Below are 113,532 nucleotides of genomic sequence, written 5' to 3'. Positions count from 1 at the left end.
CTCTGACCGACGTGGAAATCGAGGCCGTCTCGGCCAAGATCGTCGCCGAGGTTTCCAAGAAGACCGGCGCGGTGCTGCGCTCATAAGAACTCGTCATCCCGGATCGCGGCTTTGCCGCGATCCGGGATCGTCTTCAGAATAAGACGCGACAACTCCTCCGTCATGGCCGGGCTTGACCCGGCCATCCACGTCTTAAGAACCGTCGCGTTTCGAAGGCGTGGATACCCGGCACGAGGCCGGGCATGACGAGGCGGGTCTCTCATCTAGTCCGTGCTTCGGATTGATTCATGCCATCCGGGACGCCGCTTGTTCAGACCCATTTAGCGGGTTGTTCTCATCCCACCGGTAACGGACCGTATCGAAGCGCATTGAGCGTGCATCGACCATCAGGAGCCGGCCCACGAGGCTCTCTCCGAAACCCACGATCTCCCGGATCACCTCCATCGCCATTAGGCTGCCCATGACGCCTGCCAGCGCCCCGAGCACGCCTGCTTCCGCGCAGGTGGGAATGGCGCCCGGCGGAGGCGGGGATGGGAACAGGCACCGATAGGTGGGATTGGGTTTGCCATCCGGGCCGTTTTCGTGCGCCCTGATCGTCGTCAGAGAGCCATCGAACTGACCAAGCGCCGCCGTGACCAGCGGCTTTTTCTCGAAGAAACAGGCATCCGACACCGCATAGCGGGTTTCGAAATTGTCCGATCCGTCCGCGACGATGTCATAGCGGCGGATCAGGTCGCGGGCGTTCTCAGGGGTGATCCGCAGGTCATGAGGCTCTGCCGTAACGTGAGGATTGAGGTGCAGGATGGCCCTGGCTGCGCTCTCCACTTTGAGAGTCCCGATATCGGGCGTTCCGTGGATCACCTGCCGCTGCAGATTGGAGAGGGACACGGTGTCGTTGTCCACAACGCCGATGGTGCCGACCCCGGCGGCTGCCAGATACTGGATCAGAGGCGCTCCAAGGCCTCCAGCTCCGATCACGAGCACGCGCGCATCCTTGAGCTTCAACTGTCCGGGGCCTCCCAGGTCCCGAAGGACCAAGTGGCGGGCGTAGCGGTCGATTTCGTCGGGTGTCAGGGGCATGAAAGGACCATAACGTCAGGTCTGAAGCTATCAACCATTCCTGAAGGAAAATAACATCTCGGCTTGACAGAGACCTTGGCGTTGTGACCCTTCCCATGCCATCGTCACGGGGCAACCGGACACTCAATCCGGCGTCAAACAGGGAACAATGCCGATGACAGTCACCAAGTTCGGCCTCGCACTCGCGGGCCTCGCCTTCTCTGCCACGGCTGCCTTTGCGCAGCAGGCGGCCTTCAAGCCAGCCGTCGTCTACGATCTGGGCGGCAAGTTCGACAAATCCTTCAACGAAGGCGTTCACACGGGTGCCGAGAAGTTCAAGAAGGACACGGGCACCGATTACCGCGATTTCGAGCCGCAGAACGACGCCCAGCGCGAGCAGGCCCTGCGCCGCTTCGCCCGTGACGGCTTCTCGCCGATCGTGGCCGTCGGCTTCAGCCAGGAATCCGCTCTGAAGAAAGTCGCTGAGGAGTTTCCGAACACCAAGTTCGCCATCATCGATGCCGTCGTCGAGAAGCCGAACGTGCAGTCCATCGTGTTCAAGGAGCATGAGGGCTCGTTCCTCGTGGGCCTCCTGGCCGCCAAGGCTTCGAAATCCGGCAAGGTCGGTTTCGTGGGTGGCATGGACATCCCGCTCATCCGCAAGTTCGCCTGCGGCTACGTCCAGGGCGTCAAGTACGCCAACAAGGACGCCGAAGTGTTCCAGAACATGACCGGCACCACCGGCGCTGCCTGGAACGATCCGGTGAAGGGCGGCGAACTCGCCAAGGGCCAGATCTCCCGCGGCGCGGACGTGATCTATCATGCGGCTGGCGGCACCGGCGTGGGCGTGCTGCGCGCTGCGGCTGACGCCGGCAAGCTCGGCATTGGCGTCGACTCCAACCAGAACGCCCTGCATCCGGGCAAGGTGCTGACCTCCATGGTCAAGCGCGTGGATGTCGCCACCTACAACGCCTTCGATCAGGCCAAGAAGGGCACCTTCAAGGCTGGCCTCTCGGTTCTCGGCCTTGCTGAGGACGGCGTGGCTTGGGCGCTCGACGACCACAACAAGTCGCTTGTGACCGCCGACATGAAGGCCGCCGCGGACAAGGCCGCAGCCGACATCAAGTCCGGTACCATCAAGGTCCACGACTACATGTCGGACTCCAAGTGCCCGATGTAAGATAACGCATCCATCCGGCCGCAGGCTTTCGTGAAGAGGGCCTGCGGCCGTTTCCGTTTTTAGGTTTGTGCTTTTTCCGATAAGATCCGCGCGCTTTTCCCTTGCTGGATAACCCCTAGAGGCCGATGTCTCCCGCCATTGAACTCATCGCCATCAATAAGAGCTTCGGCGCCGTTCATGCCAATAAGGACGTGAACCTGTCCGTCGAGCGCGGCACGATCCATGGCATCGTCGGCGAGAATGGTGCGGGCAAGTCGACCCTCATGTCGATCCTCTACGGCTTCTACGAGGCCGATTCAGGCGATATCCGCGTCAATGGAGCGCCCACCCGGATCCGCTCCTCCAACGATGCTATCGCAGCCGGTATCGGCATGGTTCACCAGCACTTCATGCTGGTCGAGCCGTTGACCGTGGTCGAGAACGTGATGCTCGGCGCTGAAGGCGGCGCCATGCTGCGCGCGGGCGAGGCCAAGGTGCGCAAGGAACTTGCGCGTCTCGCAACCGATTACGGCCTGGAAATCGACGTGGACGCCACCGTTGGCGAGTTGTCCGTTGGCCTCCAGCAACGCGTGGAAATTCTCAAAGCCCTCTATCGCGGCGCGAACATTCTCATTCTCGACGAGCCCACCGCCGTGCTCACTCCCGCTGAAGCGGATGCGTTGTTCGAACTGCTCCGCTCGCTGAAGCAACAGGGCAAGACCGTTGTTCTCATCACGCATAAGCTGCGCGAGATCATGGCGATCACGGATCGCGTCTCGGTCATGCGCCGTGGCGAGATGGTGGCTACCGTCGAGACGGCGAACACGTCGCCACCGGAGCTTGCCGAGCTGATGGTAGGACGTCGTGTTCTGCTTCGGGTCGAAAAAACCGAGAAGGCGCCTGGCGCTCCTGTGCTCGAAGTCGACGATCTCTCCGTTGTCGATGCACGGGGCGTGCTGCGTGTCGCCAATGCGTCCTTCACCGTTCATGCGGGCGAGATCGTCGGCATCGCGGGCGTTGCGGGTAACGGCCAGAGCGAGCTTCTGGAAGCGATCGCCGGCATGCGTCAGCCTGTGCTCGGGTCCATCCGGCTCAAAGGGCAGGATATTCACTTCTCGGAGCACAATCCGCATCGCATGCGCGGGCTTGGCCTGCTGCACGTCCCGGAAGATCGTCTGCGCATGGGCCTCGTGCCCGCTTTTCCTGCTTTCGAGAGCGCCATTCTCGGCTTCTCGGACGAGCCGCAGCTTGGGCGGGGGCCGCTTCTTGATCATGACCGCCTCATCGCGGATCTCGCGAAGAAGATGGAGCAGTACGATGTCCGCCCGCCCGCGCCACGACTGAAGACATCGAACTTCTCCGGCGGCAATCAGCAGAAGATCGTGCTGGCGCGCGAGATCGAGCGCAACCCGAAGGTCCTCCTCGTCGGCCAGCCGACGCGTGGCGTCGATATCGGTGCCATCGAGTTCATCCACCGTCGTCTCATCGCACTGCGCGATGTCGGAGTGGGCATTCTGCTCGTGTCGGTGGAACTCGATGAGATCATGCATCTGTCCGATCGCATCCTCACCATGTGCGGCGGCAGGATCACCGGCGAGCGCAAGCCTGACCAGACGAACGAGCAGGATTTGGGCTTGCTCATGGCCGGCGTTACCGATGAGGCCGCCTGATGCAGCCGCGATTGACGCTCGTTACGCTCGGCGTTGCGGATCTCACAAAATCCCGCGCCTTCTATGAAGCATGGGGCTGGAAGGCATCTTCTGCCAGTCAGCCGAGCGTCGCTTTCTTTCAGGCGAACGGCCTTGCGCTGGCACTCTTCGGACGGGCTGACCTCGCCAAGGATGCAGGCGTCGAGGACAAGCCCACCGGCTTCGCCGCCTTTTCGCTCGCCTATAATGCCCGTTCCAAGCAGGAGGCCGATGAGGTCTATGCCCGCGCCATCGCTGCTGGCGCTCACGCCGTGAAGCCGCTGCAGGACGTGTTCTGGGGCGGCTATTCAGGCTACTTCGCCGATCCTGACGGGCACCTCTGGGAGGTGGCCTGGAATCCCTTCTTTCCTCTCGACGAACAGGGCCACCTGTTCCTGCCGGATCATCAAACGTGAGTGCTCCTATCGACATGCCCAAATGGGCCGACACGTTTCTCGTGCCCGCCATCTCTGTCGCGGCCGCATTCCTGATCGCGGGCCTCGTGGTGCTCAGCATCGGCGAGAATCCGCTGACGGCAACGCGCTATCTGCTGCAGGGAAGTCTCGGCACTGGCGAAGGCTTGGGCTTCACCTTGTTCTATGCCACCGACTTCATCTTCGTGGGACTGGCGGTCGCCGTTGCCTATCATGCTGGCCTGTTCAACATCGGCGGCGAGGGTCAGGCGACGCTGGCGGGCTTGGGCATTGCGCTTGCGCTCAACAATCTCACCTTCCTGCCTGGCTTCCTTCTTATTCCCATCGGTATCATCGCGGCTGCCGCCTTTGGCGCAGCCTGGGCTGCTGTGCCCGGCTATCTGCAGGCGAAGCGCGGAAGCCACATCGTGATCACCACGATCATGTTCAATTGGCTCGCGAGTGTCCTGATCGTGTATCTCCTCGTGAATGTGCTGCGCGAGCCGCAATCGATGAACCCGGAAACGCGGGCCTTCCCGGAAGGCTCCTACATTCCCTTCATGCACGAGATGTTCGCCGCATTCGGAATCGATATCCCGTCGTCGCAACTTAATCTCACCTTCGTGCTGGCGCTGATCTCGGCCTATCTTATCTGGCTCCTCATCTACCGCTCTCGTCTCGGCTATGCGATCCGTGTGGTGGGCTCCAATCCCATGGCCGCGATCTATGCCGGGATCTCTCCTGCGCGCATCACGATCATTGCCATGGTGCTGTCCGGCGCACTCGCAGGCGGTCTCGCGGTGAATGAGCTGATGGGTTATCAGCATCGGCTCCTGCTGGAGTTCACTTCTGGCTACGGCTTCGTCGGCATTGCAGTCGCGCTCATGGGGCGTGCGCATCCAGTCGGCATCATCCTCGCCTCGCTCCTGTTCGGCATTCTCTACCAGGGTGGCGCGGAGCTGGCCTTCGAGCAGCCCAACATCACCCGCGACATGGTCGTGGTGATTGGCGGAATCATCATTCTGTTTGCCGGCGCGCTGGATGGTCTCTTCCGACGTCTCGTGGCGCAGCTGCTGTCACGTCCTAAACTGGCGGGAGCATGAGTATGGATTTCGGTATCATCGTAACGATTTTCGACTCGGCGCTGCGCCTATCCATTCCGCTCCTCGCCGCGTGCTTGGCCGGTCTCTGGTCCGAGCGCTCCGGCGTTGTCGATATCGGTCTTGAGGGAAAGATGCTTGTGGCTGCCTTTGCTGCTGCAGCCGCCGCCTATGTTTTCGGCTCGGCGTGGATCGGCCTCGTCTTCGGCATCTTCGCATCGGTGGCCTTCGGCCTCATTCACGGCTTTGCCTCCATCAGCCAGCGCGGTAACCAGATTGTGTCTGGCGTTGCCATCAACATGCTGGCTGCCGGCCTCACCGCCATCGTCGGCAATGCCTGGTACGGACAGGGCGGACGCACGCCGCCGCTGGAAGGGGATCAGCGTTTCGACGGACTCTTCTTGGGACATTCGGCCCTCGTCTATGTGGTTCTGCTCGCCGTGCCGCTCACGTGGTTCATCATGGGCCGCACACGTTTCGGACTTCGCCTGCGGGCTGTTGGTGAGAATCCGGCTGCGGTCGATACGGCAGGTATCTCCGTGACAGGCCTGCGCTACTCGGCCGTCGTCATCGGCGGAATCTTCTGCGGCATCGGCGGCACTTATCTCTCTGTCGGACAGGCGGCAGGCTTCCTGCCCAACATGACCGCAGGCCGCGGCTTCATTGCGCTTGCCGCCCTCATCTTCGCCAAGTGGCGCGCATGGCCTGCATTGGGAGCCTGCTTCCTCTTCGGCCTTCTCGATGCCGTCGCCAACCAGCTTCAGGGACTTTTCATTCCCGGCATCGGCGAGGTGCCGGTACAGGCCATTCAGGCGCTGCCTTATCTGATGACGGTGATCCTGCTCGCCGGTGTTATCGGCAGGGCTATTCCACCGCGTGCGGCGGGCGTGCCCTATCTGAAGGAGCGTTGATCATGACTTCTCTCGACACGCTTTTCGAAGCGGCCAAGGCGATCCAGGCGAAGGCCTATACGCCTTACTCCCGATTCAAGGTGGGTGCTGCAATTGCCACGCCTGAAGGACAGATCTTCACCGGCTGCAACGTGGAAAATGCAGCTTATCCCGTTGGCTCCTGCGCGGAGGCCGGCGCCATCTCCGCGATGATTGCGGGCGGTGGACGTCGCATCGGTGAAATCGTGGTGATGGGCGAGGGCAAGCATCTCGTCACGCCCTGCGGCGGTTGCCGCCAGCGCATTCGCGAATTCGCGGCGCCCGATACGAAGATTCATATTGCGGGCCCTGAAGGCATCCGCAAGCGTTTCACCCTGGATGAGCTGTTGCCCTTCTCGTTCGGGCCCGACAACCTGACGGACAGATAAGAGACGATCATGCAGCAGAACGCTCAAGAGGCCGCCGAATTCGTGCGCGCCCGCGGCTTCGATGGCCACTTCGACGCCGCCTTCGTGCTCGGTACCGGTCTCGGCACCCTGGTTGAGGAGGTGAATGACGCGGTGAGCCTCGCTTATGCCGACATTCCGCACTTTCCGAGGAGCGGCGTGTCGGGCCACGCAGGCAAGCTCGTCGCAGGTCAACTCGAAGGCAAGCGCGTTCTCCTGTTCCAGGGCCGCGCGCATTATTACGAGACGGGCGATGCGGGTGCGATGCGCCTGCCTGTGGCCTTCATGAAGGAGCTCGGCATTCCGGTTCTGGTAGCGACCAATGCCGCAGGTTCCGTGCGCGCCTCCATCCGCCCCGGCAGCCTCGTTGCGATCTATGATCATCTCAATCTCTCCGGCGCGAATCCCCTTCTGCGCGACCACACGGAAGGCCGTTTCGTCTCGTTGACGGACGCTTACGATCCTGCGCTGCGCAAGATTCTGCAGCGCGCCGCGAAGAAGACCGGGATCGATCTGCCGGAGGGCGTTTATGCATGGCTTTCCGGCCCGAGCTTCGAGACGCCTGCCGAGATCAAGATGGTGCAGGTCCTCGGTGGCGATCTCGTCGGCATGTCCACAGTGCCGGAAGTGATCCTCGCGCGTTATTACGGCTTGAGGGTTGCAGCGATCTCCGTTGTCACCAACCTCGCAGCCGGAATCGAAGGCGCTTCGCCCTCGCATCAGGAAACCAAGGATATGGCGGCGGAAGCTTCTGAGAAGTTCAAGCGTCTCATCCGTTCCTTCGTCGCGGAGCTTTAAGAAATGTCTGATGCGCAAATTGCCCAGCGTGCCCTGCGCTGCCTTGACCTTACCGATCTGACGGACACCTGCACCGATCAGGCCGTCGATGCGCTCTGCAAGAAAGCGCTCGATCCTCGCGGTCCTGTCGCCGCAGTCTGCGTGTGGCCCCAGTTCGTGAAGCGCGCGCAGGAGAACCTCAAAGGTTCACCTGTCCGCATCGCAACGGTGGTGAACTTCCCCGCCGGCGGTGAGGAAGTGGACCGAGTCACGGATGATGTGCAGGAGGCTCTCTCCGATGGCGCGAACGAGATCGATCTCGTCGTGCCTTATCAGGCTGTTCGTCGTGGTGATCTGACGATTGCGGCGGAGATGGTGGAAGCCGTGCGCGATCTGGTCGATCAGGGGCGGCTTCTCAAGGTCATTCTTGAAACCGGTGAACTGAAGGATGCGCAGCTGATCGAGACGGCAAGCCGTCTCTCTATCGGAGCCGGGGCCGATTTCATCAAGACCTCGACGGGCAAGACACCTGTTTCCGCGACTCCGGAAGCGGCGGAGATCATGCTCAACGCGATCAAAGCATCCGGGCGCAATGTGGGTCTCAAACCCTCGGGCGGAATTCGGACTATTGCCGATGCGAAGATCTATCTCGATCTCGCCGATCGCATCATGGGTCCGGGCTGGGCGACGCCGCAGACCTTCCGCATTGGCGCAAGCAGTGTCTACGACACTCTGATTGCCGCCATCGAAGGGCGTGCAGGCGAAGCCGCCAGCGGAGCTTACTGACATGAGCCATCTTCCGCAGGAAATCATCCGTCGCAAGCGCAATGGCGACACGCTGGATGCCGCCGAGATCGAGAGCTTCATCCAGGGTCTCACCTCGGGCCATGTCTCCGAAGGTCAGGCCGCCTCCTTCGCCATGGCGATCTTCTTCCGTGGCCTCTCCGTGGCGGAGCGCGTGGCACTCACGCGGGCCATGGTGAATTCGGGCGAGGTGCTGAAATGGGATCTGCCGGGTCCTGTGCTCGACAAGCACTCCACCGGCGGTGTGGGCGACACGGTGAGCCTGGCGCTCGGTCCGGCTGTTGCGGCCTGCGGCGGCTATGTGCCGATGATTTCCGGTCGCGGTCTCGGCCACACGGGCGGTACGCTCGACAAGTTCGATTCCATTCCGGGCTACGTCACGCAACCTGACATCGACACCTTCCGTCGTGTCACGCGTGAGGTCGGCTGCGCCATCATCGGCCAGACCTCCGACCTCGCACCGGCGGACAAGCGCCTCTATGCCATCCGCGACGTGACGGCGACGGTGGAATCCATCGATCTCATCACCGCATCCATTCTCTCAAAGAAACTGTCCGCTGGCCTTCAGGGCCTCGTGATGGATGTGAAGTTCGGCTCCGGCGCGTTCATGGATAATGCGAAGGATGCACGTGCGCTCGCCGAGAGCCTCGTGCTGGTTGCCAATGGCGCAGGTCTGCCGACAAGCGCTCTGCTCACCGACATGAATCAGCCTCTCGCTCCAGCCGCCGGCAATGCGGTGGAGATGGCGTATGCGGTCGATTACCTCACAGGTCGTCGTCGCGAGAAGCGGTTCCACGAGGTGACGGTGGAGCTTTCCGCCGAGATGCTGGTGCTCGGGAAGATCGCCGCTGATATCGATGAGGCGCGGGCGAAGATAGAGAACGCGATTTCCTCCGGCAAGGCGGCTGAGGTGTTCCAGCGCATGGTGACGGCGCTCGGCGGTCCTGCCGATTTCCTGGAGAACCACGGGGGGCATCTCCGAGCAGCACCCGTGATCCACCCCATCTATGCGGAGCGTTCCGGCATCGTGCAGAGCATCGCCACGCGCGATGTGGGCGTTGCAGTTGTTGCGCTCGGCGGCGGGCGCAGGCGTCCGCAGGATCCGATCGACCACGCGGTCGGCCTCACCCAGCTTGCCGAGATCGGTGAGACGGTCGATGCCAATCGCCCGCTCGCCGTCGTGCATGCGCGCAGCGAAGAAGCCGCCAAGGCCGCAGAACGCATGGTGCGCGCAGCCTATACCCTGGGCGATGCGAAGGCTGCACCTGAAACGCTGATCCTCGAACGCATTGGAGCGAAATCGTGAGCCTGCTCGTCGCCGTCACGTGGGAAACGCAGCCCTGGATCGAACGCTTCACGCGCCACTTGCCAGGCCGCGAGATCGTGGTGCTGGGCGAGGATTTCGACAGAAGCAAGATCCGCTATGTAGCCACCTGGGGACCGAAGCCGGGAAGTCTGGACGACCTGCCGAATCTCGAGGCTATCTTTTCACTTGGTGCCGGCGTCGATCACCTGATGGGCTATCCCGATCTTCCGGACGCGCCGATCGTGCGTGTGGCGCAGGACGATCTCACCCATCGCATGAGCGAATACGTGGTGATGCACTGCCTCATGTATCTGCGCGATCATGCTCGCTTTGCTGCGGCTCAACGCGCCAGACGCTGGGAGCAGGATCGCTCGCCGCCGATTGCGGCGGATGTGCGCGTCGGTATCATGGGCTTTGGCGTGCTCGGGCAGGATGCTGCGTTGAAGCTCAAGATGATGGGCTTCGACGTGGCTGGCTGGAGCCGCACGCCGAAGAATGTGGAGGGCTTCAAGGTTTATTCGGGTGAGAGCGGGCTCGACGAATTTCTTGCATGCACGGATATTCTGGTGAGCCTCATCCCGCTTACGCCCGACACGCGCGGTATTCTCAACCGCAGCCTGTTTCAGAAGCTCGCGCAGGATGGCAGGCTTGGCGGTCCTGTCCTGATCAATGCGGGCCGTGGCGGCTTGCAGGTAGAAGCCGACATTCTCGCGTGCCTCGATGACGGAACGCTGAAAGCAGCAACCCTCGATGTGTTCGAGAAGGAGCCGCTGCCGGAGGATTCCGCACTCTGGACGAATCCGCGTGTCACGATCACGCCGCACAACGCTGCTGCGAGCGAGCCCGAGGCGACGGTGCGTTACATCGCGAACCAGATCCGGCGCCACGAGGCAGGAGAGCCGTTCGAGAACCTGGTGGATCGGGTGCGGGGCTATTGAGGGTGTGGAGTGTTAGAACACCCCATAGCCACGCATGCCATCCCACAGCAGCTTGAATGCTGTCACGGTGAGAAGGGCGTAGCAGAGGCGGTAGAGCTGCTTATGGTCCAGGCGCTCATGCAAGGCGTATCCGGCCCATACACCCAGTGGGATGATTGGCAGGCACAATCCCATCAGTGTCCAAAGCTCGGTGCTTGGTTTTGCAAGCGCCAGCCACGGCAGAGCTTTCATCAGATTGCCTGCTGCAAAGAAACTGCTGCTCGTTCCGGCATAGACAGCTTTGGGGAGCCCGAGCGGCAGAAGATACATCGCGAGGGGCGGGCCGCCGGAATGCGCCATCATGGATGAAACGCCCGATGCCGTTCCTGCGATCACGGCTTTGATCTTGGAGCGCGGCCGCTGCACGATCCTGCCGCCACCACGAAACCACAATGCCGTGAAAGCCAGGGTGATGGTGGCTATGAGGATGGCAACCATGCTTCTGTCGATTACCTTCAACAGCAGGAAGCCAATGGCCGTGCCACAGGCAAGACCGGGGAGGAGCAGCGCTAAGTCGATCTTCGACCATGTGCTCGGCCGCCAATAATAGAGCGCTGCCACATCCATCAGCACGAAGAGCGGCGCGAGCACTGCTCCGGCGCTGATAGGGTCCATCACCAGCGACAGAACGGGGATGCCGACAATGGCGAGCCCGCCGCCGAAGGCGCCCTTCATGAAGGCGATGAGAAAGACCCCAAAACCTGCCACGAGCAGAACGGACAGATCGGGCAGATAGCTCATCGGAGACTACAGGCGCTTGATCGAGCTGATCGGGCCGTAGCTCGTCCGGCGGATGCGCTCCTCCGCGACAGACAGCGGTTCGATCATCACGGTCATGCTGTGGCCGGTGGCGTGAATGAAGTTCGTGTCATCGACCATCAGGCCTACATGGCCTTTCCAGAATACCAAGTCGCCTCGGCGCAATCCGCCGAGGTCGGGCTTCACGTCGATGGCAGTGCCGAGCTCTCTCTCCTGCATGTCGGTGTCACGCGGCGCCTTGATGCCCGCTGCGGTCAAACCGGTCTGCGCGAGACCGGAGCAGTCGATCCCGAGGCTTGTCTTTCCACCCCAGAGATAAGGCGTGTGCAGGAAGCGCACGGCCACGCTCACATAATCAGCCTCACGCGCATCGACAGCGGCGAGGTGGGCAGCATAGACCCAACCGCCATCGGCAAGCTGTGCGTAATCGCCCTGCGTGCCCACGACGGAAACCTTCGAGTTCATGGTCAGAAGGTCCGTGTGGGGCAGCTTCAGGTTGGGGCCCGGATAGATGAAAGTGCGAATGGCCGCGACCCTGTGCGTCGCCTGCAGTCCAGACTCGCCAAGCACGACACTCGGCAGATAACCCACATAGCCGTCGTCGTGCAACTGCACCCAGGCCCAGCCCTCATGCTCGTCGTAAACGGTGACAGACTCTCCGAAGATCGCCTGCGTGTCGACGGGCGCTTCCCGCGAGGGATGGCGATGGAGGGGGGCGAAGGAGGCGGTAACGCGCTTTACTGTTCCGCTCGTGAAGCGCTCGGCCTCGACCTGACCGCGCAGTCTTTCATCGGCCAAATCGGCGCGGAAGGGGGTAATGCGGCGGTCGAAACTCATCGAGGCAACTCCTTGGCACGGGCAGTGATGGTGTCTCCTAGCCGTTCCACAGCCAAAGCGCCAGCGACCGTGCGCTGGATGATCACGTTGCGCCGATCCGCCTCATCCCGGCGACGGCAGACAAGGTCGAGCTTGCCTAAGCTATCGAGCGCGCGTGATGACGGGCTTCGTCACATTGAGTTTCTTGGCGAGACCGCGCCCCGTATGTGGGGGGCGTCGAGATAGATCGTCGGCAGCATGGCGATCTGGCCGGAGGAGAGGTCGCCGCCTTGGTGCATGAGGTCAAGGTGCACATCGTGCCAGAGTTTTAAGGGTTGAAGAGCACGCAACTCGACAGACATGGCCGCACCGTTTGTTACGGACCCGTATTATTCGGCTTCGTACCGAACGATGCAACCTGTCTCTGCCTCTATCCTTTAAGAAGCGTAGCGCTTTTTCAGGAGGGCATACATCAGGCGCGCGGCTTGGACCTCGCCACCTTCAGGGCGGGCAGGGCGAGTGGAATTGTTCCAGGCGAAGATGTCGAAATGCACATGCGCCTTGGCCTCGGACACGAAGCGGTGCAGGAAGAGGGCTGCCGTGATGGAGCCAGCCATGGGACCGCCCGTGTTGTTCATGTCGGCGTATTTCGAATCGAGCTGGCTCATGTAGGGAGACCACAGCGGCATGCGCCACACGGGATCGTTCACTTCCATGCCGGTGCGGGTGATCTCGGCGGCGATATCCTCGTCATCCGTGTAGAAAGGCGGAAGCTCGGGGCCGAGCGCCACGCGGGCCGCGCCCGTGAGTGTCGCGAAATCGACGATGAGATCCGGCCTCTCCTCATCCGCCAGCGCCAGCGCATCGGCCAGAATGAGACGGCCTTCTGCGTCCGTATTGCCGATCTCGACCGTGATGCCTTTTCGGCTGTTGAGAATGTCGCCAGGGCGGAAGGCATTGCTCGAGATCGAGTTCTCGACGGCGGGAATGAGCACGCGCAGGCGCACAGGAAGCTTCGCGCCCATGATCATGTCTGCGAGCGCGAGCGTTGCCGCAGCACCACCCATGTCCTTGCGCATCAGCAGCATGGAGGAGGACGGCTTGATGTCGAGGCCGCCGGTGTCAAAGGCTACGCCTTTGCCGACAAGCGTAATGCGCGGCGCATTCGCATTGCCCCAGGTGAAGTCGATTAGGCGCGGCGGCGTCGCGGAGGCGCGGCCAACCGCATGGATCATCGGAAAATTCTGCTTCAGCAGATCATCTCCGACAATGCTGGCGAAGGTTGCGCCATGGGTCTCTGCAATCTGGCGTGCGGCAGCCTCGATGCCGTCCGGTCCGAGATCGCTTGTCGGGGTGTTGACGAGATCGCGGCTGCGGAAGACTGCATTGGCGATGCGCGTCACCTCTTCCGCATCGATGCCCTTCGGCACGACGAGGCGAACGGATTTGTCGTTGCGCTTGCGATACCGGGTGAAGCTGTAGGAGCCCAAGATCCATGCAAGCGCGGCAAGCGTCGCATCCGGTGCGTCGGTTTCGAAACGATAGATGCCGTCCGGCAGAATCGTCGGCAGCTTACCGACGGCGAAAAGATCGCGTCGCTTGGCGTCGTCATTAGCAAGGCCGAAGGCCACGCCGAACAGGTTGCCGTCCATGTCTGGCAGTAAGCAATGGCTTCCAGTCTTTCCTTCGAACCCCTGAGCCTTCGCAAAGCCTTGCGCCACCTTCGGCAGTTGCGCGGAAACGGTGTTCCACGTGCTCTCTGTCACGAGCCAGATCGGAAGCGAGTTCTCAGTAGACGTGGCAAGGAGAGGATGAGGCATGAGCTTTGACCTGAGTGGGAGTTGAGCGCTTAGCTCTGAGAATGCTGGCGCACGATCCGCGCTAGGCCGGCAAGCAGCGCCTGCTTAGGGTTCTTGAGTTCCGTCTTGATGCCGTGGCGCGCGAGCGCGTGCGCATAAAGATCCGCGCGGGCTTGATCAGCGAGAATGGTGACGGAGGCAGGACGTCCGAATTGCGCAAGAGCGCCGTTGATCTCATCGCCTGTGAGGAGGCCGGAGAGATAAGGCGTCAGCAGATTGCTCGCCATGCGCCCTGAAACCACGGCGGCTCGCGCACCGAAGAGCAGATGGAGCAGGCCCACGCGCGCTGTGCCGTCAGCGCCGCCATTGCGCTCTGCCGCATCGAGGCCCATGTCAAAGCCCTTTTGATCAGAAGGCTCCGTGGCGGCGCGTCCGACCATGGAGTGCTCGCGCAGCAGCGCATACATCTCGCCTGTCAGGTAGGTGGCGAAGCGTTCGATGCGCCCGTCGCGCATCAGGATCCATTTGGGATGCGTGCCAGCCGAGCAGACGAGGCCATTCTCGACCCCAGCGCCCAGCGCCAGTGTTTCCTCGCCACGCATCACGTCGGCTGCGCCGGGAGCAGGCTCGCAAAAAAGGCCGGGAATGATGTGGGCCTTGCGGCCATCGGCGAGATCGACCGGTATCAACGCTTGCGCGATCTCAGCCGGGCCTGCAGGGCAGGAGGCATAGGGTGCTTCCACCCAGCCTTCGCGGCTGCCGACCATGCCGACGAGCAGCACCGGGGCATTCGGCTCGACATCGAGCCAGTGCCCGCAATGCTTCAAGAAAACGTCGCGGTGTTGGCCCTTTTGCAGGGCGGAAACGCCCTCATCCGACGAGACCTGATCGAGAATGGTTTCGTCCTCGATCAGATAGCCACGAAAGCGGGTCGTTCCCCAGTCGGCAACAATGAAGCGCAAGGCCCTAATCCATGTTTCGCAGAGTCACAGCGCTAACAGCGTTAGCTTTTAGCGCGTTCCATACATACGGTCGCCGGCGTCACCCAGACCCGGCACGATATAGCCGTGGTCGTTGAGCTTCTCATCAACGGCCGCTGTCCAGATATGCACGTCCGGATGAGCGCTGCGCAGGCGTTCGATGCCCTCAGGCGCCGCGAGCAGGCAGACGAAGCGAAGGTCCTTCGCGCCACGCTCCTTCAGGCGCTCGATGGCGGCCACGGCCGAGTTGGCGGTGGCAAGCATCGGATCGAGCACCAGCACCATGCGGTCAGCGAGGTCGGACGGAGCCTTGAAATAGTATTCCACCGCCTGGAGCGATTCCGGATCACGATAGAGGCCGATATGGGCCACGCGAGCGGCGGGAACGAGGGTGAGCATGCCGTCAAGGAAGCCGACGCCAGCGCGCAGAATGGGGGCGAAGACCAGCTTCTTGCCGGCGATCTGAACGCCTTCCATCGTGGTCAGCGGCGTCTCGATCTCGATCCGCTCCATGGGCAGGTTGCGGGTGACCTCATAGCAGAGGAGCATGCCAATTTCGTTGAGGAGCTGACGGAAGCCTTTCGTCGAACGCTGCTTGTCCCGCATCAGGGTCAGCTTGTGCTGAACCAGCGGATGATCGACCACCGTCACGCCTTCCATGCTCTTTCCTCTCTTGGTCGTCGTATGCTGATTCATCAAAACACCGTTCCGTCACTGATAATGCTGAGAGGCGGCGAGCCGTCGCCACGCTTCTCCTTGGCCAATCTGCGCCCTGTCGCCCAGGTTCCTCCTTCGAGCACCTTCGCGAGGGGAAAGTCCTCGGCGGTCAATTTAAGCCGGGCACGGATCGGATCGGCAATGCGGTCCAAAAGGGCAACCGTCAAGGCCCGCCACTCTACGACGAGAGGGGAATCCACCGCGTGTGATTGTTTGGCCTCATCCGGGTTCTTGAGGCCGATGACCCCCATATCGAGGAAAAGCCCTCCGTTGCGGTATTCCGGCAGGCCTGTGAGCCCGTTGATATCGGTGACAGTGTAGCCGGCCCATTCCAGGGGCTCGATGAGCGAATAAGAGAGCCATTGAGACAGCTTATGGAAGGGGATGAGCCCTTTCGTGACATCGGAGGTCGCCACCAGCGGGTGGCGCCAGGTATCGCCGAGATCGATGCCGCCCATGGTGATCCGGCCGGGCCAGATGGGCCCGAGATGGCTAAGCAGTGCCTCCAGGATCGAGGTGGCCTTGATGGCATCGTCTTCGGCCGTGGCCGCAAGCACGTCGACGAGGCCGCCGGGGCGGGGATCGTCTACCTGTCCGAAGATATCCGGGTTCGTGGCCACAACACGACCCAGGCGGTTGAGAAGGGCGGCTCGGCCTTCAAGACCAACGAGCGGGTTGTCGGCCGAAACCTGGAAGCCCTCGGCCAGATCCTCCGCTGTCAGCCCCATCAGCACATCCGCATCGACGCGGAAGGGGTCCTCGGGCCTGCTGGAGAAGGCGCCGCTCACGAACATGTCGAAGCTCGCGACGGCCAAGCCTTCTGAGCGAGCATAAGTTTCGCCCGTGCGGCCTTCCTGATAGCGCCATTGCGGACCCGCTCCCGCATCGAGCAGCACGGAGACGATTGCCAAGTCGAAAGCCGAGCGCGCCATCTCGCCGGCATTTGTCCAGGGCGCCCCATGCATCACCGCATCCCAGCGGCCATGCCCTCCTGCCGAGAAATGACGCCAGCGGGCGTGGAAGGGGATCTCGAGAGAAGGGTAGGCCTCGTGGATCGTGGCCACCACCTCCTCGGCGCAGGCTTCCAGGCGGCCGAGATCGACCGTGAAATGCTGCAAGCGGCCTTCGAGACCTGCTTCCAGCAGTTGATGCGACCGCTCGCGCACCGCCGCAGCGGTCAGGAGCTTGCGGGCGGCTTCGGTCTCGGGAGAAGAATTGGGCTGGTCCGTCACGCAGGGCTCCAGGGCTCTTGAGATAAGAGCGATAGCATAGTCTCGTTCTGGCCAGCACTCTCGAGCCCAGCCGGTTGTGGAGAAGGTTAAAAGCGCTCGAGATCCCGGCCCTTCACCTTGTCCAGCTCCGCCGCATCGGGCGCGCCATCCGGCGTGTAGTAGCCGGCGGCCTTCTTGGCTTCGATCTCCACCTGAGCATCCGGCGGCACCAACTCTGCCGGGATGGGCACCCGTTCCACCACCTCGATGCTGGAGCCGGTGATGGCTTCGTATTTCATGTTCGACATGGACATGAGCCGATCGATGCGGCGAATGCCGAGCCAGTGCAGCACATCGGGCATGAGCTGCTGGAAGCGCGCATCCTGCACGCCCGCGACGCATTCGGTGCGCTCGAAGTAGGTGGCAGCGGAGTCGCCACCCTCCTGCCGCTTGCGTGCATTGTAGACGAGGAATTTGGTGACCTCGCCGAGCGCGCGGCCTTCCTTGCGGTTATAGGCGATCACGCCGACGCCTCCTGCCTGCGCCTCCTTCACGCATTCCTCAATGCCGTGCACGAGGTAAGGACGACATGTGCAGATGTCGGAGCCGAACACGTCCGAGCCATTGCACTCGTCGTGCACGCGGCAGGCGATGCGTGTCCTCGGATCGCTCAAACGCGCCACGTCTCCAATCACATAAACGGTCGTGTTGCCGATGGGTGGCAGAAACACGCTCATGTCGGGGCGCGTCACGAGTTCCGGGAACATACCGCCGGTTTGCTCGAACAACGTGCGGCGCAACTGTCCTTCCGTGCAGCCGAAACGTTCTGCGATGCCGGGCAGATACCACACGGGATCGACGGCGATCTTCGTCACCGAGATATCGCCGGATTCGTGCAGGAACCCGCCATCGGCCTTCAGCCGTTTCCCGCTCATGGCAGCGAGAATTTCGGGCATGTTGAGGCGCGCCTTCGTGACCGCGATGCTCGGGCGAATATCGAGACCGCCTGCGATCTCATCCGCATAGACCTGTCCGACCAGGTGGCCCCAGGGGTCGAGCGACACGATCTTGCCCGGCTCGAACCATTGCGGATGCGGGCCGATATCGGCGGTGGGATGTGTGTTGTGGAGGTCTGGACGCGTGAGTGGATTGAGTGCGCGAGCCGAGATCGCCAGAGCCCGGTAGAGCGAATAGGAGCCGCCATGCGCGCCGATGACGTTGCGGTCGCCCGGGTTCGTAACGGTACCGATGATAGGCCCGCGCTCCCTTGGGTCTTTCGCGCCCCATTTGATCGGATGCTTGATGGTGCCGGCGTTCGGCTCGGGATGCGAGGTGAGCCGGATATGGGTCGAGCGGTTGGGCGTGCTCATGAATGATCTTCCACGCGAGAACGGGAAGACTCCCCCAACGATCGTCAGGAAAGTCTCCTTACGATCCATGGAAGACTGGGCCAAAGTTGCGCTGACGTCAACGCCTTAAGGTTGTCGCGCCGTCGCGCTTAGATCCAGGATGAGCCCTTGCCCGCAGGCTTCAGGCCCAGATGGGCCAGGACGCTCGCACCAATATCGGCAAAGCTCTCCCGTCGCCCCACACTGCCAAGCTTCACAGCAGGTCCGAAGCAGAGGATCGGCACATGTTCACGGGTGTGGTCTGTGCCATGCCAGGAGGGATCGTTGCCATGGTCGGCCGTGATGATGACGAGATCGCCCTGGCTTAGCACAGCCTCGATTTCCGGCACGCGCCTGTCGAAGGCTTCGAGAGCTGCAGCGTAGCCCGGGATGTCCCGCCGATGGCCGAATTCGCTGTCGAAATCGACGAGATTCGCAAAGACGAAGCCGCCCTCGGGCAGCGTCTTCATCGCGTCGATCGCGGCGGAGAGGCACGCATCGTTACCGTTCGGCTTCACCTCTTTGCCGGTGCTGCGATGAGCGAAGATGTCGCCGATCTTGCCGACGGTCACAACAGCGTGACCCGCTTTCGTCAGCGTGTCGAGAATGGTATCCGACGGTGGCGGCGTTGCGAAATCCTTGCGGTTTCCCGTGCGCTTGAAGCCTGTCTCCGGGGAGCCGGCGAAGGGGCGTGCGATCACGCGACCGATCTTGTATTCGTCGCAGAGCTCACGCCCGATGCGGCACAGCTCATAGAGCTTTTCCAGGCCAAAGGTTTCCTCATGCGCGGCGATCTGCAGCACGCTGTCGACAGAGGTGTAGCAGATCGGCTTCCCCGTCCGCATATGCTCCGCGCCGAACTCGTCGATGATGGCGGTGCCGGACGCGTGCTTGTCGCCGAGAATGCCGGGAAGGCCTGCGCGCTCGATCAGCGCAGCGGTGAGCTTATCCGGGAAAGTCGGCTCCCTGTTGGGGAAATAGCCCCAGTCGAAGGTCACCGGAACGCCGGCGATCTCCCAATGGCCGGATGGCGTATCTTTGCCCTTCGACGTCTCGACCCCGTATCCCCAGGCCCCCTTCAGCGCGCCCTGAGGGGCAAGGTTCGGCGGCAGGCGGCCCGTGGAGGCTTCGCAGGCAAGTCCTAAGCCCAAAGCCGACAGATGGGGCAGGTGGAGCGGCCCCTGTCGCAGCCTCGCCCGGTCGCCGCGACCTTCAGCGCAAGCCTCGGCAATGTGGCCGACAGTGTCGGTGCCGACATCGCCGTAAGCATCTGCATCTTCGGCCCCGCCGATGCCGACGGAATCGAGAACGATGAGGAGAGCGCGAGCCATGTGTCCCAAGTCCTTCAAGCCATTCGAATCATGCCTGATACGGCATCACGGCGAAAGATGCGATCCTTGAGTTCCATGGGAGTGCCCCCCATGAGTGTGACCCTCGTGATGATGGTCGTGATCGTGATCACGGTGATCAAGATGGCATTCCCGCCCGTGATCGGGGGCACCCGGCGCATGGATCTCGATCTGCAGCGTCGCATGATTGATGCCGAAATGCTCCTTCAGCTCATGCTGGGTCTCGGCCAGGAAGTGGTCTCCAGGGTGCCCGCCGGGCATGACCAGATGGGCTGTGAGCGCTGTCTGCGTGGTGCTGATGGCCCAGACATGCACATGGTGAACACGGGCGACGCCGGGGCGCTTGGCCAGTGCTTCTCTCACCTCCGCTACCGCAATTCCCTGAGGCACGCCATGAAGGGACAACCTGAGCGATTGCTTAAGCAAACCCCAGGTGCCCCAGATGATGACGGCGGCGATGATCAGGCTCAGCACCGGGTCAATCCAGTTGGCGTCGGTCCAGAGAATGGCCAGGCCGCCGAGCACGACACCGAGGGAAACGGCGGCATCCGCCACCATGTGCAGAAATGCGCCGCGGATGTTGAGGTCGTGATGGCCGCTCATGAAGAGAAAAGCGGTAAAGCCGTTCACGACGATGCCGATGCCAGCCACGATCATCATCGTGCCGGCAGCCACCGGCGCAGGCTCGATCAAGCGCTGCACCGATTCCCATATGATGCCGCCGATCGCCACCATCAGCAGCAGAGCATTCAACAACGCTGCTAGAATGGAACTGGAACGCAGGCCATAGGTGAAGCGTTCCGACGCGCCGCGCTTTGCGAGGATCGCAGCACCCCAGGCGATGGTCAGCCCCAGCACATCGCTGAGGTTATGACCGGCATCCGACAGAAGCGCCATGGAATCCGCAATGAAGCCGTATCCTGCTTCAATGACGACGAAGGTGAGATTCAGCGCAATGCCGATGGCGAAAGCGCGGCCGTGGCCAACCTCACGAGAATGCCCATGGTGATGGCCGTGAGGAGCGTGGCCCGCTGGATGATGATGGTGAGCGTGCATGATCTTGATATTGAGCGTCACTGCCTGACCGCGTTGGCCCCAACCGTCTCCAGGTTGAAGGCGGCCGCGAAGAGAGCCCGCGTATAATCCGTCTGAGGTGCAGCGAAAATATTCTCTGCAGGCCCTTCCTCAACGACCTTGCCGTTCTGCATCACCACCACATGATTGGCGAGCGCGCGAACCACCTTCAGGTCGTGGCTGATGAACATATAGGCGAGATCCCGCCGCTTCTGAAGATCACGCAGCAGTTCGACAATCTGCGCCTGCACCGACATGTCCAGGGCGGAGGTCGGCTCGTCCAGCATGATGAATTGCGGTTCCAGCGCCATGGCGCGGGCAATCGCGATGCGCTGACGCTGGCCGCCGGAGAATTCATGGGGGTAGCGGTCCATGGTGGCAGGGTCGAGGCCCACATCGTGCAGGGCCCGCGCCACCACATCACGACGCTGGGAGTAGGAGAGGTCTTTGTCCTGGACGAGCAGGCCTTCTTCCACGATCTCGGCAACGGACATGCGCGGTGAGAGAGAGCCGTAAGGGTCCTGGAAGACCACTTGAAGATCCTTGCGCATCGGGCGGATTTCCCGCGCGCGCAGGCCGTCGATCCGGTTGCCGAGAAACACGATGGGGCCTTCGGACTGAACGAGGCGCAAGATAGCGAGGCCCAGCGTCGTTTTGCCGGATCCCGACTCGCCGACGACGCCCACCGTCTCGCCCTTTCGAACGCGAACGGAAACGCTGTCCACGGCCTTCACGTGGCCGACGGTTTTCTGGAGGAAACCACGTTTGATCGGAAACCAGACCTTGATCGGCCCTGCCTCGACGATGGTCGGAGCATTCGCAGGCACGGGGTTGGCGCGGCCTTTCGGCTCGGCCGCCAGAAGCCTCTGCGTATAAGGATGCTGCGGATGGCCGAAGACCTCAGAGACCGTGCCTTGTTCAACGATCTTGCCGTCGAGCATGACGCAGACGCGGTCGGCGATCTTTCGCACGATGCCGAGATCGTGCGTGATGAAGAGCATGGACATGCCGAGTCGTGCCTTCAGCTCCGCGAGAAGCTTCAGGATCTGGGCCTGCACCGTCACGTCGAGGGCAGTGGTCGGCTCGTCGGCGATGAAGAGGTCAGGCTCGTTGGCGAGTGCCATGGCAATCATGACACGCTGGCGCTGACCGCCCGAGAGCTGGTGCGGATAGGCATTCAGACGACTCTCCGCATCGCGGATGCCGACGAGCTGCAACAGCTCCAGTGTGCGTGCTCGCGTCTCTTTGTCCGAGAGGCCACGATGGAGTTTGAGGATCTCGCCGATCTGGCGGTCAATGGTGTGGAGCGGATTGAGCGAGGTCATCGGCTCCTGGAACACCATGGTGATGTCGTCGCCGCGCACCCGACGCATCTCGTCCTCGCTTCGCCCGATCAGGTCCTTGCCCTTGAAGAGAATGCGCCCGGAGGGGTGATGCGCGGACGGGTAGGGCAGGAGTTTCAGGATCGAGAGAGCCGAGACCGACTTGCCGGAGCCGGACTCGCCCACCAGCGCCACCGTCTCGCCCGGCTTGATATCGAACGACACGCGATCCACCGCCAGCATGTCGCGCTCGCCCTGGCGGAACGCGACCGAGAGATCTTGGACGGAAAGCAGAGGCTCTGTCATCGGAAGGTCTTTCTCGGATCGAAGGCGTCACGCACCGCCTCGCCGACGAAGATGAGAAGGCTGAGCATGAGGGCGATCACGAAGAATCCGGCAAGACCGAGCCACGGCGCCTGAAGATTCGCCTTGCCTTGCGCCAGCAGCTCGCCGAGCGAGGGCGAACCCGGCGGCAGGCCAAACCCGAGGAAATCGAGGGAGGTCAGCGTCGTGATCGAGCCGTTGATGATGAAGGGCATGAAGGTGAGCGTCGCCACCATCGCATTCGGCAGGAGATGCTTGAACATGATGGTGGTATTCGACAGGCCCAGAGCCCGCGCGGCGCGCACATATTCGAAGTTTCTCGCGCGCAGGAATTCGGCGCGTACGACGCCCACCAGCGAGACCCACGAGAAGAGCAGAAGAATGCCGAGCAGCACGAAGAAACTCGGTGTGATGATCGCCGAGATGATGATGAGGAGATAAAGCGAGGGAATGGCGGTCCAGATCTCGATGAAGCGTTGCGCGATGAGATCGATCCAGCCCCCATAATAACCCTGCACCGCACCCGCGAGGATGCCGATGAGGGAGGATATGCCGGCCAGAATCAGGCCGAACAGGACGGAGATGCGAAAGCCGTAGATGAGGCGGGCCACGACGTCGCGGCCCTGGTCGTCGGTGCCGAGCCAGTTCCACTCGATGTCCTTGCAGCCCGTGCCGCCGTTGCGTTCCGCGATGGGGCGGCATTGCTCGTCGCTAAGCACCCACGTTGGCGGAGCAGGGGCAGGGACAGGAAGGTCGAGATTATGCGTGCTGTAGGAGAAGCGGATCGGCGCCCAGAGCAGCCACCCGTTATCTTGAATCTCCTTCGCAATCACGGGATCGCGGTAGTCGGTCTGTGCCAGGAAGCCGCCGAATTTTTCTTCCGGGTAGTCGACGAAGGCAGGATAGAGAAGCTCGCCCTTGTAGGAGGCGAGGATCGGCTTGTCGTTCGCGATGAACTCCGCGAACAGGCTCAACACGAACAGGACCATGAAGATCCAGAGCGACCAATAGCCGCGGCGGTTCGCCCTGAAGTTCTGCAGCCGCCGCCGGTTGAGCGGCGAGAGCTTAATGAAGCCTTGGCGCGGTAGGGCCGGCGCGACGGGTGCGGCGGCTGGAGAGGCAACGGGAACGTTCTCGTTCATCTCACGCCTCCCTCGCCATCGTCATGGCCGGGCCTGACCCGGCCATCCACGCCTTGGAAACGTGGAGCCCCAAGACGTGGAAACCCGGCACAAGGCCGGGCATGACGGAAGCGCGATTGCACTGGGGAGGAACGACAAAAGAGCATGACGACATCATCTCACGCCTCCCGCGTCTCGAAATCGATCCGCGGATCGATCCAGGTATAGGTGAGATCGGAGATCAGGTTCACCAGCAGGCCCAGCAGCGAGAAAATGTAGAGATTGGCGAAGACCACCGGATAGTCGCGGTTCACGATGGACTCGAAGGAGAGAAGGCCAAGCCCATCGAGGGAGAAGATCGTCTCGATCAGCAGCGAGCCTGCAAAGAACGCGCCGATGAAGGCTCCCGGAAAGCCTGCGATCACGATCAGCATCGCGTTGCGGAAGACGTGGCCATAGAGCACCTGTCGCTCCGACAGACCCTTCATGCGTGCGGTGAGCACGTATTGCTTGCGGATTTCATCGAGAAACGAGTTCTTGGTCAGCAGCGTCGAGGTGGCGAATGCGCCGAGCGCCATGGCGGTGATGGGCAGCACCAGATGCCAGAAGTAATCAGCAATCTGCATGTACCACGGCATGAGGGCCCAGCCCTCGGAGGTGAGCCCGCGCAGTGGAAAGATCTGCCAGAAGGAGCCGCCCGCAAGAAGAACGATCAGCAGGATCGCGAAAAGGAACCCCGGAATCGCATAGCCGATGATGACAATGGCCGAGGTCCAGATATCGAAAGCGGAGCCATCGTTGACCGCTTTCTTGATGCCAAGCGGTATCGAGATGGCATAGGACAGAAGCGTCATCCAGAGGCCCAGGCTGATGGAGACTGGCAGTTTCTCCTTGATGAGTTCCAGCACCGAGATATCGCGGAAATAGCTCTTGCCGAAATCGAAGCGCGCATAATCCCACAGCATCTTGAAGAAGCGCTCATGGGCCGGCTTGTCGAAGCCGAACTGCGCTTCCAGCTGCTTGATGAATTGCGGGTCGAGACCCTGCGCGCCACGATAGCGTGAGGACGAGGCATCTGCCGTGCCCCCGCCTTGAGCTTGGCTTGCGCCGCCGACATCGCCGCCACCACCGGAGATACGCGATGTGGCGCTCGAATCCTGCCCCTGAAGCTGCGCGATGATGCGCTCCACAGGGCCGCCGGGAGCGAATTGGATGATGACGAAGGAGATGAGCATGATCCCGAGGATCGTCGGAATCATGAGGAGGAGACGACGCGCGATATATGCCAGCATCAAGCGCCTGCAGGATTGCGGCCGATGCGGCCGAGATGGGTGTCGCTGAAGCCGGTGGCGTATTTCAGGCCATAGCCCAGAGCGCGGTCGAAGCCGACATGCGCGGCCCAAATGGCGGCGACGCCGAGGAGCAGGAGCGAGCCGAACGCAAGCCCGGCTAGTCCCAGGATGGCAGGGCCAATCGTGGAGTGAAGGGCACTGTAGGCCATGGAGCCGGGCTTGGAGCCTGTCGCATAGGCGGCAAAGCTCACGTCAGGCACGAAGAAGAGAGCGGCATAGAGCCACCAGGACTGGCTGGTCTGAGAAAAAGCCCATGTGGCTGCCGCCAGGAGCACCAGGCCCTCGAGGCGCAGTAGCAGGCGGGGCGTGCCCGCAGCGGCTCTTGTCGTCAAAGCTGTATTCAAACCTTATCCTCGTCCGATCCGCTTGGCCTTCTCGGCATCATACCACCAGGTTCCGGGCGCGCCCGAACTGAAGCGCGGCTTCGTCTCGGGGCGGGAGAACTGGTCCCAATAGGCAATCCAGTCGCTGGCCTTGAACCACATGGGCACCCAATAATGGCCTGCCCGAAGCACCCGGTCCAGGGCCCGGCATGCGATGTTCAACTCCTGCCGGGTTGCCGCATTGCCGATCTTCTCGATCAGAGCATCGACGGCAGGGTGGTCGATGCCGGCGATGTTCTGCCCGCCCGGAGTCTTGGCCGCCTGGGAGCCGTACACCACGCGCAGATCGTCGCCCGGCGTCGTGACTCCGACGAGAGCACGGCTTGCCATGCCGAAGTCGTACTCGTTCATGCGCTGCTGGTACTGTGCCGCATCTACGATGCGAGAGCGAGCATCGATGCCCAAACGTTTCAGATTGGACTGGAAGGGCTGCGTGTGCGGCTGAAGGGAGTTCTGGAAGTCGAGGAATTCAATGGTCAAGGGTTGGCCATTGGGCAGCTTGAGAACGCCGCCCTCACGTTTGCAGCCGGCCTGACGCAGAAGTTCGTCAGCCCGGCGCAGCAATTGCCGATCCTGCCCCGAGCCGTCCGAGACGGGCGGAACATAGGGCTCTCCGAATACGGCAGGCGGCAATTTCTCGCGGAAGGGCTCCAACAGCATGAGTTCCTCAGGTGAGGGCAGGCCGGTTGCCTTCATGTCGGAGTTTTCGAAAAAGGACGTGGTCCGGCGATAGGCGCCGAACATGATGTTGGCGTTCGTCCATTCGAAATCGAAGGCAAGGCCGATGGCCTGGCGAATGCGAGGATCCTTGAAGGTTTCGAGCCTTGTATTGAAATACCAGCCCTGGATCGCCGCAGGAGAATTGCTGGGCAACTCCTCGCGCTTCACGCGCCCTTCGCGCACAGCCGGGAAATCATAGCCTGTCGACCATGTGCGTGAGGTTGCTTCCTCATGGTAGTTCAACGTGCCGTTCTTGAAGGCTTCAAAGGCCACAGTGCGGTCGCGGAAATATTCATAGCGCACACGGTCGAAATTGTTCTGCCCCACATTCACGGGCAGGTCCCTCGCCCAGTAGTCGGGTACGCGCTCGAATTCGATGAAGCGCCCCTGCTCGAAGCGGCTTACCTTGTAGGAGCCTGAGCCTAGCGGAGCTTCGAGCGTTGCGGCCTCGAAGTCCTTGCCCTGCCAATAGTGCTCCGAAAAGATCGGCATGCTCGCAACGACGAGATGGAGATCTCGGCTGCGCTGAGGCGAAAACTGAACGCGCAGCACATCCTCCGCCTCTGCTTCCGCCGAGACCATTTGCGTGAGGATCGCGCGATAAACCGGGTGTCCCTTTTCCTTCAGGATCATCAGCGAGAAGGCCGCATCGCGTGCCGTCAGCTTCGATCCGTCATGAAAGCGGGCCTCCGGGCGTAAGGCGAACCGATAGGTGAGTTTGTCGCCTGAGACGCGCACGTTCCTGGCAGCAAGGCCATACATCGTGTTCGGCTCATCCCCGGAACCTGCCATCAGCGTGTCGAAGGTGCTGCCCATGCCTGCTGCGCCATCACCGCGCAGCACATAGATGTTGAGCGTGTTGAACGTATCGAAATTCTGGTTGCCGCCAGTCTGCTTGATCTGCAGCACAAGCGCGCCGCCTTTCGGAGCAGCGGGATTGACGTAATCGAAGTGCTTGAAGTCGGGTCCGTACTTTAGATCGCCGAAACTGGACAGGCCGTGGGTCTCCGTTTCACCCTCTTGCGCAAAGCCACCGAGTGGGATGAGGGATAGCGCGGTTGCCGCAGCACTGCCCTTAAGAATTGTTCTGCGGCTGATATCCTTCATCGCGGTGCTCCGGTTTTTGCGGCTTTGGCCTCGTCATACCACCAGACGGTAGGAAAGGCGGAGCCTGCGTAACGCGGCATCACATCCGGATGGCTGTAGCGGTCCCACCGAGCAGTGCGCTGCTTCAGAGACGTCCATTGCGGCACGACGTAATTGTGCGCCAGCAGAACACGGTCGAGGGCCTTTGTGGCTGCAACCAGCTCTTCACGATCCTTGGCGAAGATGATCCTGTCGATCAAAGCATCGACCGCAGGATCGGCAATGCCAGCGAGATTACGCGAGCCCTCGCGCTGCGCCGCTTGGGAGCCCCAGAACTCGCGCTGCTCATTGCCGGGTGACAGGGATTGTCCCCACAGGCCAGTGGTGATGTCGAAATCAAAAGAACGGGTCCGGTTTGTGTATTGCACATCGTCGACGCTCCGGACCGTCACCCCAATGCCGAGGCGTTCAAGAACAGCCTTGTAAGGCAGGAAGACACGCTCCTCATTGGGGCTACTGCTCAGAAGCTCAACACTCAAGGGCTCGCCCTTCGCGTTGACGCGACGGCCGTTCTTGACTTCCCAGCCGGCCTCGCGCAGGAGACGGTCCGCTTCGCGCAAGTTGTTGCGGACCGCTTCGTTCGTGTCGTTGACGGGGTTCTTGTACGGCGTCGTGAAGACCGATGGCGGAACCTTGTCTCGGAGGGCCTCCAGAATCTCCAGCTCCGTGCCTTCCGGAAGTCCTGATGAGGCAAGTTCAAGCCCGTGGAAGTAGCTTCCGACCCGCTCGTAGAGGCCGTAGAAGACGGTCTTGTTGAGCTCTTCGAACGGGAAGGCGAGATTGAAAGCGCGGCGCACGCGCTCGTCCTTGAACTTGTCGCGCCTCAGGTTGAGCACGAAAGCCTGCATGACACCGGATGCGCGGAGCGGGAATTCCTCAAGAACGACGCGACCTTCATGGCGAGCCGGGAAGTCATACCCCGTCGCCCAGTTGCGAGCGCTGTTCTCGGAGCGAAAATCGATGCGATCCGCCTTGAAGGCTTCCAGCAGCACAGTCGCATCGCGGTAATATTCGTATCGGATCTCTTCGAAATTGTTTTGTCCGACATTCACGTTGAGGTCGGAGCCCCAATAATCCTTCACGCGTTCGTAGGTCGCGTTGCGACCAGTATCGAAGTTTTTGAGGCGATAGGGGCCTGAGCCAAGCGGTGGCTCGAGGGTTGTCTGCGTGATATCGCGCTTGCGTCCATCCGGGGTCGTGCCTTCCCACCAGTGCTTCGGCAACACGGTGAGCTGCCCCATGATCTGCGGCAGCTCGCGATTGCCCTTCTCGTTGAAGGTGAACTTGACCTCGCGCTCGCCCAGCTTCTCTGCCTTGGTGACGTTGGCGTAGTAGAAGGCATAAGTCGGACTGTTGGCCTTCAAAGCCTCGAACGAAAAGATGACATCATCCGCCGTCACCGGCTTTCCATCGTGCCACTTGGCCTCCGGGCGCAGACGGAAGCTGACGGAGGAAAAATCCTCCGGATACGAAAAAGCCTCCGCCAGCAGGCCATAAGCCGCACTTGGTTCGTCAAACGATGGGGTGGTCAAGGTTTCGTAGACGAGGCTCAATCCCTGTTCGGGAGAGCCCTTCACGCCCGCGACCACGATGTTGAAGCTGTCAAAGGTGCCTTGCGCTCCGAGTCGAACCAGGCCCCCCTTGGGAGCGCTCGGGTTCACATAGTCGAACTGCTTGAAGCCGGCAGGATATTTCGGCTCCCCGAGGAGGGCCGCACCGTGCCGCCATTGGGCTTCCTGGGCTGCGAGGGGGGTGAAGGCAAGGCAGGCGGCCAGGAAGCTTGGCAGAAGGGTACGGATCACAAGGCGTCTCCTGAAGGACGAGGCGTCTGTCGTCAGGTTACATTTTTGTGCGCTTGAGAGCGAACGCAAGGGAGAGTGGGCAAAACAAAAGCCGGGCACAAGGCCCGGCTTTGCTGAAACTCTGTGTCTCTGCTCGGCCTTACGGGGCCGGGAGCGGGGCCGGGTTGTCGGACAGGGTCCGCAGGTAAGCCAGCAGATCGGCACGCTCCTTGTCCTGGGCGATGCCGGCAAAGGCCATGATCGTGCCAGGAACGGTCTGCTTCGGATTGTGGATGAAGGCGAAGAGTGTGTCATAGGTCCACTCGCCGCCCTTGCCCTTCAGGGCTGCCGAATAGTTGAAGCCTTCGTGCGAGGCGACCGGACGACCGACGACACCATAGAGATTCGGGCCGACCTTGTTCGCGCCGCCCTTCTCGAACGTATGGCAGGAGGCGCATTTCTTGGCCGAGGCCTGGCCCTTCGCCGGATCGGCGCTGGCCAGGAGAACGGGGAGGGGCTGGGCCGGAGCCGCCGGAGCACCGCCTGCGCCACCGGCAGCAGCCTCTTCGGCTCCCGGGAGGTCATAGCCCGGAACGGCAGGCTTGTGAGGCGAGAACAGGCCGCCGGCGATGACATTGACGCCGACCACGAAGAGAAGCGTACCGAAGACGGCGCCCGCGATCTTATTGGTCTCGATATTCATAGGTTAGGCTCTCCTCGCCTTGGCACGGCGAAACCCAGCGCAAACAGAACGGCTCCGCGGGCGGATGCCCGGGATACGCGGCGTTGCTTAGCCGTAGTGAAGGGGTTTTGACAATGGGGTTCTTTCAGGTTTTGCCGTTCCATTAGTCGCAGTTTCGATCCCAAACGCCGGAGGAAGGGAGGAGGTCCCTGAATCCATTGCCGCAGAGCGCATGACAAACAGGACCTGCCTTGCTAAGGACGCGCAGCTTTTCCTCAAAGACTGCGCCATGTCCGATCCCCTCGTCCTCATCCCCGCCCGCCTTGCCGCCACCCGCCTGCCGAACAAGCCCCTTGTCGATATCGCGGGCGAGCCCATGATCGTGCATGTCTGGCGCCGGGCCATGGAGGCCGGGATCGGGCCTGTGGTTGTCGCCACCGACTCGCCTGAAATCGCCGAGGTTGTGGCCCGCGCTCACGGCAAGGCCGTCCTGACCCGGGCAGACCACGCCTCCGGCTCCGACCGGATCTTCGAGGCTGTGGAAAAGATCGATCCGGAGGGACGGCACGATGTCATCGTGAACGTCCAGGGGGACCTTCCGACTATCGATCCGCGCATCATCGCCGCCTCGATCGCCCCTCTTGCCGATCCGGATGTCGATCTCGCGACCCTCGTGGCCGTGATCGAGCGCGAGGAGGAGAAGACCAATCCCAACGTGGTGAAGATGGTCGGCGCTCAAGTGTCGTCTGGCCGTTTCCGCGCTCTCTACTTTACCAGGGCTACGGCCCCTTATGGCGACGGCCCGCTCTATCATCACATCGGCCTCTATGCGTATCGCCGTAAGGCCCTGCAGCGCTTCGTCGGCCTGCGGCCTTCACCGCTGGAGCTTCGCGAGAAGCTGGAGCAGCTGCGGGCGCTAGAGGCCGGGATGCGGATCGATGCCATCGTCGTCGACGATGTGCCGCTCGGCGTCGATACCCCCCACGATCTGGACAGAGCCCGCGGGATCATCGCGGCCCGGAGGACAGCATGAAGAAGGTCATTTCATTCCAGGGTGAGCCGGGGGCCAATTCCCACATCGCCTGCTCGGAGATGTATCCTGATTGGGAGGTGCTGCCCTGCGCCACCTTCGAGGATGCCTTCGCCGCCGTGACCGAGGGGCAGGCGGGTCTCGCCATGATCCCGATCGAGAACTCGATTGCGGGCCGGGTGGCGGATATCCACCACCTTCTGCCAACGTCCGGTCTTCACATCATCGGTGAGCACTTCCTGCCTATTCACTTCCAGCTCATGGCGCTGCCGGAGGCCGATCTCGGCACGATCAAGAGCGTCTACAGCCACGTCCACGCGCTAGGCCAGTGTCGTAAGATCATCCGCAAGCTCGGGTTGAAGGCAAACGTAGCAGGCGACACCGCAGGCTCCGCGCGTCAGGTCGCCGAGTGGAAGGACCCGACCCGCGCGTCGCTTGCTCCTCGCATGGCTGCCGGCATCTATGGCCTGAAGATCCTGGCCGAGGACGTGGAGGACGAGGCCCACAACACTACCCGTTTCGTCATCCTCTCGAAGACGCCGCAATGGGCGCCGACCGGCAACGGCCCAGCTGTCACTTCTTTCGTCTTCCGCGTGCGCAACCTGCCCGCAGCGCTCTACAAGGCGCTCGGCGGCTTCGCCACGAACGGCATCAACATGACGAAGCTTGAGAGCTACATGCTCGAAGGCGAGTTCCTGGCGACCCAATTCTACGCCGAGGTCGATGGACATCCGGAGGATGCAAATCTGAAGCGCGCCCTGGAGGAACTCGACTTCTTCTCCCGGGAATTCCGCATCCTCGGCGTGTATCCGGCAGCACCGTTCCGCGAGAAGATTAAAGAGGCAGCTGAGTAGCCCCTGCGTCATCCCGGACGGAGCGCATCGAAGATCCGGGCTCGGTTGCAGAATCTGGCACTGTCATCCCGGCGAAAGCCAGGATCCGTAAGCGCGGCAATACTCTACCGTCATCCCCGGACTTGTTCTGGATCCACGTCTTTGAGGCGTTGCGGTGTTTCCACGACGTGGATGGCCGGGAAGATCCTCGGATCAATTCCGAGGCCGGCCATGACGTGGAGGGAATTCATCAAGTCCGGATCGGCTGATGCCGTCCGGGATGACCCCAAAATCAGTTTCAACCCTTCACCCACTCCCGGATGAGGTGATTGGCGATGGCGATGGGTGAGGGCGCTGCGAAATGCTCGTGCGCGCCCTCCAGCATCTGCTTCACCTCATCTTTAGTAAACCAGCGGGCGTCCTCCAGCTCCTCGCGGTCGAAGTTGATCTCCTCGCTGATCGCCTCGGCATGGCAGCCGATCATGATGTTCGAGGGGAAGGGCCAGGGCTGCGAGGCCATGTAGCGAACGCCGCTCACCCGGACGCCTGCCTCCTCGAAGGTCTCGCGCCGCACCGCATCCTCGATCGTCTCGCCCGGCTCCAGGAAGCCTGCGAGGCAGGAATACATCTTCTCGGCAAAACGCGGCTGGCGGCCCAGGAGGCATTTGTCTTCGCGGGTGACCAGCATGATCACCACCGGATCGGTGCGGGGGAAATGCTGCGCGCTGCAGGCCGCGCAATCGCGGCGGAAGCCTGCCTGGGCGGCTGCCGTCGGCGCTCCGCAATTGGCGCAGAAACGATGGCGATTGTGCCAGTCGAGCAGGGACTTCGCCATGGCGAGGATGCCGAGTTCCTCCGCCGGCACGAGGCCGCGAACGGCGATCGATCTCAGATCCGTGACGGTATAGGTCGGATCGTCCTGGAACAGCTCCGCCGCCTCAGGTGCGGCCAAGGTCGCGATGACGGGACGGTCCTGAAGGGTCCCGAGGAAGACCTGCTCCTTACGAGACGGCAAACGGCTCAAGGCAGAGATGGGAAGAAGGCCTGTTCCGGGGTCTCCCGCCTGGAGGATCGGCTGGTCCCCGGCCAAGAGCACCAGAGCGCTCGTCGGATCTTTCGCGGCGTTGGCGAGAGCCTCCGGGTCCCGCTCTGCGCTGTGGCGGACGAGAGGATTCGTGATGTAGCCGATGGGGCGCGTCATGGAATCAGACTTCCGCAAAGAGGGTCGCGGCGCGCTCGATGAGGGCCGTTGCCGCGTGATCTGGATAGGGCTTGCGAGTGCCATGGCCCCAGACCGGTCCGGGCCAGGCCGGATCGGAACGGAAGCGTCCGATGACATGCACATGAAGCTGCGTCACGATATTGCCGAGCGCGCCCACATTCACCTTGTCGGGCTTGGACAGCTCCAGCATCACCCGGGTTGCGATGCGGATCTCCTGGGCCAGCTGGGCGTAGTGCCCCTCCGACAGATCCGTGATCTCGCTGACATCCGGGATACGGGGCACCAGCACGAACCAGGGAAAGCGGGCGTCGTCGAGGAGCAGGACCGAAGAGACGGGCAAGTCGCCGATCGGGATCGTATCGGCTTCAAGTCGGGAATCGAGCTGGAATGTCATGGAGCCTATCTAGCCGAGGTTGCGGCATGATGCCTATCCCCAGGTTGTGATCTTCTGAGGCCGGGTCGGGCGCTTTCACTTGCGTTCCTGGCCCGAAACGCCCATATAGCCATTGGGAGGTTGGCGAGGGACGTCTCACTCGCCAACCGGGTCAGGTCCGGAAGGAAGCAGCCCTAACGAGACCGAACGGGTCTTCGTCCAGCCTCCCACCTTCGAGTTTCCCAAAGCCTTGCAGCCGATGGACGACACCACAGCCGGCACGCCCCTGAACGACGAGCCGGCCTTGCCGGGTTTCCCGGCCGCGCCCGCACCCGAGGCGCAGTCTTCACCGTATCGCGTTCTTGCCCGCAAATACCGCCCTCGCACCTTCGATGACTTGATCGGTCAGGAGGCGATGGTGCGTACCCTTTCGAATGCCTTCGAGACCGGACGCATTCCCCAGGCCTGGATGCTCACCGGCGTCCGCGGCGTCGGCAAGACCACCACGGCCCGCATTCTCGCCCGCGGCCTCAACTATCAGAAAGCCGACGGCACCGGCGCACCCACCATCCACCTGCCGGAACTCGGCGTGCACTGCCAAGCGATCATGGAATCGCGGCACGTGGACGTGCTGGAGATGGACGCCGCCTCCCATACGGGTATCGACGATGTGCGTCAGATCATCGACGGCATCCGTTATTCTCCGGTCTCGGCTCGCTACAAGGTCTACATCATCGACGAGGTCCACATGCTCTCGGAGAAGGCGTTCAACGCCTTCCTGAAGACGCTCGAGGAGCCGCCGCCCCACGCGAAGTTCATCTTCGCCACCACAGAAATCCGCAAAGTCCCCGTCACGATCCTGTCGCGCTGCCAGCGCTTCGACCTGCGCCGCATCGAGGCGGACAAACTCGTGGCGCATCTCGCCCGCATCTGCGCGGCCGAAGGCGTACAGGCGGAGCAGGAGGCGCTCGCCGCCATCGCCCGCGCAGCGGAAGGCTCCGCGCGCGACTCGCTTTCGCTGCTTGACCAAGCGATTGCTCATGGCGCGGGCGTGGTGACGCCCGACACCATACGCGACATGCTGGGGTTGGCCGATCGCACGCAGGTGATCGATCTCTTCGAGGCCGTGATGCGCGGCGATGTGCCGGCCGCTTTCGCAGGCCTTCGCTCGCAATACGATGCTGGCGCCGATCCGGCGGTGATCCTCTCCGATCTCGCCGCTTTCTCGCATGTGGTCACGCGCCTGAAGCTGATCCCCGAAGCGGCGAAAGATTCGGCGCTCTCGGAAATCGAGCGCACGCGCGGTCTCGATTATGCGCAGAAGCTCTCGGTCCGCACGCTCTCGCGCGCTTGGCAGATGCTCTTGAAGGGTATTCCCGAAGTGCAATCCTCCAACCGCCCGATCTCTGCCGCGGAGATGGTGCTGGTGCGCTTGGCTTATGCGGCCGATCTGCCGACACCGGATGAAGCTTTGCGAGCGCTGAAGGACGGGGCGCTGCTGCCGTCCGGCGGCCCAGCGCCTGCAACATCGCGACCTTCAGGTGGTCCGTCCACTTCCGGCAGCATGGCACTTGCGACTTCGCAGCCGCAGCCTCAGCCTCGTCCTCAACCAGCACCTGCTGAACCGACGATGCGGTTGCGCCGCTTCGAGGACGTTGTGGCGCTCGCGGGTGAGAAGCGCGAGATCGTGCTGAAGGCCGCATTGGAGCGCGATGTGCGCCTCGTACGTTTCGAGGAAGGTCACATCGAGCTCAGCCTTGCTGAATCCGGCAATCGTACCATCGCGAACGATCTGGCGCGTGCGCTTCAGCAATGGACCGGTCAGCGCTGGATGGTCTCCCTGTCTTCCGAAGATGGTGCGCCCACGTTGCGCGATCAGGCGATTGCCGCCGAGCGCGAGCGCAAGGAAGGGGCGGCCAGTCATCCGCTCGTGCAGGCGGTTTTGTCCAAGTTTCCCGGCGCGCAGATCGTCAACGTGATCGAGCGCGCGGAGAAGGCGGGCGAGGATACCGAGGCTGAGATGAGCGAAGCCGATGTGCTGGCGGCGCATGAGGCAGATGCCGAAGACGAAATGTTTTAACCGAGGAGCGCGGTCATGAAGGACATCATGGGACTGATGAAGCAGGCTCAGGCGATGCAGCAGAAGCTGCAGGATGCCCAGGCCGAGCTGGACAATCTCGAAGTCGAGGGCAGCGCCGGTGGCGGTGTCGTCACTGTGAAGATCTCGGGTAAGGGTAACCTTAAGGCGATCAGCATCGATCCGTCGCTCATGATCCCGGACGAGAAGGAGATCCTGGAGGATCTCATCGTCGCCGCGATGAACGACGCTCGGGCTAAGGCCGATCGCGCCGCGCAGGAGCGCATGGAGAGCCTGACCAAGGGCCTGCCCCTGCCGCCCGGCCTGAAGCTGTTCTGAGGCATCAATGGCCCAGCACGTTGCCGGTCCTGAGATCGAGCGTCTGATCCAGCTGCTCGCGCGCCTGCCGGGCCTAGGGCCCCGTTCGGCGCGTCGTGCCGCGCTTCATCTCATCAAGAAGCGGGATACGCTGCTCAATCCCTTGAGCGACGCCATGCGCATCGCCAACGAGCGGATCGTGGTGTGCTCGTCCTGCGGCAATGTGGATACCTCCGACCCCTGCACCATCTGCCGCGATCTCAAGCGCGATCCGTCGATCCTTGTCGTGGTGGAAGACGTGTCCGATCTCTGGGCGCTCGAGCGCTCCGGTGCGATCAATGCGAAATATCATGTGCTCGGCGGCGTTCTCTCGCCGCTCGACGGCGTGCGTCCTGAGCATCTGAATTTGGACCGTCTTGTCGCCCGTGCCTCCGAGTCCGGCGTGACGGAGGTGATCCTCGCGCTCAACGCCACGGTTGATGGACAGACCACCGCGCATTACATCACCGAGCTTCTCGGTCATTTATCCGTGAAGGTGACGAAGCTCGCCCATGGCGTGCCGGTCGGCGGCGAGTTGGATTACCTCGATGAAGGAACGCTCTCCGCCGCCATTCGACAGCGCACGTCGTTCTGAATTGTATCGATGATCTCAGGCCGGGATCACGAGCCTGAAAATCGTTCCTCTTTCGCTTTCAAGTGTGAATCGGCCGCCCAGCTGGGAGGCGAAGGCGCGGATCAGCTTCATGCCGAGTGAAGAATCGTTTTCTGTTACGCCCGATACGCCCTTTCCGTTATCGCGCACCACGATCTCGACTTTATTGTCATAGCGCTGGGCGCCGACCTGTATCCGTCCGCCCTGGCCTGGCTCGAAAGCATGCTTGAAGGCGTTTGTAATGGCCTCGGTGACGGCAAGGGCCAGAGGTACCGCGCGTTCGAGATCGATGGCGATCGGCTCGGCATCGAGATCGACCGTGATGCCGCGTGCCTGGGCACCATAGGTGGCCGAGATCTCGTCAATGAGGCGGTTCAAATAATCCCGCAGGTTGATCGTTCCGCCTGTTTCCTTGCGATAGAGAAGATCATGGATCAGTCCGATCGATCGCAGACGATCCTGCGTTTCCTGAAACGCGGCCTTCACGTTTTCGTCGGGAAAGCGACGCGCCTGCATCTGCAGGAGGCTCGATGTGACCTGCAGGTTGTTCTTCACCCGGTGATGAATTTCCTGAAGCAGGGTCACCTTGTCGGACAGTGCCTCAGCGAGCTCCTCGTTCACGCTCTGGAGGAGCCGTTGGGCTCGCTCTGTCTCTTTGCTGAGGCGGACACCAAACCAAGTCAGCCAGCCGAAAGCTGCCAGGATGATGGTCGCAATCACGGCGCTCCAGTAAAGCCCTTTTGTCCAGGCCGAGAGCGCCGTTGCGACAGGAATGCTGGCCGTGACGGTGACGGGCCAGCGGTCCAACCGCCGGAACGAGATGATCCGTTCGATTCCATCAATGGGATCATTTTCGCGATAGGTGCCTGTGCGCTGTGCTTCCTTCTCGGTGAACAGAACAGTACGACCGACGCCGGAATCGAGCTGTTCCTGCGTCAGGCCCGTGCGGGCGATGACGCGACCATCCCGCCCCCAGATTCCGAGAGTGACGTTCTCCGTGTCGGCATCCGCGCGCGAAAGATTCTGCAGAAAATTCGGTCTCAGCCCCACCTGGGCCACTCCATCGAACTCTCCGTTTAGATCCGAGATGCGCCGCGAGTAGGTATAGAGAAGCTCGTTGCTGATGCGTCCGAAAATCGCGCCCCCGACGAAACTCTCAGCTCCTGCGCGGTGCGCCTTGAACCATGTCCTGTCCGCGAATGACACCGGCATGCTGGCTTGCTGGATTGAAGTGGCAACAAGGTGACCGTCCCTATCGACAATGAGAAAGAGATCACTCGCGGGCGATCGGCGCATCAGGCCGGAGAGGAACTCCTTGGTTTCCTCCGTCTCGCTCAGTGTGCCAATGCCGCCCTTTGAACGTGCATAGGCGATGATATCGCCCAGGAGAAGATCGCTCGTCTCCAGGGTGCGCTTGGCATATTCTTCCATGAGGAGCGTGAGATCCTGCGTTGCTGCCTCCGCCCGGGTCAGCGCAGCCCGGTACTCGATCCACAGAAACGCGCCACGCAGCACCAGCACCGCAACGGCGAACAGAAATGCCGTGGCGTACAGAACGCTGCGGATGTCACGCACTGGTACCATGACAGGAGATGGCCCGGTTCCGTTATCGCGGTCGGATGTAGGGCAGTGAAAACGCTCTGCTAGGCTGTTGCTCTCCTGTGCAGGTGACAGGGCCCAATCTCGTTGCTAAGCAAGGCTCCGATAACCCTTTTGCTTCGAGTGAACCCATGTCCATGACCGACCTCGCCCGTACCATCGATGCCGCCTGGGACGACCGGGCCAATATCAGCCCCTCCACCACGGGCGCCGCGCGCGATGCCGTGGAGCAGGCCATGGAACTTCTCGATTCCGGCAAGGCCCGCGTGGCGGAAAAGGCCGAGGGCGACGAATGGCAGGTGCATCAGTGGCTGAAGAAGGCCGTGCTCCTCTCCTTCCGCTTCAACGACATGACGGTCATCAAGGGGGGGCCGGGCGAGGCCACCTGGTGGGACAAGGTTCCCTCCAAGTTCGATGGCTGGGCGGAGCCTGAGTTCAAGGCGGCGGGCTTCCGCGCCGTTCCGAACTGCACCGTGCGGCGCGGCGCCTATATCGCGCCCGGCGTGGTGCTGATGCCCTCCTTCGTCAATCTCGGCGCTTATGTGGACGAGGGCACCATGGTGGATACCTGGGCCACCGTCGGCTCCTGCGCGCAGATCGGCAGGAACGTGCATCTTTCCGGCGGTGTCGGCATCGGCGGCGTGCTGGAGCCGCTCCAGGCCAATCCCACCATCATCGAGGACAATTGCTTCATCGGCGCCCGCTCCGAGGTGGTGGAAGGCGTCATCGTGGGCGAGGGCTCGGTGCTCTCCATGGGCGTGTTCATCTCCGCCTCCACCAAGATCATCGACCGCAGCACGGGCGAGGTCTTCGTGGGCCGTGTGCCGTCTTATTCCGTGGTCGTTCCTGGTTCTCTTCCTGGCAAGCCTCTGCCGGATGGCACTCCCGGCCCGTCGCTCTACTGCGCCGTCATCGTCAAGCGTGTGGATGCGCAGACCCGCGCCAAGACGGGTATCAACGAGTTGTTGAGGGATTGATGAATGGACACCTCACCTCTCTCCCTCGCTCGATCGCTTCTTCGCTGCCCGTCGGTGACGCCGGAGGAGGGCGGTGCGCTCTCGTTTATCGAGAGCGTGCTGAAGGCAGCGGGGTTCGAGGTGCATCGCCCGGTCTTCTCCGAGCCCGGTACGCCGGACGTGGAGAACCTCTACGCCCGTTACGGCACGGGCAAGCCTTACTTGCTCTTCGCAGGCCACACAGACGTGGTGCCGCCGGGCGAGGTCAGCCGCTGGCGGCATGATCCGTTCAGCGCCGAGATCGAGGACGGCGAGCTTTACGGGCGCGGCGCGGTCGACATGAAAGGCGGCATCGCGTGCATGATGGCGGCGGCGCTCGGCTTCATCCGCGACAATCCGGATTTCAGCGGCTCTATCGGCTTCCTTATCACGGGCGACGAAGAGGGGCCCGCCATCAACGGCACGGTCAAGCTCCTCAAATGGGCGAAGGGACGAGGCGAGCGCTTCGATCATTGCATCCTCGGCGAGCCGACCAATCCCAACCAGCTCGGCGACATGATCAAGATCGGGCGGCGCGGTTCGCTCACCGGCAAGATCGTGGTGGAGGGCAAGCAGGGGCACGTCGCCTATCCTCACCTCACGGACAATCCGATCCCCGGCATGCTGCGCCTGCTGGAGGGGCTCCTGCGCGAGCCGCTCGATCATGGCACGGATCATTTCGATGCTTCGAACCTTGAGGTGACGACGGTGGATGTGGGCAATCCCGCCTCCAACGTGATCCCTGCCGAGGCGAGAGCCACCTTCAACATTCGCTTCAATGACCTCTGGACGCCCGAGAGCCTGGAGGCGGAAATCTCCAGCCGCCTGAGCGAAGCAGCCGGTAACAGCGTTCGCTACACGCTGCGCATGGAGCCGACGAACGCCATTGCTTTCCTCACGCCGCCGAACGAGTTTGTGGGCTTCATCGCCGATGCAATCGAAGCAGAGACGGGGTTCCGCCCAAAACTCTCCACCACGGGCGGGACATCGGATGCGCGTTTCATCGTGAAGGACTGCCCGGTGGTCGAGTTCGGCCTCGTCGGACAGACAATGCATCAGGTCGACGAGCGCGTAGCGGTGGAGGATCTCAACCGACTCGCTGCAATCTATCGCAAAGTGTTGAACGCCTATTTCGCGCCCAACCCCTAGGGATAAGCGCGGCTTTATTGAACTAAAGTCGGAGTTCTGCCGGAACGTTTTGCGACTCCAGCCGGTTTCCCGTGAGCATCCCAATCCATGTGAGGCTGCTCATGATCGTTACGGCAGATGAGGTCAACCGCTCGTTCAGGGGAACGCTCGACCTGCTCCACAGCAGGGCCGAGGGACTGAAATCCTTCGACATGAGCGAGCGAGGATTCTGGCGCTCGTTTACCGCGATCTGGCTGACGCTCCCCGCCTACATCGTCTCATTGGCATTTGAGCGCCTGCGCCTCGGCCTCATGCAGCCAGACCGCTCCCTGCTCGACAATGTCTGGATCGATCTCGTGGTGGCGCTCGGCCATGTGGCGAGCTTCATCACGCTGCCTCTCGCCATGATCTGGATCGCTCGCCGCTTCAGCCTGACGAAGGCCTATGTGCCTTTCGTCATCGTGACGAACTGGATCACGGCCATGGGCCTGCTCGTGCTGTCCGTGCCCGCCATGCTCCTCCTGCTCGGATGGGCCACGCCGTCGCTCGCCAGCGTCTTCAGCCTCGCCTTCGCCGTGATCATCGTGCGGATGCAATGGTTCGCCACCAAGGCGACACTGGGGCTGTCGAGCCTTCCGGCGATCGGCATCGTGCTGATCGGGATCGTGCTTAATTCCTGCGTGGGGAGCATCACCCGCGGCCTGCTCGGTTAATCGGGATAATCGACGCCGATCAGGTAGAGCCCTGTCGGCGGTGCCATGGGGCCGCAGCGGGTGCGGTCTCGCGCCTCGAGTGCCGCGCGCACATCGGCCACCGACCAGCGTCCGGCTCCGGCACGCTCCAGCGTTCCGGTCATCGAGCGCACCTGATGGTGCAGGAATGAGCGGGCGGAAGCGTAAATTCGAATCTCGTCGCCGATGCGCTCCACATCCAGCCGGTCGAGAGTGCGGATCGGGCTGTTCGCCTGGCACTCTGCCGCGCGGAAGGTGGTGAAGTCGTGCCGCCCGATGAGCAATTGCGCCGCTTCGTGCATCACGGCCGCATCGAGATGCCAGGCCACATGCCAGACGCGGGAGGCGTCGAGAGTCGGCGGAGCACGGCGGTTGAGAATGCGGTAGACGTAATGCCGCTTGATCGCCGAGAGGCGTGCATTGAAGGTCTCAGGAACTATCTGCGCCGAGACGATCGCGACGGGCGCAGGCCTCAGGTGAGCGTTGGTGGCGTCCCTCACCGTATCGGGCCGCCATTCCCTCGTTAGATCCACATGCACGACCTGATGGGTCGCATGGACGCCGGAATCCGTGCGCCCGGCGCAATGGATGCGAACCGTCTCGCCGGCAAAGCGCGCGATGGCATCCTCCACCGCCTGCTGGACCGAGAGTCCATTCGTCTGATGCTGCCAACCTGTGAATGGCGTGCCGTCGTATTCCACGACGAGCTTGTAGCGGGGCATGTCACTTCAATTCTGCAAAGGCCCTGGCGTAGGACACCGGGCCATGGGCCTCTTTTCCCTTCTCGGAAAGAGCAAGGGCCTGGAGATAAGGCCCGTCATAAGGGGTTTTCAACGACCTTGCCAGTTGGGGTGTGAACCCGAAGCGGCCGTAATAATTCGGATCGCCGAGAACGACGACCAAGTCGTATCCGTCGGCCGTGAGCCTCTCAAGGCCTTGCCGGACGAGGGTCGAACCGACGCCCTGTTTCTGAAACTCGGGCGCAACCGCCAGCGGTGCCAGCACGGAGCCTTTGACAGAAGGCGTTTCGTGAAGAGCCAGATGCGAAAAGGCGATGTGCCCTGCGGGCTTATCCGCATACGCCGTAAGGGAGAGGATCAGATCTCCATCATGGTGCATGTGGCGCACGAGGTCGGCTTCGATCAGCTGTCCAAAGGCAGCCTCGTAGATGGCATTAACCGCGGGCCAATCGGCGGCTTCCTCTACGCGGATAACCATGGACGAACCTCATAAGAAGCGGGCGCCCGGACCGATCCTTACGCCACGAAGGAATTCATCGAAAGCAATGGGGCCCTTGCCGGCGCGCTGAACCTGAATCAGGCGAACGGCCCCATCGCTACAAGATACCGTACCATCACTGTCGAGAAGTGTCCCTACGTCACCTGAACCTTTCCCCAACGTAGCTCTCAGAACCTTCACCCGCTCCTTACCCTTACCGAAATCGGCAGTGAAGAAGGCGCCAGGGAAAGGGGACAGGCCGCGGATACGGTCGTGCACTGCATGTGCAGGCTTGGACCAGTCGATCCTGGCTTCCTCGTTCTTGATCTTGTGAGCGTACGTGACGCCCTCTTCCGGCTGGGGCGTGAAGCCCAAGCCGCCCCGCGAGAGGGCCGCGAGTGCGCGGACCATCAGGTCAGCACCCAACATCATCAGCTTGTCATGGAGTTCGCCTGCTGACATGTCGGGGGTGATCGCCACCTTCTCGACCATGGCGACAGGGCCGGTATCGAGCCCTTCCTCCATCTTCATCACGGCAACCCCCGTTTCCTTATCGCCCGCCATAATGGCGCGCTGGATCGGCGCTGCGCCGCGCCAGCGGGGAAGGAGGGAGGCGTGAAGATTGAGGCAGCCGAGTTCCGGTGCCTCCAGAACGGCCATCGGCAGGATCATGCCATAGGCCACTACCACCGCCACATCGGCATTGAGGCTACGGAAGGCTTCCGCTGCTTCTTCCGTGCGCAGGGTCTTGGGCGTGAAGACGGGAAGTCCGAACCGCTCCGCCATCTTATGGACGGGGGAGGGCTTCAGCTCCATGCCACGCCCGGCAGCCGCCGGCTCGCGGGTATAGACGGCGGCGACCTCGTGACCTTGGCCGACGATCTCCGCCAGGGTGGGCACGGCGAAGTCGGGCGTGCCCATGAAGACGACGCGCAGACTCATGCTCCGGCCTCGCGCCTAGCGGCCTTCTTGAACTTGGTCATGACCCGATCCCGCTTGAGCTTGGACAGATAGTCGATGAACAGAACGCCGTTGAGGTGGTCGATCTCATGCTGCACGCAAGTGGCCAGGAGACCGTCCGCCTCCTGCTCGATCACTTCGCCTTGAAGGTTCATGTAGCGGAAACGCACCCGATCTGGTCGCTCGACCTCCTCGTAATATTCGGGGATCGACAGGCAACCTTCCTCGTAAACCCGCTTCTCTTCCGAAGCCCAGGTAATCTCCGGGTTGATGAGCACCATCGGCTGACGCTCGTCCTCGGATTTCGACACGTCCATGGTCACCATACGCAGGGGCACGCCGATCTGGATGGCAGCCAAGCCGACGCCGGGCGCGTCGTACATGGTTTCCAGCATGTCGTCGGCCAATTGGCGGATCTCTTGCGTGATTTCCTTAACGGGCTCGGAAACCAGGCGGAGCTTGGGGTCAGGGATGATAACGAGGGGTCTGATGGTCATGATCGCGGGAGATAAGGGCTTATAGAAGGATGGTCAAATCGTTCGTGATATGTTCGGATGTCGCCGTCAACCGGAAGCGTGGCCATGAACGATATTGTCCTGATCCTCGGCAATCATGCCCTGACCTGGGGGCACATCGTCATCGGCATGGCGGCTTTGAGCCTGCTGCTCCTCACACTTGTGACCGTGCTGCTCCTGAAGACGCGCCGGGAGAAGGCTCTGGAAGCAGCGGTTGCGGAGGAGCGCACTCGTGAGATGGACGACAAGGTGGCCGAGCTCACGCGCATCCAGGCGGAGATGACGGGGCGCATGCAGACTATGGCCGAAGTTTTCGGCTCCCGCCAGAGCGACTTCATACGCATGGTTTCGGAGAGGATTGATGGGCTCCAACATCGGGTGGGGCAGGGGCTTGAAGCCTCGACGCGCCATCAGAGCGAGAACCTCTCGAGGCTCAACGAGCGCCTTGCCGTGATCGATGCGGCTCAGCAGAACCTCAGCAACCTCACAGGCGAGCTCGTCGGGCTGAGGGACATCCTCGCCAACAAGCAAAGTCGAGGCGCTTATGGCCAAGGGCGCATGGAGGCAATCATTCGCGATGGGCTGCCCCCGAATGCTTTCGAATTCCAGGCAACACTCTCCAATCGCACGCGGCCCGATTGCCTCGTGCGTCTGCCAGGCGACGCGCGCGGTCTCGTCATTGATGCGAAATTTCCACTGGAAGGCTTCACCTCCTTCCGTGAAGCAAGAGGGGAAGAGACGCGTGCCCGTGCCGCCGCGAAGGTGCGTAGCGACATGCTCGTGCACGTGAAGGACATCGCGGAAAAGTATCTCATTCCCGGCGAGACGCAGGATATCGCAATGCTCTTCGTGCCGGCGGAGTCGATTTATGCGGATTTGGCTGAGCATTTCGATGATGTGGTGCAGAAGGCCCATCGCTCCCGTATCGTGATCGTTTCGCCGTCTCTTCTCACGCTCGCTATTCAGGTGATGCAAGCGCTCGTGCGCGACGCGCGCATCCGCGAGGAAGCGCGTGTGATCCAGATCGAGGTGCAGAAACTTCTCGAAGATGTGAGCCGCCTCGACAGCCGCGTAGCTAAGCTCGATGCTCACTTCCGTCAGGCGCAGGACGATGTGGCGCAAATCCGCGTCTCGACGGAAAAGATCGTCAAGCGTGGCGAGAGGATCGAGACGCTCGAATTCGAAGATAGCGATGCTCAAGCTCGCGCCGAGATGCTGAGGCTTCAAGGACGCGACCTGCGCATCGTCGAATAGCTCCGGAACCGCCTTTCCATCGCGACGTTCTCCCAACTCTAACCGGCGCGCCACGCGAATGCGGGTGCTTGCAAGTTGGATGACGTCACACATCGGGAAGGATTAAGCGCTATGGGTCTCTTGTCGAAGGACATCAAGTCGCTGGACGATCTCTTCGTTCACACCCTGCAGGACATCTACTACGCCGAACAGCAGATCACGAAGGCGCTGCCGCAGATGATCGAGCAGGCTTCCGATCCTCAACTGAAACAGGCATTCCAGACGCATCTGGGTGAAACCCAGCAGCAGATTCAGATGGTCGAGCAGGTCTTCCGCATGCACGGCCATGATCCGAAGGGCGTGACCTGCCCGGCCATCGACGGCATCATCGACGAGGCGCAGGAGATCGCCGGGGATATCGACGATCCGCAGGTTCTCGATGCCGCTCTGCTCGCCGCCGCTCAGGCCGTGGAGCACTACGAGATCACGCGCTACGGCACGCTCGCTGCCTGGGCCAAGCAGCTTGGCCGTCAGGACTGCGCAGGCGTCCTGCACCAGATCCTGGATCAGGAAAAGGCGACGGATCAGAAGCTCAATCGCATTGCCGAGAGCAAGATCAATACGCAGGCTGCGTAAGATCATACGATAAGAAGTGGCCTCCCTCGGGAGGCCATTTTCATTTGGAGGGAACGTTACTTCGCCGGTAGTGCGTATTGAAGCAGGAAATCCGCGAGGTCGTTCGTGATGTAGTCGATGTCTGGCGTCTTCACCGCTTCCTGCTCGAAGCTCTCTCGGAAGGGATCCGCCGTCTTCGGTACGATCAGTGTCGTCGTCATGCCGAGTTCATGCGGCACGGTGAGGTTCTTGGCGATGTCCTCGAACATGGCCGAGCGCGTAGGTTCGACACCGTGCTTGTCGAGGAAATGCTCATAGGCACGCCGCTCGGGCTTGGGGACGAAGTTCGATGCGGCGATGTCGAACACATCCTCGAAATGATCGAGGATGCCTATCTTCTTCGCCACATTCTCCGCGTGCTTGCGGGAGCCGTTGGTGAGAATGAGCTTGCGGCCCGGCAATCTCTCAATGGCTTGCCCAAGGCCGGCATTCAGCTCGATATCCGTGTGGTCGATATCGTGCGCGAAATCGAGAAAGTCATGCGGATCGATATCGTATTCGTCGATCAGTGCCCGCAGGGTCGTGCCGTACTTGTGATAGAAATATTTCTGCAGTGCCCGGGACGACATGCCGTCCAGACCGAAGAGTTCCGCGATGTAGAGGGTGATGCGCTCGTCGATCTGCGGCCAGACCCGCGAGGTATGCGGGTAGAGCGTATTGTCGAGGTCGAAAACCCAGGTGTCCACGTGCGAGAAGGCGCGGGAATCAGGAGACGACAGGTGGTTTTCGACGGGTGGTTTGGCGTTCATGGATCACTAGAGACGGCAATGGGGCCGTGCGGCCCCACTGACTCGAATATAGGGATGGTGAGTGGCTCCGAAAAGGGGGCCGCTCAGCCGCGCCGGATCAGCGTGCCCGCGCCGTGATCGGTGAAGAGCTCCAGCAGCACCGCGTGCGGCACCTTGCCGTCGAGAATGACCACGGCCTCCACGCCCCGCTCCAGGGCATAGATGCAGGTCTCGATCTTCGGAATCATGCCGTCGGTGATGGTGCCGTCGGCGATGAGGCGGCGGCAATCCTCGATGGTCATTTCGGGGATCAGGTTCTTGTTCTTGTCCAGAACACCCGGAACATCCGTGAGGAGGAGAAGGCGCTTGGCCGTCATGGCACCGGCGATGGCGCCCGCAAACGTATCCGCGTTGACGTTATAGGTCTGGCCGTCCTGGCCGATGGCGACGGGGGCGAGAACCGGAATCAGCTCTGCGCTGAGCACCTGGTCCAGAACCTCGCGGTTCACCTTCTCCGGTTCTCCGACGAAGCCGAGATCCACCACCTTCTCGATGTTGGAATCCGGGTCCACGGCAGTGCGGGTCGCCTTGCGGGCGACCACCATGTTGCCGTCCTTGCCCGAGAGGCCCACCGCCTTGCCTCCTTCGGTGCCGATCCAGCCCACGATCTGCTTGTTGATGGAGCCCGCGAGCACCATCTCCACGACCTCGACCGTCGCTTGGTCGGTCACCCGCAGGCCGCCCTTGAACTCGGACTTGATGCCAAGCTTTTCCAACATCTTGCCGATCTGGGGCCCGCCGCCATGGACGACGATGGGCTTGATGCCGGACTGTTCGAGGAGCACCACGTCCTCGGCAAAATCCTCGGCCGCCGCACGGTCCCCCATGGCATGGCCGCCGTACTTGATCACCACGACCTGTTGGTCATAGCGCTGCATGTGCGGCAGGGCCTGAACAAGCACCTCGGCCTGCACATGAACGTCGGGGAGCTGTTTGGAATCGGGCATAGGCGGCTCCAGCGGGTGGAAGGATGACGAAACGGCCTGCGTTCTAGAGCATCGGACCCAAAAGTGGAATGCACTTTTGGGATTGCTCCGATGCTCATTTCTTGGAGTGGCGCATCGTGCAAGGGCTCATGCAGGCAAGGACTTCAGCCTCGCACGCGAAGAAGAGCCGATACGGCCACCAGAACCCAGCCGAGCATCAACAGGACGCCCCCGGTGGGGGCGGCCCTGGGGAAGAGGGCGATCCCGGCGAAAGCGCGACGGGAGAGATCGCCGCAGAACAGAACAAGGCCCAAAACGAGAAGATAGCCCGCAACCTGAGCGATGATCGGATGGACTGCTCCCACCGCGATCAGGGCCGCCAGGGCGAGGAGGCCCGGAGCATGGAACAGGAGAAACTGCGCCGCCGTGGTCAGATTGCCGCCGGTGATATGGGCCGCTGCTGCGGAGAGACCGACGCCCAGGGCACCGGAGAGGCCGGCCAGAGCGATGAGGAGGCGGGTCGCCAGGTTCACAGCGCGCCTCTTTCGCCGAGCAGCCGGGCGATTCCGGCGCGCAGCTCGGGAATGCCCAAGCCCGTGCGGCTGGAAGTCGGGAGAACCTCCGGATAGGCGGCGGCGCGCTTGGAGATCTTCTCGGCCGTGTCGGCGATCCGCTTCTCCAGTTCGCCCTTTTTCAGTTCGTCCGCCTTGGTCAGCACGATCTGGTAGGAGACGGCAGCGGTGCCGAGCGTTTCCAGAACCCCTTCATCGACCGGCTTGATGCCGTGGCGAGCGTCGATCAGCACATAAACCCGGGCGAGGCTCGCGCGGCCACGCAGGTAGTCGTGGATCAGCTGCGTCCAGGCATGGACCTTCTCCTTGTCCACGGCCGCATAACCGTAGCCGGGCATGTCCACGAGGTGGAGGCGGTCATTGATGTTGAAGAAATTAAGCTGCTGCGTGCGCCCCGGCGTGTGCGAGGTGCGCGCGAGCGTATTGCGCCCGGTGAGCGCATTCACGAGGCTCGACTTGCCCACGTTCGAGCGTCCCGCGAAGGCGATCTCAACCTTGCTCTGGGGCGGCAGGTTCTTCAGGGAATTCGCAGCCCAAATGAAATCCGCCTCGCCCGCAAAGAGCTTGCGGCCGATCTCGCGGAAGGGGTCGGTGTCAGGTGCCGTATCGGTCATGAGATCCTTATCGCCGCTCCGTGCGGGCTGTTCAAGGTCGCGGGCGGCACAACGGTGAAATGATGGGGGCCGTGGGTGGGTCCGGGAAAACGGCAAGCGCCTGTGTCCTCGGGGCGTGAGAGCCTTCCGAGGATGAGGGATCGAGGGGGCGCGAGGAGCGGTCCGGCTCGATGTCTGAAGTGTGTGAAGAGCCAAGCGGCTCCTCGCGCACGGCTTCTTTAGGCGGTCCATCCCACCTGAGGTGGCGACTGGCCTCCTGCCCGGCGGCTGGCGTTCAGCCATCCGGCAGGACCGCTCCCAGCTCCACAACCTGCGACGCCTCGCGAGCGCGCCCCTCGGTGAGCCGGGACAAACCCAATATGGCCCAGATTAGGACAATTGTCAAGAACAAATGGAGAACATTTTCCTGCTGCCGCCTCCATGGCCCCGCGTCATGCTCGCGCTTGGCGCGGGCATCCACGTCTTCAAACCGCTGTGGCTCCCAAGACGTGGATCCCCGGCACAAGGCCGGGGATGACGAGGAAGGGTTCATCGACGATGCGCACAAACGTGGATGGCTGGAACTGATCTCGGATCAAGTCGGGGGACGGCCATGCCGAGAGAGGGATCCCGGTTACGCCATCTGGACCGACGGTGGAGGATGCGGCTTGTACGCGGCAAGTGCATTGACCCTTCACCGCTGTCACGTGTTATCTTGTCACCGGAGCCGGGCGTACCCGGTTCTGGGGCGTGAGAACCTCTCCAACAGCGGCCGGTATCGGCCGTCAACGATGCCTTCCCAGCTATGGCCGGGGAGGCGATGGCGCATGTCCAGGGCGAAAGCCTAAAGGTCATCGCGGCCGTCTTGCGGCGGTCTTACTACTCCCCGACCACCAGCGGTGCTGGTGGTCGCTTCGCTTCACAAGGGGAGTGTCACCATGGTCTTCCGCCGCAAACCCAAACCGCCGCTCACGGAAGCGGCCAGGCTTGTGCAACAGGCCGTCGCCCTCATCCACGGCTACTGGCGTGATACGTCTTACCGACCGAGCACGGCCGATCTGACGATGTTCCGCCAGCTCGAGGAGATGCTCTTCCGCAGCCACGGCACCGTGCGCCGCATCGCCATTCGCATGGAGCGACGCTTTCACGACGAGCCGGAAATCAACGAGCAAAAGTGGTCGCGCTGATCTCCCGTCAGGAGGTCCCGGACTTGCTCCGGGGATTGGGCCGGGGATCCATGTCTTGAAAACACCGCTGCAACAAGACGTGGATGGCCGCAACGAGTGCGGCCATGACGAGAATAGAGACGGCACAGAGCAAAAAGACGTGGAATTGCCCCAGCCAATTCCATTCATGACGGGCCAGTGCGTGAACGGCCTCTCCGTTCCGAAGCCGAAGCCTCACATCCAGAACGGCTTTGCTTCGTCGAGCTTGGCGGCGGCCGCTTCGGCCTTGTCGAGGAGCTTGTTTCGCCGCCGGTCGATGCTTTCCGGTGAAAGCGTCGACAGGGACGGAACCAGGGAGCCGTGGACGGCAAGATCGTTCAGTTCTCCCAGCAGCTCCTGCAGGTCCTCCAGGGGTTCCAAAAGCTTCTTGCGACGCTTCTGTGCCTTGTCGGAAGCAAAGAGCGAGCCGAAGAACTCGGCTCCATAGCGAAGCTTCTTGATACGGATCCGCAATTCGTGGCGCTCCGCGTCATCGACGTCGCGCATGTGCCTGGCGAGCTTGCGGATGCGCCGCCATCGCCGCGACAGCTCGGTGCCGGCGAAGTCCCTGGCGGGGCGCTTCAGGGCCTTCTTCTGTCCGCCCTCATGCCCGATGCTCCAGGCTCCTGCCTCGATCCAGGCCGCAGTTCGCAGGACCACGTCCATGAAGCGCGGCGATTCCAGGGTGTCGAGCAGGTTGCGATAGGCCTGGCTGCGCCGCTGCTCGATCTCCTCCAGGTCGGACGAAACATGCGGGTCGGACGAAACATGCCGGTCGGACGAATCATGCAGGTCGGACGAATCATGCCCGGCCTCGTCCGCGGCGCGCAGCCGCTCGAGAAGTACGTCGAGGTCGCGGGCTTCCCCCAAGGGTTGGCCTGCGCAGCGGAGAGCGTCCCTGATCTCGGCGCTTTCCCCATCGGCCAGCAACTGGCTCTTGAACAGGGAGATCGCCGCTCTCAGCCGTCTCAGGCCCACCCGCATCTGGTGCAGGGCTGCGGGATTCTGCGTTTGCCGAACGAGGGCTTCGTTCAGCATCATCTGGGACAAGCAGTTCCGCCCGATGATCCGGAAGGCCGCGGCGCAGGATGCGTCCTGCGGCAGCGTGATCTTCTCTGCTTTGAAGGAGCAGATGGAGCCGTCCTCCAGGAGGCGGTAGCCCCGCTCGGATTTCGCAACGAGGGCGAGGCGCAGTGAAGCGGTCTCGCTCAGAGCGCGAGCGAGCGCGAAGAGAGCCGAAGCCTCCCCCTGTTTCAACTCGAGCTCGACTTCCGAGAAGGGGAGAGAGCGTCCGGCTGCCGAAGCCTCCGCCTGGTCCAGGGCCATCTCGATGACGGCCCCATCGTGCTCGATCTCGAATGCCTTGCGTTCCGTCTCGACGGTGAAAAGAGGCTTGATTGCTTTCCGGGCCGCTTCGTCCGGCAGCAGGGAGCCGAGCGGCGTTTCAGCAATCGCCGCGAAGTCGAGCGCATCGTCGACAGGAGTCTCCCATTCGCCGCGATCCATGGTGAGGCCGCGCTCTCCGGACTCGGCCTTGACGGTCTGAATGGCGCGCCCGTTCTTGCTGCGGATGCGCAAGCTGACGCCGGCACGTCGTAAGGCCCGGTCGTCCGTGTCGTAATAGACGGCGTGCAGATGGCCGCTCTGATCGGGCAGGGGATGGGCATGGGCGAGAGCAGGATGTTCGAGCAGCACATCGCTCCCCCCGGAGGCGAGCTCCAGCTTGAGCTCGATCTCACGCGGCTGCTGATTCGAAGCCGATGTCCCGCTCGACCGTTTCTTGGGGGCTTTCATGCCGGAAACACTGCGTTGTCGCCACGCCCTCATCATATAGGCGCTGGAACGCCGGCGGAAACAGCATTCCCGTGAGCGCTGCCCTCAGGCGGCAGCCCTCAAGACGGCCATGTCCGCGCCTCGAACGGCATCGAGATTGCGGGTCGCCGACCTCGATGTCGGGCTGGTTCACCAGGGCTTTGAGAAAGCCGACGCGGGGGTGCGCGGGAATCGGGTGAGGAATGTTGGGATTCGGCCCGGTTGTCGTCATGCCGTGAGCATGCCCAAAAGAAAATCCCCGGGACAAGCCCGGGGATGATCATTTCACAAGTGGCGCCGCATTCTAGCCCTGTGCGGGGCTGCTTCTGCGGTTGAAAGTCTTGCGCAGGTTTTCCCACAGCTCGATCTTCACGCCGTTGCGCTTCATGATGAAGGCCTGCTGGGTGACCGAGAGCAGGTTGTTCCAGGCCCAGTAGATCACGAGACCGGCTGGGAACGAGCCGAGCATGAAAGTGAAGATCACCGGCATCCAGGCGAAGACCTGCTTCTGCACCGGGTCCGGCGGCTCCGGGTTCATCTTCATCTGCAGCCACATGGTGATGCCCATCAGGATCGGCCACACGCCGAGCATGAGGAACGGCCCCAGCACCGGCACCGCGCCCGGGTTGTAGGGGATGAGACCGAACAGGTTGAAGATGGAGGTCGGGTCGGGTGCCGCGAGGTCACGGATCCAGCCGAAGAACGGCGCGTGGCGCATTTCGATGGTGACGAAGAGCACCTTGTAGAGCGCGAAGAACACCGGGATCTGGATCAGCACCGGCCAGCAGCCCGCGACCGGATTGATCTTCTCCTTGCGGTAAAGCTCCATCAGCGCCTGCTGCTGCTTCATCTTGTCGTCGGCATAGCGCTCGCGGATCGAGACCATCTCCGGCTGCACCGCCTTCATCTTCGCCATGGAGGCGTAGGACTTGTTGGCGAGCGGGAAGAACAGGATCTTCAGGATCACGGTCACGAGCAGGATCGCGATGCCGAAATTGCCGAACAGCTTGTAGAAGAAGTCCAGCACCTTAAAGAGCGGCTTGGTGATGAAGTAGAACCAGCCCCAGTCGATCATGAGGTCGAAGTTCTTGATGCCGAGCGAGCTCTGATAGGCATCGACGGTCGCCACTTCCTTCGCGCCGGCGAAGAAGCGCTGCGTGGACTCGACCGTGCTGCCCGGCTGGATGGTCTGCGCTGCGCCCTGCATGATCGCATGATAGGTGCGGCCCGCCTGGCTCTGCTGGGAGGTGAAGGCGCCCTGATAGGTCATCGCCTGATCCGGGATGACGGTGGCGGCCCAATACTTGTCGGTGATGCCGAGGAAGCCGCCCTGCACGCCGTCCCATGTCTTCTGGGACACGTTGGAGCCTGCAACAGGCGTCTCCTTGTCGAGAGCGTCGTATTTGATCTCCTGGAGACCGCTGTCGCCCAGAACGCCGATCAGGCCCTCGTGCAGCACGTAATAGCCCAGCGTCGTCGGCTTGCCGTGACGGGACACGAGGCCGTAGGGCTGCAAAGCCGCGGCCGTGGAGCCACGGTTCTCGACCGTGCTCTTGATCGTGAACATGAACTTGTCGTCCACCGAGATCGTGCGGCGGAAGACGAGGCCCTGGCCGTTGTCCCAGGTGAGGGTCACCGGTGTGGAAGGGGTGAGGCGGTCGCGGTCGGCAGTCCACTCGGTGCCGGCGTTGGGCAGGCTGCCTGCCTGGCCGCCGAGCCAGCCGAATTCCGCATAATAGGGGTTCTGCGTGCCTTCCGGAGACAGGAGCACGATATTGGCGCTCTTGGGATCGACGGTTTCGCGATAGTTCTTCAGCGCCACGTCGTCGATGCGGCCGCCGCGCAGGTTGATCGAGCCCGCGATGGCGGGCGTGTCGATGGCGACGCGCTTCGAATTGGCAAGAGCAGCCTCACGGGACACGATCGTGGGGGCTGCCGGCGTGCTCGGCACCGTTCCGGGCACCGTCGGCGAGGCGCCGCCGGCCTGGCTCGGGCTCGGAGGCGGGTTCGGTGCGGCGGGGTTCACCTGCGTGGATTGCTGCTGCTGCGCAGCCTGGCGCTGCCTTTCAGCCTCGGGAGCTGCAAAGAAATATTGCCAGCCCAGCAGAACCGCCAGCGAGAGGGCGATGGCGAGGATCAGGTTTTTGTTATCTTCACGCATGGGAATGTCCGCGACGCTCGCCTTTAAGGGGAGGTGAGGAGGGGAGAGGGCGATCAGAGAGGTGGGCGCTTTTCGGCTTGGTTACAACCCGTAGCGCACGCCGGAGATCGTCGATGAGCACGTCGTAATCCGCGGTCAGAATATCGCGCCGGCCGATGATGACGACGTCCGCATTGATGGTTGCGAAGTCCTGTGCTGCCACGGGAACGGCAGCACGGAGCCGACGCTTGATCCGGTTGCGCTCGGTGGCGTGGCCAACCCGTTTCGTGACGGTCAGACCGACCCGAAGGCCGGTTCCCGAGGTGTCGGGATCCGAAGGCTCGCGCAGGCGGGCCTGCACCGTCATCCGCTCCGTATGAAAGCGGCGGCCGGAGGCCGCCGCGACGAAGTCAGGTCTTTTCGTCAGACGCCCGATGGTCACATGTGCGCGAGGCTCGCGCATCGGGGGTCCTTAAGGCTGCTTACGCCGACAGGCGCTTGCGGCCATGGGCGCGGCGAGCAGCAATGACCTTACGGCCGCCCTTGGTCGCCATGCGCGCACGGAAGCCGTGGCGGCGCTTGCGAACCAGCTTGCTCGGTTGATACGTCCTCTTCACGGCACATCTCCGGTCGAAAGGGGCAGCGGTGCTCGAAGGCTCGCGCCCGTCTGGTTAGATAAGGGGTTGCCCCCGAAACTGTCTCGAAAAAACGATCAGCGCCCCAAGAAGAGCGCTGTCAGCTTGCGGGCTTATGACGGAACGGAGGGGCAAAGTCAACGCTGCTCTGGCCTTCATGCGGCAATCAGGCTGCTCGGCCCCTCACATTGTCCCGGGCGGGAGCCTGTAGGCGCGAGAATGGGAGGCGCTATATAGAGGCTCTTGGCCGGGAGGAAGCGTGGCAGACAAGAATGATACACCTGAAGGGGAGGCAACGAGCCTTGAACTTTGGAGATATCTGCCCCTTGCGATCCTCCTGATCGCGATCGGGGCGGTCTTCGCCACGGGCCTCCACCGGTCGCTGAGCTTCGAAACCTTCGTCCATTACCAGGTTCAGCTCCGGCAGATGGTGGCGGAGCATCGCCTGTCGATGCTGGGGCTTTATGTGCTCGTCTATGTGTCCGCCGTGACCCTGTCCCTGCCGGCCTCCGCCTTTCTGACGACCATCGGTGGCTATCTCTTCGGCTGGCTCCTGGGCGGCACGGTTGCTTCCATGGCGGCGACCCTGGGAGCGACGAGCATCTTTTTGATCGCCCGTACCTCCCTCGGGCGGCCTCTCCTGGAGCGGGCGGGCTCCCGGATCCAGAGTCTGGCGGAAGGCTTCCAGAGGCGGGCCTTCTCCTATCTCCTTTTCTTGAGACTGATGCCCGTCATGCCCTTCTGGCTGACCAATCTGGCAGCCGCTTTCTTCGGCATGCGGCTGAAATACTATGTGCTTGCAACCTATATCGGGATGCTCCCGGTCTCGTTCGCCTTTGCCTTTGCCGGGTCCGGGCTCGATGAAGTCATTGCCAAGCATGAAAGGGTCCGCCAGCAATGCCTTGCGGCCGGTGGGGCAGATTGCGCTGTCGACTTCGATGCCAAGAGCCTGCTGACGCCCGAGCTGATGGGGGCCCTGGCGGTCCTAGGAACTTTGGCATTGGCTCCCATTGTGGTCAGATATCGGCGAACAGGGGGCAGCCATGAAGACAAAGAAAGAAAAGCCTGATGAGCCGTTGAAGCCCGACTCTGCGTGATCGGGGCCGGATCCGCCGGCCTGTCGGTGGCGGCCATGGCCGCGGCCTTCGGGGTCTCCGTCGTGCTGATCGAGAAGGGCAAGATGGGAGGGGATCGCCCTGCGCGCCGGCCGGGCCGTCGAGAGGGTCGAGCCGAGGGAGGGCGGGCGTGTGGCCGTCTTCCTTCAAGGCGAGCCCGAGCCCATCGAAGGCAGCCATCTGCTGATTGCGGCTGGCCGACAGGCCGTGGTCGAGGGCCTTGGCCTGGAGGGGCCAGCATCGAGATCGATGCATCCGGCATCGTGGCCGACCGGCGGCTGCAAACGACCAACAGGAGGGTCTATGCCATCGGCGATTGCGCCGGTGGAGCAGGGGCGGGAGCGCGCTTCACCCAGGTGGAATCATCATGCCGGGCTCGTGATCCGCAATGCGCTGTTCCGCTTGCCGGCCAGGGTCGGGCAGGCACCGATCCCCCGTGTGCTCTACACCGATCCGGAACTGGCCGCCGTGGGGCTCACCGAGGCCGAGGCCCGAGAGAGGCATGGAGCCATCCAGATCCTGCGCTGCAGCTTTTCGGAGAACGACAGGGCCTGGGCCGAGGGGACAACCGAGGGTCATGTGAAGGCCGTTGTGACGCCGCGCGGGAGAATCCTGGGATGCACGATCGCCGGGGCTCATGCCGACGAGCTGATCATGCCGTGGGTCCTCGCCTTGACGAAAGGATTGACGGTTTCCGATCTTGCCGGCTTGGTCTATCCGTACCCCACCTTCTCCGAGGTGACAAAGAGCACGGCGGTGGAGTTTCTGAAGCCTTCGGCTCAGAATCCTTGGTTGCGGCGAGCGATCGGATTGCTTCGCCGCTTGGGATAGGCGGGCATGGACGTCGAGCGGCCGCAATCATTGGCATGGCGAATCCTGAGCCAGTTCGGGCTTTCCGCGCGCCTGCTGCTGTTGACCATCCTTTTCGTGATGATCGCGGAGGTGCTGATCTATGTGCCTTCGATCGCCAATTTTCGCCAGACCTGGCTGAACGACCGCATCGCCGCGGCGCAGATCGCGGCCATGGTGCTCGATGCCGCGCCCGAAGAGAGTTTGCCAGAAGACCTCGAACTGCGCCTCCTCCAAGGCGTCGGGGCTCAGGCCATCGCGCTGCGCGGCGGAGGGCGCAGGAGCCTCCTGGCCATCAGCGATGTTCCGCCCGAGGTGAGCAAGAGCATCGATTTGCGGGATGCGAAATGGATCGATCTCGTGAGCGATGCTTTCGATGCCCTGTTCTATCCGGCCGACAAGCCGATTCGGGTGATCGGCCACGGCATGGGGGTCGATTTCGTCGAGATCATTCTCGATCAGCGCCCCTTGCGGGCCGCCATGCTCGATTTCTCCCGCAACATCCTGCTTCTGTCGCTCTTCATTTCCCTCATCACGGCGAGTCTGGTCTATCTCACCCTGCAATGGGTCATCGTTCGGCCCGTGCGGAGATTGACCGGCAACATCGCGGAATTTTCCGGCAATCCGGAGGACGCCTCTCGCGTCATCCAGCCGACGGACCGGGCGGATGAGATCGGCCTTGCCGAGCAGGCCCTGGCGCGCATGGAAACGACCTTGGCCGACGAGCTTCGCCAGAAGCGGCGCCTCGCGCAGCTCGGCCTTGCGGTCAGTAAGATCAATCACGAATTGCGCAACATGCTGACCACGGCCCAGCTTCTGACGGATCGTCTCGAGCGGGTGAACGACGAGACCGCGCAGCGGGTCGCGCCCCGGCTCGTGGCCACCCTCGACCGCGCCATCGCCTTCTGCGAAACGACGCTCGCCTATGGCCGCGCCACCGAGCCACTGCCGCAGCGCCGGCTGATTCCCCTTGCGCCGCTGGTCGAGGACCTGTCGAATCTGACGGATCTCGCGCCGGAAGTCGGCATCGCCTTCAAGGCCCATGTGCCGGAGGGCTTGATGGTCGACGCGGACAAGGACCAGCTCTCACGGGTGCTCGTCAATCTCGTGCGCAACGCCGTGCAGGCCTTGAGCCAGACCGGACCCAGCCAGGGCCAGCCCTGCATCGACATCAAGGCCAGCCGAGAAGGGAATACAGTTACCATTCTCGTTGAGGACAACGGCCCTGGAATCCCGGAGCGGGTGAAGGCCGATCTCTTCACACCCTTCCAGAGCTCCGCCCACAAGGGCGGCACGGGCTTAGGGCTCACGATTGCGGCGGAGCTGATCCAGCTTCATGGCGGCACGATCAGTCTCGATGAGGGCGAGGGCCACACCTGTTTCCGGATCACGATCCCGGATCGTGCCTCCGTTCAGGAGACATAATGAGCTTTGTGCAAAATCTCTTCAAAGGAGGCTTGCCAAGCGCGTCAGAACCCTTTAAGTCACCCGCCTCGGCTGATGTTGCTTCTCGCAACGACCTGCCGACCAAGCGCCCGTAGCTCAGCTGGATAGAGCACCAGACTACGAATCTGGGGGTCAGAGGTTCGAATCCTTTCGGGCGCGCCATTCTTCTCCTTGAAAATACAAAATCTCACGAAGCCAACCTGCTTGTGACGCGCGTGTCACGACGAGATCTTCCACGTCTCATCATCGGCGGGAGTTTTCTGCGCGTCTTGGCATTGATCGGCCTTTCACAACGCACGTATCCTCACGTCCGATCACAGGCACCACCCTTACCGACTGCTCTCGTTTGAGTGGCTCATGGTCCAGGTAGCATCAGCGGCTCACGAAACATAGCGATCTGCTGTCTGCCGTCGCCGTCGATCACCCGTACGCTGATGATGCCGTTGCTTCCCTCTTCGACAGAGATCTCTCGGGGGTGGCGGATCATGTGATCGAGTCCTTCCATGGCAATTTCGATCATGTCGTCCTTTGCATCATAAACCATCCCGAGCAGAGGCAACCATTCAGCTTCGACCTGATCGCCCAAAGTCAGGGACTGGACACGGATCTCTGTGCGAGCCCCGGTCAAAATTCTCGAGAGATGGTCACAAAATCCCTGCCATTCACTCTTCTCAAGTTTTCGAACATTCATGGATGCCTCCGCGCTCAAGCAGGACCTGAGATGAACGTCTATTGGTCCTCCCGGGGATTCCCATCGGTGGAACCGACGCTGATCTCTCCATTGTCTGATACAGGGTACGAGAGGCGCGATGATGGCCGGCACAACCGGTGAAGCACAGGAAGGATCAGACGGAGCAGAGCCCATCGGGCTTCACCGCAAAATCCCGCAAGTCGATAGGAAAAATGATGACAGCAACCGCATTGCCCTGATCACCCAAGGGTGTGGCCTTCGGCAGGGTCAATGCTTCCAGTTGCTCTGCTTCTCCATCTTATGGCCCGGCCCCGTGTTCCGGCTGCCGATTCCACCTGTTGTCTGGTTGCCTGTGCCGCCACCCAGACTCGGATTGCCGACATCGGGAGCGTTCTGCTGGCCTGATGGGCCTTTCTTGGGTTCCCTCGCCATAGCGTAGCTTCTTCTTGCAATTCAGCGTTTAGACCCTGATCTATCAGTCGCGCCTGGTAGACTCAGCGTTGTCTGTCTGGCGCTCCGCCGTCCGTGCGGGTTCCGGGATCGAGAGGGTTTGCCTCGGTGCGGCCTGCGCCTGAGGTGTTCTCACCCCGGCGCTTTTTATCCGCGCTCTTGTCGCGGGTCTTGTTGACACCGCCCTGGTTGTGACCTGCATTCTGTGGCATTTCGCGTCTCCTATGAACCTGCCGTGAGAGGCATTGACGTAGGTGCGGCCTCTGTGCGTGCACGCGAAGCCGCGTGAAGCCTTAAGCGAGATCAGTGTCTGCTGCCGCTCTGAACGTCTTGCCGATGAGCGCCGAATCCGGCACCGTGCAGGCTCTCGAGAGAGTTCTCACAACGGCTGATGTGGCTCGCGGCCCGCTGCCGGACTTCCTGAGTGTTGTGACAAGGATCGTCCACGTCCTGATGGCAGAATTGGCGGATCATGAGCGTGGCCTTAATTCCTGCGTGCTGGTGTAGCCAACGTGATGGTGGAAGCGGGGTTCCTCGTGCCTAGCTTCATACTGGCTGTCTGAGTGGTCGCGAGGATGAGTTGATGCACGCAAACTCAGCAAGACGACAGCGCGGATGATCACGCCGGAGACAGATCACCTCCGGCTCGAATGGAAGGGTAATCAGCTCGTTGTCACGTTCCCCCAGATGAGCGCTCCTATGGACGAATGAGCGTCGTCCTGCTCCATTCACGTGGCCGGATATGGAGCAACGTCATCCTCTTGGACCGCTCATGCGGATATCCGTCATGGGAGACGGCGTCGCTGACACGAAGAATGCGCAGTCCTTCCGGATCGAACAGTCACAGCGGAGCCGGATTGCTCTCGACCGCCACTATGCTGCTGGTACTCGGGACAGAAAATCAGTGATCTCGTTGCTCAGCTTGTGGGAGAGTTCTGCAAGATGAGCGAAACCTCTAGAACATTTTCTGCCGTGGCTCCGCTCGACGTCGCTGCAGTTTGCACCGACACGATCCCGCTTGCCATGTCCCGAGTAATGGCGGCCGCACCTGCAATGCTTTCAGCGATCCGCCGCGTGGCTTCCTGTTGCTCGCCCGCTGCCGTTGCAACGACGTTGCCAATGGAGTTGATCTCCCGGATGGTATCACCGGCCTTCGTAATTGCCATGACCGTTACATCGGCTGCGCCCTGGATGGCGCGGATCTGCTCAGAGATCCGGTCCGTCGCCCGACTTGTCCGGCCTGCCAACTCTTTGACTTCATGAGCCACGACGGCAAATCGCCTTGATCATCACCTCGCGGCCCTTGATCGTCGCTTCATCCGTCGCCTGAATCAGCGCGACTTTTGGCGGGACATTCATGCCAAGCTGGGCGGTGTCCTTCTGATATGCGATGAACTCCTGCAGACGGTGGGCCATTAGCGAGCGACCGAAATTCCTGCTTTGCGTCCTCTTTATCCTCAGTCGTATAGATGGCGTGAGACGCCACGACGGCATGCTCGATTGCGCGACCGAGAGTTTGGGCCTGCAACGCGCCACTCCACGCAGCTTCTACAGCCACGGCCGTCGCGTGGTCTTGATCATTTGTACGGAAGTAAACCCAGCAAGGCCGAGCGCTGCAAGGCCCACCAGGCCGACGACCGCAGCCAACTTGCTACGCAAGCTGAACAGCATGAGTTTTGCTCCAAGCAGTGATTGCTCTGGAGCTTGAGGCGTGCAACTTCCTGCCTGGAAGTTAAACCTGGCCGTCTAGAAAGTTATTTCTGTCAACTTGCCTACGACATGCCGTGTGATCGGAACGTTCTGGCCCGTCCTTCTTGATTGCTTTTGCTCGTCCAGGCTTCTGTGCGATCGAGAATTTTCAAAAAACTTCGGAGGAATGGTGCGGTTGTCATATGGATGCCAGATGACTTTCCTAAACAGCCAGCATGCAGCACTACTACTTCGATCTCTCCGATGGACGCCGGCTGTATCCCGATCCTACGGGCCTCATGTTGGACAATCTTGCCGCCGTCCGACAGCATGCGATCGCGCCTTGGCTCCATAGCCACGGATACTGCTGCCGGATGAGCCGCTGTCCGCGCTTGATGCGAAAATCCGCATCTCGCTGCGGGATGAGATTCGTGCGGTGCAGCGCGAACTGGGCATCACGACGATCTATGCCACTCACGACCAGGAAGAGGCCGTTTCGATGTCCGATCGCCTCGTCGTGATGCACGATGGCCGGGTCGAGTAGATCGGCGCTCCTTCCAACATCTGCAACCGTCCAGCCACACGGTTTGTTGCATCCTTTATCGGCACGTTGAACCTGTTGCAGGCGACAATTGTCGATCGAAAACCGGGCGCGTGAGCCTCGACGGATAGAGCACCATCCTCCTGGATGCTCTGTCGAATGCTGCTGCCGGCTCATCATGCATGCTGGACGTGCGGCCGGAACTCATCTCCATCGGCAGCGTCAGGCTGCGAGATGGTCGCCTCGAAGGTGTCGCCGAGGAGGTGAATTTCCTCGGTCCAATCATTCGCATCAAGGTGCGAACGGAGCAAAAAGTCATCACCGTCGATACTTTCAACAATGCGAGCACTCAGCCACTCGAGCGAGGCCAACCGGCGACAGTCTGCTTTGCGCGGGAAGATGTTCTCCTTCTTCCGGATGATGATGCTGCTTAGGGAATGAACCTGCGGATCAAATGGAGAGTTGTCGTCCAGAGCCGCGAGTTGGCCGCCATCGACGGACTGCTTTTGAAGGTCGTGCTTGAACCAACCGCTATGATTCTCTCTCCGAGTGCCACATCTCCGCAAGCGCATGCTCGATCCTCATTGAGCGGATGGTGTCGCGGAATACGAAATGCACGCGCAAAGCTCCCATGAGCCGATCATAAGCGTCGACCGCCGAGCAGCTTCTCGATCAGCGCATCGGCGGCCGAACTGGTAAGCCCCCAGGCCACAGCATTGTTGTCGCGATAAACCGTAAATGTGCCATCCTGAGTGGCTTTCTTCTCAACACCCACCATGAGCAAGGCTCCTTCTGCGAGGCTGGAGAACCTGGGACTCTGCAATCTCTGCATGATGAATCCGGCAGAGCTCTTGGCAAAGCTCAAAAAATGAGCAATGGGGCATCTTCCTCTCGTCGAGATGGCTCTTCCGTTGTCATGAGCAGTGATTGGTTCAGGAGAAGCTTTCGCTCTGGCGAACGATCGTTCAACCTCGTGCTGATCGCGGCCTGATCAGTAGGCTTCAGGATGGGCGACCTCATCAGTGTCGACGGTCTTTAGGGTGAAATGGAACGTGGTTCCTTCACCTCGGGTCGAGTCTGCCCAGATCTTTCCCCCGTGGGATTCCACGATCGTCCTGCAGATCGAGAGGCCGACACCCATGCCGCTTTTTTTGGTCGTCGTGAACGGCTTGAAGAGCTTGCTCAAGACTTCCGGCGCAATGCCTGGGCCTGTGTCCTGCACACTGATCTGAACCACCGTTTCGTCATGCACCAATCTGGCGCGGATGCTCAAGCTGCGATTCTGGACGTCATGCATGGCCTCAACCGCATTGCGGAGAAGATTGATCAAGACCTGCTGGATTTGCACACGATTGACGATGACATGAAGTCCATTCGGTGGAAAGTCGAACTCGACCTGAACGCCTTTCTCCTTGGCCCCAACGAGCCCAAGAGCGCCTGCCTCCTCGATCAGCCGCTGCAATTCCTCGACTCGATGCTCGCTTTCGCCGCGCGCAACGAACTCCCTCAGCTGTCGTATGACCTCGCCCGCCCGCAGGGCTTCCTCGGCTGCCTCGTCGACGGCCATCCTGACCATGTCGACCTGTTCGCCTTCCATGCGATCCAGGATGAGGCCACACCCCTTCAGGTAGCTGGCTATGGCTGTCAATGGCTGATTGATCTCATGCGCCAGTGTCGAGCCCATCTCGCCCATGGCCGTAAGACGGGACATATAGGCGAGTTCGGACTGCAACTCCTGCATCCGCATCTCGGTGTATTGGCGCTCTGTCAGATCCCGGATGAACGCCGTGAAGAAGCGCTCGCCTTCCCAGCGCATCTCGCCGACCTGAACTTCCATTGGGAAGGTTGATCCGTCCTTGCGCTGTGCCACGGCCACGCGGCTGCTGCCGATGATCCGGCGCTCGCCGCTCGCACGATAACGGCCGATATAAGCATCATGCTGCTCGCGGTAGGGCAGAGGCATCAGAAACTTGACGTTGGTACCGATCACCTCATCGGGCTGGTAGCCGAAGACATGCTCAGCCGTGGCGCTGAATGAACGAATGATCCCTTTCTCGTCCGCCACGATCATGGCATCGGGAACGGTTTCGAGAATGGACCGCAGATGGGCTTCGCTTCGGCTCAACTGCTCCTCGCTCGATTTAAGAGCGAGCTCCGCCAGTTTACGGCTGGTGACATCTTGAGCAGTGCCGATTCTACGGACGGGCTTCCCACCGACGTCCAGCACGGTTCGGCCTGTCGCCGAAATCCAACGCTCTTCACCGGTGTCTGCACGAAGAATGCGGAAGGTGCAGCTGTATGTGAGATCGCTATTGGCCGGATGGGCGAAGAACTTTCGTTCGATACGGTCTCGGTCCTCAGGATGAACGAGGGACAGAATAGCATCCTTGTAGATGATTGCGTCTGGGTTCAGACCGAGAAGCTCGTACGCTTCGAGCGTCCATTGATGCTCGCCCGTCAGGATATCGAAGTCCCAGATGCCCAAGCCGGTGGTTTCAACAGCCAAGCGCAGGCGCTCTTCGCTGTCACGCAGCTTGTCCTCGGCTATTCTGCGGTCGTGGATGTCAGAAATGGTGCCAGCCCATTCCTGAACTTTTCCAGCTTCGTCCAGGAGCGGTACGGCCCTGCAGGACACCCATCGGTAATCGCCGTCGCGTCCGAGGATCCGGTGAACAATCTTCACCGGTTGCGCCGCATGGACGGTTTTCTTCCAAGCGGTGATGGCGTGCTCACGATCTTCGGGGTGAATGATGTCCATCCAGCCAAGCGGTGCGCCAACCACCGGCTCTCGGCCGCAGAACTCATGCCAGCCCCAGCCCTCGATGTATGAACCTTCCGCATTCGCGCGCCAGCCGATAGCCGTGCTGGTTTCAATCAATGCGCGATACCGCTGCTCGCTTACGCGCAGATCTTCAGCAGCAGGTTTTTGCGGATGAGTATCGGCGCTTGTATCAGCCTGCTGCTCAACCTTGCATGGGTTGCCCCGGTCAGCATGGGCAAGGCTCGTTTGCCTGAGCTTGATCTCGCGGGTCGCGAAGCGCGAGAGGGCAAGCAGTGCCCGTGACTGTTTCGACGATAGTCCCGCAGGACGGGGTGTGTGGTCAAAGATGCAGAGCGAGCCGAGAATGGGGCCGCTTTCGAATGTAATGGGAACCGCAGCATAAAACCGCAGATGCGGTTCACCTACGACAAAGGGGTTCTCGCTGAACTCGGGATGGTGAGAGAGATCTCCTATGCTGACTGATCCTGTCGGCTGGAGAGCACGGACACAGATCGAGTCCGCTAAAGGGATCTCGCTTGGGATATTGCCGAGCTTGGCTTTGAGCCAATGTCTTTCTTCGTCGAAGAAGCCTATTGCTGCGACCGGACACCCACAAATATCGGCAGCGAGTTGGACGATATCGTCAAAGGCCGCTTCAGGCGCCGTATCCAGAATCTGCAATTGACGCAGAATAGAAAAGCCTGATGCCTCTGTCCTTTCGGAGAAACCGTCCCTGGTTGTGGTGGAGGTCATGAATGGCCAGCCGAGGCGTGCTGTTGGTTGTGTCAGATTGACTGGCCCGGCTACCAAAGTGAAATGTAAAATTCAATATAAACATGGTTATAGACAAGCTTGTCCGTCTATGGGTCCGAAGGGCACGGCCCATTTATGGTACAAAATATCATATCTATGACCTCTGACATCTCACCGGCAGGTGCGAGATGCTGTTCGCTTGAGAGGACCAGCAGTGAGCGCTCCCTGCTGCTGAGCATCGAGAGCGCTTGATGGTCAATGTGCCCGGAGGAATGCTTTTCCCACCGGCCTGCGGTGGACGGCTTTTTGGTTCCACTGGGCCAGCAGGCCGGGAATCTCACAAGCCGGTACCGGCTTTGCATAAAAGTAGCCCTGGACATGATCGCAGCCGAGATTATGCAGACGTTGCGCTTGTCCGAATGTCTCGACACCTTCAGCTGTTACCTTCAGCTTTAAGCTCTTTCCAAGGCCAATGACGGCAGCAATGATTGCTTCGTCGTCAGGATCGTTTTCGAGGTTTTGAACGAAGCTGCGGTCGATCTTGATGTGATTGACCGGGAACTGCTTCAAATGCGTCAAGGATGCGTAGCCGGTGCCGAAATCATCCAAGGCGATGTGGATATCATGCTGACGGAATTCCTGCAGGAGCTTGGAAACATTGTCGGAGTTCCGCCCGAGAAGAACCGTTTCCGTGACTTCAACCTCAAGGAATTTGGGTGATACCTTTATCCAGTCGAGCGTTCTGAGCATGTTGTCGACCATGCCAGGCTGGATGAACTCTGCAGGCGAGAGATTTAATGCGACGCGGCCGAAGGGAACGTCGTCGTCGAGCCATTGACGCAAGTCCGTGGCGACAGTCGACATCAGCAGCTTGCCGATCTCCGACGCGAGCTCGTGATCTTCGAAAGCGGCGCCAAAGGTTGCCGGTGTCAATATGCCCCGAGCAGGATGACGCCAACGCGCAAGAGCCTCGAAGCCCACGATCTGACCCGTGTTGAGGCAAACCTTCGGCTGATAGAAGGGGAGGATCTCATGGTTGGAAATCGCTTCACGCACGCTTCTTCCCAGAGATACCCGCTGCTCGGTCACCCGGCGCATTTGGGGTGAATACGTGACGACCTGATTCCGCCCCTGTGACTTGGCCTGGTAGAGCGCGATGTCGGCATCCTTCATCAGTTCTGCCGGTTCACCGTCATGATCCGGGAAAGCAGCAACTCCGATGCTGACGCGACTGATCAAGGTGCGCTTTTGATAGGTGAAGGGCTGACGCAGTGTCTCCAGGATGAGGGAGCCGAGCCGGGCCGAGTTTTCCAGCTTTAAGGGCTCGACCACGAGGAGGGCGAACTCGTCGCCTCCAAGTCTCGCAACCGTGTCGCAATCGCGCACCATGCTTGAGAGGCGCGTGGCCGTTTCTTTCAGCAGAGCGTCGCCGGCGTCATGTCCCAAGGTATCGTTGATGTCCTTGAATTCATCAAGGTCGATCATCAGCAAGCTGACACTGGTGCCATTCTGACGAGCATTAAATAATGCCATTTCAAGGCGACGTAGAAACAGGCTGCGATTGGGCAGGCCGGTCAGAGGGTCATGATTGGCGGCGCGCCAGATCTCCTCTTCGGCTTCCTTATGGTCGGTTATGTCGAAGGTCACCCCGACAATTCTGTTCGGCCCGGCTTTCTCAGCACGTGCCCTTACCCATCGCAGGTCGCCGCTCGGCTGGATGATACGGCATTCGACAGAGTCAGAGCCATATATCTCAATGCGATCAAAGAAATGCTTGATCTTCGGCCGGTCCGCCGGATGGACAGCTCCAAAGATCTCCACATTGTCTCGAGCGGCAATTCCAGAGAGGGAAAGGGAATTCTCCGAACGTTTGGTCAGTCTTGTTGTGGGATTGAACTCCCATGCCATCATATGGGCGGCCTTGAGCGCGAGCTGAAGGCGCTCTTCGCTGTCACGAAGAGCTTCCTCCGACTGCTTGCGCTCGTGAATATCCATTGCGATCCCGAACCATTGTTCGATTTCGCCTGCTTCATTCTTGAGCGGCTGGCCTCGAACGATAAACCACCTATAGGTGTCGTCGGATGCACGACGTATGGGGATCTCAACCTCGAAGGAGTTCTTCTTCGAGAAGGCCTCCTTCAAGAGGTTGAGGGCGTCGTCTCGCCGGCTCGGATGGACGATGGATGCCCATCCATGGCTGTTGCGCTTGTCACGCTCCAGGCCCGTGTAATCGTACCAGTACTCGTTGCAGTAGGTAAAAGCACCAGTTCTGTCGCTGAACCAGACAGCCTGTGGCGAGAGGAATGAGAGCGGCATCACATCTACGAGTGTCCGGAACCGGCCTTCGCTCTGACGGAGGCTTTCTTCGGTTCGCTGGATCTCCGTTATGTCACGCGACACACACAACAGTGTCTGAGGTTCTCCAGCGTCGTTCATGATGGGCGTGACGACGATGTCCCACCACTTCGGCGTTCCAGAATGCACAGGGCAATAGCCCTTATAGCGTCCGACGCTCCCGGTCCTTGCGCGTTCCATGGCCTGAGCGGCCTCCTCGGCGTCCCGGGCGGCAAAGAGATCAATCCAGCTCTGTCCCTGGATCGAGTCGAGGCTCTCCACTTCCATGGCACGCATGCCATTCTCATTCATATAGAGGAGGCGGAGATCAAGATCCAAAACGGCAATGCAATCCCCGCAACTCGCGAGAAGATGCTGCTTGAATGTCTCGGCTTCTGCGAGTGCTCGATCTGATTGCTTGAGATGGAGCTGGTTCAAGACAGCTTGAGCGAGGCTCTGGAGGGCTTCTGCTTGCTGTTCCGTGAGACCTCGCCGGCGCGCCTTGTAATCCAGCACGCACAATGTGCCGAGGGGAAGGTCATCCTTCGTTCTCAGGGGTATGCCGGCATACAATGAGATGCGAGGCTTGATATCCAGAAGAGGATTGTTTTTGAAACGAGAATCTTTCCTCAGGTCTGGGATCACGAGAAGACCTGACTGACAAATCGTATGAGTGCAGATTGACAACTCGCGTGGCGTTTCGCTCAGTTCGGTTCCGTAAGCTGCCTTAACCCACTGCCTGTGCTCATCGACAAAGCTAATCAATCCAATCGGAGCATTGCAGATATGGGCCGCGATCCTGGCAATTTCGTTGAAGAAGCCCTCCGGTTCGGTGTCCAGGATGCGGAAACTCCGAAGCGCAGCAAGTCGGTCGGCCTCGCGCCGCTCCGGATAGAGATCGGTGTTGGAACTCTCTGACATGCGAGATACGCCCGGGCTGGGATAATATGATCTGCTCAAGCGATGTCGGAATCCAACCGACCCAACAGAATTGCGTCATGCCTCAAGCAGAAAAGCTCGATCTGTTGTTCAGGATTATCCGGGCTCAGGCCGGTAAAATGGCAGGGCATCATGCCGGACCTTCAGTAGAAGGTATGCCATAGTGCTTCAATGACTTTATGCCTAAAGGCAAAAACATTTGGTCATTGCTTTAAATGGTATGGGCCGTCCCAAGAAGAGTCAAGGATGCTTTGAGAGTGGCTGCCCTGGAGACATTAACTATATTTTTAAAATACGGCACAGCACTGCGCCGGCGTCACGCGCCAAAGTCGAACAATTCCTGAAAGGGGGAGAGACTGGGGCAAGATTGTGGCGCTACAGGGTCAGCCACGCCAACGCGATTGGCTCGGCCTGCCTATGGAATAGCAGGCGAATCATAAGTCGAAGACGAGAGGAAACTTGGCCCCGATAACCCCAACGAAGTACGTAGGCTTCTAGGCTGGACTACGTAGTGGCTCGTTTCGGGAAATACTGAGTTATTGAATATCATAGCATACCTCTCTCGAAGAGGCGCAGGCCGGTGCTTCTTGAGGATCTCGTTGCCAAACCGTTTCGACGTAAGGAACTGTCTTAACTCTGTCCTCTCCTGGATGAGGAAAACGTCTTGGCCGCGACAGGTCTAGGAAAAAATGTTGATTCGTTAACAGCTATTAACCTTCCCCCTCTTGACCCTCTGTCTCAATACGTATTGCCCCTCAAAACGAACAGGCATAGCTTCCAGATGCCGAACAAAAAAGTATCCGTCAAATATGGCGAAGAAACGGCAAGGTGTGATTTGAGTTGAGTAAGTAATTTATACTAATGGCTGGGGGCCAAACATGTATATCGTTGTCGATGATCGACAGATAGTGACGTCAGGATATGTAGCAAGCTTCAAGCGGGAAGGTGTATCTTCCATTGGCTTGTATTCGACCGAATTCAGCGAATGGCTGGAGTCGGCTTCTGACACCGACATGGAAGCAATTCAGGGCTTCGTTCTCGGCAGCTTTGAACAGCGCGCGAGCTATGCCGAGAGCATTCGGCGGCACTCCAAAGCTCCCATTATCGCTTTGAGCGATGTGCGCTCTCTTGAGGAGACGCTCGAACTCTTCACCGCGAAGTTCGACGACGTTGTCCGCAAGCCCGTTCACGTGAGAGAGATCCTTGCTCGCTCAGAAGCCGTTTGGAGACGCGTGAATGCCAGCTCGGGAAAAGCGAGCTCGAACGACAGCGACCGGCTGAAGGTCTTTTTCGACGGGCGCGATCCTGAGATCGACGGTATTCCCCTCACGCTCCCGCGTCGCGAGCGGCACATCCTCGAGTATCTCGTGCGCAAGAAGGGGCACCGCCTGACGAAGAAACAGATCTTCGATGCGGTCTATGGCCTCTATAGCGACGATGTCGAAGACAGCGTCGTAGAGGGGCATATCAGCAAGCTCCGCAAGAAGTTGCGTCAGCGCCTGGGATATGACCCCATCGATGCTAAGCGGTATATCGGCTACTCTTACACCGGCGCTGTCTCCTAGACGCAGGAGTGACGATCTCTTCGCCGGACTGAACGGATAGCATCCTGCTCCGGCGGCTACGCAAGGCCCGTTTCAGGCATATGGAAAAGTCCTCGTCGGGTTCGCCCGGCGAGGACGATCATAAGACGATGCTCGGTGCTGGGGATGCGCATGAGAAATGCTCTGCGATGCCCCTGTCTCCTCTAAATCTCAGATTCTCCTGATGCGGTCTTCCACCCGGTCGGTCTCTGACCAGGGACCAGAGCTTCTGGAAGCGACCCGCAAGCGGAATGACGTTTGGCCTGGAAGTCTAGAGGGCCTTATCCCACGCAAGCCCCTCTTTCCTGCAGCGAAGCCAGCTTGACGCAAGGCACGGCCACTAAGGTCAATCACGCTGAAGTCCAACTCTAGTCTGTCATTATGTCTCTCACGATCTCCCGTCGCCTCGGTTTGCTTGTGGCCGTTGCTGTCATCATCAGCGCTCTCGCGGTCATTGCCCAGCTCTTCGTCATGGACAACGCGATCGTTCGTGAGAGAAAGCTCTCCGTTCTCAGCCAAGTGGAAGCTGCTGCCTCTCTCATGAAAGGCCTTGCCGAGCAAGCAGAAGCTGGACGATTGACGAAGGAGGAGGCGCAAGAGCGTGCAAAGGCGCTTCTTCGAAGCATGCGCTACGGCAGCAACGAATACTTTTTTGCGTATGATTCCTCAGGCCGGATGATTGTTCACGGAAGCAAGCCGGAGAATGAAGGAAAGGATCTGCGACGGGTAAAGGACGCGAACGGCGTCTATATGCACGCAGAGCTGGTCGAAGCCGGGCGGGGAGGCGGCGGCTATGTCAACTATCAGTTCCCGCGTCTGGGTCAGGACACGCCGGTGCCCAAGATCGGCTATGCCTACAACTTTGCTCCCTGGCAATGGATCATCTGCACGGGCGTCTACACCGACGACATCGATGAGGTCTTCTGGGCGAATGCACGAAATGCGGCCCTTCGGTCGGCTCTCATGATCGTGGTGCTGATCGGAGTTGCCTGGTTCCTGTCTCGCGGTCTTGTCCGGCCCGTTCGATCCTTGACCTCGGCGATGGCTGCGCTTGCGGCCGGCGATACGAAGACGGCGGTTCCAGGAACCGAGCGGCCCGACGAAATCGGAACCATGGCAAAGACCGTTCAGACGTTCAAAGCCGCCATGATTGCGAAAATCGAGGCCGATGAGGTTGCCCTGCAGGAGATGAGCACCAAGGCGCGGAGAGCCCAGGTTCTGGACGAGCTGACCCGACAGTTCGAGCACAATGTGAGTGCCATGACGCAGTCTCTCTCCAGTGCCGTTTCTCAAATGGAAGTCTCGGCGCAATCCATGTCCGTGGTTGCAGACCAAACAAACCATCAGTCGGTCGGCGTTGCGTCGGCGGCTCAGCAGACAACGGTGAATGTTCAGACTGTTGCCGCTGCCACCGAAGAGTTGTCGATTTCAGTCCGCGAGATCGCCAGTCAGGCAGCCGACTCATCGCGAATTGCCAGTGAGGCCGTGCAGGCGGCACGGCAGACCGATGCGACGGTTCAGGAGCTTGCGCTGGCCGCGGATCGGATTGGAACCGTTGTTCAGCTGATCAACTCGATTGCCAGCCAGACGAACCTGCTTGCTCTCAATGCAACCATCGAAGCTGCCCGCGCCGGTGAGGCTGGCAAGGGATTTGCGGTGGTAGCCATGGAAGTGAAGGACCTCGCAAGGCAGACCAGCAAGGCAACCGAGGAAATCGGGGCACAGATCGCCGCTATCCAGGAAACAACGCAGCAATCCGTGAACGCGATTCAGAATGTTGCAAGGACAATTACCGAAATGTCCCGGATCTCGACCATGATCGCAGCTGCCATGGAAGAGCAGGGAGCCGCAACTGGCGAGATCTCCCGCAATATCCAGGAAGCGGCGCGGGGAACCGAGCAGGTGACAGGCAACATCGTCCTGGTGCAGCAGGGCGCTGGTGAAACGGGAACTGCAGCCAATCAGCTTCTCGGCGTAGCCCGTGAACTTGCCCACCAAACATCAAGGCTTGGGCAAGAATTCTCTAACTTCATGTCCGGTATCAAGGCTGCATAGCGAGAGGCGTCGAGCAGTCGACTGCTAACCAGTTACTCCAGAGAGACAAGAGACACGGCAATGGACGACCTCCTCCTTGAGTTCCTTACGGAGACCAGCGAACATCTTGAAACGGTCGACGTGGAGATGGTTCGTTTCGAGCAGGATCCGAACAACCAGGCGATCCTCAGCAACATTTTCCGTCTTGTGCATACCATCAAGGGAACCTGCGGGTTCCTCGGACTCCCGCGACTTGAGGCGCTGGCTCATGCAGCCGAAACCCTCATGGGCAAGTTCCGTGATGGAATGCCGGTCACAACGTCAGCCGTATCGCTGATCCTGACGACGCTCGACCGCATCAAAGACATCCTGGGCGAGCTGGAGCGCCATGGCGTTGAGCCGCAAGGTGCCGATGACGATCTGATCGAGGCCCTCGACAGAATGTCGAATGCCGGGGCCTATGTGCCTGAGCCCGTTGCGCATCGTGCCAAGCCAACGACGGTGGGAACGCTTGTCCATCAGGTGCTTGAACGCGAGTTGAAACCTGGTGAGGTCTCTCTCGATGAGTTGGAGCGCGCTTTCCAGGAGGCGCCTGGACCTGACAGCGAGGAAACCAGCGGCACTCTCGTTTATCAGGTGCTGGAGAGAGCGCTGAAGCCCGGAGAGGTTTCTCTCGACGAACTGGAACGTGCATTTCGAGATGCTCCGGGTCCGGATCAAATCGCACCCGCCAAGCCGGCCGTCGTTGCGCCACCTGCACAAGCCAGGCCTCCTCAGAAGGCTCAAGGTGCCACGGAAGCATCGGAGCATGGCGAAGGCGGAGAAGGTGTGGCCGGCAAGGTCCAGACGATCCGCGTCAATGTCGATACGCTTGAGCATCTCATGACGATGGTGTCCGAGCTCGTCTTGACTCGTAACCAGCTGCTCGAGATCGCTCGTCGCAATTCCGAAGACTACGGATATAAGGTGCCCCTGCAGCGCCTCTCTCAGGTCACGGCCGAGTTGCAGGACGGCGTGATGAAGACGCGCATGCAGCCGATCGGCAATGCATGGCAGAAACTGCCCCGCGTCGTACGCGATCTCTCGAACGAGCTCTCGAAGCAGATCGATCTGGTCATGCAGGGAGCCGATACCGAACTCGACAGGCAGGTGCTCGAGGTCATCAAGGATCCTCTCACCCATATGGTCCGCAACTCTGCGGATCACGGGATCGAAAGCCCTGCCGAGCGCAGGGCCGCCGGAAAGCCGGAGAAAGGCGTCATCCGCCTCAATGCCTATCATGAGGGTGGATCGATCACGATCGAGATCTCCGATGACGGCAAGGGCCTGAATTACGCCGCCATCCGAAAGAAGGCGGTCGAGAGAGCCATCGTCAGCGAGGTTGAGATCGAGCGGATGAGCGACGCTCAGGTCGGCAAATTCATCTTCCATCCCGGTTTCTCGACAGCTGCCGCGGTGACGTCCGTGTCCGGGCGTGGTGTCGGCATGGATGTGGTGAAGACGAATATCGAGCTGATCGGCGGCACGGTCGATATCCGCTCCGAGCCAGGCCGGGGCACGACATTTACCATCAAAATTCCTCTCACTCTGGCGATCGTCGCAGCACTGATCGTCTCGTCGAAAGACCAGAGGTTTGCCATTCCGCAGGTGGCGGTTTCGGAGCTCGTCAGAGTGTCGCCCGCATCGGAACACTCGATCGAGCGGATCAACGGGACGCCGATCTTGCGTCTGCGTGAGCGCTTGCTGCCGATTGTTCCGCTTTCGAAGGTGATGCGTCTCTCTGAGATTGAGGACGTGGACACCGGATTTGTGGTCGTCACTCAGGTTGCGCAGCAGCGTTTCGGCATTCTTGTCGACGGCGTCTTCCACACGGAAGAAATCGTGGTCAAGCCGATGTCGTCCAAGCTGAGGCACATTCAGCTCTTTTCCGGCAACACCATTCTCGGCGATGGTGCCGTCGTTCTGATCGTCGACCCGAATGGCCTTGCGAGAATGGTTGGATCAGGGGCACAAAACAACGAGTTCCAGAACGATGTGACACTCGATCAGGCGATTGCTGCTGTGGAAGAACTGACGAGCCTCCTCGTCTTCCGTGGTGGCGGAAACTCGTTGAAGGCTGTGCCGTTGTCCTTGGTGACCCGCCTTGAGGAGATCGACGCATCGACGATCGAGTGGGCCAGCGGCCGGCCTGTGGTGCAATACCGGGGTCGTCTCATGCCGATCGTCTCCTGTGACGAGGATCTTGAGGTCAGGAGGCAGGGCATGCAGTCCCTTCTGGTGTTCTCGGATGGCGAGATATCGATGGGACTTGCCGTGGCCGAGATCGTAGACATCGTCGAAGACAGGCTCGAGGTCGAGCTTCTGGCTGAACGATCCGATCTCGTGGGATCGGCAGTCGTGCGGGGCAAGACCACGGAGATCGTCAACATCGCCCATTACCTGCCTCTGGTTCTTGAGACATGGTCTCGCACGGATCAGAGAGCCAAGCAGGGCAATTCGCTGCTCCTCGTCGATGGCTCGAACTTCTTCCGTGACATGCTGGTGCCCGTTCTCAAGGCGTCGGGATATCGTGTGCACACGGCAGCGACGGCACAGGATGCCGCTCGTTACCTTTCGAGCGGCGCTCAGCCCGATTTCATCGTGACCGATCTTGAATTGCCGGGAAATTCCGGATTTGCGTTCATCGCAACGCTGAGGGCTGATACCCAGTACCGGTCGATTCCCATCATCGGTCTGACGTTGCGGCCCGATCCTCAGCTGATTGCTTTGGCAAGACGCTTCAAGATTACGGAAGTCGTTTCAAAAGTGGACCGTCGAGGATTGTTGTCTGCTCTGGCGGAACTCAGTGGATCCCTTGAGGAGGCTGCATGACCATGAATGCCATGAACACGGTTGCCATCGGAACACCCAAAAACTTCTCTCGGGAGATGGAGTTCATCACCGTCACCGTGGCGCGTCAGTTGCTCGGCCTTCCCATTGGCCGCGTCCATGACGTGTTCGTGGTCAGCGAGATGACCAAGGTGCCATTGGCGCAAGCAGAAATTGCCGGATTGCTCAATCTCCGCGGACGCGTCGTGACGGCTGTGTCGCTGCGCAGCCGCTTGGGCCTTGAGGATGATGGCAAGGCAGGGCGCCGGATGGCGGTCGGCCTCGAAAACCAGGGTGAGGCCTACGGTTTGCTTGTCGATGAGGTTGGGGAGGTTCTCAAGCTCGATCCTGACGAGATGCAGCCCAACCCTGTTCATATGGACCGCCGCTGGGTGAACCTGTCCCAAGGGGTGCATCAGCTCCAGGGCGAGTTGATGATCGTTCTCGATGTGGATGCGGTTCTTGCCTTCGGAGCCGAGCGGGACCCGGTTCAATAAATTTCGTTCTCATCAATTCCATTCATCTCACTAAATAGGATACGCAACCGTGAGCCTAGACCTTTCTACCCCTGTTCTTGTCGTCGACGACTACCAGACAATGGTGAGAATTCTTCGGAATCTGCTCAAGCAGATCGGCTTCAACGACGTTGATGATGCGTCTGACGGACAGGCTGCTCTGGAGAAGCTCCGATCCAAGAAGTATGGCCTTGTCATTTCTGACTGGAACATGGCCCCAATGACGGGATACGAGCTGCTCCAGCAGGTCCGCGCGGATGCCGAACTAGGATCTCTGCCGTTCATCATGGTGACTGCCGAAGCAAAGACTGAGAACGTCGTGGCGGCAAAGAAGGCCGGGGTCAACAATTACATTGTGAAGCCCTTCAACGCCGAAACTCTCCGGTCCAAGATCAGCGCTGTCTTCGGCGCATGATCGAATTACGGTAAGAGCCATGAACCCACGTAAGAGCTATCGTATCGAGGCTCATATGGCCTCCGCTCCTCCTGACGAGGGAGCTCTCGATCGTCATAACGAAGTCATGTCCATGCTTGGGACGATCAAGGAAGCTATCGTGCCGGCAAAGGAGCTGTCCGCGGCTCTCATCGAAGAGCACCGCAAGGACATGCAGGAGGCTCTTCGTCTCAAGGTCGAGCTGGACTCGATCTACGAGGCCATTGAGCGAACCAAGCGTGAGATTGCTACGCTTCGTTATGCCGGAGCCCAGGGGCAGGAGATCAATCGCGTCACGGATGAGCTCGGTGCCATTGTGCTGGGCACCGAGACTGCGACCAACGCGATCCTGGCGGCGGCGGAAAGGATCGATGAGCTCTCGGGCAATCTGGCGGCGCGTCTTTCAGGCGGTGACCAGGATTTTGCTCGGGAAATCTCCGACCAGGTCATCAGCATCTTCGAGGCCTGCAACTTCCAGGACATTACGGGTCAGCGTATCAGCAAGGTCGTGAACGCGATGAAGTTCGTCGAAGAGCGCGTCCATGAGATGATCGAGATCTGGGGCGGACTTGAGAGCTTCAAGGACGTCGAGGCTGCGGACGTCGCACGCCATGGTGACGAGGCGCTTCTCAACGGGCCGGCGCTTTCGACGGACAAGGGCATCACGTCACAGGATGCTATTGACGCCCTGTTCGGCTGAGTGCCGCTTTTCAAACGTGGATGCCCGATTCAGTTGGGCATCCACCATTCCATTAATGGATGTATTAAGGCTGAAAGCCCGCAGTCGAAGCGCTTCTGTTGCTCTGAGGGGCCCGACTTGGGATTTATGAGACTGCCGTCGACAGGCGCTGAAACAGGTTCTTGACAGCCGTCGCTTTTAGCAGGTTTGCGAGAGTACCGGCCGATCGCTCACTGGTGGCAAGCACGACTCCACCGCAGACAGTTCCGTGGCCAGAGAACCGATAACGGAGGACGCTGGCCGGCTGCAGCCCTCCCGTCGGCTGTGCTACAAATCCCTGGAGCGCGGTCGGTCTATCGCTTCGTCCGTTGTCTATGCTCATGCCAGAGAACTGGCCTTTGAGCACATGCGGAATGATCTGCAGCCTGCCATCTTTACGATAGCCGATCCCCAGCCGCGAACTCGCAATGGCCGCAGTGACTTTGGGGTCGAAGTGCAGGAGGCCTTCGAAAGAGACGGGCCTCGCCTGGGTCGTGAAATGATCGAACAATGCGACTGCGTGCAAGTTATCCAGGCACACGATGATGCGGCGATGATCATAGTCATGACCGTGAACATTTGTGCCTATCTGGAATAGGTTAGCGCCTTCAAGCGTCTCATGTGCTTCAATCCAGGCCGTTCCAGCGGTTGGTTCACGTTCATCTGGAATGGCAAGATTGTGCGCCCTGGCGGAGACGAGATACTGACGAGCCGATCCTGCCTCGTAGAAGTCCGAGCCTTTGGGGTCGACAATCCAGCTCGCACCACCCGCGGAGTAGACAAAGGAGGTGCAATCGGAATGGCCATGTTCCGAGTGGTGACCGTTTAACGATGCGCAGAAATAGCTCCAATGGGCATTCCGCTCATAATGGCGCGCCGTGATCAAGCCTGCATTTGGTAAGGAGAATACCTTTTTTCCTGTCGGATACGACAGGGCTGCGGCAAGCGCCGGATCCGAGAGCAAGGTCGTTCCGTAAACCGACAGTAGCCGTCGCAGCCATGATGCATGATGGTATCCTTGCGGTGCATCGCCGAAGGGTGGAAGCGATCCGGAAGGGTCAGTGGCAGAAACGATGCTCTGGAGCCCTTTCCTGAGACGAGCGATCAGCTCGTCGTGAAACTCGCGCGTCTCGGGCATATCGCCGAGCATGCGAGCGAGGATGAGCCCCAGTGAGACAGTCTCCAGACGGAAGTGCAGGGATTGTTCAACAAACCCGCCCTCGCGGTCGATCAGCCGGTCAAAGCCTTCCTGAATTTGTGGGAGGGCAACAGAGCTCCAGTAAGAAGCTAAGGGAAACTTGGGGAGTGCACGCGCTGCTGAGAGAAGAGCACAGGCGGCATGGATATGAACAACCGAATGCGCAAAAACGTTCTGACTCACAAGTTGGGCCAGAGCAAAGGCATGGCGCACGATCTCGGAAAAGAGAATGAAGCTCTTTTCAAAGGCAGCGGATTGTTGCGATCCCGCGCTTAAGGAAAGGAGAGTGAGCAGTGCTTCGGTGCGGGCGGAAAGAGACAAGGGGTGAGCGCTGATCGGATCCTGAGCATGTCCCCAGGGATTGGCTCGCGACCATGAAACCGCAAGATCGGTTGCGCGCGTGAGACCTCCGGCTTCCGTCCCGTTTGCAACATCGACAAGCCAGGATAGAGACTGAAACTCCAGTCTCCATGCCAAGGAATGGAATGGGTCTTCCATCCATTTGGGTGCTTCGGGGAGACGCCATGATGGGAAGTTGCTGAGAACAAGCTCATCCGCATTGAACGTCGTGCGCGCACCCCACTGCACAGATTTGAGCTTGTGGTGAAATGTGAAAGGCGACCGTAATGCTTCCGGATCGACACACTGCTTGAAGATAGCAGAGTTGACTTGAGAGCCTCCGAACGGCAGCTCGAGACCGAGCTTCGCTAAAGCCTGATGGACGAAGGCCCGAGCATCGGGGAGATCGTCGCCTGAGATGTTCTCAAGCAGAAGCTCGTCTCCAAGGGACACTTCGAGTGGGACGACCAGCTCCATTCTGGGTTCAGCATGCCAGGTCTGAAAGCCGATCTCGATGCTTGCTGCTCCCGGCGGAGGAACGAGATCCAGCGTAAAGCGCCTAGCCTGTCGGTGGATGGGAATGTCGATGAAGGCTCCAATGGATGGCGCTACCGCTATATCAGGATAGGGAGGAGGCAGTTCCTCTCCTTTCGCATTGCGATAAACGATGCGGGCCAGGGCTCCTTCGCCACCCGGATTCTCATTGATGATCTGTCCGCGCACCAGGAGTTGGTGTTCCGGACGCACTGCATATTTATACCAGACAGGCTCGGCAGTGAGAGTTCGCCATGCTCGACGAGCGTTGAACGATTCAGGAGCACTCGTCTGATGAGCCCGATCGGCTTCGTTCAAGCCGCTATCCTGCAATGAGGCGGGACAGGCAGTCTGAAACAGCTTCGGATCGCGAATGGTGAAGGGGTGGGAGTTGCGCCAGCTTCGAACCGATATGGCCAGCTTCCTGGTAGGCGAAGGGACAAAGAACGTACAGGATACCTTACCAGGCTGCGCAGGGCCGTTGTGACTGCCGTTACAATCCGGACCGCCAATGTACCAGCTGTGAGGATCGATCTGGTTTCTTGTCAGTCCAGGCACATAAGCGAAATCGACACTTGATCCATCCTCCATGAGGAAATCGAAACCGATGGCCGCAAAATCGTAGACGGCCCTGTTCTCCTCTTGTGGATTCCAGTCGAGTTGAAAGCTCAGGTCAAACCAGCCATCGCTGTCGAGACCCTCAAAGTTCAGGGTGATGCGTGACCAACGGTTGTTGTTTGAAACAATGTATTGGGTGCTGTCGACCCCGGACGGCTCATCGGCACCATTGTCGGCCGGGATCGGAAGAATGCATCTAGCAGCGGGCATTAGGCGGCACAGCTCTTCTGGTTGAGGGAAAACTTTTCACGCTGATGCAGCCCGCGAGCCGGAATCATCTACAAGGTTCGGGCTCTGTTCTTCCCGTGCTCAGTCAGTTACCCACTGTGGCTTCGATGAACAGGGCCATCCGAATCAACTCGGAAAGGCTTCGAGCCTCCATCTTAGCCATGACATTGGATCGATGGATCTCAACCGTTCGGATGCTGATGTTGAGTTCATGGGCAATCACTTTATTGGCCTTGCCTGCGACCAGACAGTCAAGGACTTGGCGTTCGCGCTGCGTCAGGGACTGGAGACGAGCTTGGGTTCTGAGGAGTTCCTGGCTCCGCCGAACGCTTTTCTCATCACAGACGAGTGCAAAACGGACGACCTCAAGAAAACGGTCCTCACGGAACGGTTTTTCCAAAAAGTCGATGGCGCCTGCCTTCATGGCTTCGACTGCAAGAGGGATGTCAGCGTGACCTGTCATGACGATGACAGGCACATTAAGCCCTCGCTCATTGAGGCGCCTGATAAATTCCAGCCCGTCGATCCCCGGCATTCTGACATCTGTTACAATGCAGCACCGACCCGGATCCGCCACCTCTCGCAGGAAGGCGGTCGCAGACTCGTACAAGCGGACATTCAAGCCGGCAGAGACCAATAGAAAGGATAGCGCTTTGCGCACACCAAGATCATCATCGACCACATAAACGATTGCCCCGCTCGACATTGGGCATATTCTCCTGATCAGCAAATCCGAAGATGAAAGATAGAGAGTGCCTCTGGTCAGGCTGCCCGATGACCGAGGAGCCTGCACCCATGCCGCTTCAGGTCGAGGTCGTAGACAGCTTGAACTGCTTCTTCAAGATCTCACAACAAGCATCGATGTGCATCATGCACGGCCCCCGGGCTTAAGCGTCTTTGCTGAGCGCTAGATCCCTTCATGCTTGCATTGAGGCAAAAATCAATTGGCGGAAATGCGGCATTGCATCGCTAGAACGTCCTGATAGAGGGCAGTGCAAATCAACAATATAACGTTAAACGCTTAGTTCGCGATTTCTCTCAACGATTGTGCTCCGTTCAGCGAGCACCGAGAAATTCAGGGCTGGCTTATCTCCACCTGCAACGTGCCGAACTGGCCAAGTCAGCCTCATGCAAGGTTGCATGGGTAAATGCATCTTTACCATGAGTGCTTGGAGATCACCGTGACGTCACCCGTCTATCTCTTCGATTTGGCATCGCGGCAGGCTCAATGGCTTGCAGCACGTCAGTCCACGATCTCGGGGAACATCGCGAATGCCAATACACCAGGATACCGTGCGAGGGACATCGAGCCCTTTGCCGATGTTCTGGACAAGACCAAGCTGGCAATGGTCGCCACGAATGGCGGCCACATCGGCCTGGATGCGGCACGGCCCGAGGGAACGAAGGTGAAGAAGGCTGAAACTTGGGACACTGTCTACTCCAAGAACTCCGTCAGCCTGGAGCAGGAACTCATCAAGGCCGGTGAAATCGACCGGCAGCATTCATTGAACACCAGCATCGTCAAGGCATTCCACCGAATGCTGATGTCGAGCGTGAGGACTGCCTGATGATTGATCCCCTCATTGCATCAACGAGACTTTCGAGCTCAGGGCTGGAGGCACAATCCGCGCGCTTGAGAGTCATTTCTGAGAACGTCGCAAATGCGCAATCGACAGGACGCACGCCGGGCTCAGATCCCTATACGCGCAAAACGATTGCCTTCAGATCGGAGCTCGACCGGGCCCTCGGCGCCTCTTCCGTAGCGGTGAAGGAGATCGGGACGGACGACGCGCCTTTTCCTGTCGAGTACGATCCTGGCAATCCTGCTGCGGACGAGAACGGTATGGTCAAGAAGCCGAACGTGAACATGCTGATCGAGATGGCCGACATGCGTGAGGCCAACCGCTCATACCAGGCAAACCTGCAAATGATGAAGCAGGCGCGCGCCCTGATTTCCGCAACAATCGACCTTATGAGAGGCTGATATGATCAGTGCAGCATCTTCGATCTCTTCAATGATTGAACGGCCGGTTGCTGTTTCTTCCGCTCCGACGGCAGCAGTCAAATCCATTGCTGGAACAACGGTCGCCGGGCTTCCTCAGGTGAGCTTCGTCGACACGATGGCTCAAGTCGCCTCGTCCGCCATCGATACGCTGAAGACGGGTGAGGCCTCCTCAATCGCCGGCATCCAAGGAAAGGCGTCGGTTCAGCAGGTTGCCGAGGCCGTTATGGCTGCCGAGCAAACACTTCAGACGGCAATCGCGATCCGCGACAAGGTGGTCGCAGCCTATCAAGAAATCGCTCGTATGGCGATCTAAGGAGAGCAAAATGAGAGCGCTTGCGATTGCTGCAACCGGTATGAATGCTCAGCAGCTGAATGTCGAGGTCATCGCCAACAACATCTCGAACGTGAATACCACGGCGTTCAAGGGCGCTCGGGCCGAGTTCTCGGATCTTCTCTATCAAGCCGAGCGTGCTCAAGCTGTGCCCAATCAGGCGGGTGCGAGCCCGGTTCCGGAAGGAGCCATGCTGGGACTTGGCGTGCGCACGGCGGCAATCCGCAATCTGCACCGTCAGGGGTCCTTGGCCGCCACGGCGAACCAGTACGATCTGGCGCTGAACGGACGCGGCTGGTTCCAGGTGGGGGGGCCGAATGGCGAAGTCCTGTATACGCGCGCTGGCGCCTTCAACAAGGATTCTACGGGCCAGCTCGTCACTCTCGACGGCTATACGGTCAATCCTGGCGGGCCGATCAATATTCCAGCCGAGGCCATTGAGATCAGCGTCAATGAGTCAGGTGAGGTCTTCGCTAAGATCGCCGGTGAGGAAACGCCGCGCGCCCTCGGCCAGATAACACTCGCGAACTTCGCAAATGATGCAGGCCTGGAGCCGATCGGGAACAATCTGTTCCGAGAAACCTCCGCTTCCGGCGCTCCGAATCCTGGAATGCCTTCGGATCCTGGATTCGGAAAAATTCACCAAGGTTATCTTGAAGCCTCGAACGTGGATGCCATCAAGGAGATCACCAATCTCATCACTGCGCAGCGCGCATTTGAGATGAACTCCAAGGTGATCCAGGCGGCCGACGACATGGCCGGCACCGTTTCCAAGGGCATCCGCTGAGTCATTGAGAGTCGGGGTCTTTTCATGAATGTATTGCTTCGCTTCGCAATGGCTGCTGCCATGATTGCCGCCACGTGCCACACGGCTGCGGGTGAAGAGCGTGTTCTCCCCGTCCCGACAGTCACGATCTACCCCGGCGACACGATCAACGAGTCGATGCTCAAGGACAGGAAATTCCCTGAGAATTATCGCTTCCGCACGGCAGTCGTGGAGTCGCCCCGCGTCCTGGCCGGCAAGACGGCACGCCGGACGCTGCTTCCGGGAGAGCCTATTCCCCTGAATGCCGTCGACGATCCAAAGCTCGTGACACGTGGAGTTCAGACAGCGATCCTCTTCGAAGAGGGGGCGCTGTCAATAGTCGGTGTCGGCATTCCGCTGCAATCCGGTGCGCTGGGCGAAACGGTTCAGGTCAAGAATGTCGACAGCGGCAGAATCATTACGGGCCGTGTTCAGGCTGACGGTAAGATCAGGATCGGCATTCAATGATCTTGCGTGCGCTACTGCTGGCTTTAGGTGTCATTCTGTCGACCCATGCTATGGCTGCCACGCGCATCAAGGACGTAGCCGGCGTCCAGGGTGTGCGAGATAATCAGCTGATCGGTTACGGGTTGGTCATGGGGTTGCAGGGCACCGGCGATACCCTTCGGAACTCGCAGTTCACCGAGCAGGCTCTTCAATCGATGCTGGACCGGATGGGGGTGAACGTCCGGGATATCAACCTGCGGACCAGAAACGTCGCGGCCGTCATCGTGACCGCTGATCTGCCCCCCTTCGTGGGCGCAGGGTCCCGGATCGACGTGACGGTGACCTCGATGGGTGATGCGACATCACTCAAAGGCGGCACTCTGATGCTGACGGCGCTGCAGGGTGGCGACGGCCAGGTTTACGCGGTGGCTCAAGGCGCGATCGTCGTGTCAGGCTTTTCTGCCCAGGGGCAGGCGGAGACATTGACATCAGGAGTGGCGACCGCTGGCCGGATCGCTAACGGCGCTCTCGTCGAAAGGGAGGTCCGGGGCGGTTTCGAGGCAGTCGGATCGCTGGCTTTCGAACTCAAGAACCCGGACTACAAGACCGCCACCCTCGTGGCCGATGCCATCAATCAATATGCAGAGCGTCGATATGGAGTGCGTGTCGCCGCTCCGCGGGATTTCCGCACTGTCGTTCTTCGGAAGCCGAAGAATATTGCAGCAACCCGCTTCATTGCCGAACTGGGCGATCTGGAAATCCAGCCTGATACGCCCGCCCGCATTGTCGTTGATCAGAGAACCGGCACGGTCGTCATCGGAAAGAACGTGCAGATTTCAACTGTTGCAATCACCCATGGAGCCTTGACGATCCGCATCACCGAATCACCGGAAGTGTCACAGCCTGATCCATTCTCATACGGACAGACTGCCGTTGTTCCGCGCACCCAGGTGACAGCGGAGGAAGAGCGGGTTCCTCTTGCAATCGTGAGAGGCTCGGATCTCCAGACGCTGGTCAGGGGGCTTAATCAAATGGGCCTGAAACCGTCGGATGTGATCGCAATTCTTCAGGCAGTCAAGACGGCCGGGGCTCTTCAGGCTGAGCTGGTTATCCAATGACGCAGTTTGAAAAAATCTTTGCAGTGCGAGCAGGTATGTTGGGGGCGGTTGTCGTCCTTGCCATGTCCGGATCTGTCATGTCCGGACCTGTCATGGCTCAAGAGAAGGAAGGCGAGGCAAAGAGCAACGCATATTGCGTCAATATCGCGGATGCCGCCGCCGACGCACGCTTTGCGTTGCAAAAAGAAGCGCTCGCCAAGATGGAAAAAGAGCTTGAGGGGCGGCTTAAGATTCTTGAGGCGAAGCGCGTCGAATATGAGGAATGGCTGCGCCGCCGTAACGAGGTTCTCCAGAAAGCCGACGAGACGATTGTAGCGATTTACTCGCGGATGCGTCCCGATGCTGCGGCTCTTCAGCTGACCAATATGGATGACGAGATTGCCGCGGCAGTCATTGCCAAGCTCAATCCCCGGTCCGCCAGCGCCGTGCTGAACGAAATGGAGCCCGCAAGGGCAGCTCAACTGGCCAACATCATCACGGATGCTCCCAAGCGGGTTGCGAGCAACGGGAGGAAAGAGTGAAGTTCATCATTGCAATCGCCAGCCTTTGCCTCCTTGCGGCATGTGCGACCCGGCCTGAGGAAATCGGGCGGGAGCCGATGATGACGCCGGTGGGAACTGGCATTGCGGTCGAACGTGAACCCCTTCCTCACGTATTCAAGAACACCACCGGCACAACTCCAAATTCTACTTGGAGCAACGCGAGTGCTGATCTGTTCACCAGTCCTCGGGCCCGGCAGGTCGGGGACATCGTGACGGTCAACATTCAAATCGACGATAAGGCTCAGTTTGACAATGCGAGCGACAGATCCCGTTCATCGTCGGTTGACGCTGGTCTCGGCTACGGCTTCAACTTCGAGGGCTGGCAGGCTGATGGCAGCGCGGACATAGGGGTTGACTCGTCGTCCTCGTCGACCGGTCAGGGAAAGATCGACCGGTCCGAGAAGTTGCGCCTCTCTGTGGCAGCGGTTGTGACCGAGGTTCTGCCTAACGGAAACGTCATCATCAGTGGGTCGCAGGAAGTCCGGGTGAATTACGAGCTGCGTATTCTCAATATCGCCGGCATCGTCCGCCCTCGTGACATTTCTCCTCGGAACACCATCAGCTATGACAAGATTGCCGAAGCGCGCGTTTCCTATGGTGGCCGCGGGCGTCTGATGGAGGTTCAGCAGCCGGCCTATGGGCAGCAGATCTTTGACGCAGTGACGCCGTTCTAAGCAGGTCGAGAGGGAGGTCCATGGCGACGAATCTAGCATTGCCGGCAGCTCCAGGGCAGGCTTCTGGGAAAGAGGGAGCCAAAAGCCTGATCCTGACGCTTGGACTTCTGACACTGCTCTCTGCTGTAGTGGGTGGAGGCTTTGGTCTCACCATTGTATCGAGCATCGAAAAGAGGGTTGAGGAGAAGTATAAAGACATTCCTCAAAAGGTTCCGAATACAAGCCCGTACACGGGCGATATAGCGATCAAGAAAATGGCGCCGGTGGTGACCAATCTCGCCAACTCCGAGAGCGACTGGATCCGGCTTGAGGCATCTATTGTCTACAAGTCAGGCAACGATTTGAACTCGGACGTTTTGGTTGCCGAGACCAGGCAGGATGTACTGGCTTATCTTCGCACCGTGTCGCTCTCTCAAGTCCAGGGACCGAGTGGCCTGCTCCATGTGAGAGAAGACCTGAATGAGCGCGCCAAGATCCGGTCCAAAGGGATGATTCAGGAACTCGTTCTTGAAACCCTTGTCATTCAGTAAGGCAAAGAGCCGAGAGAGCCAACCATTTCATAATGCATCATTTGAGCGCATCTTTACTACGGAAGAATATTTCATGCCTGTTCGCCTTCTCGCCAAGAGCCTTTTCTTCCTGTTGCTGACAGGCACCGGCGCATATGCTCAGGTTCCTGGCCTTGATGCGCTGCTGCCGGCTGGAGATGGGGCTGCAAGTGGAAGGATCATTCAGCTCGTCGTCCTGCTGACGGTGCTTTCCCTTGCGCCTGGGCTCCTGATCATGGTGACGAGCTTTACCCGGTTTGTGGTCGCATTCTCCTTCTTGCGTTCGGGATTAGGGCTTCAGAGCACTCCGGCCAACATCTTCCTGATCAGCCTCTCTCTCTTCATGACATTCTTCGTGATGGGACCGACTTTCGACCGGGCTTGGAACGATGGCGTACGCCCTCTGACGGAAAATAGGATCACCGAGGCAGAGGCATTCACCAGAACGACGGATCCGTTCCGTGAATTCATGCTGGCCCATGTTCGACCCAAGGACCTGCAAACATTCGTGGACCTGGCGTCCGCGAGCTATCCGAAGGTCAATGAAGGAGAGAAGATCGACCTGCGCGTTCTTATTCCCGCGTTCATGATCTCCGAGCTGAGGAGAGGATTCGAGATCGGGTTTCTCATCGCCCTTCCTTTCCTGGTCATCGACATGATCGTGGCGACATTGGTGATGTCGATGGGCATGATGATGATGCCGCCGACAGTCCTTGCCCTCCCGTTCAAGATCCTTTTCTTCGTCCTGATAGATGGTTGGAACATCCTCGTCAGCGGCCTTGTCAGGTCATACTTCTGACGCCCCTCTCGGAAAAGCGGTTCCTCGACATTGCACCTGCCCGTCCAGGAGCAACCTTCACACAAGGTTGACCGAGCAGAAAGGTATCTCGACACGATTCACTTTCGCCGAGATCCTTTATGCCCGGTCGTCAGCATGCCGAAAGATTGTGGACTAGCCTGATGCAGCTCGGGGCCCGCCGGTTGGGGGCCTTGGCCGTAATCGGTCTTGCCGTGTTCCTGATGGTAGGTTTCGGCGCCTATTATCTGAGCCGGCCCGCGCAGGAGACTCTTTACACCGGACTGGACCGCGAGGACGTGGGCCGCATGGGCGCTGTCCTCAAGGATGCGGGAATTCCATTCGACGTCAGTTCCGATGGAACCGCGCTGCTTGTCAGCTACGGGAATACGGCCCAGGCGCGAATGCTTCTGGCCGAGAAGGGGCTCCCTCATAGCTCGAAGTCCGGCTATGAGCTGTTCAACGATCTTGGCTCCCTCGGCCTGACCTCCTTCATGCAGGAGGTCACGAAAGTGCGCGCGCTCGAGGGTGAGCTTGCCCGCACGATCCAGGGAATGAAGGGCATCAAGGCTGCACGCGTTCACATCGTTCTGCCTGATCGGGGCTCTTTCCGCCGTGAGCAGCAGCCGCCCTCGGCCTCGGTCGTCATCCGTACGTCCCCGTCCGACGACGCGTCTTCGGCTCAGGCCATTCGCCACCTCGTTGCGGCTGCTATCCCTGGAATGGCCGTCGATAAAGTCACGGTCATGAACACCGAGGGAACGCTCCTGGCGTCCGGAGACGACGCCGCCAGTGCGTCGACCGGCAAGATGGCCAACCTTGAAAAGACTGTTGGCCTTGAAATCCAAGATAGCATCAGAAGAACCCTTTCTCCCTATCTTGGTATCGGAAACTTTGAAATCAGTGTCGCCGCTCGCCTCAATACCGACAAGGTGAGCACGAACGAGACTATCTTCAATCCGGAGTCCAAGGTCGAGCGCTCGACGCGGACCGTGAAGGAAACCGAAGTTTCGCAGAACAGAAGCGGCCAGAAACCAACGACGGTCCAGCAGAATCTCCCGGATGAAAACGTGCGCGGGGATTCGAACGATAGTTCAAGCGAAGATAACCAGCGCCGTGAGGAACTCACGAATTACGAGATTTCCTCCAAGACGATTCAGACCATCAGCGACGGCTATTCGATCAGAAATCTTTCCGTCGCTGTTCTCGTCAACAGGTCTCGGATCACTTCTCTCCTTGGCGAGGGTGCAAAGCCGGCAGATATCGACGCGAAGGTTGCCGAGATTGAGCAACTCGTCTCGTCCGCGGCGGGATTCAACAAGTCCCGCGGTGACCAGATCAAGGTTGCTGCCGTGAGCTTCGTCGACGACGGCGGCGTGCTCCAGCCGGTTCCTGGGCCTTCGGTCGCTGAAATCTTGATGCGCCAGTTCGGCACGGTTGTGAATGCGCTCACCGTTCTTGCACTCTGTGCGATGCTGATCTGGTTCGGCTTGCGGCCTGCAGTCCGCATGCTCGTGGCCCGCCACCAGGCTGACCTCGAAATTCAACGGGAGCAGGTGGCCGCATTGGCCGCGGCGGAGGCCAGCGAAACATTCAACCAAGAGGTCGAACGGGCCGAACCGGCCCTGCAGCCGGCGCTGCAGGAGGATCCTCTGCCGAACCTCCTCGGACCCCAGCGGACGCCGCAGCGCAAGCTCGAGCAGATCGTCGAATTCAGTGAAGAGCAGGCCGCCGCAATCCTCAAGCAATGGCTCAGCCAGGAGGCCGCATGATGTCGGGAGGAGTTGCGGATCTCATCGCGGACTTCTCCATGCCGAGCGCCCCCGAAGGGTTCGGAATCGGGATGCTGCGTCGCGTAAAGGCCGTTGTCGAAGAGGAACCGGAGCGAGTCCAAAGCGCGCCGGATCGGCAGGCCGAGCTGATACGGTCTGCCGAAGCCCGGGTCAGGGCGGAAGAGAGAGAGGCAGCGCGCCAGCAGCTCAAGGAGGCGCTGGACGCCGAGCGTGAGAAACACTGCGAAGAGCTGGCGGTTCAGCGGGCACTCTGGGTTGATCAGGAAGCTGCAAAGCTCTCGGCTCAGATCATCGGCTCTCTTGGAAACCTCGAGCGAATTCTCTCCGACAGGGTCGCACGTATCCTCGCTCCGATCATCCCTGAGGCCCTTCAGCAGAAGGCGCTTGTCGAGTTCAATGAAATTCTCGGAACGATATTGTCCGGCGAGATCTCAACCGTCCTGAAAGTGACGGGGCCCGAGGACATGCTGAAGGCCATCCAGACCCGCTTTGCACTGCACGACGGTGTCGAATTCGCACCGAGCGACGATGTGGAAGTGACTCTCGTTGCCGGCGACACAACGATACAGACGCAGCTCAGCTCCTGGTCGATCCGACTGAAAGAGGCGCTCAAGGCAGAGTGACGATGCTCAGTTCAGACAAGCATGAAATCATTATCGTCCGCAGAGGCGATGGCGGTGAGGAGACCACCAAGGGTGGGGCCTGGAAGATCGCTCATGCGGATTTCATGACGGCTATGATGGCCTTCTTCCTTGTGATGTGGCTCATTGGCATGACCGATGAGAGGACCAAAGCAGGGGTGGCCAACTACTTCAACCCGGTTCAACTGGCCCAGTCCACGTCCAACAAGAAAGGATTGGAAGACCCGCAGAACGTAAAGCCTGAAAAGGAAACAGACAACAATAAGGAAGGAAGGGAGAAAGGAAGCGGCGAGGGAACAGGCGGCAAGTCGCAGCAGTTGCAGAAGCCTCGTTTCAAAGAGGGAGCTCTCTTTCAGGATCCTTATGCCGTCCTGGCAAGAATTGCGGATGAGATCGAGGCTAATCCCCACGATACCCTGGGAGCTGACGTTACGCCCGGCGAAAGCGACGTTCCTGGTCTCAAGGGTGGCGAGGTCTTCAGAGATCCCTTCGACCCTCTCTACTGGCAGGTCGCCCCGGTTGACGAGCTGAAGGCCGAAACGGCTCCCAAGCCTGGAACGGCAAAACCTGCTCCCTCCAAGGCAGAAATCGACGCGTTGGCTGCGGCTGCTCGTAAAGCCCAGCCTGACGTCCGCCATGCAGCCAAGCCTGCAAGCGCAAACGCGCCCGCGGATGTGGGAACTGCGCCGGACACACAGATGCCATCAGTGGCCGAGGTCCCGAGCGAGCCAGTGGACAAAGCTGCCGACCAGAAGACCGCCGAGTTGAAGATAGAGATCCTGGATGCAGTCCAGGAGACCAGGGATCAGTCTCCGAAGCCTCAAATCGAGGTCCGGCGGATGGGAGCTGGAACTCTTATCAGCCTGACCGATGATTTCGATTTCTCGATGTTCACCGTCGGCTCTGCGGAACCGCATGCGAAGGTCGTCCACGCGATGGCCAAAATCGCTGCGATTCTGCAGTCGCGGCCAGGCAAGATCGTCATCCGCGGTCATACGGACAGCCGTCCGTTCAAGTCCGCAAACTACGACAACTGGCGTCTCTCACATGCCCGTGCTCAGATGGCGCTCTACATGCTGGTGCGTGGAGGCTTGGACGAGAATCGGATCGTGCGGGTCGAAGGGCATGCAGATCGCGATCCGAAGGTTCCATCTGATCCAAAGGCCGATCAGAATCGCCGCGTCGAAATTCTGCTGCAGGAGTCATGAAAGTGAACAGTCTTCTGAAGACTGCTCTTGCTCTCGTCCTGACTATCGTGCCGGGAGCGGCCATTGCTGAAAGCGAGCATCCATCCGAAGTAAAGTCGACGGATAATCAGCCGCGATCTCAGCCTGCGAATACCGCAAGCCCTGTTCAGATGCTGCGGACTCTTCAGCTGATGCAAGATCAGATCGCGGTTGGATCGACCGAGGCTCATATGGGTCAGCGTGGTCTTCTCACGATCCTCGACAACCGATTCATGGATCTGCCCTCGGAGACCTGGGAAGATGGAAAGAACATTCGCGCCGCTATCGCATTCGTCTTGAGCGGCGGCAATCCACAGATCCTCAGGAAACTCTTGGAAATGAGCAATCCTGTTATCCCGATTGATGATCGGTCGCTCGTAGAGGGAACCCTCGCCTATGTCGAAGGACGTGAGGAGGAGTCGAAAGGAAAACTCCTGTCGGTGAACGTCAAGTCCCTGCCACCCATGCTTGGGGCTCAACTGGCGCTCGTTCAATCCGCTCTCATTGTTCGAACGGATCCCAAGAAGTCTTCCGAGCTTCTCGATCTTGTCAGGCTCCAAGCTCCGGGCACCCTTCTGGAAGAAGGAGCATTGCGGCGCCAAGTCTTCGTGGCAAGTCAAACCGGAGACATGAAGAAGTTTCTTGCGCTGTCCTCGGGATATCTGCGCCGATACCGTCATTCGATCTACGCCGGTAATTTCAGACAGCGGCTCGCCTCGGCCCTGACGCGGGCCGACTTCGGAAAGGATCCTGCGTTGTTTGACGGTATCGTCGAGATGCTGATGGATCTTGAGCCTGATGCCCGACGTGATATCTACCTCCTGGCGGCTCGTTCCTCTATCGACCAGGGCCAGACCCATTCAGCCCGCATGCTCGCCGAGAAAGCCAAAGAGCTGTCTGAAGGCGATCCCGCGAGCACCGCAAGAGCGAAGCTGTATCGTGCGGCAGCAATGATCGTTTCGCCCGAGACGATTGGTATGGCTGTAGAAGATCTTAAGGGGATTGATAGAACGAAGCTCGCGGCCAGCGACGCAATACTCCTGGATTCAGCTCTCTCAATGGCGGGACAGATTCGCGTCATGCCTGGAGACAAGACGGCAGACAATTCGAGCAAGCCGTCTCCACCTCCATCGGATGTCAATAGCCAGCAAGCGCCAGAACAGCTTCAGGCGGTATTGAAGGCACAGGATGCCCTTAGTCGCATCGATAAGCTGATCAAGAACCAGGTGTCGACAGTTCAATGAGTCCAATTGACATTCTGTCCAAGAGTCTCCCCAGGTCTGTCGATCCACAGTCACTACGGGATGGCTCGGCTGCAAGTGAACCTGTTGATGCAGATGGAATGCCCTCTGAAGCGGGCAGCTTCGACACGTTACTCGACGGACTGTCCGGGCGGTATCGTCGTGATGGAGAGAGCGCTCGATCTCTCGATGAGCGTGACGTTCTCGATCTCATAGCGGATGCCAGTCTGGCCGATGCTTCAAGTTCCGAAACCAGCAACCCCGTCTTCGTGCTGCTGGAAGGGCTCCTACCGCGCGTTCTGCCGCAGGCAACGCCAGCCGGTTCAGATGGCAACGGGCAAAAGAATGACGCCTCTTCTCAGCTGATGTTCCCAGAGACTCAGCAAATGCAGGATAGCGGTGATCTTTTGAGCTCTCCTGTGCAGCAACGGGTTACGGTTGCCGTCCAGCACCAGGAGACACATTTCAAGCCAGTTATCGAAACATCTGTCACTGAGGCCGACCTTGAGGGACAGGGGCAGATGGAGAGGGCGCCAGAATTTGCCTCCTTCGGCAGGCCCGTGGACGGGCCGTCCAAGGCAGCCCGTCCGAAGCAGCAGGACCTAACAAGATATCCTCTGCCGCAGGAGGCAGTGACGCCCGTTGCTGAAGAACAGGTTGAAGAACAAAATCCTGGCAAAGACCAGTCGTTGAATGCGACTGTCGAGGACCTGGAGGCGCGCAAGAGCGCACCGTCAAATGCGGCACAAACTGAGGGCGCCAGCCTTCCCCCGGCAACGCTTCAGCGTCTCGCCAACTCGGTAAGGGCTGAGGTTCGTTCGATGGTCAATGAGGCTGCAGAGCACGCAGCACCGACTGATCGGACATTCCAGATGCTCTCCATAAAGGCTTCCGATAGCGCTCTCCGGATCCTCAACTTGCAGCTTCACCCTGCCGATCTGGGCGTGGTGACCATCAAGATGAGACTTGCCGGCGACAGTCTCGAAATGGAACTGCACACTGAGAAAGAAGAGACGGCACAGCTTCTCCGCAATGATTCCGAGAAGCTGTCTGCTCTTCTGCGTGGATCAGGCTACCGTCCTGATGCAATCACCATTCAGGTGAACGGTGTCGCTGATCAGGATCGCGTCTCCACACAAAGACAACAGCCTGACATGCAGTTTCAAGGGCAATCGTTCCAGCAAGGTGGAGCCAGTCAGGAAGGTCATTCTCGGAATCGGGAAAAGCAATATGCCAGCACGGGAACAGAGCCTCCTAACAGCCGGGCGGAGGATCGCACCCTGGACAGCCGCAATCCTGGCGGTGTGTACCTTTAATTTAGCGAAACCGAGCCAAGCTGAAGCTCAATCGGGCAGCCACCTTTGTGAGAAAGAGATGCTGCGGGCCTCCGCGAAATACGGAGTTCCCATTGGAATGTTGTACTCAGTCGGTCTAACGGAGACCGGCCGACGCGGTTCCCTGCAGCCTTTCGCCATGAATGTGGAGGGACGAGCAGTATTCTCGAGTAGTCTCCCTGAAGCGGTTCAGCGTTTCGAGGAAGCTCGCCGCGCGGGAGCGAAGTTGATTGATCTCGGCTGCATGCAAATCAATCATCATTACCACCGGGATAAGTTCACATCGGTGGAAAGCATGCTGAATCCACGGGACAACGTCGAATATGCGGCGCGCTTTCTGAGTGAACTCAAAGGCCGCCATGAGACCTGGACAATGGCGGTGGCTCGCTATCATGCCGGACCTGATAATGACCCGGCTCAGAAGCGTTATGTTTGCAGAGTCATCGCCAATATGGTCGCGACGGGTTTTGGGCAATGGACGCAGAATGCCCGTACATTTTGTGCGGATGCTCCGGGCCTCAGGCCAGGCCAGACCGCCTCCGACGGTTGATACACGAAGCCTTCAGAAGTCTATTACCGTGACATCTGGAGCGAGGTGCCCGCCTTGCTCAAGGCACCGCTAAGGGCAGCTTCCGAACCCATCAGCTGGGCTATTTCGACACCACGGGAAAAGAGCACGACCCGGTTTTCGTTGAAACTCCAGGAATTCACTTGCCGGAGAGCCTCGTTGGAGCATTTGGAAGTCGATGCTTTATAAAGGTCCAAAGAGGCGACGCTGGACAGCTGAACAAGGCAGGAATCTCCTTTGTGGTCCCTCGCTTTCCATGTCCCTGCATACGATGAAGCCCGACGGGGGGCGCTGAAGACGCCGGGCGGCGATTCACCTGAGGTCGGCATCAGATCGGTAGCTTGCGGTCGAGGACCCTTTGGAACCGGAGCTTGCTCCGACACGGTCGGTGAAATCGGGACGGCGGTCGCAGCAGGCGAAAGAGAGGGTTGTGGGTCTGCGGGCAGCACAGTGAGGTACTGATATGGTCCGGGTTCAGCCAAGGGCCCCACACCGCCCGAAGGAGTCATAACCTCGGTAGCATGGTTCGAACCTGAGACCGTGCCGACACGGATATCCGGGTTTCGTCGGCCCCAAGGTGATGCATATTGCGGGTAGCCGCGATGCACGCCGGGTGATCCCCATGGACCCTGCGAGTAGAGATCATCCCTGGAATTGCAGCCTGCGAGGATGCCTGCCATCGAAAGCGCAAGGAACGTGGGAGCGGATCGGATCACAGCTTCGGCCCAACATCATTTCTCAATGCCGCAGAGAAGCTGCAGGGCAGTAAGACGAGCGGAAACGTTGGGGGAGGGGCCTCAACCGCGCCGATGTGATGATCTTTGCAAATGAACGAGGATCAAATTCGCTTTCAGGGCTCTCGGAGATCAGGACTCTGTTGATATGCACTCCGACAGAGAATTCGCCGAGGACGAGCTTGAAGTACACGCTTACCGTGTCATGTGCGAATTCCATGTCGAGGACAATGCAGGGCGGATGGCCTAGCGCTGTGCTGATATCGGCTGCGCGGGCATACGAGAGCGTATCTCCTTTGAAGAAAAGCTCTGCGGAAGACGACACGATCTCATTCATGTTGCCGTGCAACTGTTTGCTCACATAGGACCGGATGATATCAGCATCCGTCAGGCAGAAGTCCGCTATGACATCTTTGATGTTGCAGGCTAGGACTTCTTCAAATGCACTCACGTCAAGTTCTTTGTCAAATGACTCTGCTGCGCTGATTGGCGGAAGACTTTTCATTTGGATCTCGTCAGGATGTAGAACAGGATCTGAGCGACGGCCTTGTAAAAATCTGGAGGAATCATGCGATCCACTTCAACATGATCGTACATGGACCTTGCCAGGGGCTTGTCTTCGATGACTGGAATGCCATGCTTTTCTGCGGTCTCGCGGATTTTCAGGGCGATCAGGTCTTTACCCTTGGCGACCACGACAGGTGCACTTGCCTCGCTGCGTTCATAACGAAGCGCAATGGCATAATGCGTCGGGTTCGCGATCACGAAAGTTGCCTTGGGAACGGCTGCCAACATGCGCTTGCGGGCGCGATCCTGAGCCAGAGAGCGCATGCGCGCCTTGACCATAGGATCGCCTTCCATCTGTTTGTACTCTTCCTTGACCTCCTGCGGCGTCATCTTCAGATCGTTCCGCCATTTGAGACGGGCCCAGACCAGGTCAGCAGCTACAAGAACGATGGTCGCAATAGCAATGGCCGAAACGAGTCGCATCGCCATGGTCAGCATGATTTCCGGAATAAGGGTCGGGTCACTGAACATGGCATTGAAGACCTTGGTTTGCTCCGATTTCAGAAGCAGGAGGGATACAATTGTAATTGTCCCGAACTTGAAGAGAGACTTGGCGAATTCCACCAGACCTGCACGGCCGAAGATCCGTTTCCAGCCGCCCATCGGCGAGATTCTGTTCCATTGCGGCCGAATTCGTTCAGACACGAAGGAGGGCATGTTCTGGAAGATAGAAGCCGCAAGGCTGCATCCGGCAAGGATTGCAATGATCGGTGTAAGAAACTGACCTAGCTCAAGAGCAAGAGCCTGAAACAGAATAGCTGCGTCCGCACCCGAGTCCAAACGGAAGTCTTGGGGACGATCCACGAACAAAGAGAGCTTCTCCGTCAGAACTTTTGTGTTACTTCGTGTCACGAACGTTAGAACGATGAGAATGCTAAGGATCGACGCGAACATGGGCGCCTCTCTCGAGAAGGGGATATTCCCCTTCTCGATGGCATCCCTAACCTTCTTGTCAGAAGGTGCCTCTGTTTTGCTTTCTTTATCTTCCGAGTCAGACATCGATTATCATCGGTACTCAGATAAAGGACTCATCGTCAGCTTCTGAGTTGATAACGATTTCACCCCGTCCTGCCATATCCAAAGCAAGGTCCGTAATGGAGCGGCGGGCTTCGGCGACGTCTCTTTGCGACGACGGCTCGTTGCTGCTCAACTCGTGCTCGATCATGCGGCGTACACGTGAGGAGAGAGCAGTCAGAACGACTTTGCGGAACTCGTCGTTCGTGCCCTTGAGAGCCAAGACGACGCGATCCGGAGGAACCTGGTCGAACAAGGTCGTACGATCCCGAGGCGTTAGCTTGACGATATCGTCGAACGTGAAGAGGAGGCTTCGGAGGATCTCCGCCGACTTCGGCCTGACGGCGGACAGGCTGGTCAGAACGTCCTCCATGTGATCGCGTTCCATCTTGTTGATGATGTCGGCGATCTTGGCATGAGTGTCAGAGCCGGCATTCTTCGAGAAGTTCGCCATGAAGTCTTCATGGAGAGTTTTCTCGATATTCTTCATCGTTGCATCGACGATCGGCTTCATGCTCAGCATGCGGCGCATCAAGTTGTTGCGCAGGGGCTGAGGAAGTTGAGCCATGACCTTGGCTGCACAGGATGGCTTCACCTTAGACAGAATTAGCGCCGCCGTTTGGGGATGCTCCTTCATCAGGTAGGAAGCAATAGCACTTTCAGAGACCGTCGAGATGCGCTCCCAGATGCTCCTGTTCGCATTCCCTGCGACTTCGCTCAGGATCTCGGCGATCTGTTCAGGCGTTAAAATCCCGGCCAGGAGTTTCTCAATGTGGGCTACGCTGCCGACAACGTCGGCTCCCGACGAGAAGTTTGATGCAAACTCATCGATCAGGGTCTCTATCTGCGATGGCGATACGGGTCCAAGTTGAGCAGCAGATCTCGTGACAAGGCGAATCTCCTCATCACTGAAGTGCTTCAGAATTCTACTAGCTGCAGGCTTTCCCATCGCCAGCAGAAGGGTCGCGACACGTTCCGGTCCCTTCATGGGCCTGGTACCGCTGTTCGTCTTCACGGGAATGTTCGCAACCATGGTGAAAGTCGCTTCAGCCGTTCATATCATTGGTGGGAGGGCCAACAATCTCAGTGAGAGAGATGCCAAATCGGGAGTTGTCATCTTCCACGACGACAACTTCGCCGCGAGCGATCACGCGGCCATTGACCACAACGTCGACTGGCTCGCCAACCCTGTGGTCTAGAGGCACGATCGCACCGCGTCCAAGCTTCATCAGGTTCGAAACCGGCATCGTGGCCGAGCCGAGAACGACCTGAATTGTAACGGGGATCCTCAGGATGGAGTCGAGATTGCGGCCGGCATCCCCTTTCGAGTCGCGCGATGCCGCGTTATTGAGACTTTTGCCAAGCTCGCTTTCCTGCTGCCAAGCAACCTTATCCTGAAAGTTATTTTCAAACGGATTCGACATAGTACGGGCCCCTACTGATTGGGAATGTGAGAACGAGACTGCGTCAGCTCGCGGGCCGAGAGAGTGAGCTCTTCCAGGCGTTGAGCGGCAGCCCGGGCTTCGTCAATCCGCGCGCCGAGGAGAGCGAGGGTCTCACGACCCTCAGAACCGAAACTGGCGACGGCATTCTGAGCTCCCATCAAGGCCTCTCCGGTCCTGTCGAAGATCCGCTTGTACTCGGCATGGTACTGATCCAGACGCTTGAGCTTGCGGTACATGAGGGCGACCATGGTGCTCGTCGTGACGAGAGCTATGAAAAGGATGGCATTAGCGAGCGAGGACATCATCGAGAAATTCCTTCTCTTGATCGATCGGCTCATCGATCTTTAAAACATATGAGCCATCTGCCTGTCCGATGTGACACCAGAAGAGCCCTTGCTGGTTTCCTTCGAGCTTGACCCGACTTCTGGGTGTCGCCTGCAACTCGATGACCTGTCCGAGTTTCAGATCGGCAATCTCGCCAAGTGACAGGAAACGTTCCTCAAGGACGGCCGTGAGGGTGATTTCGGTCTTTTGAACCTCGCTGGCCATTTGCTTCATCCAGCGCGGATCACGACTTGTCGATTCACCGGATACGACGCGAGACAGCACTTTCCTCATCGGGTTCAGAGCGGATTGTGGGATGATGACGAACATCTCCCCACCTCGGTTGAGGGCCTGAAGGAGAAATTTGGCTGCGACGGCCTGGTTGTTGCGGCGGCCGATGACGGCGAAGTCCATACGGGTCTCAAGACGCTCCAACTTGAACTTCGTATCCGATACGAGAGAGAAGGAGGCTTGAAGCGCCTTGGCAACCTGTTCGAAAAGGACCTGGGCCATCCGCAGCTCGATGTTCGAAAAGCCTCGCGCTTCCTCGACAGGAGGCTCGGAGCCATCGGACCCGAAGAGCACCTCCACCATCGTATAGATGAAGTCGCGATCGAAGCCGATCAGAATATGACTGTCCCAGTCCGGAGCGTGAAAGATCGCGGCGACTGCATTGGCCTCGTACATCTCCAGAATTTCGCTGATGCGGCCACTCTCGATGCCACTCAGCGAGTAATACATGGGCGAGGCGGCCATGTGGCGCAGATGCTCGGCGCAGCTCGTCGACATGCGATCGAAGATCACGTGGAGCATGGGCAGGCGGTCAATGGACAGACCTGCCGAGTCCAGAAGCATGTCTCGAATATCGTTGGCATTCTGCATGCCGCTCATGACTAAGCTGCCTCCTTCATGTCTTCTGAGCGACCACCTGTCGTGGTAGCCGTTTCGACCTCGTCGATGGTGGGGCGGTATTCCACCGAGATTCCCTTGCGGCCATGCTCGACGGCGATCTGCGGCAACGCTCCATTCATGTAGGCGATCAGCGCCTGCTTCACGATGACGTAGACGCGTGTCTGCTTCTCTCGTGTCGCCTTCACCTTGTTGGCGAGCGGAGAAAGAAAAGCATAAGAGATGAAGATGCCGCCGAACGTTCCGACGAGTGCGGATGCGATAAGGCCTCCGAGAATTGAGGGAGCTTGGTCGATCGCGCCGAGAGCCTTCACGATACCCAGCACGGCCGCCACGATGCCAAGTGCAGGCAGGGCTTCCGCAACGGTGGAGATGGAATAGTAGGGTTTGGTACGGTCGCGCTTGAGCGCTGCGATCTCTTCTTCCATGAGGGCTTCGATCTCATGCGGACGCGCGTTGCCGATAATGATCAGGCGAGCGTAGTCACAGATGAAGAGGGTCAGGTCCTTGTCCTTCAGAACGCTCGGGAACGCCCTGAAAATTTCCGATTCCTCAGGGGTGTCGATATGCGCCTCAACCTCATTGCGAGGCTTGTTCTTCAGCTCTCTCAGCAGAGCATACAGAAGGCCCAGGATCGCCAGATACTGTTCCCTCTTGGGAACTGTTCCCTTGATAGCTTCGAGGGAAGCCCGTCCCGTGTCCTTCACGAGCGACATGGGGTTCGCAATGATGAACGTGCCGATCGCGATACCGCAGATGATGACGTATTCCCAGGGCTGCCAGATCACGGACAGATGCCCGCCCATGGCGACATAGCCGCTAACGAGAGAGCCGATGGCAACGACCAATCCGATTAAGACGCCCAATCTTGTAGTCCTTCGCGAGAGATCAATTCTTGGAGATTTCCTAATCGTGGAGGCTTGCGCGAAGCTGGGACGGGGGAGGCAAGCCTCATGCAAGGCTGTCCTGGTACAGCAGACTGGAAATTGACCAGGCTGCCCAGCCAACGCGTAGCGGAATATCGACCTGAGCCATGGGCGGCCGTCTGACTGTATGGAGTTTCCGGGTGCAATCCGCCCTGTATGTGTCACTGTCGGCGCAGGTCGCCATGGAGAAGCGTCTGGCAACCATTGCCAATAACGTCGCGAACATGGCGACCGGCGGTTTTCGCGCTGACGAAATCAAGTTCGAAGAAATTCTCTCCCTTGCCGGCAAGGACAATGTATCTTTCGCGTCCTCGGGCCAGAGCTTCATCTCGCGCCGGGCCGGTCCCGTGACCAAGACGGACAATCCCCTCGATGTGGCGATCCAGGGCGAGGCATGGTTTGCCTACCAGGGAGCGAGTGGCCCGGTTTACACACGTGACGGACGCTTCTCCATGAACGAGAATGGTGACCTTGTGACTGTCGATGGCCATGCGGTTCTCGATGCCGGCGGGGCACCCATCGCCCTCGACCCTCAGGCGGGCCCTCCAACGATCGGCCGTGATGGAACGATCACCCAGGGTGGCAATCAGGTTGGGGCCCTAGGCCTCTTCAATCTGAGCGGCGACAGCCGCCTGGCCCGGCAGGGAAGTTCGGGTGTCCTGTCCAGCATTCCCGGTGAAGCCGTTCAGGACTTCACATCGACAGGTGTTCAACAGGGCTACAGCGAAGGGTCGAACGTCAATCCTGTTCTTGAGATGACGAAGATGATCGCCCTGCAGCGGAATTTCGAAAGCGCCGCAACGACGATCCAGGAGAGTGAATCCACATTGATGGATGCCATCCGGACACTTGGTCCCAGCAGCTGATCAACGGCATGAACGCCCTTTGCGAGCTTGAGACCCTCCTTCTAGAAGGTGCTGGACGCCATCTGGTGCGGATCAGCGGCACCATTCGTGAGGTGACCCCTAGCTATTATCGAGTCGTCGGGCTCTCCCAATTCGTCAAGCTGGGTGACCAGGTCGGTTTCGACGCGAACGGAAGAACGCAGATCGGCGAGGTCGTTCGCATCGACGGCAATGGGCTTACGATTAAACCCTTCAATGGACGCATCGATGCCAGGATTGGCACGCCTGCGTTTCTGGTCAGCAATGCCGGCTTGAGCCCAGATCCGAGTTGGAAAGGGCGGGTCATCAACGCCCTTGCTGAGCCGCTCGACGGGCAGGGTCCCTTGGCTCCGGGCCCAAGACCGGTGCATCACGACGCCGAGCCTCCCTCTGCGATGACAAGGGCGAGGGTTCATAAACCGTTGCATACGGGCGTGAAGGCCATCGATCTTTTCACGCCTATCTGCCAGGGGCAGCGTATCGGCATCTTTGCCGGATCGGGTGTGGGAAAATCCACCCTGCTGACGATGCTCGCAAAATGTGAGGGCTTCGACACGATCGTGGTTGCTCTCGTGGGCGAGCGTGGAAGAGAAGTGCGGGAGTTCCTGGAAGGGCCGATCCAAGCCAGCTTGCACAGAGCCGTGATGGTGGTCTCGACGGGTGACGAGAGCCCGATGATGCGGCGTCAGGCGCCCAGAACCGCTGTCTCGATCGCCGAGTATTTCCGGGATTGCGGTGAATCGGTTCTCCTGATCATCGATTCCGTGACCCGGTATGCTCACGCCGCCCGTGACGTGGCGCTTGCAGCAGGGGAGCCGGCTGTCGCCCGCGGCTATACTCCAAGCGTTTTCAGCGATCTGCCCCGCTTGCTGGAGCGGGCCGGCCCTGGAGAGGAAGGGAAGGGGTCCATCACGGGCATCTTCTCCGTTCTAATCGATGGCGATGATCACAACGATCCGGTTGCCGACAATATCAGAGGCACGCTCGACGGCCATATCGTCCTCGATCGTTCGATCGCCGATCAGGGCCGCTACCCGGCCATCAATGTTCTCGGCTCCATATCGCGACTGGCGGACCATGTCTGGTCGTCGGACCAGAAGGAGCTGGTCCGGCGCTTACGCGGGCTGATCGCCCGCTATGAGGATACGCGCGACCTGCGCATGATGGGCGGATACCAGCCAGGCACGGATCAGGATCTCGATCAGGCAGTCGTTCTTGTTCCAAAGATTTATGAAGCCCTGCGGCAGGATCCATCATCTCCCTTGAGCCGGGATGCCTTCATGGATCTCGCGCAAGCGCTCAAGCAGTGATGTCCTCATGGCATCCACGCGCGCTTCATCTCTCCCCCAGCTTCACACAAGCATCCTTGTGTTAGCTTCCACTCGAATTCGCAGGAGTTGTACATGAGCCTCTATGGTGTCCTTCGCAGCGGCGTGTCCGGCATGAACGCTCAGTCGAACAAGCTGGGAACGGTTGCCGAGAATATTCAGAACTCGAGCACGACTGGCTACAAGCGTGCCTCGACTGAGTTCTCGTCTCTGATCCTTCCGTCCAGCGAGGGAAACTACAATTCGGGGTCGGTCACGAGCAGGGTGCGCTATACGATCGGCGATCAGGGGCCGATCGCTTACACGACCTCGGCGACGGACTTGGCGATCTCCGGCAACGGCTTTTTCGTCGTATCGGATCCGGGTGGAGCCAATTACCTGACGCGCGCCGGAAACTTCGTGCCCGATGGCCGAACCGGCAACCTCGTCAATGCAGCCGGCTTCACGCTCATGGGCTATAAGATTGGGGTCGATCCGTCCTTGAACAGTCTCGACGACGTCGTTCCGGTCAACATGGGCGATTTCGGCATGCAGGCCGCTGGTTCGACTGCAGGCACATTCAAAGGGAATCTCCCATACGCCACTAAGGAGGTGGTTGGTACTGCGCATCCCGGAACATTGGCGCCCCCGGTGCCTGGCTATGTCGATATCAAGATCTCGAATCTGTCTCCCCGGGACACGATCCAGTTCTCTGTCGGTGGCGGCCCCACTCAGACCTTCAATGTGACGACAGAAGCAACCGTGGATGATCTGGTCACAAAGATTAACGCAGCCGTCACCGCTGGCACGCTCAGCGGCGTTCAGGCGTCGAAGGATCCGGCCACCGGCAATCTCGTGCTGACGTCCGATGACCTGACCGGCGCCACGAACGTCACAGGCTCCTTTACGGATATGACGCCAGCCAAAAAGATTTCCTCTCTCCAGGTGTTCGACAATGTCGGAAATCCGGTGAAGCTCGATATCCAGTTGGAGAGGACCGGAGAGAAGACTTGGGAAATCGCGGTCTATAACGGCTCCACTCTGCTGGATGGACCAAACACGATGACATTCGACGACCTGGGGCAACTCATCGGTCCTAAATCGTTGAGTTTCGACATCCCTAAAGGGCAACCCTTTACGCTCGACATGTCGGGTATGACGCAGCTCGCGGGCGATTACTCGGTCACCGGCCAGGCCAACGGTAACGGACCATCGGCCGTGAAGAGCGCCGAGTTCGCCTCCGATGGCACCGTCTATGCCGTCTACGAGGACGGCTCGCGTGTCGCCGCCTATAGGATCCCCCTGGCAACTGTGCCTAGTCCGGATAATCTCTCTCCTCGTGCGGGCAACGTTTACGAGACGACTGCAAGCTCGGGTGGCTACCAAGTTGGTTTCCCGGAGACCGGTGCCTTTGGATCTGTGACCTCCGGGGCACTTGAGGGGTCGAACGTTGATATCGGCACCGAGCTGACGGCCATGATCGAGGCGCAGACCAGCTACACGGCCAACTCGAAAGTGTTCCAAACCGGCTCCGAACTGCTCGACGTTCTCATGAATCTGAAGCGGTAACGGTTTAGGTCATCCTCGAGAGCTCGAAACATGTCACTTTCGGTCGCCTATAATACGGCCCGTTCCTCGTTGCAGGCATCTCAGTCGCAGATGGCGATTGTCTCCCGCAATACCGCTGGAGCGTCGGATCCTGCATATTCGCGCAAGATCGGCGCGCTCGTCACGACGGGCGGTGCTGCTCGCGTGACGGTGCTCAGAGCCAGCGACAGAGCGCTTTTGAACAAGATGCTGGAGACGACTTCGGATGCAGCCACTCAGAAGTCGCTGCTCGAAGGACTCCAGAGGCTGAGCCAGACGATCGGCGATCCGGAGCTGGATGAATCTCCTGCTGCCCGCATTGGTGCCTTGAACAATGCCTTGAAGCAGTATGCGAACGCGCCTGACGACACTGTGCTGGCTCGCGGGTTCGTGAAGACTGCGTCGGATCTTGCGACGAGTTTGAATCAGGCGACGTCAAGCATCAACGCAATCCGACAGGAGACGCAAGTCCAGATTGCCGACTCGGTTTCCCGGATCAATGATATTCTGGCGAAATTCAAGATTGCTAACGATGAAGTGGTAAGCGGAACCGCTCTTGGGCGAGACGTGACGGATGCTCTCGATACGAGAGACAGTCTCATCGCGCAGCTTTCCGAAGAGATTGGAATTACCGTCGTCCCGAGAACCGACAATGACATCGCCATCTATACCGATAGCGGGGTGGCGCTCTTCGACAGATTGCCGCGCAGCGTTAGATACGAATCAACCGCTCTGGCAGCAGGAAAACCCGGGGGGGCGATCCTCATCGATGAGATTCCGGTGACTGGAAGCTCATCTCCGATGCCATTGAATTCCGGCAATCTCGTTGGTCTCGTCAAGCTGCGGGACAATGCAGCCGTTCAATATCAGAAACAGCTCGACGAGTTGGCCCGTGGTTTGATCGAGGCTTTTGCCGAGTACGATAAAACCGGGGCTGGAAAACCGAATCTGGCTGGTGTTTTCACGTACAGCGGTGGGCCAAACATTCCGACAATGGCGCCGGCAGGTCTTGCCGGGCTGATCCAGGTCGATGATAGGGTCGATCCGTCCAAAGGCGGGAAATTCGAGAAGATTCGCGATGGCGGAATCAACGGTGCTGATTACACCTATGGTGACGGAACCGCATCGTTTTCGACCCGTCTTCATCAATTGGTCAAGGCCGTCCAGGCTGATCGTGCTTTCGATCCGAGCCTCGGACTTGGCGACAAGATGTCCTTGCAGGACTTCGCATCGTCGTCAGCTGGCTGGCTCGAGGCTGAACGCAAGAGTGCATCCCAGCAGGTGGATTATCAGGAGACCTTGCTTGCGCAGGCATCCGAGGCGCTCTCGAACGCCACGGACGTCAACATGGACGATGAAACCGCCCTCATGCTGCAGTTGGAAAAAACCTACTCAGCGTCCGCAAAGCTGATGTCCGTGATCGATCAGATGCTCAAGACGCTCCTCAATTCCGTGGGTTAAGATATGAAGACAACGTTCATCTCCTCCACCACGCTCTGGAATTCGCCCAGATCGACGCTCGACAAGCTCCAGTCCGAGCTCGTGAAGGCCAACAAGGAAGTCGTGACCGGACGCCATATGGATGTCGGCCTGGCGCTTGGACGCAAGACAGGGAAGTCGCTTTCCCTCCGTCAGGAAAGAGCCTCTCTTGATGCCTTGACGGACAGCAACACGTCGGCGACGCTCCGGCTCAGATCGACCTCGGCAGCTCTCGACCAGGTTCGCGGCGGGGCCGACAATTTCAAGAATGCGCTGATCGGAATGCATGTGGGCGCGCAGGATGTTCCCCTCATCCAGAGCCAGGCCCGGGCCGGCCTGAACAAGCTGATCGCGAATCTGAATGAGAATGTCGGAAGCCAGTATCTGTTCGGTGGCGTGAATTCCAAAGTCGGGCCCCTCAAAGCCTATGAGGACGGCTTTCAAACGGCCGTCAACGGGGCGTTCTTGACCCACTTCACTTTTCCGCAGACAGATCCCCGGGTGGCGGACATCACGCCCGCCCAGATGCAGGCTTTCATTGATGGGCCTCTCGCGGACCTCTTTGAGAACCAGTGGGAGGGCACATGGTCCAACGCTTCGGATCAAAACATCCAAAGCCTGATTTCTCCGACCCAGAGGGTCGAAACATCCGCCAACGCAAACGAAACCGCTTTCCGGGAGTTGGCGAAGGCCTATGTGATGACCTTTGATCTCGGGATTGAAAGGCTCAACGACCAGACGAGATCATACCTGCTCGACAGGGTCGTCGGGACGCTCGGCGGTGGCGTTTCCGGGGTGACCGAACTCCAGGCCGACCTTGGAACGGCCCAGCGAAAGATCGATGACGCCAATGAGCGGATGAGCCTCCAGAAAACGTTTTTCGAGGAGAGGATCACTAACTACGAGGCTATTGATCCAGCTGAAGCGAAGGTTCGAGTCGATCAGCTCTCGACCCAGCTTCAGACATCGTATTCGCTGACTGCGCAGCTCAATCGACTGAGCTTGATCAGTTTCCTTTAACGGCAGGAAAAATGTAAATGTATCAGTTCTCCTACTCTGAAATTCTCGAGGATTCGCCGAAAGACTGCCGGCAACGCGAATACGATCTTTTCGAACGCGCCATCACCCTCTTGCGTGCAGCAGAGGGGTATCCGTCTCAATCTCCGGAGATGCTCGGCGCAATCGTCTTTCTCCAGCGCCTTTGGACCTTTCTGATCAAGGATCTTGGGCATCCCGAGAATGCACTGCCCGACAAACTGAAAGGCCAGCTGATCTCAATCGGCCTTTGGGTGATGAAAGAATCCGATCTCGTCGTTCGCGGCGAGCACAATAATCTCAGTGCTCTTATCGACATCAACGTCCTCATCAAGGATGGCCTGAAATGACTGCGAAAATGCGTTTCTCTCTCAAGGCCGGCGAACGGATTTTCATCAATGGTGCCGTTCTGACAGTGAGCCAGAAGGTCACTTTGAGCCTTCTCAACGATGCCCGGTTTCTTCTGGAAAGCCATGTGCTCCAGCTGGCAGATGCGACGACGCCGATGCGGCAGCTTTACTTCGTGGTGCAAGCACTCCTCATCAATCCTCGGGAAGAGGAGCAGGGGATGATAGCCTTCCATAAGATCTATGACGCTCTGCTCGTGGTCATATCCGATGAGACCACAAAGGCTCAGTTGAAGAATGTCGGAGATCTTGTCGCCCGCAAGCGAACCTTCGAAGCGCTTAAGGTGATCAGGAAGCTCTTCGAGAATGTGGAATCCCAACCTGCATCCACAAGCGTGGTGATGCCCGAAAAGGCTGCTTAATCCGGAGACGAGAAATGAATGTCAGTTCCGTTTCATCTGCGTCTTACAGTCAGCAGACATCTGCCAGCGAGAAGACGTCTACCGTTAGCTACGACAACTTTCTGAAGCTGCTGATGACGCAGATGAGGAACCAGGATCCTACGGATCCGATGAAATCGACGGAGTACATGGCTCAGCTGGCAACGTTCTCTCAGGTCGAACAGACCGTGAAGAGCAACGAGAAGCTCGATGCCCTTCTTTCATCCTTCGCTCTGTCTCAGGCGGACAGCGTGATCGGGCGGACGATATCCACGGCCGACGGCGCCGTTAAGGGAAAAGTGGAATCAGTAATGATCACCAGCGACGGCGCCGTTGCCAAATTGGCGAATGGAGACCGGATCCTGCTTGGCCCCGGCATCGTGATCAGCTGACAATGAACGAGATTGACGCTCTTGAGCTGGTTCGTGCGGCGATTTGGACCGTCATCATCGGCTCCGGGCCAGCGGTCTTGGCCGCGATGGTGATTGGCATTGTGATCGCCCTGATCCAGGCTCTGACCCAGATTCAGGAAGTCACGTTGACTTTCATTCCCAAGATTATTGCTATCTTGGTCGTCACGCTTCTCACCGGATCGCTGGTTGGATCCCAGATCTATGCCTTCACGGAACTGGTCTACGGACGAATTGTTACAGGGTTCTAGAGTAATCCAGACCCTGAGAAGCTGCTGCGAAGGAGCAAGAGGCTAGCGAGACGCGAGGCGACCTTCGCGCAAGCTTCATAGCGCATGTGTCAGACGGATGGTTGGCTCGCCGAAGGGAGAGACACATGGCGTCTAGCGACACGATGGTAAAGGACCGCGGCCGGGATCTGATGTTCGCCGCAGGCGTCGTCATTATCCTTGCGATCCTGTTCCTGCCGATCCCGCCCCTGGCTATCGATATGGGGCTTGCTTTCTCGATTGCCCTGTCGGTTCTCATCCTGATGGTGGCCCTGTGGATTCAGAAGCCCCTCGAGTTCTCTGCCTTCCCAACCGTACTCCTGATAGCCACTCTCCTTCGCCTTGCTCTCGGTATCGCGTCAACACGATTGATCCTTTCCAACGGTCACCATGGCGTCGACGCCGCAGGCCATGTGATCAGCGGCTTCTCCCGCTTCGTCATGAGCGGCGATTTCGTCATCGGTATCGTCGTCTTCATCATCCTGATTACCGTCAACTTCCTGGTGATCACCAAGGGTGCCACACGTATCGCCGAGGTGGGCGCCCGCTTTACCCTCGATGCGATCCCAGGAAAGCAGATGGCCATCGATGCGGACCTCTCTGCGGGGCTCATCGATGAGAAGGAAGCCCAGAGACGGCGACGTGAACTGGAAGAGGAGAGCGCCTTCTTCGGTTCCATGGACGGTGCCTCGAAATTCGTTCGCGGTGAGGCCGTCGCGAGCTTGATCACCATCGCCGTCAACATTTTCGGCGGCATCATTATCGGCGTGACACGGCATGGCATGCCGCTCTCAAAGGCCGCCGATGTCTTCACGCAGCTGTCGGTTGGCGACGGACTCGTCAGCCAGATTCCGGCGCTCGTGGTTTCTCTGGCCGCAGGCCTCCTCGTTTCCAAGGGCGGCACGCGCGGGCAGGCCCAGCAGGCGGTGCTGGATCAGCTTGGTGCCTACCCGCGTGCTCTGATGGTTGCTTCCGGAATGATGTTCATTTTCGCCATCGTTCCCGGTCTGCCGATGATTCCCTTCATGATGCTGGGCGGCTTCATGGGATTCGTGGCCTACAGCATTCCAAAGGTCCGAGCCGAGCAGGCGGCAAAAGAAAAGCTGAACCAGGAGCAGGAACAGCAGAAGAACCTTTTGGAGGCGAGCGATACCGTTAAGGAATCGCTCAAGATTGCGGAGGTGGAGCTCTGCCTCGGCAAACACCTGTCTTCTCATCTGGCGAGTTCCCATGGGGACCTCGCCCATCGTGTCAAGAAGATGAGGAAGAAATTTGCCCAGGATTTCGGCTTCGTTCTCCCTGACGTCAAACTCTCCGACAGTTTCATGATCCCGGCGAAGAGCTATCAGATCAAGATCCATGGCACGGTGGTCGCGACGCATGAGATCAGACCGGGTGATCTTCTTGTCGTCCTTGGCGACGGTCCGGTTCCGGATGTGCCGGGAGATGAAGTGCGCGAGCCTGCATTTGGCATGAAAGCCCTCTGGGTCTCTGATGCCTATGCCGGCGAGATCAAGCGCCAGGGCTTCACGGCCGTGGACGGGGCATCTGTCCTCCTCACCCATCTCAGCGAGGTTATTCGCAACAACCTGCCCCAGCTCCTTTCCTACAAGGATGTTCGCAATCTCTTGGACGGGCTTGAGCCTGAGTACAAGCGTCTTCTCGACGATATCTGCCCCTCCCAGATTTCCTACTCCGGATTACAGGCGGTTCTGAAGCTGCTGCTGGCCGAGCGCGTCTCGATTCGTAACTTGAGCCTGATCCTTGAGGCTATTGCCGAGATCGCGCCCCATGCCCGGCGAGCGGAGCAGCTGGTGGAGCATGTGCGGGTGCGCATGGCGCAGCAGATCTGTGGTGATCTTGCCGAAGGAGGCGCCCTCAATGTGCTGCGGCTGGGCAACAAGTGGGATATCGCGTTCCACCAAAGCCTGAAGCGCGACGCCAAGGGCGACGTCATCGAGTTCGATATTGACCCGCGTCTTGTCGAGCAATTCGGTGCGGAGGCTTCGGAAGCCATCAAAACCCGCATGGGTCAGGTCAAGAACTTCGCCATCGTGACAGCGCCCGATGCGAGGCCGTATGTGCGCATGATCATTGAGCGCATGTTCTCGTCCTTGCCGGTTCTGTCTCATCTGGAAATCGCCCGAGGCGTCGAAGTCAACTCGCTTGGTACCGTCGCGTGAGCCAAGTGGTCTCTGACACGCTCCTTGGGACTTTCCTTATTTTCTGCCGCATCGGCGGATGTATGCTGATCGCGCCGGCGTTCTCCAGCAACAGGATACCGCCTCAGGTCCGGCTCTTCCTGGCTCTGACCGTAAGCCTCGCCCTTGCGCCTGTCCTGATGGACAAGATACGTACCGGCATTGCTGGGCAGGCGCCGACAGTGACACTCACCTGGATCGCCTCCGAGCTGCTCGTTGGGCTGCTGATAGGATTGCTTGGAAGAGTCTACTTCCTAGCCCTTCAAACGATGCTAAGCGCCGTATCCATGGCCATCGGCTATGGCGGTATGCCTGGAACTCCGATCGACGAAGCGGAGCCACTTCCCGCAATCAGTTCCCTTATCATGATGGTGGCAACGGCCGTCATCTTCCTGTCCGACCTTCACTGGGAGCTCTTTCGCGGACTGATCGCCTCGTACTCGCGAGTGCCGGTCGGGCAGGGCTTTGCCGTGCAAACCTCCTTGGCGGAGCTGATCGACCAGGTCGGGATTGCCTTCGTGCTGGCCCTGCGGATCAGCAGTCCGTTTCTGATTTACTCCGTCATTGTAAACCTCGTGGCCGGACTCACCAACAAGCTGACGCCACAGATACCGGTCTTCTTTATCGCAACTCCCTTCGTGATGCTCGGAGGGCTGTTCGTCATGTACTTTGCAGCGCAGGATTACGTGCTGCTCTTCCTCGAAGCTTTTACGGCATGGCTGCGGAACTGAAGGCCGATGAAACAGAGACTCAAGAAGATCGACAGACTGATCAAGGTTCAGCAGCACCTTCACAAAAGCGCTGAGCTGAAGCTCGCCAATCTCCACCGTCAGGAGAGCGAGCTCAGGGCGGCCCAGGAAGAGACGCTCCAAACGATGGGCGAATCCGATACGCTGCACGGCCTTTTTGTCGGCATCTTGGCCAAAAGACTGAAGACGTTGTCATTGGAAGAGAGCCGAACGCAGGCTGCCATCATTGAGCAAAAGGCGCTCACAGTTGAAAAAGCACTGCAGGTGAAGCGCACGGAGAAAGTTTACTCGCGTCTTAAAGAGGATAGTCGCCGGGGTGAGGAGAAGAAGGGACTGATCGCCATCCTCGAGAGCATGGCTCAAGGGGACAGCACAAGCCTCCCGTAAGCCTCATGGACTAGAGTCTGGCTTAAGTGAAACAAGGAGGATCGCAATGGCGATCAGCCCCCCGTCAGACATTCTCAGCGAGGTCGCCAGAGCGGCAGATCCTGCACGGTACCAGGCGGCCGCCCACAGCCTTATGCGAGGCACAGCTCCCGTGTCTGGGCCAAGCTTCGAGGAGACCGTTCGCTCCGTATCCTCTCGTCCCATTGGGGGAGGGGCAGACGTTTACCAGATCCGGAACTCTCTCCGGAATGATGCCGAATCCGCGGCAGCGGCCAAATCGAAGCGTACCGCGCAGGAGTTCGAAGCCTTCATTCTCCAGAGCTTTGTTGAATCGATGCTCCCGAAGAATGCGGAGAATACATACGGAAAAGGCAATGCCGGCTCCATCTGGAAGTCCATGATGGCGGAGCAGATCGGCGCGCAAGTGGCGAGGGCGGGCGGTATTGGAATTGCAGAGCATATCCTGGGCGTGAAGAAATAAGGAAAGCCGCATGTTGATGAAGTCGCTGGACCGGCTTGAGGAGACACTGGATCTTGAGACAGCAGCCCTGCTGTCTCGTGATCTGAGGAATCTGGATGAGTTCAACCGCCGCAAAAGCCAAAGCCTTTTGGAGATCAGTCGGATGGTGAGAGCTGCCGAAACTCTCGCCTTTGATGGGATTGCGGCGAAGCGATTTGAGAGGCTGAAAATCAAGCTGGAGCGAAATCAGGAAATTCTGCAACGTCACATGCGGGCGGTGCAGGAAATTTCGAGCATCATTTCAGGCGCTATTCAGGCTGCCGAGTCAGACAGCACATATTCGGCCCATATGGTGCGCGGGGGCTTCGGCGCATGATCAGGAACGTCATGGCCGGCTTCTGGGTTTGCGCTGTCACGCTCGGTTCGTGCTATGCAGCCGTAACCTGGATGGTCGGCAGGGCGCCAGCAGAGGAGCCGCCGCATTATGAAGGCTTGCAGTACAAGAAGCTTCCGCCCGTGAACATTCCGATCATCGCTGAAGGCGCGGTTCAGGGTTATGTAATCGCTAATCTGGTGTTCACAGCCGATGCAAAGACTTTGCGGGAGATCTCCGTACCGCCTGAAGCCTTCATTCAGGATGAAGTGTTTCGTTATGTCTATTCAGACGAGACACTCGATTTCAGGAAGTTGTCTCGATACAATGTGAATAAAATGATCGGCAGCGTTAGAGATAAAATCAATAAGCGCCTTGGCGCCGATATCATCAAAGAAATTCTAGTCGAGAATTTCAACTTCATCGATAAATCCGACATCCGCTCCTGATCTAACTACGTTAGAGAGCGATCTGAGGCCCCGCGGTTACTAGGGATAATTTTTCATGAGCTATTGTTTGATTGTTGATGACTCGAGGACGATCCGGAAAGTCTCTCGCGAGATCGTCGAAAGCCTCGCATTCGAAGTTGAGGAAGCTGAGAACGGGGAGGTTGGCCTGTCGAAGTGTCTGGCCAGAATGCCCGATGTCATTCTGCTTGATTGGAACATGCCGGTCATGGATGGCTACAATTTTCTCAAGGAGCTGAGAAAGTCTCCAGGAGGTGATGCTCCCAAGATTGTATTCTGCACCACAGAAAATGACATGGGGCACATTACTCGAGCGCTGGAAGCCGGCGCGGACGAGTATATCATGAAGCCGTTCGACAAAGACATTCTAGCTGCGAAGTTCCAGGAGCTGGGCCTCCTTTCGGACGCCTTTTCTGTGTGATGCCATGCCAGTGGATCGCCTCACACAACCTATTCCTATGCAATCTCAGCCAACACGCGTCATGATCGTGGATGATAGTGCGATTATCCGCGGGATGATCGCACGGTGGGTAACGGAAGCGGGCGGCTTCGATGTCGTCTGCACCGCGTCTAATGGGCAGATGGCTGTCGATCTTGCAGAGCGACATAGGCCGGAGATTGTTCTTCTCGATATCGAAATGCCTGAGGTCGACGGCTTGACGGCATTGCCGATGATCTTGAAGGCTCGCCCTGCTAGCAAAATCATCGTAATCTCCACTCTGACACAGCGAAACGCAAAGATTTCACTGAAGTGTCTGTCCCTGGGTGCCGTTGATTATCTTGCAAAGCCCGAAAGCGCACGCGCTGTGGATGCTGCGGCAGAGTTCCGACGCGACCTCGTCGAAAAACTGAGAGCCCTAAGCGCCACGAAGCCGAGACAATCCCGCCCGAGTCTTGTCCCTGTGCCGACTGTCCCTGTACCCGCGCAGTCTCCACTGCCAAAGTCGGGCAATGTGCGGCCGCAATGTCTTCTTATCGGTTCTTCTACCGGTGGTCCACGGGCCGTTGAGCGGGTGCTGCAGGATCTCAAGCCTGTTCTTGCCACCATTCCTGTTCTGATCGTTCAGCATATGCCCGCAATGTTCACGGCTGTTTTTGCCGAACATCTGCAGACTTTACTCTCGCTTCCCTGCCATGAAGCGAAAGATGGAGAAGGGATCGATGCGGGCACGGTGCTTGTTGCTCCGGGCGGGCGTCATATGGGCATGGTCTGCGTGTCGGGAAAGCCTATCATACGGCTCAGCGATGCTCCTCCTGAGAACTTCTGCCGTCCTGCCGTGGATGTTCTGTTTCGAGAGGCCGCTTCTGTTTATGGAGGGGCTGCAATCGCAACGGTGCTGACAGGGATGGGGTCAGACGGAACGAATGGAGCCCGTCATCTGGTCAAGGCCGGTGCGACCGTCATTGCCCAAGATGAAGCAACGAGCATTGTCTGGGGTATGCCTGGAAGTATCGTGAAAGCTGGCCTTGCTCACGAGATTCTCCCTCTTAATGCTATTGGCCGTTCATTGAAGGGCCTGATTGCCGGAGCCTCGCGATGACTGAGATTGAATTCGAAGCTCTGCGCACTTTTCTCAAAGCCCGGTCAGGGTTGGCCCTCTCCCCCGATAAGCGATACCTCGTTGAGAGCCGGCTTGCTCCTGTCTGCACACGTTTCAAGGTCGAGAACTTGTCCCGACTCATTTGGGAAATCAAGTCGGGCCGGTCTCCTGCCCTCGAGAATGCAACTATCGAGGCTATGACGACCAACGAGACTTTCTTCTTTCGAGATAAGGCACCTTTCGACCTGTTTCAGGATGTTCTGCTGCCGAAGTTCCTCAAGGAGCGAGCCGCCAGCCGCCGCCTGCGCATCTGGTGCGCAGCTGCCTCGACGGGGCAGGAACCTTACTCGCTTGCAATGCTGCTTAAGGAAGCGGCTGCGCGCATGCCGGGTTGGCAGGTGGAGATCATTGCAACCGATATCTCGATTGAGGTGCTCGAGAAGGCGAAGGCGGGCATCTATAACCAATTCGAAGTGCAGCGCGGTCTGCCGATCAGGCTCCTCGTCAAGTACTTCAGGCAGATGGGTGATCAATGGCAGATCGCAGCTGAAATCCGTTCCATGGTGGATTTCCGCTATCTGAATCTCATCGAGGATTTCGGCCGACTTGGGCAGTTCGACATTGTCTATTGCCGCAACGTGCTGATCTATTTCGACACCGCGATGAAGTCGAATGTCCTTCGCAGGGTTGCGCAGTTGATGGCAGCCGATGGAGCTCTGGTGCTTGGTGCATCGGAGACGATCCTTGGCATCAGTGATGCGCTGTCGCTCGATCCTGCATACCGCGGGCTCTATACGAAGGCCCTTCCTGCTGGAGCCCCTCATAGAACGGCCTTGGCTGGAACACGCTGAAGGCACTGGCCTGATCAGATGGTTCTGTAAAAGATCTGATGAGGCCAGCAGCTGCAGAGATCGCTCACCGTCGCTTTTGGTGAGGCCACACGCATATTGCTTCCGCGCCGAGCGGGAGCCTTTTTGTGCTGGCCGATTACTATCGTTAAAAGCGTTTTGATAATAAAAGTGCGCCCAATACTTCATTTCTGTGCTTGACGCTTAGGAGTGATTCGTCCATAAGTCATCTCATGGATGCAACGGGCGAGACGTTAAGAGCACGATGCATCGCAAACGCACTATGGAGGCCCTTTGAAAGGGCATGGCATGATGCCGCTCCATTTTACCGGTTGAGCCCGGATGTCATGT

Annotated in this window: 117 protein-coding genes, 1 tRNA gene, 1 other RNA gene and 2 pseudogenes (1 of these 121 only partly in view); 71 read left to right on the top strand and 50 right to left on the bottom strand. The window is 59.6% G+C overall.

The window, feature by feature from the left end; genetic code table 11:
* Positions 1-86 carry the end of a phenylalanine--tRNA ligase subunit beta gene (gene pheT / locus AA309_RS03985; RefSeq protein WP_047187694.1) on the top strand. 2,338 nt of this gene lie to the left of the window's left edge, so 86 of the gene's 2,424 nt are visible here — the last part of the coding sequence; its start codon lies beyond the left edge, outside the window; it ends in the stop codon at positions 84-86.
* A gap of 199 nt (positions 87-285) precedes the next feature.
* On the opposite strand, the gene AA309_RS03980 is transcribed toward pheT, so the two are convergent.
* Positions 286-1,080, bottom strand: a complete 795-nt coding sequence (locus AA309_RS03980; RefSeq protein ID WP_047187693.1) for a HesA/MoeB/ThiF family protein — start codon at positions 1,078-1,080, stop codon at positions 286-288.
* A 154-nt stretch (positions 1,081-1,234) separates the two neighbouring features.
* On the opposite strand from AA309_RS03980, the gene AA309_RS03975 reads away from it, so the two are divergent.
* The 10 genes from AA309_RS03975 to AA309_RS03930 all read left to right on the top strand — a co-directional run bounded on the left by AA309_RS03975 (position 1,235) and on the right by AA309_RS03930 (position 10,580).
* Positions 1,235-2,239, top strand: coding sequence for a BMP family lipoprotein (locus tag AA309_RS03975; protein ID WP_150117377.1), 1,005 nt, complete (start codon positions 1,235-1,237; stop codon positions 2,237-2,239).
* 125 nt (positions 2,240-2,364) lie between these two features.
* Positions 2,365-3,888, top strand: a complete 1,524-nt coding sequence (locus tag AA309_RS03970) for an ABC transporter ATP-binding protein (protein WP_047187691.1) — start codon at positions 2,365-2,367, stop codon at positions 3,886-3,888.
* Complete coding sequence (locus tag AA309_RS03965; RefSeq protein WP_047187690.1) at positions 3,888-4,322, top strand: VOC family protein; 435 nt, start codon at positions 3,888-3,890, stop codon at positions 4,320-4,322. Before AA309_RS03970 ends, AA309_RS03965 begins: the two co-directional genes overlap by 1 nt.
* A complete protein-coding gene (locus AA309_RS03960) occupies positions 4,319-5,422 on the top strand; it encodes an ABC transporter permease (protein WP_047187689.1) in 1,104 nt (367 codons plus the stop codon). The genes AA309_RS03965 and AA309_RS03960 overlap by 4 nt, the downstream gene beginning before the upstream one ends.
* 2 nt (positions 5,423-5,424) lie before the next feature.
* Positions 5,425-6,330 (top strand): ABC transporter permease, encoded by a 906-nt coding sequence (locus AA309_RS03955; protein WP_047187688.1) that lies wholly within the window; start codon positions 5,425-5,427, stop codon positions 6,328-6,330.
* Positions 6,331-6,332: 2 nt separating this feature from the next.
* Positions 6,333-6,737, top strand: coding sequence for a cytidine deaminase (locus AA309_RS03950; protein WP_047187687.1), 405 nt, complete (start codon positions 6,333-6,335; stop codon positions 6,735-6,737).
* Between the two features lie 9 nt (positions 6,738-6,746).
* The gene (locus tag AA309_RS03945) at positions 6,747-7,553 is read left to right on the top strand and encodes a purine-nucleoside phosphorylase (RefSeq protein ID WP_047187686.1); all 807 of its coding nucleotides are present in this window, start codon (positions 6,747-6,749) and stop codon (positions 7,551-7,553) included.
* A 3-nt stretch (positions 7,554-7,556) separates the two neighbouring features.
* Entirely contained in the window at positions 7,557-8,318 is a 762-nt protein-coding gene (deoC, locus tag AA309_RS03940; protein ID WP_047187685.1) for a deoxyribose-phosphate aldolase, read from the top strand.
* Position 8,319: 1 nt separating this feature from the next.
* Positions 8,320-9,642 carry a thymidine phosphorylase gene (deoA, locus tag AA309_RS03935; protein ID WP_047187684.1) on the top strand — a complete coding sequence of 441 codons (1,323 nt, stop codon included), beginning with the start codon at positions 8,320-8,322 and terminating at the stop codon, positions 9,640-9,642.
* Positions 9,639-10,580, top strand: a complete 942-nt coding sequence (locus tag AA309_RS03930) for a 2-hydroxyacid dehydrogenase (RefSeq protein WP_047187683.1) — start codon at positions 9,639-9,641, stop codon at positions 10,578-10,580. Before deoA ends, AA309_RS03930 begins: the two co-directional genes overlap by 4 nt.
* A 12-nt stretch (positions 10,581-10,592) precedes the next feature.
* Here the strand turns inward: AA309_RS03930 and AA309_RS03925 are convergent, their stop codons facing one another.
* The 17 genes and pseudogenes from AA309_RS03925 to AA309_RS03845 form a co-directional block, all read right to left on the bottom strand.
* Positions 10,593-11,360, bottom strand: a complete 768-nt coding sequence (locus tag AA309_RS03925) for a sulfite exporter TauE/SafE family protein (RefSeq protein WP_047187682.1) — start codon at positions 11,358-11,360, stop codon at positions 10,593-10,595.
* A gap of 6 nt (positions 11,361-11,366) precedes the next feature.
* Positions 11,367-12,215 (bottom strand): C40 family peptidase, encoded by an 849-nt coding sequence (locus AA309_RS03920; RefSeq protein ID WP_047187681.1) that lies wholly within the window; start codon positions 12,213-12,215, stop codon positions 11,367-11,369.
* Positions 12,212-12,556, bottom strand: a pseudogene (locus tag AA309_RS35650) (MarR family transcriptional regulator). Before AA309_RS35650 ends, AA309_RS03920 begins: the two are co-directional and overlap by 4 nt.
* A 75-nt stretch (positions 12,557-12,631) precedes the next feature.
* Complete coding sequence (locus tag AA309_RS03910) at positions 12,632-14,014, bottom strand: leucyl aminopeptidase family protein (RefSeq protein ID WP_047187680.1); 1,383 nt, start codon at positions 14,012-14,014, stop codon at positions 12,632-12,634.
* A gap of 29 nt (positions 14,015-14,043) precedes the next feature.
* Positions 14,044-14,955 carry a 2-dehydro-3-deoxygalactonokinase gene (locus tag AA309_RS03905; RefSeq protein ID WP_047187679.1) on the bottom strand — a complete coding sequence of 304 codons (912 nt, stop codon included), beginning with the start codon at positions 14,953-14,955 and terminating at the stop codon, positions 14,044-14,046.
* 48 nt (positions 14,956-15,003) lie between these two features.
* Positions 15,004-15,633, bottom strand: a complete 630-nt coding sequence (upp, locus tag AA309_RS03900) for a uracil phosphoribosyltransferase (RefSeq protein ID WP_047187744.1) — start codon at positions 15,631-15,633, stop codon at positions 15,004-15,006.
* A gap of 35 nt (positions 15,634-15,668) precedes the next feature.
* Complete coding sequence (locus AA309_RS03895; protein WP_047187678.1) at positions 15,669-16,922, bottom strand: URC4/urg3 family protein; 1,254 nt, start codon at positions 16,920-16,922, stop codon at positions 15,669-15,671.
* 86 nt (positions 16,923-17,008) lie between these two features.
* The gene (locus AA309_RS03890) at positions 17,009-18,271 is read right to left on the bottom strand and encodes a GTP cyclohydrolase II (protein ID WP_047187677.1); all 1,263 of its coding nucleotides are present in this window, start codon (positions 18,269-18,271) and stop codon (positions 17,009-17,011) included.
* A gap of 128 nt (positions 18,272-18,399) precedes the next feature.
* Positions 18,400-19,620 (bottom strand): phosphopentomutase, encoded by a 1,221-nt coding sequence (locus AA309_RS03885; RefSeq protein ID WP_047187676.1) that lies wholly within the window; start codon positions 19,618-19,620, stop codon positions 18,400-18,402.
* A 45-nt stretch (positions 19,621-19,665) separates the two neighbouring features.
* Positions 19,666-20,694 (bottom strand): cation diffusion facilitator family transporter, encoded by a 1,029-nt coding sequence (locus AA309_RS03880; protein WP_084730845.1) that lies wholly within the window; start codon positions 20,692-20,694, stop codon positions 19,666-19,668.
* Positions 20,695-20,711: 17 nt separating this feature from the next.
* Positions 20,712-22,340 carry an ABC transporter ATP-binding protein gene (locus tag AA309_RS03875; protein ID WP_047187675.1) on the bottom strand — a complete coding sequence of 543 codons (1,629 nt, stop codon included), beginning with the start codon at positions 22,338-22,340 and terminating at the stop codon, positions 20,712-20,714.
* Positions 22,337-23,500, bottom strand: a complete 1,164-nt coding sequence (locus AA309_RS03870; RefSeq protein ID WP_047187674.1) for an ABC transporter permease — start codon at positions 23,498-23,500, stop codon at positions 22,337-22,339. Before AA309_RS03870 ends, AA309_RS03875 begins: the two co-directional genes overlap by 4 nt.
* Before the next feature lie 158 nt (positions 23,501-23,658).
* A complete protein-coding gene (locus AA309_RS03865) occupies positions 23,659-24,771 on the bottom strand; it encodes a microcin C ABC transporter permease YejB (protein ID WP_047187673.1) in 1,113 nt (370 codons plus the stop codon).
* Positions 24,771-25,163 (bottom strand): DUF4260 domain-containing protein, encoded by a 393-nt coding sequence (locus AA309_RS03860; RefSeq protein ID WP_200901944.1) that lies wholly within the window; start codon positions 25,161-25,163, stop codon positions 24,771-24,773. The genes AA309_RS03865 and AA309_RS03860 overlap by 1 nt, the downstream gene beginning before the upstream one ends.
* Before the next feature lie 15 nt (positions 25,164-25,178).
* Positions 25,179-27,041, bottom strand: a complete 1,863-nt coding sequence (locus tag AA309_RS03855) for an extracellular solute-binding protein (protein WP_047187671.1) — start codon at positions 27,039-27,041, stop codon at positions 25,179-25,181.
* Complete coding sequence (locus AA309_RS03850) at positions 27,038-28,882, bottom strand: extracellular solute-binding protein (protein WP_047187670.1); 1,845 nt, start codon at positions 28,880-28,882, stop codon at positions 27,038-27,040. The genes AA309_RS03855 and AA309_RS03850 overlap by 4 nt, the downstream gene beginning before the upstream one ends.
* Positions 28,883-29,021: 139 nt before the next feature.
* On the bottom strand, positions 29,022-29,564 hold the full coding sequence (locus AA309_RS03845; protein WP_047187669.1) for a c-type cytochrome: 543 nt from the start codon (positions 29,562-29,564) through the stop codon (positions 29,022-29,024).
* 268 nt (positions 29,565-29,832) lie between these two features.
* Here AA309_RS03845 and AA309_RS03840 point away from each other — a divergent pair, with 268 nt between their 5' ends.
* Positions 29,833-30,576 carry a 3-deoxy-manno-octulosonate cytidylyltransferase gene (locus tag AA309_RS03840; protein WP_047187742.1) on the top strand — a complete coding sequence of 248 codons (744 nt, stop codon included), beginning with the start codon at positions 29,833-29,835 and terminating at the stop codon, positions 30,574-30,576.
* Positions 30,573-31,427 carry a prephenate dehydratase gene (locus tag AA309_RS03835; protein ID WP_047187668.1) on the top strand — a complete coding sequence of 285 codons (855 nt, stop codon included), beginning with the start codon at positions 30,573-30,575 and terminating at the stop codon, positions 31,425-31,427. Before AA309_RS03840 ends, AA309_RS03835 begins: the two co-directional genes overlap by 4 nt.
* 277 nt (positions 31,428-31,704) lie before the next feature.
* On the opposite strand, the gene nudC is transcribed toward AA309_RS03835, so the two are convergent.
* Positions 31,705-32,607 carry an NAD(+) diphosphatase gene (gene nudC, locus AA309_RS03830; protein ID WP_047187667.1) on the bottom strand — a complete coding sequence of 301 codons (903 nt, stop codon included), beginning with the start codon at positions 32,605-32,607 and terminating at the stop codon, positions 31,705-31,707.
* 4 nt (positions 32,608-32,611) lie between these two features.
* Entirely contained in the window at positions 32,612-33,022 is a 411-nt protein-coding gene (locus tag AA309_RS03825; protein ID WP_047187666.1) for an HIT domain-containing protein, read from the bottom strand.
* Between the two features lie 114 nt (positions 33,023-33,136).
* Between AA309_RS03825 and ffs the strand changes: the two genes are divergently transcribed.
* The 4 genes from ffs (at position 33,137) to recR (ending at position 36,030) form a co-directional block, all read left to right on the top strand.
* Positions 33,137-33,233, top strand: an RNA gene (gene ffs / locus AA309_RS32835) — signal recognition particle sRNA small type.
* A 27-nt stretch (positions 33,234-33,260) separates the two neighbouring features.
* On the top strand, positions 33,261-35,081 hold the full coding sequence (locus tag AA309_RS03820) for a DNA polymerase III subunit gamma/tau (RefSeq protein ID WP_047187665.1): 1,821 nt from the start codon (positions 33,261-33,263) through the stop codon (positions 35,079-35,081).
* Positions 35,082-35,096: 15 nt separating this feature from the next.
* A complete protein-coding gene (locus tag AA309_RS03815) occupies positions 35,097-35,417 on the top strand; it encodes a YbaB/EbfC family nucleoid-associated protein (protein WP_047187664.1) in 321 nt (106 codons plus the stop codon).
* 7 nt (positions 35,418-35,424) lie between these two features.
* The gene (recR, locus tag AA309_RS03810; protein ID WP_047187663.1) at positions 35,425-36,030 is read left to right on the top strand and encodes a recombination mediator RecR; all 606 of its coding nucleotides are present in this window, start codon (positions 35,425-35,427) and stop codon (positions 36,028-36,030) included.
* A 15-nt stretch (positions 36,031-36,045) separates the two neighbouring features.
* On the opposite strand, the gene AA309_RS03805 is transcribed toward recR, so the two are convergent.
* Positions 36,046-37,623, bottom strand: a complete 1,578-nt coding sequence (locus AA309_RS03805; RefSeq protein WP_160310394.1) for a sensor histidine kinase — start codon at positions 37,621-37,623, stop codon at positions 36,046-36,048.
* Between the two features lie 155 nt (positions 37,624-37,778).
* On the opposite strand from AA309_RS03805, the gene dapD reads away from it, so the two are divergent.
* The 3 genes from dapD to AA309_RS03790 all read left to right on the top strand — a co-directional run bounded on the left by dapD (position 37,779) and on the right by AA309_RS03790 (position 40,483).
* Positions 37,779-38,624: a 2,3,4,5-tetrahydropyridine-2,6-dicarboxylate N-succinyltransferase gene (dapD, locus tag AA309_RS03800; protein ID WP_047187661.1), complete on the top strand. Its 846-nt coding sequence runs from the start codon at positions 37,779-37,781 to the stop codon at positions 38,622-38,624.
* A gap of 3 nt (positions 38,625-38,627) precedes the next feature.
* The gene (dapE, locus tag AA309_RS03795) at positions 38,628-39,791 is read left to right on the top strand and encodes a succinyl-diaminopimelate desuccinylase (RefSeq protein ID WP_047187660.1); all 1,164 of its coding nucleotides are present in this window, start codon (positions 38,628-38,630) and stop codon (positions 39,789-39,791) included.
* 101 nt (positions 39,792-39,892) lie between these two features.
* Positions 39,893-40,483, top strand: a complete 591-nt coding sequence (locus AA309_RS03790; protein WP_047187659.1) for a hypothetical protein — start codon at positions 39,893-39,895, stop codon at positions 40,481-40,483.
* On the opposite strand, the gene truA is transcribed toward AA309_RS03790, so the two are convergent.
* Genes truA through def form a run of 4 tightly spaced genes read right to left on the bottom strand, consistent with a single transcriptional unit; the run spans position 40,480 to position 43,176 of the window.
* Complete coding sequence (truA, locus tag AA309_RS03785; RefSeq protein WP_047187658.1) at positions 40,480-41,223, bottom strand: tRNA pseudouridine(38-40) synthase TruA; 744 nt, start codon at positions 41,221-41,223, stop codon at positions 40,480-40,482. The genes AA309_RS03790 and truA overlap by 4 nt on opposite strands.
* A 1-nt stretch (position 41,224) precedes the next feature.
* Positions 41,225-41,719, bottom strand: a complete 495-nt coding sequence (locus AA309_RS03780; RefSeq protein ID WP_047187657.1) for a GNAT family N-acetyltransferase — start codon at positions 41,717-41,719, stop codon at positions 41,225-41,227.
* A gap of 9 nt (positions 41,720-41,728) precedes the next feature.
* Complete coding sequence (fmt, locus tag AA309_RS03775) at positions 41,729-42,661, bottom strand: methionyl-tRNA formyltransferase (protein ID WP_047187656.1); 933 nt, start codon at positions 42,659-42,661, stop codon at positions 41,729-41,731.
* Complete coding sequence (gene def, locus AA309_RS03770; RefSeq protein ID WP_047187655.1) at positions 42,658-43,176, bottom strand: peptide deformylase; 519 nt, start codon at positions 43,174-43,176, stop codon at positions 42,658-42,660. Before def ends, fmt begins: the two co-directional genes overlap by 4 nt.
* A gap of 84 nt (positions 43,177-43,260) precedes the next feature.
* On the opposite strand from def, the gene AA309_RS03765 reads away from it, so the two are divergent.
* Positions 43,261-44,448 (top strand): DNA recombination protein RmuC, encoded by a 1,188-nt coding sequence (locus AA309_RS03765; protein WP_047187654.1) that lies wholly within the window; start codon positions 43,261-43,263, stop codon positions 44,446-44,448.
* A gap of 111 nt (positions 44,449-44,559) precedes the next feature.
* On the top strand, positions 44,560-45,063 hold the full coding sequence (locus AA309_RS03760) for a YciE/YciF ferroxidase family protein (protein WP_047187653.1): 504 nt from the start codon (positions 44,560-44,562) through the stop codon (positions 45,061-45,063).
* 56 nt (positions 45,064-45,119) lie between these two features.
* Here AA309_RS03760 and AA309_RS03755 read toward each other — a convergent pair whose 3' ends face one another.
* The 4 genes from AA309_RS03755 to yihA all read right to left on the bottom strand — a co-directional run bounded on the left by AA309_RS03755 (position 45,120) and on the right by yihA (position 48,002).
* Complete coding sequence (locus AA309_RS03755) at positions 45,120-45,851, bottom strand: pyrimidine 5'-nucleotidase (protein ID WP_047187652.1); 732 nt, start codon at positions 45,849-45,851, stop codon at positions 45,120-45,122.
* Between the two features lie 83 nt (positions 45,852-45,934).
* A complete protein-coding gene (argB, locus tag AA309_RS03750; protein ID WP_047187651.1) occupies positions 45,935-46,837 on the bottom strand; it encodes an acetylglutamate kinase in 903 nt (300 codons plus the stop codon).
* A 143-nt stretch (positions 46,838-46,980) separates the two neighbouring features.
* Complete coding sequence (locus AA309_RS03745) at positions 46,981-47,349, bottom strand: DUF423 domain-containing protein (protein ID WP_047187650.1); 369 nt, start codon at positions 47,347-47,349, stop codon at positions 46,981-46,983.
* Entirely contained in the window at positions 47,346-48,002 is a 657-nt protein-coding gene (yihA, locus tag AA309_RS03740) for a ribosome biogenesis GTP-binding protein YihA/YsxC (RefSeq protein ID WP_047187649.1), read from the bottom strand. Before yihA ends, AA309_RS03745 begins: the two co-directional genes overlap by 4 nt.
* Positions 48,003-48,919: 917 nt before the next feature.
* Here yihA and AA309_RS03730 point away from each other — a divergent pair.
* The gene (locus AA309_RS03730; RefSeq protein ID WP_047187647.1) at positions 48,920-49,168 is read left to right on the top strand and encodes a hypothetical protein; all 249 of its coding nucleotides are present in this window, start codon (positions 48,920-48,922) and stop codon (positions 49,166-49,168) included.
* Positions 49,169-49,381: 213 nt separating this feature from the next.
* On the opposite strand, the gene AA309_RS03725 is transcribed toward AA309_RS03730, so the two are convergent.
* The 4 genes from AA309_RS03725 to rpmH all read right to left on the bottom strand — a co-directional run bounded on the left by AA309_RS03725 (position 49,382) and on the right by rpmH (position 53,755).
* Positions 49,382-50,980 (bottom strand): CYTH and CHAD domain-containing protein, encoded by a 1,599-nt coding sequence (locus tag AA309_RS03725; RefSeq protein WP_052954465.1) that lies wholly within the window; start codon positions 50,978-50,980, stop codon positions 49,382-49,384.
* 322 nt (positions 50,981-51,302) lie between these two features.
* Positions 51,303-53,159: a membrane protein insertase YidC gene (gene yidC, locus AA309_RS03720; protein WP_047187646.1), complete on the bottom strand. Its 1,857-nt coding sequence runs from the start codon at positions 53,157-53,159 to the stop codon at positions 51,303-51,305.
* Entirely contained in the window at positions 53,152-53,601 is a 450-nt protein-coding gene (gene rnpA, locus AA309_RS03715) for a ribonuclease P protein component (RefSeq protein ID WP_047187645.1), read from the bottom strand. Before rnpA ends, yidC begins: the two co-directional genes overlap by 8 nt.
* 19 nt (positions 53,602-53,620) lie before the next feature.
* Complete coding sequence (gene rpmH, locus AA309_RS03710; protein WP_027314822.1) at positions 53,621-53,755, bottom strand: 50S ribosomal protein L34; 135 nt, start codon at positions 53,753-53,755, stop codon at positions 53,621-53,623.
* Positions 53,756-54,032: 277 nt separating this feature from the next.
* Here rpmH and AA309_RS03705 point away from each other — a divergent pair, with 277 nt between their 5' ends.
* The 4 genes from AA309_RS03705 to AA309_RS03690 all read left to right on the top strand — a co-directional run bounded on the left by AA309_RS03705 (position 54,033) and on the right by AA309_RS03690 (position 57,345).
* The gene (locus AA309_RS03705) at positions 54,033-54,842 is read left to right on the top strand and encodes a TVP38/TMEM64 family protein (protein ID WP_047187644.1); all 810 of its coding nucleotides are present in this window, start codon (positions 54,033-54,035) and stop codon (positions 54,840-54,842) included.
* A gap of 178 nt (positions 54,843-55,020) precedes the next feature.
* A complete protein-coding gene (locus AA309_RS03700) occupies positions 55,021-55,719 on the top strand; it encodes an NAD(P)/FAD-dependent oxidoreductase (protein ID WP_052954464.1) in 699 nt (232 codons plus the stop codon).
* A gap of 6 nt (positions 55,720-55,725) precedes the next feature.
* Positions 55,726-57,162, top strand: a complete 1,437-nt coding sequence (locus AA309_RS03695) for a sensor histidine kinase (protein WP_047187643.1) — start codon at positions 55,726-55,728, stop codon at positions 57,160-57,162.
* Positions 57,163-57,268: 106 nt separating this feature from the next.
* Positions 57,269-57,345 (top strand) — tRNA-Arg (locus tag AA309_RS03690).
* A 193-nt stretch (positions 57,346-57,538) separates the two neighbouring features.
* Here AA309_RS03690 and AA309_RS03685 read toward each other — a convergent pair.
* From AA309_RS03685 to AA309_RS35050, 3 genes are all read right to left on the bottom strand, one after another.
* On the bottom strand, positions 57,539-57,874 hold the full coding sequence (locus AA309_RS03685) for a DUF5335 domain-containing protein (RefSeq protein WP_047187642.1): 336 nt from the start codon (positions 57,872-57,874) through the stop codon (positions 57,539-57,541).
* A gap of 267 nt (positions 57,875-58,141) precedes the next feature.
* Positions 58,142-58,306, bottom strand: a complete 165-nt coding sequence (locus tag AA309_RS35055) for a hypothetical protein (RefSeq protein WP_160310393.1) — start codon at positions 58,304-58,306, stop codon at positions 58,142-58,144.
* 62 nt (positions 58,307-58,368) lie between these two features.
* The gene (locus AA309_RS35050) at positions 58,369-58,536 is read right to left on the bottom strand and encodes a hypothetical protein (RefSeq protein WP_160310392.1); all 168 of its coding nucleotides are present in this window, start codon (positions 58,534-58,536) and stop codon (positions 58,369-58,371) included.
* Positions 58,537-58,660: 124 nt separating this feature from the next.
* On the opposite strand from AA309_RS35050, the gene AA309_RS35045 reads away from it, so the two are divergent.
* Entirely contained in the window at positions 58,661-58,831 is a 171-nt protein-coding gene (locus tag AA309_RS35045; RefSeq protein ID WP_160310391.1) for a hypothetical protein, read from the top strand.
* A 410-nt stretch (positions 58,832-59,241) separates the two neighbouring features.
* Here AA309_RS35045 and AA309_RS03675 read toward each other — a convergent pair whose 3' ends face one another.
* Complete coding sequence (locus AA309_RS03675; RefSeq protein WP_150117376.1) at positions 59,242-59,592, bottom strand: hypothetical protein; 351 nt, start codon at positions 59,590-59,592, stop codon at positions 59,242-59,244.
* Positions 59,582-59,740 carry a hypothetical protein gene (locus AA309_RS35040; RefSeq protein ID WP_160310390.1) on the bottom strand — a complete coding sequence of 53 codons (159 nt, stop codon included), beginning with the start codon at positions 59,738-59,740 and terminating at the stop codon, positions 59,582-59,584. The genes AA309_RS03675 and AA309_RS35040 overlap by 11 nt, the downstream gene beginning before the upstream one ends.
* A gap of 509 nt (positions 59,741-60,249) precedes the next feature.
* Between AA309_RS35040 and AA309_RS37575 the strand changes: the two are divergent.
* Together AA309_RS37575 and AA309_RS37570 are read left to right on the top strand one after the other, a co-directional pair.
* Positions 60,250-60,309, top strand: a pseudogene (locus AA309_RS37575) (hypothetical protein); the annotation flags it as partial.
* 427 nt (positions 60,310-60,736) lie between these two features.
* Positions 60,737-60,988, top strand: a complete 252-nt coding sequence (locus AA309_RS37570; RefSeq protein WP_052954463.1) for a TOBE domain-containing protein — start codon at positions 60,737-60,739, stop codon at positions 60,986-60,988.
* A gap of 206 nt (positions 60,989-61,194) precedes the next feature.
* Here AA309_RS37570 and AA309_RS35740 read toward each other — a convergent pair whose 3' ends face one another.
* The 3 genes from AA309_RS35740 to AA309_RS31635 form a co-directional block, all read right to left on the bottom strand.
* Positions 61,195-61,332, bottom strand: a complete 138-nt coding sequence (locus AA309_RS35740) for a hypothetical protein (RefSeq protein ID WP_200901941.1) — start codon at positions 61,330-61,332, stop codon at positions 61,195-61,197.
* Between the two features lie 213 nt (positions 61,333-61,545).
* On the bottom strand, positions 61,546-64,068 hold the full coding sequence (locus AA309_RS32825; RefSeq protein WP_084730836.1) for a PAS domain S-box protein: 2,523 nt from the start codon (positions 64,066-64,068) through the stop codon (positions 61,546-61,548).
* 255 nt (positions 64,069-64,323) lie between these two features.
* Positions 64,324-67,188 carry a bifunctional diguanylate cyclase/phosphodiesterase gene (locus AA309_RS31635; RefSeq protein ID WP_483127776.1) on the bottom strand — a complete coding sequence of 955 codons (2,865 nt, stop codon included), beginning with the start codon at positions 67,186-67,188 and terminating at the stop codon, positions 64,324-64,326.
* On the opposite strand from AA309_RS31635, the gene AA309_RS37175 reads away from it, so the two are divergent.
* The 7 genes from AA309_RS37175 (at position 67,189) to AA309_RS03625 (ending at position 75,474) form a co-directional block, all read left to right on the top strand.
* Positions 67,189-67,320 carry a hypothetical protein gene (locus AA309_RS37175; protein WP_280136873.1) on the top strand — a complete coding sequence of 44 codons (132 nt, stop codon included), beginning with the start codon at positions 67,189-67,191 and terminating at the stop codon, positions 67,318-67,320.
* An 899-nt stretch (positions 67,321-68,219) separates the two neighbouring features.
* Complete coding sequence (locus tag AA309_RS03650) at positions 68,220-68,906, top strand: response regulator transcription factor (protein ID WP_047187638.1); 687 nt, start codon at positions 68,220-68,222, stop codon at positions 68,904-68,906.
* Positions 68,907-69,305: 399 nt separating this feature from the next.
* On the top strand, positions 69,306-70,979 hold the full coding sequence (locus AA309_RS03645; RefSeq protein WP_052954461.1) for a methyl-accepting chemotaxis protein: 1,674 nt from the start codon (positions 69,306-69,308) through the stop codon (positions 70,977-70,979).
* Positions 70,980-71,039: 60 nt separating this feature from the next.
* The gene (locus AA309_RS03640; protein ID WP_047187636.1) at positions 71,040-73,829 is read left to right on the top strand and encodes a hybrid sensor histidine kinase/response regulator; all 2,790 of its coding nucleotides are present in this window, start codon (positions 71,040-71,042) and stop codon (positions 73,827-73,829) included.
* Positions 73,830-73,831: 2 nt separating this feature from the next.
* Positions 73,832-74,323 carry a chemotaxis protein CheW gene (locus AA309_RS03635; protein WP_047187738.1) on the top strand — a complete coding sequence of 164 codons (492 nt, stop codon included), beginning with the start codon at positions 73,832-73,834 and terminating at the stop codon, positions 74,321-74,323.
* A gap of 49 nt (positions 74,324-74,372) precedes the next feature.
* Positions 74,373-74,756: a response regulator gene (locus AA309_RS03630; RefSeq protein WP_047187635.1), complete on the top strand. Its 384-nt coding sequence runs from the start codon at positions 74,373-74,375 to the stop codon at positions 74,754-74,756.
* A gap of 19 nt (positions 74,757-74,775) precedes the next feature.
* On the top strand, positions 74,776-75,474 hold the full coding sequence (locus AA309_RS03625) for a protein phosphatase CheZ (RefSeq protein ID WP_084730835.1): 699 nt from the start codon (positions 74,776-74,778) through the stop codon (positions 75,472-75,474).
* Positions 75,475-75,598: 124 nt separating this feature from the next.
* Here AA309_RS03625 and AA309_RS03620 read toward each other — a convergent pair whose 3' ends face one another.
* Entirely contained in the window at positions 75,599-78,391 is a 2,793-nt protein-coding gene (locus AA309_RS03620) for a heparinase II/III domain-containing protein (RefSeq protein ID WP_052954460.1), read from the bottom strand.
* Between the two features lie 103 nt (positions 78,392-78,494).
* Positions 78,495-79,115, bottom strand: a complete 621-nt coding sequence (gene fixJ, locus AA309_RS03615; protein WP_047187633.1) for a response regulator FixJ — start codon at positions 79,113-79,115, stop codon at positions 78,495-78,497.
* Positions 79,116-79,590: 475 nt separating this feature from the next.
* Between fixJ and flgB the strand changes: the two genes are divergently transcribed.
* From flgB to AA309_RS03535, 16 genes are all read left to right on the top strand, one after another.
* Positions 79,591-79,977 (top strand): flagellar basal body rod protein FlgB, encoded by a 387-nt coding sequence (gene flgB / locus AA309_RS03610; protein WP_244470249.1) that lies wholly within the window; start codon positions 79,591-79,593, stop codon positions 79,975-79,977.
* A complete protein-coding gene (gene flgC, locus AA309_RS03605) occupies positions 79,977-80,393 on the top strand; it encodes a flagellar basal body rod protein FlgC (protein ID WP_047187631.1) in 417 nt (138 codons plus the stop codon). Before flgB ends, flgC begins: the two co-directional genes overlap by 1 nt.
* Position 80,394: 1 nt before the next feature.
* Positions 80,395-80,727 carry a flagellar hook-basal body complex protein FliE gene (gene fliE / locus AA309_RS03600; RefSeq protein ID WP_047187630.1) on the top strand — a complete coding sequence of 111 codons (333 nt, stop codon included), beginning with the start codon at positions 80,395-80,397 and terminating at the stop codon, positions 80,725-80,727.
* A gap of 10 nt (positions 80,728-80,737) precedes the next feature.
* Positions 80,738-81,532: a flagellar basal-body rod protein FlgG gene (gene flgG / locus AA309_RS03595; protein ID WP_047187629.1), complete on the top strand. Its 795-nt coding sequence runs from the start codon at positions 80,738-80,740 to the stop codon at positions 81,530-81,532.
* Positions 81,533-81,556: 24 nt separating this feature from the next.
* Complete coding sequence (gene flgA / locus AA309_RS03590) at positions 81,557-82,018, top strand: flagellar basal body P-ring formation chaperone FlgA (RefSeq protein ID WP_052954459.1); 462 nt, start codon at positions 81,557-81,559, stop codon at positions 82,016-82,018.
* Positions 82,015-83,115: a flagellar basal body P-ring protein FlgI gene (gene flgI / locus AA309_RS03585; RefSeq protein WP_047187628.1), complete on the top strand. Its 1,101-nt coding sequence runs from the start codon at positions 82,015-82,017 to the stop codon at positions 83,113-83,115. The genes flgA and flgI overlap by 4 nt, the downstream gene beginning before the upstream one ends.
* Positions 83,116-83,192: 77 nt before the next feature.
* Positions 83,193-83,636 (top strand): MotE family protein, encoded by a 444-nt coding sequence (locus AA309_RS03580; RefSeq protein WP_425286848.1) that lies wholly within the window; start codon positions 83,193-83,195, stop codon positions 83,634-83,636.
* A complete protein-coding gene (gene flgH, locus AA309_RS03575) occupies positions 83,633-84,331 on the top strand; it encodes a flagellar basal body L-ring protein FlgH (protein WP_047187626.1) in 699 nt (232 codons plus the stop codon). The genes AA309_RS03580 and flgH overlap by 4 nt, the downstream gene beginning before the upstream one ends.
* Before the next feature lie 20 nt (positions 84,332-84,351).
* Positions 84,352-84,861, top strand: coding sequence for a flagellar basal body-associated FliL family protein (locus tag AA309_RS03570; RefSeq protein WP_084730834.1), 510 nt, complete (start codon positions 84,352-84,354; stop codon positions 84,859-84,861).
* 73 nt (positions 84,862-84,934) lie between these two features.
* A complete protein-coding gene (gene fliP / locus AA309_RS03565; RefSeq protein WP_047187625.1) occupies positions 84,935-85,678 on the top strand; it encodes a flagellar type III secretion system pore protein FliP in 744 nt (247 codons plus the stop codon).
* 119 nt (positions 85,679-85,797) lie between these two features.
* Positions 85,798-87,447: a flagellar basal-body MS-ring/collar protein FliF gene (fliF, locus tag AA309_RS03560; RefSeq protein WP_047187624.1), complete on the top strand. Its 1,650-nt coding sequence runs from the start codon at positions 85,798-85,800 to the stop codon at positions 87,445-87,447.
* Entirely contained in the window at positions 87,444-88,091 is a 648-nt protein-coding gene (locus AA309_RS03555) for a hypothetical protein (RefSeq protein ID WP_150117374.1), read from the top strand. The genes fliF and AA309_RS03555 overlap by 4 nt, the downstream gene beginning before the upstream one ends.
* A gap of 2 nt (positions 88,092-88,093) precedes the next feature.
* Positions 88,094-89,317, top strand: coding sequence for a MotB family protein (locus AA309_RS03550; RefSeq protein WP_047187622.1), 1,224 nt, complete (start codon positions 88,094-88,096; stop codon positions 89,315-89,317).
* Positions 89,318-89,631: 314 nt separating this feature from the next.
* On the top strand, positions 89,632-90,579 hold the full coding sequence (locus AA309_RS03545) for a chemotaxis protein MotC (RefSeq protein ID WP_150117373.1): 948 nt from the start codon (positions 89,632-89,634) through the stop codon (positions 90,577-90,579).
* 266 nt (positions 90,580-90,845) lie between these two features.
* On the top strand, positions 90,846-91,892 hold the full coding sequence (gene fliK, locus AA309_RS03540) for a flagellar hook-length control protein FliK (RefSeq protein WP_160310389.1): 1,047 nt from the start codon (positions 90,846-90,848) through the stop codon (positions 91,890-91,892).
* Complete coding sequence (locus AA309_RS03535) at positions 91,807-92,460, top strand: transglycosylase SLT domain-containing protein (RefSeq protein ID WP_084730832.1); 654 nt, start codon at positions 91,807-91,809, stop codon at positions 92,458-92,460. Before fliK ends, AA309_RS03535 begins: the two co-directional genes overlap by 86 nt.
* 756 nt (positions 92,461-93,216) lie before the next feature.
* Here the strand turns inward: AA309_RS03535 and AA309_RS03530 are convergent.
* From AA309_RS03530 to motA, 7 genes are read right to left on the bottom strand one after another with little or no spacing between them, the layout of a single operon-like run.
* Positions 93,217-93,717, bottom strand: a complete 501-nt coding sequence (locus tag AA309_RS03530; protein WP_047187619.1) for a hypothetical protein — start codon at positions 93,715-93,717, stop codon at positions 93,217-93,219.
* Positions 93,714-94,778, bottom strand: a complete 1,065-nt coding sequence (gene flhB / locus AA309_RS03525) for a flagellar biosynthesis protein FlhB (protein ID WP_047187618.1) — start codon at positions 94,776-94,778, stop codon at positions 93,714-93,716. The genes AA309_RS03530 and flhB overlap by 4 nt, the downstream gene beginning before the upstream one ends.
* Before the next feature lie 16 nt (positions 94,779-94,794).
* A complete protein-coding gene (locus AA309_RS03520) occupies positions 94,795-95,826 on the bottom strand; it encodes a flagellar motor switch protein FliG (protein WP_047187617.1) in 1,032 nt (343 codons plus the stop codon).
* Positions 95,827-95,839: 13 nt separating this feature from the next.
* A complete protein-coding gene (fliN, locus tag AA309_RS03515; protein ID WP_047187616.1) occupies positions 95,840-96,217 on the bottom strand; it encodes a flagellar motor switch protein FliN in 378 nt (125 codons plus the stop codon).
* 11 nt (positions 96,218-96,228) lie between these two features.
* Positions 96,229-96,543, bottom strand: a complete 315-nt coding sequence (locus AA309_RS03510) for a hypothetical protein (RefSeq protein ID WP_200901939.1) — start codon at positions 96,541-96,543, stop codon at positions 96,229-96,231.
* Positions 96,524-97,453, bottom strand: a complete 930-nt coding sequence (locus AA309_RS03505) for a flagellar motor switch protein FliM (RefSeq protein WP_047187614.1) — start codon at positions 97,451-97,453, stop codon at positions 96,524-96,526. The genes AA309_RS03510 and AA309_RS03505 overlap by 20 nt, the downstream gene beginning before the upstream one ends.
* Before the next feature lie 2 nt (positions 97,454-97,455).
* Entirely contained in the window at positions 97,456-98,337 is an 882-nt protein-coding gene (motA, locus tag AA309_RS03500) for a flagellar motor stator protein MotA (RefSeq protein ID WP_047187613.1), read from the bottom strand.
* A 200-nt stretch (positions 98,338-98,537) separates the two neighbouring features.
* Here motA and flgF point away from each other — a divergent pair, with 200 nt between their 5' ends.
* The 18 genes from flgF (at position 98,538) to AA309_RS03410 (ending at position 113,184) form a co-directional block, all read left to right on the top strand.
* Positions 98,538-99,263, top strand: a complete 726-nt coding sequence (gene flgF / locus AA309_RS03495; protein WP_047187612.1) for a flagellar basal-body rod protein FlgF — start codon at positions 98,538-98,540, stop codon at positions 99,261-99,263.
* A gap of 8 nt (positions 99,264-99,271) precedes the next feature.
* Complete coding sequence (gene fliI / locus AA309_RS03490; RefSeq protein WP_047187611.1) at positions 99,272-100,591, top strand: flagellar protein export ATPase FliI; 1,320 nt, start codon at positions 99,272-99,274, stop codon at positions 100,589-100,591.
* A 93-nt stretch (positions 100,592-100,684) separates the two neighbouring features.
* Complete coding sequence (locus AA309_RS32815) at positions 100,685-102,157, top strand: flagellar hook protein FlgE (RefSeq protein ID WP_047187610.1); 1,473 nt, start codon at positions 100,685-100,687, stop codon at positions 102,155-102,157.
* Positions 102,158-102,187: 30 nt separating this feature from the next.
* Complete coding sequence (gene flgK / locus AA309_RS03480; RefSeq protein ID WP_047187609.1) at positions 102,188-103,636, top strand: flagellar hook-associated protein FlgK; 1,449 nt, start codon at positions 102,188-102,190, stop codon at positions 103,634-103,636.
* 3 nt (positions 103,637-103,639) lie between these two features.
* The gene (locus AA309_RS03475; RefSeq protein WP_047187608.1) at positions 103,640-104,674 is read left to right on the top strand and encodes a flagellar hook-associated family protein; all 1,035 of its coding nucleotides are present in this window, start codon (positions 103,640-103,642) and stop codon (positions 104,672-104,674) included.
* Between the two features lie 17 nt (positions 104,675-104,691).
* The gene (flaF, locus tag AA309_RS03470; RefSeq protein WP_047187607.1) at positions 104,692-105,039 is read left to right on the top strand and encodes a flagellar biosynthesis regulator FlaF; all 348 of its coding nucleotides are present in this window, start codon (positions 104,692-104,694) and stop codon (positions 105,037-105,039) included.
* Complete coding sequence (gene flbT / locus AA309_RS03465; RefSeq protein ID WP_047187606.1) at positions 105,036-105,458, top strand: flagellar biosynthesis repressor FlbT; 423 nt, start codon at positions 105,036-105,038, stop codon at positions 105,456-105,458. Before flaF ends, flbT begins: the two co-directional genes overlap by 4 nt.
* A gap of 14 nt (positions 105,459-105,472) precedes the next feature.
* Entirely contained in the window at positions 105,473-105,868 is a 396-nt protein-coding gene (gene flgD, locus AA309_RS03460; protein ID WP_047187605.1) for a flagellar hook assembly protein FlgD, read from the top strand.
* A gap of 2 nt (positions 105,869-105,870) precedes the next feature.
* Positions 105,871-106,137, top strand: a complete 267-nt coding sequence (locus AA309_RS03455; protein WP_047187604.1) for a flagellar biosynthetic protein FliQ — start codon at positions 105,871-105,873, stop codon at positions 106,135-106,137.
* Positions 106,138-106,262: 125 nt separating this feature from the next.
* Positions 106,263-108,338 (top strand): flagellar biosynthesis protein FlhA, encoded by a 2,076-nt coding sequence (gene flhA / locus AA309_RS03450; protein ID WP_047187603.1) that lies wholly within the window; start codon positions 106,263-106,265, stop codon positions 108,336-108,338.
* Positions 108,335-109,087 (top strand): flagellar biosynthesis protein FliR, encoded by a 753-nt coding sequence (gene fliR / locus AA309_RS03445; RefSeq protein ID WP_047187602.1) that lies wholly within the window; start codon positions 108,335-108,337, stop codon positions 109,085-109,087. The genes flhA and fliR overlap by 4 nt, the downstream gene beginning before the upstream one ends.
* A gap of 6 nt (positions 109,088-109,093) precedes the next feature.
* On the top strand, positions 109,094-109,492 hold the full coding sequence (locus AA309_RS03440; protein WP_047187601.1) for a hypothetical protein: 399 nt from the start codon (positions 109,094-109,096) through the stop codon (positions 109,490-109,492).
* 46 nt (positions 109,493-109,538) lie between these two features.
* Entirely contained in the window at positions 109,539-109,973 is a 435-nt protein-coding gene (locus tag AA309_RS03435) for a rod-binding protein (protein ID WP_047187600.1), read from the top strand.
* Positions 109,974-109,989: 16 nt separating this feature from the next.
* Positions 109,990-110,328, top strand: a complete 339-nt coding sequence (locus AA309_RS03430) for a flagellar protein FlgN (RefSeq protein WP_244470245.1) — start codon at positions 109,990-109,992, stop codon at positions 110,326-110,328.
* A complete protein-coding gene (locus AA309_RS03425) occupies positions 110,325-110,774 on the top strand; it encodes a hypothetical protein (protein WP_342027925.1) in 450 nt (149 codons plus the stop codon). The genes AA309_RS03430 and AA309_RS03425 overlap by 4 nt, the downstream gene beginning before the upstream one ends.
* A 55-nt stretch (positions 110,775-110,829) precedes the next feature.
* Positions 110,830-111,213 (top strand): response regulator, encoded by a 384-nt coding sequence (locus tag AA309_RS03420; protein WP_047187598.1) that lies wholly within the window; start codon positions 110,830-110,832, stop codon positions 111,211-111,213.
* Positions 111,214-111,223: 10 nt separating this feature from the next.
* Positions 111,224-112,333, top strand: coding sequence for a protein-glutamate methylesterase/protein-glutamine glutaminase (locus AA309_RS03415; RefSeq protein WP_244470244.1), 1,110 nt, complete (start codon positions 111,224-111,226; stop codon positions 112,331-112,333).
* Positions 112,330-113,184, top strand: coding sequence for a CheR family methyltransferase (locus AA309_RS03410; RefSeq protein ID WP_047187596.1), 855 nt, complete (start codon positions 112,330-112,332; stop codon positions 113,182-113,184). Before AA309_RS03415 ends, AA309_RS03410 begins: the two co-directional genes overlap by 4 nt.
* Positions 113,185-113,532: the final 348 nt, after the last annotated feature.

This window comes from Microvirga vignae, from assembly GCF_001017175.1.
Classification (GTDB): Bacteria; Pseudomonadota; Alphaproteobacteria; order Rhizobiales; family Beijerinckiaceae; genus Microvirga; species Microvirga vignae.
Note: the sequence above shows the minus strand (reverse complement) of the source record. Positions and strands in the feature narration are given on the sequence as shown.

Bases quoted from the DNA above. Each gene is read 5' to 3' on its own strand.
- AA309_RS03765 (WP_047187654.1), top strand. From the start codon at position 43,261: ATGAACGATATTGTCCTGATCCTCGGCAATCATGCCCTGACCTGGGGG.
- AA309_RS03855 (WP_047187671.1), bottom strand. From the start codon at position 27,041: ATGAAGGATATCAGCCGCAGAACAATTCTTAAGGGCAGTGCTGCGGCA.
- AA309_RS03725 (WP_052954465.1), bottom strand. From the start codon at position 50,980: ATGAAAGCCCCCAAGAAACGGTCGAGCGGGACATCGGCTTCGAATCAG.
- AA309_RS03695 (WP_047187643.1), top strand. From the start codon at position 55,726: ATGGACGTCGAGCGGCCGCAATCATTGGCATGGCGAATCCTGAGCCAG.
- AA309_RS03510 (WP_200901939.1), bottom strand. From the start codon at position 96,543: ATGATGTCCTCGCTCGCTAATGCCATCCTTTTCATAGCTCTCGTCACG.
- AA309_RS03505 (WP_047187614.1), bottom strand. From the start codon at position 97,453: ATGAGCGGCATGCAGAATGCCAACGATATTCGAGACATGCTTCTGGAC.
- AA309_RS03965 (WP_047187690.1), top strand. From the start codon at position 3,888: ATGCAGCCGCGATTGACGCTCGTTACGCTCGGCGTTGCGGATCTCACA.
- AA309_RS03790 (WP_047187659.1), top strand. From the start codon at position 39,893: ATGATCGTTACGGCAGATGAGGTCAACCGCTCGTTCAGGGGAACGCTC.
- AA309_RS03650 (WP_047187638.1), top strand. From the start codon at position 68,220: ATGTATATCGTTGTCGATGATCGACAGATAGTGACGTCAGGATATGTA.
- AA309_RS03880 (WP_084730845.1), bottom strand. From the start codon at position 20,694: ATGCACGCTCACCATCATCATCCAGCGGGCCACGCTCCTCACGGCCAT.
- AA309_RS03455 (WP_047187604.1), top strand. From the start codon at position 105,871: ATGAACGAGATTGACGCTCTTGAGCTGGTTCGTGCGGCGATTTGGACC.
- flgA (WP_052954459.1), top strand. From the start codon at position 81,557: ATGAATGTATTGCTTCGCTTCGCAATGGCTGCTGCCATGATTGCCGCC.
- AA309_RS32815 (WP_047187610.1), top strand. From the start codon at position 100,685: ATGAGCCTCTATGGTGTCCTTCGCAGCGGCGTGTCCGGCATGAACGCT.
- deoC (WP_047187685.1), top strand. From the start codon at position 7,557: ATGTCTGATGCGCAAATTGCCCAGCGTGCCCTGCGCTGCCTTGACCTT.
- AA309_RS03840 (WP_047187742.1), top strand. From the start codon at position 29,833: ATGTCCGATCCCCTCGTCCTCATCCCCGCCCGCCTTGCCGCCACCCGC.
- AA309_RS03425 (WP_342027925.1), top strand. From the start codon at position 110,325: ATGATCAGGAACGTCATGGCCGGCTTCTGGGTTTGCGCTGTCACGCTC.
- recR (WP_047187663.1), top strand. From the start codon at position 35,425: ATGGCCCAGCACGTTGCCGGTCCTGAGATCGAGCGTCTGATCCAGCTG.
- AA309_RS35040 (WP_160310390.1), bottom strand. From the start codon at position 59,740: ATGGCCCACCGTCTGCAGGAGTTCATCGCATATCAGAAGGACACCGCC.
- AA309_RS03950 (WP_047187687.1), top strand. From the start codon at position 6,333: ATGACTTCTCTCGACACGCTTTTCGAAGCGGCCAAGGCGATCCAGGCG.
- fmt (WP_047187656.1), bottom strand. From the start codon at position 42,661: ATGAGTCTGCGCGTCGTCTTCATGGGCACGCCCGACTTCGCCGTGCCC.
- AA309_RS03410 (WP_047187596.1), top strand. From the start codon at position 112,330: ATGACTGAGATTGAATTCGAAGCTCTGCGCACTTTTCTCAAAGCCCGG.
- AA309_RS03730 (WP_047187647.1), top strand. From the start codon at position 48,920: ATGGTCTTCCGCCGCAAACCCAAACCGCCGCTCACGGAAGCGGCCAGG.
- AA309_RS03430 (WP_244470245.1), top strand. From the start codon at position 109,990: ATGAAGTCGCTGGACCGGCTTGAGGAGACACTGGATCTTGAGACAGCA.
- deoA (WP_047187684.1), top strand. From the start codon at position 8,320: ATGAGCCATCTTCCGCAGGAAATCATCCGTCGCAAGCGCAATGGCGAC.
- AA309_RS35740 (WP_200901941.1), bottom strand. From the start codon at position 61,332: ATGGTGGGTGTTGAGAAGAAAGCCACTCAGGATGGCACATTTACGGTT.
- AA309_RS03910 (WP_047187680.1), bottom strand. From the start codon at position 14,014: ATGCCTCATCCTCTCCTTGCCACGTCTACTGAGAACTCGCTTCCGATC.
- flgK (WP_047187609.1), top strand. From the start codon at position 102,188: ATGTCACTTTCGGTCGCCTATAATACGGCCCGTTCCTCGTTGCAGGCA.
- AA309_RS03975 (WP_150117377.1), top strand. From the start codon at position 1,235: ATGACAGTCACCAAGTTCGGCCTCGCACTCGCGGGCCTCGCCTTCTCT.
- AA309_RS03760 (WP_047187653.1), top strand. From the start codon at position 44,560: ATGGGTCTCTTGTCGAAGGACATCAAGTCGCTGGACGATCTCTTCGTT.
- AA309_RS03875 (WP_047187675.1), bottom strand. From the start codon at position 22,340: ATGACAGAGCCTCTGCTTTCCGTCCAAGATCTCTCGGTCGCGTTCCGC.
- AA309_RS03620 (WP_052954460.1), bottom strand. From the start codon at position 78,391: ATGCCCGCTGCTAGATGCATTCTTCCGATCCCGGCCGACAATGGTGCC.
- dapD (WP_047187661.1), top strand. From the start codon at position 37,779: ATGTCCATGACCGACCTCGCCCGTACCATCGATGCCGCCTGGGACGAC.
- AA309_RS03530 (WP_047187619.1), bottom strand. From the start codon at position 93,717: ATGAAAAGTCTTCCGCCAATCAGCGCAGCAGAGTCATTTGACAAAGAA.
- AA309_RS03780 (WP_047187657.1), bottom strand. From the start codon at position 41,719: ATGGTTATCCGCGTAGAGGAAGCCGCCGATTGGCCCGCGGTTAATGCC.
- AA309_RS03625 (WP_084730835.1), top strand. From the start codon at position 74,776: ATGAACCCACGTAAGAGCTATCGTATCGAGGCTCATATGGCCTCCGCT.
- AA309_RS32825 (WP_084730836.1), bottom strand. From the start codon at position 64,068: ATGACCTCCACCACAACCAGGGACGGTTTCTCCGAAAGGACAGAGGCA.
- AA309_RS37570 (WP_052954463.1), top strand. From the start codon at position 60,737: ATGCTGGACGTGCGGCCGGAACTCATCTCCATCGGCAGCGTCAGGCTG.
- AA309_RS03580 (WP_425286848.1), top strand. From the start codon at position 83,193: ATGTCCGGACCTGTCATGGCTCAAGAGAAGGAAGGCGAGGCAAAGAGC.
- AA309_RS35050 (WP_160310392.1), bottom strand. From the start codon at position 58,536: ATGCCACAGAATGCAGGTCACAACCAGGGCGGTGTCAACAAGACCCGC.
- flhA (WP_047187603.1), top strand. From the start codon at position 106,263: ATGGCGTCTAGCGACACGATGGTAAAGGACCGCGGCCGGGATCTGATG.
- AA309_RS35045 (WP_160310391.1), top strand. From the start codon at position 58,661: ATGAGCGCCGAATCCGGCACCGTGCAGGCTCTCGAGAGAGTTCTCACA.
- fliP (WP_047187625.1), top strand. From the start codon at position 84,935: ATGCCTGTTCGCCTTCTCGCCAAGAGCCTTTTCTTCCTGTTGCTGACA.
- flgC (WP_047187631.1), top strand. From the start codon at position 79,977: ATGATTGATCCCCTCATTGCATCAACGAGACTTTCGAGCTCAGGGCTG.
- AA309_RS03645 (WP_052954461.1), top strand. From the start codon at position 69,306: ATGTCTCTCACGATCTCCCGTCGCCTCGGTTTGCTTGTGGCCGTTGCT.
- fixJ (WP_047187633.1), bottom strand. From the start codon at position 79,115: ATGTCGAGCGGGGCAATCGTTTATGTGGTCGATGATGATCTTGGTGTG.
- AA309_RS03640 (WP_047187636.1), top strand. From the start codon at position 71,040: ATGGACGACCTCCTCCTTGAGTTCCTTACGGAGACCAGCGAACATCTT.
- AA309_RS03835 (WP_047187668.1), top strand. From the start codon at position 30,573: ATGAAGAAGGTCATTTCATTCCAGGGTGAGCCGGGGGCCAATTCCCAC.
- AA309_RS03955 (WP_047187688.1), top strand. From the start codon at position 5,425: ATGGATTTCGGTATCATCGTAACGATTTTCGACTCGGCGCTGCGCCTA.
- AA309_RS03555 (WP_150117374.1), top strand. From the start codon at position 87,444: ATGATGTCGGGAGGAGTTGCGGATCTCATCGCGGACTTCTCCATGCCG.
- flbT (WP_047187606.1), top strand. From the start codon at position 105,036: ATGACTGCGAAAATGCGTTTCTCTCTCAAGGCCGGCGAACGGATTTTC.
- flgI (WP_047187628.1), top strand. From the start codon at position 82,015: ATGATCTTGCGTGCGCTACTGCTGGCTTTAGGTGTCATTCTGTCGACC.
- flhB (WP_047187618.1), bottom strand. From the start codon at position 94,778: ATGTCTGACTCGGAAGATAAAGAAAGCAAAACAGAGGCACCTTCTGAC.
- fliE (WP_047187630.1), top strand. From the start codon at position 80,395: ATGATCAGTGCAGCATCTTCGATCTCTTCAATGATTGAACGGCCGGTT.
- AA309_RS03420 (WP_047187598.1), top strand. From the start codon at position 110,830: ATGAGCTATTGTTTGATTGTTGATGACTCGAGGACGATCCGGAAAGTC.
- AA309_RS03970 (WP_047187691.1), top strand. From the start codon at position 2,365: ATGTCTCCCGCCATTGAACTCATCGCCATCAATAAGAGCTTCGGCGCC.
- yihA (WP_047187649.1), bottom strand. From the start codon at position 48,002: ATGACCGATACGGCACCTGACACCGACCCCTTCCGCGAGATCGGCCGC.
- def (WP_047187655.1), bottom strand. From the start codon at position 43,176: ATGACCATCAGACCCCTCGTTATCATCCCTGACCCCAAGCTCCGCCTG.
- dapE (WP_047187660.1), top strand. From the start codon at position 38,628: ATGGACACCTCACCTCTCTCCCTCGCTCGATCGCTTCTTCGCTGCCCG.
- AA309_RS03885 (WP_047187676.1), bottom strand. From the start codon at position 19,620: ATGGCTCGCGCTCTCCTCATCGTTCTCGATTCCGTCGGCATCGGCGGG.
- nudC (WP_047187667.1), bottom strand. From the start codon at position 32,607: ATGACGCGCCCCATCGGCTACATCACGAATCCTCTCGTCCGCCACAGC.
- AA309_RS03925 (WP_047187682.1), bottom strand. From the start codon at position 11,360: ATGAGCTATCTGCCCGATCTGTCCGTTCTGCTCGTGGCAGGTTTTGGG.
- AA309_RS03890 (WP_047187677.1), bottom strand. From the start codon at position 18,271: ATGAGCACGCCCAACCGCTCGACCCATATCCGGCTCACCTCGCATCCC.
- AA309_RS03865 (WP_047187673.1), bottom strand. From the start codon at position 24,771: ATGCTGGCATATATCGCGCGTCGTCTCCTCCTCATGATTCCGACGATC.
- AA309_RS03980 (WP_047187693.1), bottom strand. From the start codon at position 1,080: ATGCCCCTGACACCCGACGAAATCGACCGCTACGCCCGCCACTTGGTC.
- flgD (WP_047187605.1), top strand. From the start codon at position 105,473: ATGAATGTCAGTTCCGTTTCATCTGCGTCTTACAGTCAGCAGACATCT.
- AA309_RS03815 (WP_047187664.1), top strand. From the start codon at position 35,097: ATGAAGGACATCATGGGACTGATGAAGCAGGCTCAGGCGATGCAGCAG.
- AA309_RS03535 (WP_084730832.1), top strand. From the start codon at position 91,807: ATGCCAGCACGGGAACAGAGCCTCCTAACAGCCGGGCGGAGGATCGCA.
- fliN (WP_047187616.1), bottom strand. From the start codon at position 96,217: ATGTCGAATCCGTTTGAAAATAACTTTCAGGATAAGGTTGCTTGGCAG.
- AA309_RS03435 (WP_047187600.1), top strand. From the start codon at position 109,539: ATGGCGATCAGCCCCCCGTCAGACATTCTCAGCGAGGTCGCCAGAGCG.
- truA (WP_047187658.1), bottom strand. From the start codon at position 41,223: ATGCCCCGCTACAAGCTCGTCGTGGAATACGACGGCACGCCATTCACA.
- AA309_RS03945 (WP_047187686.1), top strand. From the start codon at position 6,747: ATGCAGCAGAACGCTCAAGAGGCCGCCGAATTCGTGCGCGCCCGCGGC.
- AA309_RS03570 (WP_084730834.1), top strand. From the start codon at position 84,352: ATGGCGACGAATCTAGCATTGCCGGCAGCTCCAGGGCAGGCTTCTGGG.
- AA309_RS35055 (WP_160310393.1), bottom strand. From the start codon at position 58,306: ATGGCGAGGGAACCCAAGAAAGGCCCATCAGGCCAGCAGAACGCTCCC.
- AA309_RS03440 (WP_047187601.1), top strand. From the start codon at position 109,094: ATGAAACAGAGACTCAAGAAGATCGACAGACTGATCAAGGTTCAGCAG.
- AA309_RS03820 (WP_047187665.1), top strand. From the start codon at position 33,261: ATGGACGACACCACAGCCGGCACGCCCCTGAACGACGAGCCGGCCTTG.
- AA309_RS03685 (WP_047187642.1), bottom strand. From the start codon at position 57,874: ATGAATGTTCGAAAACTTGAGAAGAGTGAATGGCAGGGATTTTGTGAC.
- AA309_RS03550 (WP_047187622.1), top strand. From the start codon at position 88,094: ATGCTCAGTTCAGACAAGCATGAAATCATTATCGTCCGCAGAGGCGAT.
- AA309_RS03825 (WP_047187666.1), bottom strand. From the start codon at position 33,022: ATGACATTCCAGCTCGATTCCCGACTTGAAGCCGATACGATCCCGATC.
- AA309_RS03520 (WP_047187617.1), bottom strand. From the start codon at position 95,826: ATGGTTGCGAACATTCCCGTGAAGACGAACAGCGGTACCAGGCCCATG.
- fliF (WP_047187624.1), top strand. From the start codon at position 85,798: ATGCCCGGTCGTCAGCATGCCGAAAGATTGTGGACTAGCCTGATGCAG.
- flaF (WP_047187607.1), top strand. From the start codon at position 104,692: ATGTATCAGTTCTCCTACTCTGAAATTCTCGAGGATTCGCCGAAAGAC.
- argB (WP_047187651.1), bottom strand. From the start codon at position 46,837: ATGCCCGATTCCAAACAGCTCCCCGACGTTCATGTGCAGGCCGAGGTG.
- AA309_RS37175 (WP_280136873.1), top strand. From the start codon at position 67,189: ATGGGCCGCGATCCTGGCAATTTCGTTGAAGAAGCCCTCCGGTTCGGT.
- upp (WP_047187744.1), bottom strand. From the start codon at position 15,633: ATGGAAGGCGTGACGGTGGTCGATCATCCGCTGGTTCAGCACAAGCTG.
- rnpA (WP_047187645.1), bottom strand. From the start codon at position 53,601: ATGCGCGAGCCTCGCGCACATGTGACCATCGGGCGTCTGACGAAAAGA.
- AA309_RS03845 (WP_047187669.1), bottom strand. From the start codon at position 29,564: ATGAATATCGAGACCAATAAGATCGCGGGCGCCGTCTTCGGTACGCTT.
- AA309_RS03870 (WP_047187674.1), bottom strand. From the start codon at position 23,500: ATGAACGAGAACGTTCCCGTTGCCTCTCCAGCCGCCGCACCCGTCGCG.
- AA309_RS03920 (WP_047187681.1), bottom strand. From the start codon at position 12,215: ATGAGTTTCGACCGCCGCATTACCCCCTTCCGCGCCGATTTGGCCGAT.
- flgG (WP_047187629.1), top strand. From the start codon at position 80,738: ATGAGAGCGCTTGCGATTGCTGCAACCGGTATGAATGCTCAGCAGCTG.
- AA309_RS03755 (WP_047187652.1), bottom strand. From the start codon at position 45,851: ATGAACGCCAAACCACCCGTCGAAAACCACCTGTCGTCTCCTGATTCC.
- yidC (WP_047187646.1), bottom strand. From the start codon at position 53,159: ATGCGTGAAGATAACAAAAACCTGATCCTCGCCATCGCCCTCTCGCTG.
- fliI (WP_047187611.1), top strand. From the start codon at position 99,272: ATGAACGCCCTTTGCGAGCTTGAGACCCTCCTTCTAGAAGGTGCTGGA.
- AA309_RS03635 (WP_047187738.1), top strand. From the start codon at position 73,832: ATGAATGCCATGAACACGGTTGCCATCGGAACACCCAAAAACTTCTCT.
- AA309_RS03475 (WP_047187608.1), top strand. From the start codon at position 103,640: ATGAAGACAACGTTCATCTCCTCCACCACGCTCTGGAATTCGCCCAGA.